99 protein-coding genes, 7 tRNA genes, 3 pseudogenes and 2 riboswitches (2 of these 111 running past the window's edge) are annotated in these 111,852 nt (G+C 63.1%); of the genes and pseudogenes, 49 read left to right on the forward strand and 60 right to left on the reverse strand.

What is annotated here, in order from left to right; translation table 11 throughout:
* The 8 genes from ACK4HJ_RS08355 to ACK4HJ_RS08390 all read right to left on the reverse strand — a co-directional run.
* Positions 1-837, reverse strand: the 5' portion of a protein-coding gene (locus ACK4HJ_RS08355) for an amidohydrolase family protein (RefSeq protein WP_409830097.1). It extends 9 nt beyond the left edge of the window; 837 of the gene's 846 nt are visible here — the first part of the coding sequence; it begins with the start codon at positions 835-837; the stop codon falls past the left edge of the window.
* Positions 838-902: 65 nt separating this feature from the next.
* Entirely contained in the window at positions 903-1,859 is a 957-nt protein-coding gene (locus ACK4HJ_RS08360; RefSeq protein WP_409829847.1) for a Bug family tripartite tricarboxylate transporter substrate binding protein, read from the reverse strand.
* A 48-nt stretch (positions 1,860-1,907) separates the two neighbouring features.
* Positions 1,908-2,909 (reverse strand): tripartite tricarboxylate transporter substrate binding protein, encoded by a 1,002-nt coding sequence (locus ACK4HJ_RS08365; RefSeq protein ID WP_291505576.1) that lies wholly within the window; start codon positions 2,907-2,909, stop codon positions 1,908-1,910.
* 69 nt (positions 2,910-2,978) lie between these two features.
* Positions 2,979-3,920, reverse strand: a complete 942-nt coding sequence (locus ACK4HJ_RS08370) for an NAD(P)-dependent oxidoreductase (RefSeq protein WP_409829850.1) — start codon at positions 3,918-3,920, stop codon at positions 2,979-2,981.
* Positions 3,917-4,603, reverse strand: coding sequence for an RraA family protein (locus ACK4HJ_RS08375; RefSeq protein WP_296015317.1), 687 nt, complete (start codon positions 4,601-4,603; stop codon positions 3,917-3,919). The genes ACK4HJ_RS08370 and ACK4HJ_RS08375 overlap by 4 nt, the downstream gene beginning before the upstream one ends.
* 170 nt (positions 4,604-4,773) lie before the next feature.
* Positions 4,774-5,784: a Bug family tripartite tricarboxylate transporter substrate binding protein gene (locus ACK4HJ_RS08380; RefSeq protein WP_409829853.1), complete on the reverse strand. Its 1,011-nt coding sequence runs from the start codon at positions 5,782-5,784 to the stop codon at positions 4,774-4,776.
* A 47-nt stretch (positions 5,785-5,831) separates the two neighbouring features.
* Positions 5,832-6,740 (reverse strand): amidohydrolase family protein, encoded by a 909-nt coding sequence (locus ACK4HJ_RS08385; protein WP_409829856.1) that lies wholly within the window; start codon positions 6,738-6,740, stop codon positions 5,832-5,834.
* A 42-nt stretch (positions 6,741-6,782) separates the two neighbouring features.
* Complete coding sequence (locus tag ACK4HJ_RS08390) at positions 6,783-7,808, reverse strand: Bug family tripartite tricarboxylate transporter substrate binding protein (RefSeq protein WP_409829859.1); 1,026 nt, start codon at positions 7,806-7,808, stop codon at positions 6,783-6,785.
* Between the two features lie 215 nt (positions 7,809-8,023).
* On the opposite strand from ACK4HJ_RS08390, the gene ACK4HJ_RS08395 reads away from it, so the two are divergent.
* Genes ACK4HJ_RS08395 through ACK4HJ_RS08405 form a run of 3 tightly spaced genes read left to right on the forward strand, consistent with a single transcriptional unit; the run spans position 8,024 to position 10,165 of the window.
* The gene (locus ACK4HJ_RS08395) at positions 8,024-8,770 is read left to right on the forward strand and encodes an IclR family transcriptional regulator (protein ID WP_409830099.1); all 747 of its coding nucleotides are present in this window, start codon (positions 8,024-8,026) and stop codon (positions 8,768-8,770) included.
* Between the two features lie 59 nt (positions 8,771-8,829).
* Positions 8,830-9,411, forward strand: coding sequence for a peroxidase-related enzyme (locus ACK4HJ_RS08400; protein ID WP_409829862.1), 582 nt, complete (start codon positions 8,830-8,832; stop codon positions 9,409-9,411).
* Between the two features lie 7 nt (positions 9,412-9,418).
* A complete protein-coding gene (locus ACK4HJ_RS08405; protein ID WP_409829864.1) occupies positions 9,419-10,165 on the forward strand; it encodes a hypothetical protein in 747 nt (248 codons plus the stop codon).
* Here the strand turns inward: ACK4HJ_RS08405 and ACK4HJ_RS08410 are convergent.
* Positions 10,158-10,577, reverse strand: a complete 420-nt coding sequence (locus ACK4HJ_RS08410; RefSeq protein ID WP_409829867.1) for an acyl-CoA thioesterase — start codon at positions 10,575-10,577, stop codon at positions 10,158-10,160. The two genes, ACK4HJ_RS08405 and ACK4HJ_RS08410, sit on opposite strands and share 8 nt — an antisense overlap.
* A gap of 139 nt (positions 10,578-10,716) precedes the next feature.
* Entirely contained in the window at positions 10,717-11,499 is a 783-nt protein-coding gene (locus ACK4HJ_RS08415) for an SDR family oxidoreductase (RefSeq protein WP_291505568.1), read from the reverse strand.
* A 138-nt stretch (positions 11,500-11,637) separates the two neighbouring features.
* On the opposite strand from ACK4HJ_RS08415, the gene ACK4HJ_RS08420 reads away from it, so the two are divergent.
* Positions 11,638-13,338: an electron transfer flavoprotein-ubiquinone oxidoreductase gene (locus tag ACK4HJ_RS08420; RefSeq protein WP_409829870.1), complete on the forward strand. Its 1,701-nt coding sequence runs from the start codon at positions 11,638-11,640 to the stop codon at positions 13,336-13,338.
* A 289-nt stretch (positions 13,339-13,627) separates the two neighbouring features.
* Here the strand turns inward: ACK4HJ_RS08420 and ACK4HJ_RS08425 are convergent, their stop codons facing one another.
* From ACK4HJ_RS08425 to ACK4HJ_RS08465, 9 genes are all read right to left on the reverse strand, one after another.
* Positions 13,628-15,271: a methyl-accepting chemotaxis protein gene (locus tag ACK4HJ_RS08425; RefSeq protein WP_409829872.1), complete on the reverse strand. Its 1,644-nt coding sequence runs from the start codon at positions 15,269-15,271 to the stop codon at positions 13,628-13,630.
* Positions 15,272-15,344: 73 nt separating this feature from the next.
* Positions 15,345-19,040, reverse strand: a complete 3,696-nt coding sequence (locus tag ACK4HJ_RS08430; protein WP_409829874.1) for a hydantoinase B/oxoprolinase family protein — start codon at positions 19,038-19,040, stop codon at positions 15,345-15,347.
* Positions 19,041-19,119: 79 nt separating this feature from the next.
* A complete protein-coding gene (locus tag ACK4HJ_RS08435) occupies positions 19,120-20,085 on the reverse strand; it encodes a TRAP transporter substrate-binding protein (RefSeq protein ID WP_409829876.1) in 966 nt (321 codons plus the stop codon).
* A gap of 43 nt (positions 20,086-20,128) precedes the next feature.
* Positions 20,129-21,427, reverse strand: a complete 1,299-nt coding sequence (locus ACK4HJ_RS08440; RefSeq protein ID WP_409829878.1) for a TRAP transporter large permease — start codon at positions 21,425-21,427, stop codon at positions 20,129-20,131.
* A 29-nt stretch (positions 21,428-21,456) separates the two neighbouring features.
* Entirely contained in the window at positions 21,457-21,966 is a 510-nt protein-coding gene (locus tag ACK4HJ_RS08445; protein ID WP_409829881.1) for a TRAP transporter small permease, read from the reverse strand.
* Positions 21,967-22,145: 179 nt separating this feature from the next.
* The gene (locus ACK4HJ_RS08450; RefSeq protein WP_409829884.1) at positions 22,146-23,117 is read right to left on the reverse strand and encodes a TRAP transporter substrate-binding protein; all 972 of its coding nucleotides are present in this window, start codon (positions 23,115-23,117) and stop codon (positions 22,146-22,148) included.
* A gap of 40 nt (positions 23,118-23,157) precedes the next feature.
* Positions 23,158-23,952 (reverse strand): putative hydro-lyase, encoded by a 795-nt coding sequence (locus tag ACK4HJ_RS08455; protein ID WP_409830102.1) that lies wholly within the window; start codon positions 23,950-23,952, stop codon positions 23,158-23,160.
* Between the two features lie 401 nt (positions 23,953-24,353).
* Positions 24,354-25,265, reverse strand: coding sequence for a LysR family transcriptional regulator (locus tag ACK4HJ_RS08460; protein WP_409829887.1), 912 nt, complete (start codon positions 25,263-25,265; stop codon positions 24,354-24,356).
* A gap of 130 nt (positions 25,266-25,395) precedes the next feature.
* Complete coding sequence (locus tag ACK4HJ_RS08465; protein ID WP_409829890.1) at positions 25,396-25,848, reverse strand: Lrp/AsnC family transcriptional regulator; 453 nt, start codon at positions 25,846-25,848, stop codon at positions 25,396-25,398.
* 396 nt (positions 25,849-26,244) lie between these two features.
* On the opposite strand from ACK4HJ_RS08465, the gene ACK4HJ_RS08470 reads away from it, so the two are divergent.
* From ACK4HJ_RS08470 to ACK4HJ_RS08500, 7 genes are all read left to right on the forward strand, one after another.
* A complete protein-coding gene (locus tag ACK4HJ_RS08470) occupies positions 26,245-27,216 on the forward strand; it encodes a TRAP transporter substrate-binding protein (RefSeq protein ID WP_409829892.1) in 972 nt (323 codons plus the stop codon).
* Positions 27,217-27,343: 127 nt separating this feature from the next.
* Positions 27,344-27,838, forward strand: a complete 495-nt coding sequence (locus ACK4HJ_RS08475) for a TRAP transporter small permease (RefSeq protein WP_409829894.1) — start codon at positions 27,344-27,346, stop codon at positions 27,836-27,838.
* The gene (locus ACK4HJ_RS08480; protein ID WP_409829897.1) at positions 27,835-29,112 is read left to right on the forward strand and encodes a TRAP transporter large permease; all 1,278 of its coding nucleotides are present in this window, start codon (positions 27,835-27,837) and stop codon (positions 29,110-29,112) included. Before ACK4HJ_RS08475 ends, ACK4HJ_RS08480 begins: the two co-directional genes overlap by 4 nt.
* A gap of 175 nt (positions 29,113-29,287) precedes the next feature.
* Positions 29,288-29,379: riboswitch (glycine riboswitch) on the forward strand.
* Between the two features lie 21 nt (positions 29,380-29,400).
* A riboswitch (glycine riboswitch) is annotated at positions 29,401-29,526 on the forward strand.
* Between the two features lie 50 nt (positions 29,527-29,576).
* Positions 29,577-30,722 (forward strand): glycine cleavage system aminomethyltransferase GcvT, encoded by a 1,146-nt coding sequence (gene gcvT, locus ACK4HJ_RS08485; protein WP_409829899.1) that lies wholly within the window; start codon positions 29,577-29,579, stop codon positions 30,720-30,722.
* A 91-nt stretch (positions 30,723-30,813) separates the two neighbouring features.
* Complete coding sequence (gene gcvH, locus ACK4HJ_RS08490) at positions 30,814-31,188, forward strand: glycine cleavage system protein GcvH (protein ID WP_409829900.1); 375 nt, start codon at positions 30,814-30,816, stop codon at positions 31,186-31,188.
* Between the two features lie 73 nt (positions 31,189-31,261).
* Positions 31,262-34,171: an aminomethyl-transferring glycine dehydrogenase gene (gene gcvP / locus ACK4HJ_RS08495; RefSeq protein ID WP_409829902.1), complete on the forward strand. Its 2,910-nt coding sequence runs from the start codon at positions 31,262-31,264 to the stop codon at positions 34,169-34,171.
* 11 nt (positions 34,172-34,182) lie between these two features.
* Entirely contained in the window at positions 34,183-34,791 is a 609-nt protein-coding gene (locus ACK4HJ_RS08500; RefSeq protein WP_409830104.1) for a Crp/Fnr family transcriptional regulator, read from the forward strand.
* A gap of 15 nt (positions 34,792-34,806) precedes the next feature.
* Here ACK4HJ_RS08500 and ACK4HJ_RS08505 read toward each other — a convergent pair whose 3' ends face one another.
* On the reverse strand, positions 34,807-35,439 hold the full coding sequence (locus ACK4HJ_RS08505; RefSeq protein ID WP_409829904.1) for a c-type cytochrome: 633 nt from the start codon (positions 35,437-35,439) through the stop codon (positions 34,807-34,809).
* 13 nt (positions 35,440-35,452) lie between these two features.
* Entirely contained in the window at positions 35,453-36,685 is a 1,233-nt protein-coding gene (soxC, locus tag ACK4HJ_RS08510) for a sulfite dehydrogenase (RefSeq protein WP_409829907.1), read from the reverse strand.
* A gap of 233 nt (positions 36,686-36,918) precedes the next feature.
* Between soxC and ACK4HJ_RS08515 the strand changes: the two genes are divergently transcribed.
* Genes ACK4HJ_RS08515 through ACK4HJ_RS08525 form a run of 3 tightly spaced genes read left to right on the forward strand, consistent with a single transcriptional unit; the run spans position 36,919 to position 39,812 of the window.
* Positions 36,919-37,329: an FKBP-type peptidyl-prolyl cis-trans isomerase gene (locus ACK4HJ_RS08515; protein ID WP_409829909.1), complete on the forward strand. Its 411-nt coding sequence runs from the start codon at positions 36,919-36,921 to the stop codon at positions 37,327-37,329.
* 12 nt (positions 37,330-37,341) lie between these two features.
* A complete protein-coding gene (locus tag ACK4HJ_RS08520; protein ID WP_409829911.1) occupies positions 37,342-38,421 on the forward strand; it encodes a MerR family transcriptional regulator in 1,080 nt (359 codons plus the stop codon).
* Positions 38,422-38,456: 35 nt separating this feature from the next.
* Complete coding sequence (locus ACK4HJ_RS08525; RefSeq protein WP_409829914.1) at positions 38,457-39,812, forward strand: MFS transporter; 1,356 nt, start codon at positions 38,457-38,459, stop codon at positions 39,810-39,812.
* Between the two features lie 67 nt (positions 39,813-39,879).
* On the opposite strand, the gene ACK4HJ_RS08530 is transcribed toward ACK4HJ_RS08525, so the two are convergent.
* A complete protein-coding gene (locus tag ACK4HJ_RS08530; RefSeq protein WP_409829916.1) occupies positions 39,880-40,542 on the reverse strand; it encodes an NAD(P)H-dependent oxidoreductase in 663 nt (220 codons plus the stop codon).
* Positions 40,543-40,779: 237 nt separating this feature from the next.
* Between ACK4HJ_RS08530 and ACK4HJ_RS08535 the strand changes: the two genes are divergently transcribed.
* Complete coding sequence (locus ACK4HJ_RS08535) at positions 40,780-42,969, forward strand: ATP-binding protein (RefSeq protein WP_409829919.1); 2,190 nt, start codon at positions 40,780-40,782, stop codon at positions 42,967-42,969.
* Positions 42,959-43,663, forward strand: coding sequence for an RluA family pseudouridine synthase (locus tag ACK4HJ_RS08540; RefSeq protein ID WP_409829922.1), 705 nt, complete (start codon positions 42,959-42,961; stop codon positions 43,661-43,663). The genes ACK4HJ_RS08535 and ACK4HJ_RS08540 overlap by 11 nt, the downstream gene beginning before the upstream one ends.
* 66 nt (positions 43,664-43,729) lie before the next feature.
* On the opposite strand, the gene ACK4HJ_RS08545 is transcribed toward ACK4HJ_RS08540, so the two are convergent.
* Complete coding sequence (locus tag ACK4HJ_RS08545) at positions 43,730-44,623, reverse strand: EamA family transporter (protein ID WP_409829925.1); 894 nt, start codon at positions 44,621-44,623, stop codon at positions 43,730-43,732.
* 77 nt (positions 44,624-44,700) lie between these two features.
* Here ACK4HJ_RS08545 and ACK4HJ_RS08550 point away from each other — a divergent pair, with 77 nt between their 5' ends.
* The 5 genes and pseudogenes from ACK4HJ_RS08550 to msrA all read left to right on the forward strand — a co-directional run bounded on the left by ACK4HJ_RS08550 (position 44,701) and on the right by msrA (position 49,288).
* Positions 44,701-45,222 carry a MarR family winged helix-turn-helix transcriptional regulator gene (locus tag ACK4HJ_RS08550; protein WP_409829928.1) on the forward strand — a complete coding sequence of 174 codons (522 nt, stop codon included), beginning with the start codon at positions 44,701-44,703 and terminating at the stop codon, positions 45,220-45,222.
* 23 nt (positions 45,223-45,245) lie between these two features.
* The gene (locus tag ACK4HJ_RS08555; RefSeq protein ID WP_409829932.1) at positions 45,246-46,007 is read left to right on the forward strand and encodes an SDR family NAD(P)-dependent oxidoreductase; all 762 of its coding nucleotides are present in this window, start codon (positions 45,246-45,248) and stop codon (positions 46,005-46,007) included.
* A gap of 93 nt (positions 46,008-46,100) precedes the next feature.
* Complete coding sequence (bktB, locus tag ACK4HJ_RS08560) at positions 46,101-47,285, forward strand: beta-ketothiolase BktB (RefSeq protein WP_409829934.1); 1,185 nt, start codon at positions 46,101-46,103, stop codon at positions 47,283-47,285.
* A gap of 168 nt (positions 47,286-47,453) precedes the next feature.
* Positions 47,454-48,437 (forward strand): tripartite tricarboxylate transporter substrate binding protein, encoded by a 984-nt coding sequence (locus ACK4HJ_RS08565; protein WP_409829937.1) that lies wholly within the window; start codon positions 47,454-47,456, stop codon positions 48,435-48,437.
* Between the two features lie 173 nt (positions 48,438-48,610).
* Positions 48,611-49,288, forward strand: a pseudogene (gene msrA, locus ACK4HJ_RS08570) (peptide-methionine (S)-S-oxide reductase MsrA).
* A 71-nt stretch (positions 49,289-49,359) separates the two neighbouring features.
* Here msrA and ACK4HJ_RS08575 read toward each other — a convergent pair.
* The 5 genes from ACK4HJ_RS08575 to ACK4HJ_RS08595 all read right to left on the reverse strand — a co-directional run bounded on the left by ACK4HJ_RS08575 (position 49,360) and on the right by ACK4HJ_RS08595 (position 53,032).
* Positions 49,360-49,797 (reverse strand): universal stress protein, encoded by a 438-nt coding sequence (locus tag ACK4HJ_RS08575; protein WP_409829940.1) that lies wholly within the window; start codon positions 49,795-49,797, stop codon positions 49,360-49,362.
* A 141-nt stretch (positions 49,798-49,938) separates the two neighbouring features.
* Positions 49,939-50,757 carry a 2OG-Fe dioxygenase family protein gene (locus tag ACK4HJ_RS08580; RefSeq protein WP_409829943.1) on the reverse strand — a complete coding sequence of 273 codons (819 nt, stop codon included), beginning with the start codon at positions 50,755-50,757 and terminating at the stop codon, positions 49,939-49,941.
* Positions 50,758-50,871: 114 nt separating this feature from the next.
* On the reverse strand, positions 50,872-51,402 hold the full coding sequence (locus ACK4HJ_RS08585; protein ID WP_409829946.1) for a hypothetical protein: 531 nt from the start codon (positions 51,400-51,402) through the stop codon (positions 50,872-50,874).
* Between the two features lie 218 nt (positions 51,403-51,620).
* Entirely contained in the window at positions 51,621-52,094 is a 474-nt protein-coding gene (locus ACK4HJ_RS08590) for an acyl-CoA thioesterase (protein WP_409829949.1), read from the reverse strand.
* Complete coding sequence (locus ACK4HJ_RS08595) at positions 52,091-53,032, reverse strand: histone deacetylase (protein ID WP_409829952.1); 942 nt, start codon at positions 53,030-53,032, stop codon at positions 52,091-52,093. The genes ACK4HJ_RS08590 and ACK4HJ_RS08595 overlap by 4 nt, the downstream gene beginning before the upstream one ends.
* Positions 53,033-53,231: 199 nt before the next feature.
* Between ACK4HJ_RS08595 and ACK4HJ_RS08600 the strand changes: the two genes are divergently transcribed.
* The 4 genes and pseudogenes from ACK4HJ_RS08600 (at position 53,232) to ACK4HJ_RS08615 (ending at position 57,464) form a co-directional block, all read left to right on the forward strand.
* Positions 53,232-53,780: a phasin family protein gene (locus ACK4HJ_RS08600; RefSeq protein ID WP_409829955.1), complete on the forward strand. Its 549-nt coding sequence runs from the start codon at positions 53,232-53,234 to the stop codon at positions 53,778-53,780.
* A gap of 461 nt (positions 53,781-54,241) precedes the next feature.
* Positions 54,242-55,294 carry an extracellular solute-binding protein gene (locus ACK4HJ_RS08605; RefSeq protein ID WP_409829958.1) on the forward strand — a complete coding sequence of 351 codons (1,053 nt, stop codon included), beginning with the start codon at positions 54,242-54,244 and terminating at the stop codon, positions 55,292-55,294.
* Between the two features lie 115 nt (positions 55,295-55,409).
* Positions 55,410-56,168 carry a 3-hydroxyacyl-CoA dehydrogenase gene (locus tag ACK4HJ_RS08610; RefSeq protein WP_409829960.1) on the forward strand — a complete coding sequence of 253 codons (759 nt, stop codon included), beginning with the start codon at positions 55,410-55,412 and terminating at the stop codon, positions 56,166-56,168.
* Between the two features lie 164 nt (positions 56,169-56,332).
* A pseudogene (locus ACK4HJ_RS08615) lies at positions 56,333-57,464 on the forward strand (IS481 family transposase).
* A gap of 116 nt (positions 57,465-57,580) precedes the next feature.
* Here the strand turns inward: ACK4HJ_RS08615 and ACK4HJ_RS08620 are convergent.
* The 11 genes from ACK4HJ_RS08620 to folC all read right to left on the reverse strand — a co-directional run bounded on the left by ACK4HJ_RS08620 (position 57,581) and on the right by folC (position 64,209).
* Positions 57,581-57,657 (reverse strand) — tRNA-Asp (locus ACK4HJ_RS08620).
* A 53-nt stretch (positions 57,658-57,710) separates the two neighbouring features.
* A tRNA-Glu gene (locus ACK4HJ_RS08625) sits at positions 57,711-57,786 on the reverse strand.
* Positions 57,787-57,816: 30 nt separating this feature from the next.
* Positions 57,817-57,892 (reverse strand) — tRNA-Ala (locus ACK4HJ_RS08630).
* Positions 57,893-57,957: 65 nt separating this feature from the next.
* A tRNA-Asp gene (locus tag ACK4HJ_RS08635) sits at positions 57,958-58,034 on the reverse strand.
* Positions 58,035-58,087: 53 nt separating this feature from the next.
* Positions 58,088-58,163 (reverse strand) — tRNA-Glu (locus ACK4HJ_RS08640).
* A 30-nt stretch (positions 58,164-58,193) separates the two neighbouring features.
* Positions 58,194-58,269, reverse strand: a tRNA-Ala gene (locus ACK4HJ_RS08645).
* A gap of 65 nt (positions 58,270-58,334) precedes the next feature.
* Entirely contained in the window at positions 58,335-59,762 is a 1,428-nt protein-coding gene (gene gltX / locus ACK4HJ_RS08650) for a glutamate--tRNA ligase (RefSeq protein ID WP_409829962.1), read from the reverse strand.
* Positions 59,763-59,852: 90 nt separating this feature from the next.
* On the reverse strand, positions 59,853-61,358 hold the full coding sequence (gene purF / locus ACK4HJ_RS08655) for an amidophosphoribosyltransferase (protein ID WP_409829965.1): 1,506 nt from the start codon (positions 61,356-61,358) through the stop codon (positions 59,853-59,855).
* Positions 61,359-61,436: 78 nt separating this feature from the next.
* On the reverse strand, positions 61,437-61,925 hold the full coding sequence (locus ACK4HJ_RS08660; RefSeq protein ID WP_409829968.1) for a CvpA family protein: 489 nt from the start codon (positions 61,923-61,925) through the stop codon (positions 61,437-61,439).
* Positions 61,926-61,967: 42 nt separating this feature from the next.
* Positions 61,968-62,840, reverse strand: coding sequence for an SPOR domain-containing protein (locus ACK4HJ_RS08665; RefSeq protein ID WP_409829970.1), 873 nt, complete (start codon positions 62,838-62,840; stop codon positions 61,968-61,970).
* A gap of 46 nt (positions 62,841-62,886) precedes the next feature.
* Positions 62,887-64,209: a bifunctional tetrahydrofolate synthase/dihydrofolate synthase gene (gene folC / locus ACK4HJ_RS08670; protein WP_409829973.1), complete on the reverse strand. Its 1,323-nt coding sequence runs from the start codon at positions 64,207-64,209 to the stop codon at positions 62,887-62,889.
* 85 nt (positions 64,210-64,294) lie between these two features.
* Between folC and ACK4HJ_RS08675 the strand changes: the two genes are divergently transcribed.
* The 4 genes from ACK4HJ_RS08675 to argG all read left to right on the forward strand — a co-directional run bounded on the left by ACK4HJ_RS08675 (position 64,295) and on the right by argG (position 67,383).
* Positions 64,295-64,681, forward strand: coding sequence for an ArsC family reductase (locus ACK4HJ_RS08675; protein ID WP_409829975.1), 387 nt, complete (start codon positions 64,295-64,297; stop codon positions 64,679-64,681).
* A gap of 148 nt (positions 64,682-64,829) precedes the next feature.
* Entirely contained in the window at positions 64,830-65,489 is a 660-nt protein-coding gene (locus tag ACK4HJ_RS08680) for a glycine zipper 2TM domain-containing protein (RefSeq protein ID WP_409829978.1), read from the forward strand.
* A 145-nt stretch (positions 65,490-65,634) separates the two neighbouring features.
* Positions 65,635-65,952 (forward strand): pyrimidine/purine nucleoside phosphorylase, encoded by a 318-nt coding sequence (locus ACK4HJ_RS08685; protein ID WP_409829980.1) that lies wholly within the window; start codon positions 65,635-65,637, stop codon positions 65,950-65,952.
* Positions 65,953-66,036: 84 nt separating this feature from the next.
* Positions 66,037-67,383: an argininosuccinate synthase gene (gene argG, locus ACK4HJ_RS08690; protein WP_409829983.1), complete on the forward strand. Its 1,347-nt coding sequence runs from the start codon at positions 66,037-66,039 to the stop codon at positions 67,381-67,383.
* Between the two features lie 130 nt (positions 67,384-67,513).
* Here argG and ACK4HJ_RS08695 read toward each other — a convergent pair whose 3' ends face one another.
* Both ACK4HJ_RS08695 and murB read right to left on the reverse strand, forming a co-directional pair.
* A complete protein-coding gene (locus ACK4HJ_RS08695; RefSeq protein WP_409829986.1) occupies positions 67,514-68,182 on the reverse strand; it encodes a 7-cyano-7-deazaguanine/7-aminomethyl-7-deazaguanine transporter in 669 nt (222 codons plus the stop codon).
* 185 nt (positions 68,183-68,367) lie between these two features.
* Positions 68,368-69,441: a UDP-N-acetylmuramate dehydrogenase gene (murB, locus tag ACK4HJ_RS08700; protein ID WP_409829988.1), complete on the reverse strand. Its 1,074-nt coding sequence runs from the start codon at positions 69,439-69,441 to the stop codon at positions 68,368-68,370.
* A gap of 68 nt (positions 69,442-69,509) precedes the next feature.
* Between murB and ACK4HJ_RS08705 the strand changes: the two genes are divergently transcribed.
* The 3 genes from ACK4HJ_RS08705 (at position 69,510) to ACK4HJ_RS08715 (ending at position 71,782) form a co-directional block, all read left to right on the forward strand.
* Positions 69,510-69,995: a YajQ family cyclic di-GMP-binding protein gene (locus tag ACK4HJ_RS08705; protein ID WP_409829991.1), complete on the forward strand. Its 486-nt coding sequence runs from the start codon at positions 69,510-69,512 to the stop codon at positions 69,993-69,995.
* Positions 69,996-70,092: 97 nt separating this feature from the next.
* Positions 70,093-70,737 (forward strand): TIGR02281 family clan AA aspartic protease, encoded by a 645-nt coding sequence (locus tag ACK4HJ_RS08710; protein WP_409829993.1) that lies wholly within the window; start codon positions 70,093-70,095, stop codon positions 70,735-70,737.
* Positions 70,738-70,759: 22 nt separating this feature from the next.
* Positions 70,760-71,782, forward strand: a complete 1,023-nt coding sequence (locus ACK4HJ_RS08715) for an HD-GYP domain-containing protein (RefSeq protein ID WP_409829994.1) — start codon at positions 70,760-70,762, stop codon at positions 71,780-71,782.
* Positions 71,783-71,841: 59 nt separating this feature from the next.
* Here the strand turns inward: ACK4HJ_RS08715 and plsY are convergent, their stop codons facing one another.
* The 3 genes from plsY to ACK4HJ_RS08730 form a co-directional block, all read right to left on the reverse strand.
* Positions 71,842-72,507, reverse strand: a complete 666-nt coding sequence (gene plsY, locus ACK4HJ_RS08720) for a glycerol-3-phosphate 1-O-acyltransferase PlsY (protein WP_409829997.1) — start codon at positions 72,505-72,507, stop codon at positions 71,842-71,844.
* Between the two features lie 57 nt (positions 72,508-72,564).
* Complete coding sequence (locus ACK4HJ_RS08725; RefSeq protein ID WP_056063754.1) at positions 72,565-73,056, reverse strand: aminoacyl-tRNA deacylase; 492 nt, start codon at positions 73,054-73,056, stop codon at positions 72,565-72,567.
* Positions 73,057-73,127: 71 nt separating this feature from the next.
* On the reverse strand, positions 73,128-74,087 hold the full coding sequence (locus tag ACK4HJ_RS08730; RefSeq protein ID WP_409829999.1) for a LysR family transcriptional regulator: 960 nt from the start codon (positions 74,085-74,087) through the stop codon (positions 73,128-73,130).
* Between the two features lie 152 nt (positions 74,088-74,239).
* Here ACK4HJ_RS08730 and ACK4HJ_RS08735 point away from each other — a divergent pair, with 152 nt between their 5' ends.
* Both ACK4HJ_RS08735 and ACK4HJ_RS08740 read left to right on the forward strand, forming a co-directional pair.
* On the forward strand, positions 74,240-75,238 hold the full coding sequence (locus ACK4HJ_RS08735; protein WP_409830001.1) for a Bug family tripartite tricarboxylate transporter substrate binding protein: 999 nt from the start codon (positions 74,240-74,242) through the stop codon (positions 75,236-75,238).
* Positions 75,239-75,263: 25 nt separating this feature from the next.
* A complete protein-coding gene (locus tag ACK4HJ_RS08740) occupies positions 75,264-76,688 on the forward strand; it encodes a M20 family metallopeptidase (RefSeq protein ID WP_409830003.1) in 1,425 nt (474 codons plus the stop codon).
* Between the two features lie 91 nt (positions 76,689-76,779).
* Here the strand turns inward: ACK4HJ_RS08740 and ACK4HJ_RS08745 are convergent, their stop codons facing one another.
* Complete coding sequence (locus tag ACK4HJ_RS08745) at positions 76,780-77,841, reverse strand: aldo/keto reductase (RefSeq protein WP_409830006.1); 1,062 nt, start codon at positions 77,839-77,841, stop codon at positions 76,780-76,782.
* 154 nt (positions 77,842-77,995) lie between these two features.
* Between ACK4HJ_RS08745 and ACK4HJ_RS08750 the strand changes: the two genes are divergently transcribed.
* From ACK4HJ_RS08750 to ACK4HJ_RS08785, 8 genes and pseudogenes are all read left to right on the forward strand, one after another.
* Complete coding sequence (locus ACK4HJ_RS08750; RefSeq protein WP_409830009.1) at positions 77,996-78,904, forward strand: alpha/beta fold hydrolase; 909 nt, start codon at positions 77,996-77,998, stop codon at positions 78,902-78,904.
* Positions 78,905-79,116: 212 nt separating this feature from the next.
* A protein-coding gene (prfB, locus tag ACK4HJ_RS08755; protein ID WP_409830012.1) for a peptide chain release factor 2 occupies positions 79,117-80,221 on the forward strand; the annotation gives its coding sequence in 2 pieces (ribosomal slippage) (positions 79,117-79,197 and positions 79,199-80,221; 1,104 coding nt in all).
* A gap of 9 nt (positions 80,222-80,230) precedes the next feature.
* The gene (locus tag ACK4HJ_RS08760) at positions 80,231-80,908 is read left to right on the forward strand and encodes an HAD family hydrolase (protein WP_409830106.1); all 678 of its coding nucleotides are present in this window, start codon (positions 80,231-80,233) and stop codon (positions 80,906-80,908) included.
* On the forward strand, positions 80,889-83,660 hold the full coding sequence (gene pepN / locus ACK4HJ_RS08765) for an aminopeptidase N (protein ID WP_409830016.1): 2,772 nt from the start codon (positions 80,889-80,891) through the stop codon (positions 83,658-83,660). The genes ACK4HJ_RS08760 and pepN overlap by 20 nt, the downstream gene beginning before the upstream one ends.
* A gap of 23 nt (positions 83,661-83,683) precedes the next feature.
* Complete coding sequence (locus tag ACK4HJ_RS08770) at positions 83,684-84,691, forward strand: class 1 fructose-bisphosphatase (RefSeq protein WP_409830018.1); 1,008 nt, start codon at positions 83,684-83,686, stop codon at positions 84,689-84,691.
* A 12-nt stretch (positions 84,692-84,703) separates the two neighbouring features.
* Positions 84,704-84,779 (forward strand) — tRNA-Thr (locus ACK4HJ_RS08775).
* Positions 84,780-84,941: 162 nt separating this feature from the next.
* Positions 84,942-86,066, forward strand: a complete 1,125-nt coding sequence (locus tag ACK4HJ_RS08780) for a tyrosine-type recombinase/integrase (protein WP_409830022.1) — start codon at positions 84,942-84,944, stop codon at positions 86,064-86,066.
* Between the two features lie 67 nt (positions 86,067-86,133).
* Positions 86,134-86,277: pseudogene (locus ACK4HJ_RS08785) on the forward strand (XRE family transcriptional regulator); the annotation flags it as partial.
* A gap of 213 nt (positions 86,278-86,490) precedes the next feature.
* On the opposite strand, the gene ACK4HJ_RS08790 reads toward ACK4HJ_RS08785, so the two are convergent.
* From ACK4HJ_RS08790 to ACK4HJ_RS08835, 10 genes are all read right to left on the reverse strand, one after another.
* Entirely contained in the window at positions 86,491-88,413 is a 1,923-nt protein-coding gene (locus tag ACK4HJ_RS08790) for a UvrD-helicase domain-containing protein (RefSeq protein ID WP_409830024.1), read from the reverse strand.
* Positions 88,413-90,362 carry an ATP-dependent nuclease gene (locus tag ACK4HJ_RS08795; protein WP_409830027.1) on the reverse strand — a complete coding sequence of 650 codons (1,950 nt, stop codon included), beginning with the start codon at positions 90,360-90,362 and terminating at the stop codon, positions 88,413-88,415. The genes ACK4HJ_RS08790 and ACK4HJ_RS08795 overlap by 1 nt, the downstream gene beginning before the upstream one ends.
* A 168-nt stretch (positions 90,363-90,530) precedes the next feature.
* Positions 90,531-91,532, reverse strand: a complete 1,002-nt coding sequence (locus ACK4HJ_RS08800) for a site-specific integrase (RefSeq protein WP_409830028.1) — start codon at positions 91,530-91,532, stop codon at positions 90,531-90,533.
* A gap of 313 nt (positions 91,533-91,845) precedes the next feature.
* Positions 91,846-92,349, reverse strand: a complete 504-nt coding sequence (locus tag ACK4HJ_RS08805) for a hypothetical protein (RefSeq protein ID WP_409830031.1) — start codon at positions 92,347-92,349, stop codon at positions 91,846-91,848.
* Positions 92,350-92,494: 145 nt separating this feature from the next.
* Positions 92,495-93,424 carry an endonuclease NucS domain-containing protein gene (locus tag ACK4HJ_RS08810; RefSeq protein WP_409830034.1) on the reverse strand — a complete coding sequence of 310 codons (930 nt, stop codon included), beginning with the start codon at positions 93,422-93,424 and terminating at the stop codon, positions 92,495-92,497.
* A 42-nt stretch (positions 93,425-93,466) separates the two neighbouring features.
* Positions 93,467-94,183: a M48 family metallopeptidase gene (locus ACK4HJ_RS08815; protein WP_409830037.1), complete on the reverse strand. Its 717-nt coding sequence runs from the start codon at positions 94,181-94,183 to the stop codon at positions 93,467-93,469.
* Positions 94,183-97,317, reverse strand: a complete 3,135-nt coding sequence (locus ACK4HJ_RS08820) for a type I restriction endonuclease subunit R (RefSeq protein ID WP_409830040.1) — start codon at positions 97,315-97,317, stop codon at positions 94,183-94,185. The genes ACK4HJ_RS08815 and ACK4HJ_RS08820 overlap by 1 nt, the downstream gene beginning before the upstream one ends.
* Before the next feature lie 30 nt (positions 97,318-97,347).
* The gene (locus tag ACK4HJ_RS08825) at positions 97,348-97,548 is read right to left on the reverse strand and encodes a hypothetical protein (protein WP_409830041.1); all 201 of its coding nucleotides are present in this window, start codon (positions 97,546-97,548) and stop codon (positions 97,348-97,350) included.
* 90 nt (positions 97,549-97,638) lie between these two features.
* Positions 97,639-98,811, reverse strand: coding sequence for a restriction endonuclease subunit S (locus ACK4HJ_RS08830; protein ID WP_409830043.1), 1,173 nt, complete (start codon positions 98,809-98,811; stop codon positions 97,639-97,641).
* The gene (locus ACK4HJ_RS08835; protein ID WP_409830045.1) at positions 98,802-101,228 is read right to left on the reverse strand and encodes a type I restriction-modification system subunit M; all 2,427 of its coding nucleotides are present in this window, start codon (positions 101,226-101,228) and stop codon (positions 98,802-98,804) included. The genes ACK4HJ_RS08830 and ACK4HJ_RS08835 overlap by 10 nt, the downstream gene beginning before the upstream one ends.
* On the opposite strand from ACK4HJ_RS08835, the gene ACK4HJ_RS08840 reads away from it, so the two are divergent.
* The 5 genes from ACK4HJ_RS08840 (at position 101,222) to ACK4HJ_RS08860 (ending at position 104,181) form a co-directional block, all read left to right on the forward strand.
* Complete coding sequence (locus ACK4HJ_RS08840; RefSeq protein WP_409830047.1) at positions 101,222-101,464, forward strand: hypothetical protein; 243 nt, start codon at positions 101,222-101,224, stop codon at positions 101,462-101,464. The genes ACK4HJ_RS08835 and ACK4HJ_RS08840 overlap by 7 nt on opposite strands.
* A 255-nt stretch (positions 101,465-101,719) precedes the next feature.
* Positions 101,720-102,421, forward strand: a complete 702-nt coding sequence (locus tag ACK4HJ_RS08845; RefSeq protein WP_409830049.1) for a hypothetical protein — start codon at positions 101,720-101,722, stop codon at positions 102,419-102,421.
* Between the two features lie 140 nt (positions 102,422-102,561).
* A complete protein-coding gene (locus ACK4HJ_RS08850) occupies positions 102,562-102,951 on the forward strand; it encodes a type I restriction endonuclease subunit M (protein ID WP_409830052.1) in 390 nt (129 codons plus the stop codon).
* Position 102,952: 1 nt separating this feature from the next.
* Positions 102,953-103,699 carry a hypothetical protein gene (locus ACK4HJ_RS08855; protein WP_409830055.1) on the forward strand — a complete coding sequence of 249 codons (747 nt, stop codon included), beginning with the start codon at positions 102,953-102,955 and terminating at the stop codon, positions 103,697-103,699.
* 5 nt (positions 103,700-103,704) lie between these two features.
* Positions 103,705-104,181, forward strand: coding sequence for a hypothetical protein (locus ACK4HJ_RS08860; protein ID WP_409830058.1), 477 nt, complete (start codon positions 103,705-103,707; stop codon positions 104,179-104,181).
* Here ACK4HJ_RS08860 and ACK4HJ_RS08865 read toward each other — a convergent pair.
* Positions 104,178-104,552: a helix-turn-helix domain-containing protein gene (locus ACK4HJ_RS08865; protein ID WP_409830059.1), complete on the reverse strand. Its 375-nt coding sequence runs from the start codon at positions 104,550-104,552 to the stop codon at positions 104,178-104,180. The two genes, ACK4HJ_RS08860 and ACK4HJ_RS08865, sit on opposite strands and share 4 nt — an antisense overlap.
* Positions 104,553-104,641: 89 nt before the next feature.
* Between ACK4HJ_RS08865 and ACK4HJ_RS08870 the strand changes: the two genes are divergently transcribed.
* Together ACK4HJ_RS08870 and ACK4HJ_RS08875 are read left to right on the forward strand one after the other, a co-directional pair.
* The gene (locus ACK4HJ_RS08870; RefSeq protein ID WP_409830061.1) at positions 104,642-105,697 is read left to right on the forward strand and encodes a dienelactone hydrolase family protein; all 1,056 of its coding nucleotides are present in this window, start codon (positions 104,642-104,644) and stop codon (positions 105,695-105,697) included.
* Positions 105,694-106,869, forward strand: coding sequence for a serine hydrolase domain-containing protein (locus ACK4HJ_RS08875; protein ID WP_409830064.1), 1,176 nt, complete (start codon positions 105,694-105,696; stop codon positions 106,867-106,869). The genes ACK4HJ_RS08870 and ACK4HJ_RS08875 overlap by 4 nt, the downstream gene beginning before the upstream one ends.
* Positions 106,870-107,137: 268 nt before the next feature.
* Here ACK4HJ_RS08875 and ACK4HJ_RS08880 read toward each other — a convergent pair whose 3' ends face one another.
* From ACK4HJ_RS08880 to ACK4HJ_RS08895, 4 genes are all read right to left on the reverse strand, one after another.
* Complete coding sequence (locus tag ACK4HJ_RS08880; protein WP_409830066.1) at positions 107,138-108,415, reverse strand: phage/plasmid replication protein, II/X family; 1,278 nt, start codon at positions 108,413-108,415, stop codon at positions 107,138-107,140.
* A gap of 155 nt (positions 108,416-108,570) precedes the next feature.
* Positions 108,571-110,331 (reverse strand): DUF927 domain-containing protein, encoded by a 1,761-nt coding sequence (locus tag ACK4HJ_RS08885; protein ID WP_409830069.1) that lies wholly within the window; start codon positions 110,329-110,331, stop codon positions 108,571-108,573.
* An 86-nt stretch (positions 110,332-110,417) separates the two neighbouring features.
* Complete coding sequence (locus ACK4HJ_RS08890) at positions 110,418-110,831, reverse strand: hypothetical protein (protein ID WP_409830072.1); 414 nt, start codon at positions 110,829-110,831, stop codon at positions 110,418-110,420.
* A 301-nt stretch (positions 110,832-111,132) separates the two neighbouring features.
* Positions 111,133-111,852, reverse strand: partial view of a transcriptional regulator domain-containing protein gene (locus ACK4HJ_RS08895; RefSeq protein ID WP_409830073.1) — the 3' portion only. It continues 360 nt past the right edge of the window; the window shows 720 of its 1,080 coding nt (coding positions 361-1,080); its start codon lies off the right edge, out of view; the stop codon is at positions 111,133-111,135.

Here is a 111,852-nt window from a genome sequence, read left to right on the forward strand (position 1 = left end):
TGGCGGGGACGAAAAGCCGTACAGCCGCGCCGGGTTGTCCACCAGGATGCGATGTGCCTGGGCCTCGCTGCCGGCCCAAGCGTAGAGCAGGTTCATCAGGTCCGCGTCGTTCACGCTGCCGGGGGCCTCGGTGGTGTGGGGCCAGTCGCTGCCCCACACCAGGCGCTCGGGTGCAGACTGCACCAGGGCGCGGCCCAGCGGCACCGTATCAGCGTAGCCGGGCCCCTGTGCCGCAGACCGCATGTAGGCGCCCGAGAGCTTGACCCAGGTATTGCCTCCATCGAGCAATCCGCGCACCACGCCATAGGCCGGCGCGGTCGTGCCTTCGGCCGGGTCGATGCGGCCCAGGTGGTCGATGACCAGCGGCACCGGCAGCGCCCCCAGCTGCCGTGCCATCGCCACGAGCTGCTCGGGGTGTGCAAAGACCTGCACGTGCCAGCCTTCGCAGGCCGGGTGCTCCGCCACCTTGCGGGCCAGCGTAGCCAGCATTTCGGGCGTGGTGGCGCCCCAAGATTGGGGAGACACAAAATTGACCCGCAACCCACGCACGCGCCGCGCAGCGAGCCGGGACAGTTCCTCGGCGCTCACACCCACACCCACCACGGCCACGCCCCGCGCGCAGTCCCCCAGCTGGCCCAGCGCGTCCAGCGTGCAGGCGTTGTCGGTGCCGTAGGTGGATGGCGTGACCACCACCGCGCGCGACGTGCCCAGGCGCTGCTGCAGCCGCCGGTACGCGGCCACGGGCGCATCGGGCGGCGTCCGCGGCCAGTGGGGCGACGGCGCGAACCGCGCATCGAAGATGTGCATGTGGCAGTCGCAAGCGCCGGGTGGCGGCATGCGCTGCGGGCGGTTCAGGCCCGCAGAGTGCGGAACGGGGTCGGTCAGCAAAGGCAAGGTACAGGTCAGTCGAGCTTGATGTTGCCCTTCTTCACCACCTCGCCCCATTTCGCGTCTTCCTTCTTCAGGAAGGCCGCGAACTCGGCGGGTGTGGAGCCGATGGGCTGGGCACCCATGTCGGCCAGACGCTGCTTGACTTCGTCTTCCTTCAGCACGTCCTGCAGCGCTTGCTGCAGCTTGGCCACGACGGGCTCTGGTGTGCCGGCGGGCAAGAAGACACCGTTCCACTCAAACGCCTCGTAGCCAGGAATGGCGGCCTCGGCCACTGTAGGCACATCGGGCAGGCGCTTGGAGCGCTCGGGCGCCGACACGGCCAGGGCGCGCAGCTTGCCGCCCGACACGTGCGGGTAGGTGGCCGCCACCGTGCCGAACATGAAGTCCACCTGCCCGCCCATCACGTCGGTGATGGCGGGACCGCCACTCTTGTAAGGCACGTGCACCATATCCAGGCCCAGCTGCTGGCGGAACAGCTCTGCCGCCAGGCGTTGCACGGTGCCGCTGCCGCCGGATGCAAAGTTGATCTTGCCGGGCTGCGCCTTGGCCTTGGCGATGAGTTCGCCCACGTTCTTGACGGGCGCGTCGGCCTTCACCACCAGCACGTTGGGCGCCAGCATCACCAGCGACAGCGGCTGCAGCGCGGTGCTGGCGTAGGGCATCTTGGGAAACAGGTGCGGGTTGATGGAATGCGGTGTGGCGTCGTACAGCATGGTGTAGCCGTCGGCCGGGGCCTTGGCCACAAAGCTGACGCCAATCGTGCCGCTGGCGCCGGCCTTGTTGTCCACGACCACGCTGGTGCCCAGCTTCACGCCCATGCGCGTGGCCACCACGCGGGCCACGGCATCGGCCGCGCCGCCAGGGGCGTAGGGCACGACCAGGGTGATCGGGCGTTCAGGGAAGGCAGCATGGGCCAGACCGGCGGCCAGGGCGCAAGCGGCAATAACGGGTTTCAGAAAACGGAACATTCGGGGAGTCTCCTCGCAAGGTTGGAAGGGGGGTTGTAGGCGGGCGAATCAGTCCGCCTTCAAATCCAGATCGCGTGCAATCTGCGTATAGGTGGCCACTTCGCGGCTGACCTGGCTGGCAAACGCCGCGCCGCAGGTGGCATCGGCGTCCAGCCCCAGACCCCGCAGCTTGTCGGCGGCGGCGGGGCTTTGCACAAAGTCCCTGGCCACGCGCTCCAGCTGCTGGGCGGTGGCCTCGTCCAGACCCGCCGGGGCCAGCAGGCCATACCAGGCATCGGCCGAATAGTTGCCGCCACCGGCTTCGGCAAACGTGGCCACATCGGGCAGCAGCGAGGACCGCTTGGGCGACGCCACGGCCAGCGCGGTGAGCTTGCCGGTCTTGATCTGCGGCAGCACCGATCCCAGCGTGGCAAACGAGCTGTCGAGCTGGCCGCCCACCAGGTCGGTCACCACGGGTGCGGCGCCCTTGTAGGGCACGTGGTTCAATTGCAGGCTGTTGGCGCGCGCAAACATCTCGGTGGCAAAGTGGCCCGAGCTGCCCACACCGGCCGTGCCGGCGGACAGGCGGCCCGGTTCCTTGCGGGCACGGGCCATGTAGTCGGCCAGCGTCTTGGCGGGCAGCGCGGGCCCCACCACCAGCACCGTGGGGCTGGTAGCCACGGTGCACAGCGGCTTGAAGGACTTCACCGCATCGAACTTCACCCGCCCGGCGTACAGCCCCGGGATCATGGTGTGGTTGGTGGCGCCGAACAGCAGCGTGTAGCCATCGGCCGGCGCAGCGGCCACGGCCTGGGCGGCCAGGATGGTGTTGGCGCCGGGCTTGTTGTCCACCACAAAGGGCTGGCCCAGCGCGCGGCTGGCATGGTCGGCAAACGCACGGGCCACCACGTCGGTGGGGCCGCCGGCGGCAAAGCCCACCACCAGCTTGACGGGCTTGTGGGGGTACGCCGTCTGTGCAGCGGCCGCGGCGCAAGCAGCTACCAAAACAATAGCTGCCAGCGCTTTATGGATAAGCGCTGGAGCCACTTTTTGCTTGAATTTTGTTGGCATGTCCCTTGTCTCCAGTGGGCCGGGCGCCCTGCCCGGCCATGTTCTAGCTTGGATGTAGCCCAGTGGCGATCAGGCTACAGCCACTTCGCCGGGCGTGTGGGCCAGCACGGCCAGCAGGTTCTTCGCTGCGCCCACGCCCATGTTCACGTAGGCATCGCTGGTCACGCCGCCGATGTGCGGGCTGAGGATGAAGCGCGGCTCGCCCTGGAACGGGTGGCCCGCCGCCATGGGCTCCACCGCAAAGCTGTCCAGGCCTGCCGCCATCACCTGGCCCGAGCGCACGGCAGCCAGCAGCGCGGCCTCGTCGATCAGCCCTCCGCGCGCGGTGTTCACCACGATCACGCCGCGCTTGCATTGCGCCAGCGTGGTGGCGTTCAGCATGCCGCGGTTCTCGTCGGTCAGCGGGCAGTGCAGCGAGATCGCATCGGCTTCGCGCCAGATCGTTTCGAGCGGAACGCTCTGCACGTGGTCCGGCAGGTTCTTGGCAAACGGATCGAAGCCGATCACGCGCATGCCCAGGGCGTCGGCCATCTTGGCAAAGCGCAGGCCAATGGCGCCCAGGCCCACCAGGCCCACGGTGCGGCCGTAGAGCTCCAGGCTCTTGTGCGTAGCCTTGTCCCAGTGGCCAGCATGCATGCGGGCATCGAGCTGCACCACCGACTTGGCACACGCCAGCAACAGCGCCAGCGCCTGCTCGGCCACGGCCGCTGCGTTGGCGCCCACGGCGGCCACCACTTCAATACCACGGGCCTTGGCGGCCACCTTGTCGATGGTGTCGGTGCCGCTGCCATGCTTGGAGATGACCTTGAGCGCAGGGGCCGCATCCATCACGGCCGCGCCCACCTTGCCGTAGCGCACGATGATGGCCACGGGGTTGTGCGCACGGCAAAGGGCCACCATGTCCTCTTCGGTGGGCGTCTTGCCGGCGTAGACGATCTGGTAGCCCGTGAGCAAATCCAGGGCTTGTTGCGCCAGGTCGGCGCCTGTGATGATGATGGTGGGTTGGCTCACAGCGATTCCCCTTCCTTCAACACGCCGGCGGCGCGCAGGGCAGCGGGCAGCCATTTCGATGCAGTGTCACCCCGTGCGATGGCCTCGATGCGGGCAGCCTCGTCGGCCACCTTCTTGTCGGCCAGGGCCATCATGGCGGGGGCTTTCTCGCGCTCGATGACCACCACGCCGTCGGCATCGCCCACCACCAGGTCGCCGGGGTTCACCGTGGCGCCGCCGGCGGAGATGGGGTGGTTGATGCGGCCGGGCACGTACTTGGTGGGCCCGGCGGGGTTGAAGCCTGCGCTGAACACGGGGAAGTCCAGCTCCAGGATCTCCAGCTTGTCGCGGATGGCGGCGTCCACGATCACGCCGGCCAGGCCGCGCTTCTTGCAGGCGCTGAGCATCAGCGTGCCCATGAGGGCCGCCGTCTGGTCGCCCTTGCCGTCGATCACGAGCACGTCGCCCGGCTGGGCGAGCGCAATGGCGGCGTGGATCATGAGGTTGTCGCCAGGGCGCACTTCCACGGTGAAGGCCGGGCCTGCGACCTTCATGCCCTGGTGCACGGGCGCGACGCGGCCGTGCATGGTGCCGCGGCGTCCGGCCACGTCGGCCAGGATGGCGGCTTGGTAGGTGGCGGCCTTGGCAACGACATCGGCGCTTACGCGCTCAATGCTGCGGATGATTTCAGGGAGTTGGCTCATGGTGGATTTCGTTGGTTGAGTAAGTGAGAAGTTGAAAGGCTGATGCCACAACTGAACGGATTCAGTAGCGGTTCACCCGGCATCGCTGGCTAGGCGCCGCGTCGCAGGCAGTACCAGCGGTACGACAAGACGCGGCAACGACGCTAGCGGTGGCGGGTGAGCCGCGCCCCTCAGTCGGCCTTGATGTTTCCGTCTTTGATCACCTTGGCCCACTTGGCGGAATCGGCCTTTTGCAGATCGCCCAGCTGCTGCGGCGTGCCGCCCACCAGGGTCACGCCCAGCTTGTCGGCGAGGGCCGCCACGGCGGGGTCTTTCAGAGTCTTGTTGATCTCCTGGTTCAGGCGCTGCACCACCGGCGCGGGCGTCTTGGCGGGCGCAAACACGGCCTGCCATTGCTCGACCACAAAGTCCTTCATACCGACCTCGCCCATGGTGGGCACATCGGGCAAGGCCTTCAGGCGCTGACCGGACGTGACGGCCAGCGCACGCAGCTTGCCGGCCTGCACATGCGGCAGCGCCGCGGCGGCGGGCGCAAACATGAAATGCACCTGCTCGGCCAGCGTGTCTTGCAGCGCAGGCGTGTCGCCCTTGTAGGGCACGTGGATGAAGCGCGCGCCCGTCTGCTGCTGCAGCAGCTCGCCCTGCATCTGCAAGATGGTGCCGTTGCCGCCCGAGGCAAACGCCAGCTTGCCTGGCTGCGCCTTGGCGGCCGCCAGCAGGTCGGCCACGGTCTTTAAGGGCTGGTTGGGCCCCACGACCAGGATGTGCGGGATGGTGCCGATGGTGACCACGGGCTCGAACGCCGTGATGTGGTCGTAAGGCAGCTTGGCCATCAGGTGCGGCGCAATGGCCTGCGGGCCGATGGAGGTGCCCAGCAGCGTCAGGCCGTCGGGCTGCGCCTTGGCCACGAAGGCCGCGCCAATGGTGCCGGTGGCGCCCGCCTTGTTGTCCACGATGACGTTGGTGGCCAATGCCGGGCCCAGCCGCTGCGCGATGTTGCGGCCCAGCACGTCGGTGCTGCCGCCCGCGGGGTACGGCACCACCCAGGTGATGACCTTGCCGCCCGGCCAGTCGGCCTGAGCGAACGCCGGCGTCGCCAGCAAGGCAGCCCCCACGGCCAGCAGGCTGCGGCGGGCGATGCGGATCAGAGGATGCTGCGAGGAGGTTTGGGAGGTGGTCATGGCGGTGCCTTCCAGAAGGTCGAAGAAACAGAAAAAAAGAGGCTGGCTCAGGGCGCGGCGCCGAAGCCGTAAAGCGCCTGCGGGTTGTCCACCAGTACCTGTTGCAGCACGAAGGGGCCGCCACAGGCGTCGGTCCAGTCGAGCAGGCGGTCCACTTGCCGGGCGTCGTCAGGCAGCGGCTGCACACCGGCGGTGGCCGTGGCGTGCGGCCAGTCGCTGCCCCACAGCACCTGGTGGGGAGCGCAGCGCAGGTAGCTGGCGGCCAAGGCATCCAGCAACGGGTCTTCCACCGACCCGGTGCTGCTCACGATGTAGCCGCCCGAGACCTTCACCCACGCCCGGCCACGCTGTAGCAAGTCCAGCAGCACGGCATGCGCGGGGTGGCGCCCAGCCTGCGCGGGGTCAACGCGCCCGAAGTGGTCGAACACCAGGGGTACGTGCAGATCGCGCAGCGCAGCGCCCTGAACCGCCAGAAGGTCCGGCGCCATCAGCAGCTGCAGGTGCCAGCCCAGCGGCGCAATGCGTTCGGCCAGCGGCGCGATGGAGTCCACCGTGCCCGACACCCCCAGCGACAGGTTCAGCCGCACGCCACGCACACCGGCTGCGTGCAGCTGCTGCAGGTCTGCATCACTTTCGCTGCCATCGATCACCGCCACGCCGCGGGCTTGCACGCCCATAGCCGCAAGGGTGGCCAGGCCGTCGAGCATGCAGCGGTTATCGGTGCCGTAGGTCGATGGCGTGACCAACACCACCCGTGTTGTGCCGATGCGCCGCTGCAGTGCGAGATAGTCCTGCGCCGACGCATCGGGCGGCAGCAGCCGCGCGCCGGGCGCAGCGGGAAAGCGCTGGTCGTACACATGCACGTGGCAATCGCAGGCGCCGGCGGGCAGCGCGGCCCGGGGCAGGCCCGTGCCGGCGGAAAAAGGCACGCGCGCAGCAGTGCTTTCGCTGGTCATGGCGAGGATGGTTTAGCGAGGGGGAAAAGCTGGGCGCGGGGCTCAGTCCAGGCTGGCGCCGGAGTCCTTGACGATCTTGGCCCAGCGCGGCACTTCAGCTTTCAGCAGGGCGCTGAACTGCTCGGCCGTGCCGCCCAGCACATCGCCACCTTCGGAGCGGAGCTTTTCCGCCACCTCGGGGTGCTTCAGCGCCTCATTGATCGCCTTGTTCAGCTGCGCCACGATGGGCGCGGGCGTGCCGGTGGGCGCCAGGATGCCGAACCAGGTCACGGCCTCGAAGCCCTTGTAGCCGGACTCCGCCAGCGTGGGTGTATCGGGCAACTGGCTGCTGCGCTGGGCCGACGTGATGGCCAGCACGCGCAACTTGCCGTTGCGCACCTGGCCCAGCAGCGTAGGCACGGAAGACATGTACAGATCGATCTGTCCACCTACCAAGTCCGTCATGGCCTGGGACGCGCCTTTGTACGGAATGTGGCGCAGTTTGATGCCGGCCGCGTTCTGTGCCAGCTCGCCTGCCAGGTGTGCAACCGTGCCGTTGCCCGAATATCCCAGCGTGATGTGGTCGGGCTTGCCCTTGGCTGCGGCCACCACGTCTGCAAAGGTCTTGTATGGCGAGGCGGTGCGTACGGCCATTACGATGGGCGAGGACGACACCAGCGCCACCGGTGCCAGATCCTTGAGCGGGTCGTAGGGCAGTTTGGCATACAGCGACGGGTTGATGGCCAGGTTGCTGGTCTGGCCCATCACGAGCGTGTAACCGTCGGCGGGCGACTTGGAAGCAGCGTCAACCCCCAAGTTGCCACCGGCGCCGGGACGGTTGTCCACCACAACGCTCCACTGGTTCTGGTCAGCGAGCTTCTGCGCCACGGTGCGCACAATCATGTCCGTGCCGCCGCCGGGCGGGAAGGGCACGATCAGCCGGATGGGTTTGTTGGGATATGCGGCTTGCGCACCCACAGTGGCTGGCGCGGCAAGTGCGGCAACACCCAGCAGGGCTGCGCCCAGATGAAGGCTGAACGGGTTGCCCAGCGAAAAGTTGAAGGCGCGCGCGAACGAGGGAACTGGCATAGGTGTTTGTCTCCGTGATCGTTATGAGGAACCTGCGCCGCAACCCTGAAAACAGTGTCACGGCAGCAGGCGCAACTTTAGGCAGTCGTTTCAACCCATACAATGGTGTTGCACTCCTTGAAACACCGACCACCATGAGCAACCCGCGCACACCCCCCAGAAAAGCATTGCACACCGATCGCGCAGACCGCGCAGCAGCCACGCCGCCACCGCCGATGGAAGGCGAAGAGCCGAGCAGCGGCGGCGTGATCGCCGTGACACGCGCGCTGCAAGTGCTGGAGGCGTTTTCGCTGGGCGAATCCGGCCTGCCCCTGGCGGAACTGAGCCGGCGCTGCGGCCTACACAAGACCACGGTGCTGCGCCTGGCCCGCACCCTGGCGCAGGCGGGTTACATGGTGCAGCGCGAAGATGGCGAATGGAGGCTGGGCCCGGCCGCGGGCTGGCTGGGTGCCCGCTACCAAGCCGGCTTTGATGTGCAGAACGTGCTGGAGCCCGCGCTGCAGGAGCTAACCATGGCCACCGGCGAAAGCGCGGCGTTTTACGTGCGCGAAGGCAATGTGCGGACCTGCCTCGTGCGTGTGGAAGGCCCGCAAGCTTTGCGCCACCACGCGCGCATGGGCGAGGGCCTGCCGCTGGACAAGGGCTCGCCAGGCCGCGTGATCCTCGCGTTCTCGGGTGCGCCCGGCAAGGTGTATGAAGACATCCGCAAGAAGGGGTACCACTGGTCCATCGGCGAACGGGAACAGGGTGTGGCCACGGTGTCTGCGCCGGTCTTCGGCACCCACTGGCGGCTGATGGGATCGGTGTGCATTTCGGGCCCCGCATCGCGCTTGCCCGAGTCCAAGCTCGAATCGCTGGCGCAGACCGTCATCGCCGCCGCCAACCGCTTGTCGTACGCCTTGTCCGGCAGCACCGCCACACCCGCGCCCGGCCCGGCACGCGCGGCCAGTTGGCACCCTTGAAAGACAATGCACCAGATCAAGACCCATTCACCACAACACCACAGCAACAGGAGACCTTCGTGAGCCGCTACCCCTTCCCCGACCTGAGTATCCTGCCCGACGACATCCGCACGCGCATTCTGGAGGTGCAGGAGAAGGCGGGTTTCATCCCCAACGTGTTCCTGGCGTTTGCGCGCCGCCCGGCCGAATGGCGGGCGTTCTTTGCGTACCACGACGCGCTCATGCTCAAGGAGGAAGGCAGCCTGACCAAGGGCGAACGCGAGATGATCGTGACCACGACCAGCGCCGCCAACCAGTGCCTGTATTGCGTGGTCGCGCATGGGGCGATCCTTCGCATCTATGAAAAGAAGCCGCTTATTGCCGACCAGGTGGCGGTGAACTACCGCAAGGCCGACATCAGCCCGCGTGAGCGCGCCATGTTGGACTTTGCGATGAAGGTGTGCCAACGCAGCCACGAGATCGAGGACGCCGATTTTGCGGCGCTGCACGCCCATGGCTTTGACGACGAGGACATCTGGGACATCGCGGCCATCACCGCGTTCTTTGGCCTCAGCAACCGCATGGCCAGCTTTGCGGGAATGTTGCCCAACCCCGAGTTCTACCTGATGGGCCGCGTGCCCAAGGCCAAGCCAGGCGCCTGAGCCCGCCATGCGCAACACGGCAACGGCAGCCACCTTGCTGGCCTGGATCCTGGCCGTCCCTGCGGCCCAAGCGGCGGAATTCGGGCCGCCCGAGGGAACGTTGCCCGTGCACCCGATGACCGTGAGCGTTCCGGCAGGCGCCCTGTCGCCGCTACAGTCATCCGCGCTGTTCCGCGAGGCGGCCGACGCGCAGTCCGCGCCCGCCTACTACCTGGGCGCGGGCGTGGTGGGCGGTCGCCTGCAGATCCCGGATTCGCCCGGCGCCACAGCCTGGAAGGTGGTGCCCACGAGCGACTGCGCGCGCCTGGAGCCGGTACCCACATCGGTGCTGCATTCACCCGGTGTGCAGGCGGTGGTGGTGCAGCAAAACCCGCTGCCCATGGAATGCGCGGCCGCGTTTGAGGGCAGCTGCACCAGCCGCGACGGCGCGCTGCGCATCACCACATCCTTTGACGGGCGCCGCCGCACAGCCCGCGTCCGCGGTGGTTTCTTTGGTACCGAAGGGGCTGTCGACACCACTTTCTACACTGGCGTGCGCACGCTCAGCATCGAACACCTGCCCAGCCGCCGCGCGCTGCACATGCACGAGCGGCTGGCCGACACCAACGGCTACAGCGCCCCGCAGACGGCCATCCGCTACCTGCCCGAACTGCGGCGCGTGCTGCTACTGGGCGCCGCGGAAGTGCGCGGCGTGCCGCTGGCCCACTGCATTGCGCTGCCGTCCCCTGCAACGGCGGCGACGACCGTCAACTGACCAGCGCCCGCATCCAGTCGGGCAGCGGCGCGGCCTTCTGCTGCGGAAAATCCACCCAGATGGTGGTAGCCCCGCCAGCGGCGCAGATCACACCGGGCTGGTCCGCGCGCTCCATCGTGGCCCAGGTCTCAAACGTAGTGCGGCCCGGGTCGCTCACGTACAGCTTGAGCAGCACGTCTGCCGGGTATTCGAGCTGCTTGTAGAAATTGCAGAACGCATTGACGATGACGGGCCCCTCGCCGCGCGGGTCGGGGTTGCAGCCCACGGAAACCATCCATTCGATGCGCGCCGTCTCCAGGTAGCGGAAGTAGACCGTGTTGTTCACATGGCCCATCGCATCCATGTCGCCCCATCGCACCGGGAAACGCATTTCATAGACCAGCTTCTTGACCTCGGGGATTTCGATCTTCATCAGTCGTCCAGGTTGTTGAGACCGCCCGTGCACTCCGCAACTGGCGCGGCCAAGGGCCAGTGCCACCGTGGAACTGGCTCCGCCAGGTCACGGGTGGCGTCCCCCTAGGGGGATGGCGCGCAGCGCCTCAGGGGGGCGCCTACACCGCAAAGCCGTCGTCGGCAGCGATCACCGCACCATTGATGAAATGGCTCTGGTCGCTGGCCAGCATGACCAAGAGCGCGTCCAGGTCCTGCGCGTTGCCCACGCGCTTGCGGGGCAGCATGTCGATGAGCTTCTTGCCCTGCTCGGTGTCCCAATGGTGGTGATTGATCTCCGTATCGATGTAGCCGGGGCAGATGGCATTCACGTTGATGCCGAACTTGCCCCACTCCACCGCCAGGGCGCGGGTCATATGCACCACGGCCGCCTTGCTCATGCAGTACACGCCGATCTGCGGGAGCACTTTCAGACCCGCCATCGACGCGATGTTGATGATCCGCCCGCCCGTGAAGCTGCCCGGCGCCGCGCCGCGCGAGCGCGCCAGCATGCGCTTGCCCACCTCCTGCGCTACAAAGAAGGCGCCCTTCACGTTGGTGTCAAACACGTAGTCGTAGTCTTCGGGCGCCACGTCCTGAATACGCTGCGTGGTGGAGACGCCCGAGTTGTTGACCAGAATGTCGATGGAGCCCATCTCGGTCTCCGCATGCGCCACGGCAGCCTTGATGGAATCGTGGTCGGTCACGTCCAGCTCCACCACATGGGCATCGCCGCCCTCGCCTTCGATGCGTGCGCGAAGTTCCTTGAGCTTTTCCACCCTGCGGCTGGCCAGCACCACGCCGGCACCTGCGCGCGCGAGGGTGCGCGCAAACTGCGCGCCCAGGCCACTGGAGGCGCCGGTCACAAACGCTACGCGGCCGGACAAATCGATGCTGTATGCCATTTAGAGTCTCCCTACTGGATCAAAATAGAACGGTCGTTCGATTGTCTCGCTTCCGTGAATACAATCAGTCCCCTGTCTGACACGGCGGTGTGCTCCGCTTTGGTCCAATAGCCATTATCAAACCCCAACGAGATGCCCATGACAAACGAAGAAATCATCGCCCAGTATGGCCCCCGTGAATCGATGGAATACGACGTGGTGGTCGTGGGCGGTGGCCCCGGCGGCTTGGCCACTGCGATTCGCCTGAAGCAATTGGCGGCCGACAAGGGGCAGGATGTCTCGGTTGTGGTGCTGGAAAAAGGCTCCGAGCCCGGCGCGCACATCCTCTCGGGCGCCATCATGGATCCCAAGGCGCTCTCCGAGCTGATCCCCGACTGGAAGAAGCGCGGTGCACCGCTCAAGCAGCCCGTGACGGACGACGCGTACATCTTCCTGTCTGAAAAGTCGGGCTTCCGCGTGCCCAACATGTTCCTGCCGCCTTTCGCGCAGAACCACGGCAACTACATCGTGCGGCTGGGCGACGTGACCAAGTGGCTGTCCGAGCAGGCCGAGGCCCTGGGCGTGGAGATCTTCCCCGGCTTTGCTGCGGCTGAAGTGCTGTACAACGACGACGGCTCCGTCAAGGGCGTGGCCACCGGCAACATGGGCGTGGGCAAGGACGGCGAGCCCACCGAGAACTTCCAGCTGGGCATGGAACTTTTGGCTAAGTACACCGTGTTCGCCGAAGGCGCGCGCGGCCACCTGGGCCGCCAGCTGATTGCCCGCTTCAAGCTCGACGAGGGCCGTGACCCGCAGAGCTTCGGCATCGGCGTGAAGGAACTGTGGGAGATCGACCCCAAGCGCCACCAGCCCGGCTTCGTGATGCACACCGCCGGCTGGCCGATGGAAAACGATACCTATGGCGGCGCGTTCCTCTACCACCTGGACGACAACAAGATCGCCATTGGCTTTGTGACGGGCCTGGGCTACAAGAACCCCTACCTCAGCCCCTTCGAGGAATTCCAGCGCTGGAAGACGCACCCCAACGTCCGCTACTACTTCGAGAACGAAAAAGGCGAGATCACCGCCAAGCGCCTGTCGTATGGCGCGCGCGCCATCAACGCCAGCGGCATCAACGCCCTGCCCAAGACCATCTTCCCGGGCGGCGCACTGGTGGGCTGCAACGCCGGCTACCTGAACGTGGGCCGCATCAAGGGCAGCCACGCCGCCATCAAGACGGGCATGCTGGCTGCCGAGGCGGCCTATGACGCCATCGTGGCCGGCCGCCAGCACGACGAACTCACCGCCTACCCCAAGGCCTTCGAGGCCAGCTGGCTCTACACCGAGTTGAACAAGGACCGCAACTTCAAGAACTGGTTCAAGTACGGCCTGACCGCGGCGACGCTGATGAACGGCTTCGAGCAGTTCGTGCTGCGCGGCCACATCCCCTGGACGCTGCACCGCGACAAGCCCGACCACGCGTACCTCAAGCCCGCGGCCGAGTGCAAACCCATCGTCTACCCAAAGCCCGATGGCAAGCTCACGTTCGACCGCCTCTCCAGCGTGTTCATCAGCAACACCAACCACGAAGAGAACCAGCCGGCCCACCTCACCCTCAAGGACCCGAGCGTGCCGGTCAACATCAACCTGGCCAAGTACGCCGGCCCCGAGGCCCGCTATTGCCCGGCCGGGGTGTACGAGTTCGTACCCGACGAAGCAAAGGGCGGCAATGCCCAGCGCCTGCAGATCAATGCGCAGAACTGCGTGCACTGCAAGACCTGCGACATCAAGGACCCCACGCAGAACATCGTGTGGGTGACGCCGGAAGGCGGCGGCGGCCCGAACTACTCGGGCATGTAAGCTACAAATTCAGTAGCTGCTAGCGCTTGATGGGCCTGCGTTGCAGGCCTTTTTTATCGCAATTCGTTGCCTCAACCGAGACCTACCCAAACCGTTCGGGCTGTGCCTGTCGAAGCCTTGGCGAGTTTGGGGGAGCCCTTCGACTGGCTCAGGGCGAACGGTTGGTGAGCCGGGTCCTTCGAACTAGACACAACCATTCGGGCTGAGCTTGCCTGTGCCCCACGCGGCGCTTCGACAAGCCCAGCGTGAACGGTTTTAGTGCTAGGCACCGGCTCAATGCCCGGTGAACTCAGGTAGCCCTGGCGAGTTGAAATTGCCCCATGGCTCCCGCGAGTCGATTCGCCTGATCCTGCAGGCTCTGCGCTGCCGCAGCCCCCTGCTCCACCAGCGCGGCGTTTTGCTGGGTCATGTGGTCCAGTTGGTCCACAGCCTGGCTCACCTGGCCGATCTGCGTGCTTTGCTCGCTGCTGGCGGCGTTGATCTCGGACATCAGCGTGGTCACGCGCTCCACGCTTTGCACTATGTCGCCCATGGTGGAGCCGGCCGCCACCACCAGCTTCGCGCCGTCGCTCACTTTTTCCACGCTGGCGGAAATCAACGCCTTGATCTCGCGGGCGGCATTGGCGCTGCGGCCGGCCAGGGCACGCACCTCGCTGGCCACCACCGCGAAGCCCCGGCCTTGCTCGCCCGCGCGGGCGGCTTCTACGGCCGCGTTCAGCGCGAGGATGTTGGTCTGGAACGCGATGCCGTCGATGATGCCCACGATGTCGGCAATCTTCTGGCTGCTGGCGTTGATCTCTTCCATGGTGCGCACCACCTGGCTCACCACTTCGCCGCCCTTGCTGGCCACCTGCGTGGCGTTCACGGCCAGGTCGTTGGCCTGGCGGGTGCTGTCGGCATTGGCGGCCACCATTTGCGCCAGCTGGGCGATGCTGGCCGCCGTCTGCTGCAGGTTGCTGGCCGCGTGTTCGGTGCGGGCGCTCAGGTCGGTGTTGCCGGCCGCCACCTCCGAGCTGGCCACGTGGATGGACTCGCCGGAATCGCGCACCTCGGTCACCACGTAGTGCAGCGATTCCACCATCTTGTTGAGGGCCGTCAGTAGCTGCCCGATCTCGTCGCTGCGCCCGGTCTGCATGCGCACGGTGAGGTCACCGCGCGCTACCGTGGCCGCCGCTTCGGAAGCCTCGCGCAAGGGCTGCACGATGGAGCGGCGCAGCAGCCAGCCGAACAGTGCCGACAAGGCCACCACCACGGCCACCGCGATGGCGCTGATCCATTGCGCCCGGCTGGCACCGGCGATCATGGCGTCGGCCGCCGCCAGCGACGATTGCTCCGACGCCTCCAGCAGCCGGTCGATGGTCTGCAGGTAGGCCGTGAGCGCGGCGGCGTGTTCCTGCAGCGCTTTCTGGCTGATGACCTTGGACTCCAGCGCGTCCTGCATCAGCGCATCGCGCAGCGCCGCGTACTGCTGGCGCTGGGCCTGGGCTTCTTTCCACAGCGGCTCGGTGCTGCGGGCATTGGACGCGCCCGCCAGCGCCTGCTCGATGCGCTGGCGTGTGGAGTCCTCGGCGGCCAGGCGCTCGCGCATCTCGGCCAGCAGCGGAAACACATCGGTCGAGATGGTGGCGCGCAGCGCAATCTGGCCGATGGTGACGGACTGGGTCTTCCAGTCACGCACCGTGCGCTCGATGGGCAGCTGCTCGCGGGCCAGCAGCGCGGCCTGGCGCTCGGTGTCCTCGCCCGTGAGCCAGGTGGTAGCGCCCAGCAGGGCCACCGCCAGTCCCAGCAGACCGAAGCTGGCGGCCAGCTTCTGGCCGACCGACAGCGTGCGGCGCAAGGGGTGTGCGGAGCCAGCCGGTGTGGACGGGTCAGATTGCGCGGCCTGCGACGCAGGGTGCGCGGGCACGGAAATGACAGCGGGCACAGAGTTCATTGGTGATTTCCTGTTCATCGAAAAAGCCTTGTGGGCAACGTGCGGAACGACCAGCAAGCTGTGTGCCACTGCGTCATGACATGGCCGCTTCGGCCGCTTTTTCCGGTTCGCGCAACTCGCCCGAACCCTCGCAGGGGCCAAAGCCCCCGCCGCCCGGCGTAGCGATCTCGAACACATCGCCGGGCTCCATCAGCGCCGCGCCGATGTGGCCCAGCTCTTCCACCTGGCCATTGGCGCGCAGCACGCGGTTGGCGCCCGGCCGGCCCGGCTGGCCGCCGGCCATGCCAAAGGCCGGATTGAGGCGGCCGTTGGAGAGGATGCTGGCGGTCATGGACTCCAGGAAGCGCACGCGCCGCACGCCGCCATCGCCCCCCGCCCACCGCCCTGCGCCGCCCGATCCGCGCTGGATCTCGTAGCTGTCCAGCACCACCGGGAAGCGGAACTCCAGCACCTCCGGGTCGGTCAGGCGCGAGTTGGTCATGTGCGTCTGCACCACGCTGGTTCCATCAAAGCCGCGCACCGCCCGGCCGGAGGCATCCAGCACTGCGCCCGCGCCGCTGCCACCCGCAATGGTTTCGTAGTACTGGTACTGCGCATTGCCAAAGGTGAAGTTGTTCATGGTGGGCTGGCTGCCCGCCATCACGCCCAGGGCGCCAAACAACGCGTTGGTGATGCAGGTTGAGGTCTCCACATTGCCCGCCACCACCGAGGCCGGTGGGTTGGGATTGAGCATGCTGCCCTGCGGAATGATCACCTGCAGGGGCTTGAGGCACCCGGCGTTGAGCGGGATGTCGTCGTCCACCAGCGTGCGGAACACATAGAGCACGGCCGCCATGCATACGGCACGCGGGGCATTGAAATTGTTCATCTGCTGCGGGCTGGTGCCTGCAAAGTCAATGACCGCGCTGCGTTCGGCCACGTTGACCTTGACCGACACGCTGATCTGCGCGCCGTTGTCCAGCGGCAGGGTGAATTGGCCGTCCTTGAGCTGCGTGATCACGCGGCGCACGGATTCCTCAGCGTTGTCCTGCACGTGGCGCATGTAGGCCTGCACGACATCCAGGCCAAATTGGTCCACCATCTTCGACAGCTCTTGCACGCCCTTTTCGTTGGCGGCGATCTGCGCGCGCAGGTCGGCCAGGTTCTGCTGCGGGTTGCGGCTGGGGTATGGCGTGGTGCCGCCGCCGGTGGCCAGCAGGTTGCGCACTTCTTCTTCCAGAAGAATGCCCCGGTCCACCAACTTCACGTTGTTGAGCTGCACGCCCTCTTCGTCGATGCGCGTGGAGAAGGGTGGCATGGACCCAGGCGTGGTGCCGCCGATGTCGGCATGGTGGCCGCGGCTGCCCACGTAGAAGGTCGGTTCTGTGCCTTCGGCCACGTACACAGGCGTGATCACCGTCACGTCCGGCAGGTGCGTGCCCCCGTGATACGGGTCGTTGAGCATGTACACGTCGCCCGGGTGCATCTTGCCCCTGTTCTCCTGGATCACGGTCTTGATGCTTTCGCCCATCGAGCCCAGGTGCACCGGCATGTGGGGCGCGTTGGCAATCAGGTTGCCTGCGGCATCGAACAGCGCGCAGCTGAAATCGAGGCGCTCCTTGATGTTGACCGAGTACGCCGTGTTCTGCAGCTGCAACCCCATCTGTTCGGCGATGTTCATGAACAGGTTGTTGAACACTTCCAGCAGCACCGGGTCCACCGTGGTGCCGGCGGCATACTGCAGCTTGCGGGCGGTAACGCGGTCCAGCACCAGGTGGTCCAGGTCGGTCAGGCGCGCAGACCAGCCGGGTTCCACCACGGTGGTGGTGTTCTTTTCAGCAATGATGGCGGGGCCTGCGATCACGTCGCCGGGGCGCAGGTCTTCGCGCACCACCAGACTGGCGTCGCGCCAGCGGCCGTCGGAATACATCTGCACGATCTCGCGCAGCGGCACCTTGCGCTCCGGGTGCACGGGCAGACGCGGCTCGGCGGGGGCGTCGCCTGCAATCATGGCTTCGACCGACACAGCCTCCACCACCAGGCCCTTGCCGGCCATCAGGAAGGCAAAGCGCTGACGGTAGGCTGCCTCAAACGCAGACTGGATGGCCGCCATGTCGCCAAAGGGCACGACCAGGGCAGAGTCCGTTCCCTCGTAGCGCACGTGCACGTTGTGCCGCACCTGCACGGGGTTGGTGCTGACCTGCTGGCGCTCCAGCTCGGCCTGCGCGGCGGCGCCCAGGGTGTCCAGCTTGTCGGCAATGAGCGGCAGCGCGCTGGTGTTCAGCGGCATTTCCACCGCCTGCTCACGAATCACGGTCTGGTCGGCCAGGCCCATGCCGTAGGCGCTGAGCACACCGGCCAAGGGGTGCACAAACACCCGCGACATGCCCAGCGCATCGGCCACCAGGCACGCATGCTGGCCGCCCGCGCCGCCAAAGCACTGCAGGGTGTAGCGCGTCACGTCATACCCGCGCGCCACACTGATTTTCTTGATAGCGTTGGCCATCTGCTGCACGGCGATCTGGATGAAGCCTTCGGCCACTTCTTCAGGTTTGCGATGGGTTTGCGCAGCCAGCTCTTCGAAGCGCGTACGCACGGCGGCAGCGTCCAGCGTTTCGTTGGCGGCGGGGCCAAACACGCTGGGGAAGTAACGCGGCTGCACCTTGCCGACCATTACGTTTGCGTCCGTGACAGCCAAGGGGCCGCCGCGGCGGTAGCTCACCGGGCCGGGATTGGCGCCCGCGCTCTCTGGCCCCACGCGAAAGCGCGATCCGTCATAGCTCAGCACCGACCCGCCGCCCGCCGCCACGGTGTGGATGCTCATCATGGGGGCGCGCATGCGCACGCCGGCCACATGGGTTTCAAACTCGCGCTCGAACGCGCCAGCGTAGTGGCTCACGTCGGTGGACGTGCCGCCCATGTCAAAGCCGATCACCTTCTGGTGCCCGGCCAGTCCCGCCGTGCGGGCCATGCCCACAATGCCTCCGGCCGGGCCGGACAGGATTGCGTCCTTACCCTGAAAGGTGCCCGCATCCGTAAGGCCGCCGGACGACTGCATGAAGAACAGGCGCACGCCCGGCATCTCGCTGGCCACCTGCTCCACATAACGGCGCAGGATGGGCGACAGGTAGGCATCCACCACCGTGGTGTCGCCCCGGCTCACGTACTTCATCATGGGGCTGGTTTCGTGCGAGGTGCTGATCTGCATGAAGCCCACCTCCCTGGCAATGCGCTTGGCAGCCTGCTCATGCTGCGCATAGCGGTAGCCGTGCATGAACACGATGGCCACACTGCGCAGGCCGCGCCCGTAGGCGGCCAGCAGGTCGCCGCGCAGGGTGGCCTCGTCCAGGTTCTGCAGCACATCGCCGTGCGCGCCCATGCGCTCTCGGGCCTCCACCACTTCGGTGTACAGCAGCTCGGGCAGCTGGATGTGGCGGTCAAAGAGGCGCGGTCGGTTTTGGTACGCGATGCGCAGCGCATCGCGAAAGCCGCGGGTGGTGACCAGCAGCGTGGGCTCACCCTTGCGCTCCAGCAGCGCGTTGGTGGCCACGGTGGTGCCCATCTTCACGCACTCCACCAGGTCTGGGGTCACCGGTTCGCCGGGCGCGAGGCCCAGCAGGTGGCGAATGCCCGCCACGGCCGCATCCTTGTACTGCTCAGGGTTCTCGGACAACAGCTTGTGCGTGGTCAGCGTGCCATCGGGCCGCTTGGCGACGATGTCGGTGAAAGTGCCGCCCCGGTCGATCCAGAACTGCCAGCGGCTGCCATGGGGGTTGGATGTGGTTTGCATGGTGTTGAACCCTGTCGAGAAGGAAGTAAGTACGAAATGAGGAAAAGGCGCGGCGATGGGACGGAACGGCGCCCCGGCCTCAGCGCTGGAAGTAGTAAGGAATGAAAATCTTGTTGGCCTCGTTGCCCACGGACTGCACCCATTCGCGCGAGAAGCGTTCGCCCAGGCGCTTGAGTTCGGCGTCCAGCTCGGCAGGCGCACGGCCCACCTGGATGCCCTTGCGCTGCAGCTCACCCACCGACTCTTGCGCAATGGATTCGCTCAGCGCCCACCCGCGGGACTCGGCCTCGGCGGCGGCCTGCGTCACGGACTGGCGCACCGGCGGCGGCAGCGCGTCAAACGCCTTCTGGTTCACAAAAACGATGTTTTTGGGGAACCAGGCGTTGATGCCGTAGTACTGCTTGATCTGGCCCCAGACCTGGTTTTCCACGCCGGTCAGGGCCGAGGTGATCATGGAGTCGAGCTTGCCCGCCGCGAGTGCCTGGTTCACCTCCACCATGGGCACATCCACCGGCGTGGCGCCCAGCAGCTCGGCAATGCGCACGGTGGCGGGGTTGTAGGTGCGCATACGCGTGCCTTTGAAGTCCGCCGCCGACTTCACCGGTGCGATGGAGAACAGGCCCTGCGGCGGCCAGGGCACTGCGTAGAGTGCCTTCAACCCGCGCTGGGCGAAGTGGCCCTCGATCAGCGGGCGCTGCAGATCCCACATGCGGCGCGCGTCGGCATAGGTGCGCACCACAAAGGGCACGGCATCAGCCCCGGCGATGGGCATGTCGCCCACCAGGCTGGTCATGATGGTTTCGCCCGCTTCGGCACGGCCCTGCTGCACGGCATTCGGAATCTCGGCCAGTTTGAACAGGCTGTTGTTCGCGTGGACTTCGATGCGCAACGCGCCCTGCGCGGCGCGCTCCACCTCAGCGGCGAACTGCTGCACGTTGCGCGTATGGAACGACTCGGCGCGATAGCCAGTGGCCAGCTTCCACACCGCCTGGGCGTGCACCACCGGGGCCACGACCAGCGCGGCCAGCAACACAAAGGTCTTCATGAGGAAACTCCTGTGCAGACTTGGGAGGGCGAATTGACTGGGGTCAGCCCTGCATCTGGCGCGGCAGCCACAGCACCACGTCCGGCGCGAAGTAGCTCATGAGCACGGCAGCCATCATCAGCATGAAAAGCGGCAGTGCGGTGCGCGCGATCCAGGTAATTTCGCGCTTGGTCAGCCCCTGCAGCACAAACAGGTTGAAGCCGACCGGCGGTGTGATCTGCGCCATCTCGACCACCAGCACGATGAAGATGCCGAACCACACCAGGTCAAAGCCGGCTGCCTCCACGGTGGGCAGCAACACCGCGATGGTGAGCACCACCATGGAGATGCCGTCCAGAAAGCAGCCCAGCGCGATAAAAAACACGATGAGCAGCAGCATCAGCGCAAACGGCGAAAGCTGCAGCGCGCCGATGAATTCGGCCAGGTGGCGCGGCAGGCCGATGAAGCCCATGGCCAGCGTGAGGAAGGCGGCGCCTGCCAGGATGAGACCGATCATGCAGTACACGCGGCATGCCGACACCAGGCCGTCCTTGAACCGTTCCCAGGTCAGCGAGCCCTCAATGCGCGCCATCAGCAGCGAACCGCCCACGCCCAACGCTGCGGCTTCGGTCGCGGTGGCAATGCCGCTGTAGATGCCGCCCAGCACCAGGGCGATCAGCGTGACCACGGGGATGAGGTGGCGCGCGGCGTGGATCTTTTGCAGCAGCGTCATGCGGGCGTCGGCCGCAGGCACCTTGTCCTTGTTGAACAGGGCCCACACCATGATGTAGCCCATGAACAGCAGGGCCAGCACCAGCCCGGGGATCACGCCCGCGAGAAACAGCTTGGCAATGGACACATTGGCCGCCACGCCGTACACGATCATGATGATCGAGGGCGGAATCAGCAGGCCCAGCGTGCTGGCACCGGCCAACGTGCCCACGGCCATGGCGTCAGGGTAGCCGCGCTGCTTGAGTTCGGGCAGCGTGATCTTGCCGATGGTGGCGCAGGTGGCGGCCGACGAGCCCGAGATGGCGGCAAAGATGGTGCAGCCCACCACGTTGGTGTGCAGCAGGCGGCCGGGCAGCCGGTCGAGCCAGGGCGCCAGGCCCTTAAACATGTTGTCCGACAGCTTGCTGCGAAACAGGATCTCGCCCATCCACAGGAACAGCGGCAGCGCGGTGAGCGTCCAGGCCGAGCTGGAGCCCCAGATGGTGAGCATCATGCTGTCGCCCACCGGACGATTGGTGAACAGCTCCATGCCGATCACCCCCACCGCCAGCAGCGCCAGCCCGATCCATAACCCGGCGCCCAGCACCGCAAACAGTGCCACGACGAGCACCAGGGCAATAACCATATCCATGATGAAACTCCGTTGTGCCGACAGGCGGCTTATTCGGTGGCAGCCTGGGAACCGGCCAGGAACCACTCACGCCCCTGCCAGCGCGCCACGATGGCGTGGCCGAAGGCAATGGCAAACGCGATGCAGCCAATGGCCATGCTGAGCTGCGGTATCCACAAAGGCGACGCATCGGCGGCTGCGGACACGTCGTGTGTGATGTACGACAGCCACACCAGCCGGATGGCGTACCAGGCCGTGTAGACCGATAGCGCCAGCGCCGCCAGCAGGCCGCCCCACTCCATCACGGCGCGGCCCCGGGCCGAGAGGCGGTCCAGCACCAGCGTGACGCGGATGTGGTCGCCGTGCAGGAGCGTGGTGGGCAAGGCAAAGAACAAGGTGGCGGCAATCGCGTAGCCGGCATACGCATCCAGGCCCTGCAGGTTGATGAAAGTGATCTGGCGCGAAAGAATGCTCAGCACCACGATCAGAAATGCCGCCACCATGGACAGGCACGACAGGCCGATGAGGCACCGGTACAAATTGCGGACGAACTGGTCCATGGCGATCTCCTGACGGTCGCTTGCGAAAAGAAATGAGGGAGAGAAAACGGAGCGCTGTGCTGCGAAAGGAGCTGCTCCGTGCCAGGTCGCGAAGGGGCTGCCTGGGCTGTCTGTCATCACACGCCGGGGCCCAGGCCGGTGGGGGCCGGCCTCGCGCCCTCAGCGTGCATCTCGGCGCGTCAGGGCTTGCGGTAGGCGTCGATGATGGCCTTGCCGTCCGGTCCGGCCGACTTGATCCACTCTTCGGTCATGGTCTCGCCAATCGACGCGAACTCCTTCTTCAGCGCGTCCGAAGGCTCAGAAATGGTCATGCCCTTGGCAGCCAGTTCCTTGAGGAATTCCTTGTCCAGTCGCTCGCTGGTTTCCCAACCGCGCTTCTCGGCCGCAGCGGCGGCCTTGAGCACGGCGTCCTGCGTGGCCTTGTCCAGGCTGTCAAAGGCCTTCTGGTTGACCACCGTGGCATTGCGCGGCTGCCAGGCAGCCACGGGGTAGAAGTACTTCACCTGCTCGTACAGCTTGCTCTCCACGCCGCTGGCGGACGAGGTGAGGAAGTTGTTCACCGTGTTGGTGGCCAGCGCCTGGCCCAGTTCGGTGAGCTGGATGGTGACGGGCTGGGCCTTGAGCAACTGGGCGATGCGCGTGGTGGCCGGGCTGAACGAGCGCATCTTGGTGCCGGCCAAGTCGGCGGGCGTCTGCACGGGCTTGGTGGAGTACAGCGACTGGCCGGGCCAGGGCACGCTGAACAGCAGCTTCATGCCCTGCGATGCGAGCAGCTTCTCTTGCGCGGGCCGCGCCACCTGGTACAGGCGGTAGGCGTCGGCATAGGACTTGGTCAGGAAGGGGATCGAGTCCACGCCATACAGCGGGTTCTCGTTGGCCGCGCCGGACAGAATGAATTCGGCCGCAGGCACCTGGCCCGTTTGCACGGCGCGCTTGATTTCGTTGGCCTTGTACAGCGACCCGGCGGGGTGCAGCGTGATCTTGAGCTTGCCCTGCGTAGCATCGTCCACCTCCTTGGCGAACTGCTGCACGTTCACGGTCTGGAAGGTGTTGGCGCTGTAGCCGGTGGGCAGGTCCCACTTGGTCTGGGCGTGGACGGCGCTGGCACCAAAGGCGGCGACCAGGCAGGCGGAGAGAACGATCTTCTTCATGGTGAGGCTCCTGTGAAAGTGGGGGTTCAAATGGGCAGGGTCAGAAACTGGCGAGCTGGTGGTTGAGCAGGTCGGTAACCAGCATGCAACCGGGGGCATGGGTGATACAGAACGCTGGTTGCGCGTTGAGGATGGCGGACTGCGGTGTGACGCCGCAGGCCCAGAACACGGGGATTTCGTCGGGCAGCAGCGCCACCGCGTCGCCGTAGTCGGGGCTGGCGATGTCGGCAATGCCGATAAGGGCCGGGTCGCCGATGTGCACGGGCGCGCCGTGCACATTGGGAAAGCGCGAGGTGACTTGCACGGCGCGGATCACATCGGCCGCGGGCATGGGCCGCATGGACACCACCATCGCGCCGCCAAACGGGCCGGCGGGTTCGGTGGCAATGTTGGTGCGATACATCGCCACGTTCTTGCCTTCGTTGATGTGGCGCAGGCTGATGCCGGCCTCTTGCAGCGCGGCCTCGAACGAGAACGAGCAGCCCAGCACGAAGGTGACCAGGTCGGGACGCCACAGGGCCGTGATGTCGCCGACCTCCTGCGCCAGCTCGCCATGGCGCCAGATGCGGTACTGCGGCACGTCGCTGCGGATGTCGATGCTTTCGCCCAGCGATGGCAGCGCCGTCTGGCCGGGCTCGCTCACGGCCAGCACCGGGCAGGGCTTGGGGTTGCGCTGGCAAAAGCGCAGAAAGTCACCCGCCTGCACTTCGGGCAGGATCACCAGGTTGCCCTGCACCCGGCCGTGCGCCAGGCCGCTGGTGTGCGACGCCCAGGCGCCTTGCCGGATGACGCTGCGCACGTGGCCGGGGTTGTTGATGCCCTCGGCACCGAACACTGCCAGCGCTTTTTCTTGAACTGATTCCACCGTTTTTCCTTGCATTGAGACATGTCAATGGCATGACGTTGGGCGGATTGTGTTGGTCTGCACAGGGTGCTGGCAAATTCAAAAAATTTCTCTCAGCTCATCGATTTTCTCGATGCACTTCATTGGGGCAGAGTGAACCATGCTGGTGCCCAAGGGTTAACCCGGAGTCTCTATTTCAGGGTAATCCCCGACGGTATGTGGAACCGGTGGCCATGACCTGGACGCAGGTGGAGCGCTGCGAGCCATGTGTTCGGCCTTTGCTGGCGCGTGATGTGGTGCGCAGCGTGCCGCACACGGCATCGCTGCGGCAAGCCGCTGCAGCGCGCACCCTTGCGGTGCACACCCGCGCTGTCACCGCACCGCGTGTTGCATCAGGTGCGCGCGGTGCGCACCTTGGCAGGCGGCTGCTGCGCGTCGATGAAGCCGAGCGCGGATCGCACGACGGCTTCCATCGCGGGAGACGAAGGGTCTTCGCGGTAGCTCACGTGGATAGGCAGTGGCCGCAGGGCCGTGTCGCAGGCCAGCACGCGCAGGTCCGGAAACGCCAGCATGCGCTGCACGGCCAGGCGCGGCAGCGTGGCCACGCCAAAACCGCCCTGCACCAGCTGCACCATGGCCGAGATGGATGAGATGGTGTGCACGCAGCGTGCCTCCACCTGAGCATGGCGCAACGTGTCCAGCAAATACACGTGCGGCTGCGAGCCGCGCTGAAAAGTCAGGATGTCCGTGCCCGCAAAATCCGCCAGCGTGTACTTGCGCTTGCGGTGCTGCTGCGCATTGCCCACAAATACCATCTCCATGGGCGCCAGCGCCTGGCTGCGGATGCCGTCGGCCGATGCGGGCAAGGCGGCAAACACCGCGTCCAACGTGCCGCGGCGGATCTGGTCGAGCAGCACAGGCGTGGGCTCCACGGTCAGCTCCAGCTCCAACAGGGGGTTGTCCTTGCGAAGCTGCTCCACCCATGGAATCAGCCACGAATGCAGCACCGATTCGATCGCCCCCACGCGGATCGACACCTCCAGCGGCCCGCCCGACCCCATCTCGGCTTTGACCTGGCGCTGCAGCTCCAACATGCGCTTGGCGTAGACCAGAAAACGCGTGCCCGCCACGGTGAGCTTGAAGTGCTTGTCGCGCCGGTCCAGCAGCAGCACGCCCAACTCTTCCTCCAGCGCAGCAATGCGGCTGGACATGGCCGATTGGGTGAGGAACAGCTTCTCGGCGGCGCGCGTGACGCTCTTGAGAGACGCCACCCAATAAAAGGCTTCGACAAAACGCAGGTTCATGGTGGCGGGCTCCGCACGCTGACGGGCCAGCAACTGCTGGCACGCCTCGTGATCACTACGGTTTTTGCTACTCTTTCAATAGCTTTCAGCGCTTATCCATCAAGCGCTAGAGGCCAATTTGACTAAAAATTCATCCCAGCGGTAGGTCCGCTTTTTTCAGCGTGCGCAGTACAAAGCTGGACCGGCTGTGGCGAATGCCTTTGATTTTGTAGAGCTTCTCACGCAGCAGCCGCTCATAGTCGCGCGTGTCCTTGACGACGATGCGCAGCAGGTAGTCGTAGTCGCCCGACACAAGGTGCGCCTCGATCACTTCAGGAATGCTGGCCAGCGTCTCGCCAAACTTTTCCAGCGTGTTGTCTGAATGGCTGTCGAGCGTGACCTGCACCAGCACCGTGTCGGCCAAGTCCAGCGCCTGCGGGTTGATGCGCACGGTGTAGCCCTGAATGACGCCCGCCTCTTCCATCTTTTTGATGCGGCCCCAGCAAGGCGACGGGCTCAGGCCCACCGCGTTGCCAATCTCTTGCAGGCTGGCGCGGGCGTTGCCCTGCAGCACAGCGAGTATTTTTCTGTCCAAGCGGTCCATCGGCCGGATTATTCACACAAAAGCACATGCACAGAAAATTTTTCTGCATTTCATCAAAATGAAAGCGAAAACAGCAAATTCATCTTAGCCACGAGGCGCATACTTACTCCATCAAGGCGCTCTTACCGGAGCGCACAAATTGACAAGGCCCCGGCTGGTTACCGCCAGCGCGGGGCCCTTGGCGTTGCGGTGCCCGCTCGCGCACCAACAATGCTTTGCGCCCAGCATGACAGTAAGCTGACACCCCGCTTTTAGTAAGCACGCTTACCAGCACAAACCCCGATGCCCTGGCCTGTGGCGCACCCCCATAATTTCTGAGCGACTGGCACGCTGTGCCATCACTCTTCCCCGGGCGCGTCCCACGGTGCGGCCCCACCCATTCCAACAGGAGACAGCATGCAACTGACCAAACTCGTCGTCAGCCTGGGCCTAGCGCTCGGCTTTGTGGCCACCGCCGCAGCGCAGACCACCATGCGCATCAGCATCTCGACGGCGCAGAACTCCCACCAGGGCATTGCCATCGACACGTTTGCCAAGGAAGTCGAGGCCCGCACCGGTGGCCGCTACAAGGTGCAGACCTTCTACAACGGCGCCCTAGGCGGCGAGCGCGAGTCGATTGAGGCCGTGCAGCTGGGCACACAGGAATTGGCCTTCAGCTCCACCGGCCCCGTGCCCAACTTCGTTCCCGAGGCGCGCATTTTTGACGTGCCCTTTCTGTTCCGCGACAAGGCCCACGCCCGTGCCGTGCTGGACGGCCCCATCGGTCAGGAGATGCTGACCAAGTTCGACAGCAAGGGCTTCAAGGCCCTGGCCTGGGCCGAAAACGGCTTTCGCCACATGACCAACAGCAAGCGCTCGGTGACCGCGCCCGAAGACCTCAAGGGCCTGAAGATGCGCACGATGGAAAACCCCGTGCACATCGCCGCCTACAAGGGCTTTGGCATCATCACCACGCCCATGGCCTTCCCCGAAGTGTTCACCGCCCTGCAGCAAGGCACCGTGGACGGCCAGGAGAACCCGCTGCCCGTGATCATCTCGGCCAAGTTTGACCAGGTGCAAAAGCACCTGACGCTGACGGGCCACGTGTATTCGCCCGCCATCTTCGTGATGAACAAGGGTGCATTTGACAAGCTTTCGGCCGCTGACAAGCAGGCCTTCATCGACGCCGCCAAGGAAGGCACCAAGGCCAACCGCGCCCGCGTGGACGAAGACGATGCCAAGGGTGTGGCCGACCTGCGGGCCAAGGGCATGACGGTGGTGGACAACCCCGACAAGTCCAAGTTCGTGGCTGCGCTGGCGCCGGTGAACGCCGAGTTTGAAAAGCAGTTCGGCAAGGCCACGCTGGACAAGATCCGCGCTGTCAAGTAACCAAGCACGCACCGGCTACTATATTTTTAGTAGCGCAAAACGCCCGTAGGATAAGCGCTACGGGCGTTTTTCATCTTAAACGTGGTCTTCTCACCGAATCTTCCGACCCCATGGCGTTGTCCGCCCCATGAAAAAAACCTTTCTGATGTTTGAACGCGGCACCACGTTTGTTGCGTTGCTCGGCGCGTGCGCCATGCTGGTAGTGGCCGCCACGCTCGGCATGTTCCAGATCCTGACCCGTTTTGTGCTGGAGCAGCCTGCCGAATGGACCGAGGTGCTGATCCGCTTCAGCCTGATCTGGATGGTGTTTCTGGCCATCCCCAGCGCGTTCCGCCAGGGTGCGATGGTGAGCGTGGACGTGCTGTACCGTTGGAGTCCACCGCGTGTGCGGCGTGTGCTCGACTACGTTGTGGCGCTTGCGGCGCTGGCGCTGATTGGCGTGATCGTGTGGTGGGGCTGGGACTATGCCCAGCGCGGCGGCGTGCAGTCCATGGCAGGCCTCGAATCCGTTTCCATGTTCTGGGCCTATGTGGCCATGCCGGTGGGCGGTGTGTTCAGCGCCATTGGCATCCTGGGCAATCTCATCGACCCCCAACGCCTTGAGCTGGAGACCGCGCAATGACGCCCGTCATGATCACCACCATGGTGCTGTGTTTTGCACTCACCGTGTCCGTAGCCGTTTCCATCGGTCTGGCCTCCATCCTGGGCATACAGGTGGCCAATGCCAACATGCTCATCTCGGTCAAGGAGATGTTCGCGTCCATCAACAAGTTTCCGCTGGCAGCCATCCCCTTCTTCATCCTTGCCGGAAACCTCATGGAAACAGGTGGCATCTCGCGCCGTCTGGTGGAGTTCGCCAAGAGCATCGTGGGCGGCGTGCAGGGCGGCCTGCCCATGACCTGCGTGCTCACCTGCATGATTTTTGCGGCGGTGTCGGGCTCGTCGGTGGCCACCACGTTTGCGATTGGCGCCATCCTGATCCCGGCGCTCATCAAGCACGGCTACCCCACCAGCTACGCCGCATCGCTGCAGGCCACCAGCGCCGAACTGGGCGTGATCATCCCGCCCTCCATCCCGCTCATCCTGTATGGCGTGAGTGCCGAAGTGTCGATTGGCGAACTGTTCATCGCAGGCTTTGGCCCGGGCCTTTTGATCAGCGGCGTTCTGATGCTGTTTGTGTGGGCCTACTGCAAGTACAAGGGCTGGGGCAAAAACGACGGTGACGGCCGCATGCCGCTCGGCCGGGCCACGCTGCAGGCAGGATGGGCGCTGTTGATGCCGGTCATCATCCTGGGCGGCATCTACGGCGGTGTCTTCACGCCCACCGAAGCGTCCGCGGTGGCAGTGTTCTACGCCCTCATCATCGGCGTGGTGATCTACCGGGAGATCAAGCTCAAGGACCTGTTCGGCATTCTGCGCAAGTCGGCCATTTCGTCGGCGGTGATCATGTTCATCATCGCCAACGCCGGGTTGTTTGCCTTCCTCATCACGCGCGCCGGTGTGCCCGATGCGATCGGCCGCTGGCTCGAAGCCGTGCTGCAGTCGCCCACGCTGTTCCTGCTGGGCGTGAACGCCGCACTCTTCGTGATTGGCATGTTCATCGAGACCAGCGCCGCCATCATCGTGCTGGCGCCCATCCTGGCGCCTGTGGCCATGCACTTTGGCGTGGACCCGGTGCACTTCGGCCTCATCATGGTGGTCAACCTGGCCATGGGCATGATCACGCCGCCTTTTGGGGTGAACCTGTTTGCGGCCTGCACGGTGGCGCGCATCTCGCTGGACCGCATCGTGGGGCACCTGATTCCGTTTGTGCTGGTGATCATGGCGTGCCTGATGGTCATCACTTATGTGCCCCAGCTGTCGCTGGGTTTGCGGGATCTGGTCTACGCAAAGTAGCGAGTGCAGCGTCTGACGCTTCCTGGCACACAAGAAAACGTCTTTTCGGCCCTGGCCGCGTTGCAAATCCTCGCGATACCGCCCGGTATCCCTGCGGTTTGCGCCTTGCCAGTGCCAAAAATCCATTTTTCTTGTTTGTGCCATCAAGCGTCAAACGCTGCACTAGAATCGCCGGGTCAGGAGAGAGTGCCCCAACTTCGCAATGAAGGCAGCGCGGCACCGCCGAAGGCGCAGGCAGCTGCCGAACGCTCAGGCAAAAGGACTGGCAACCGCCCGCAGTGATGCGGGCGTTCCCTTGCTGGAGAGAGATGGCTCGCACGTTGCGTGATGAAACCATCCACCGAAGGAGCAAACCGCACGGCCAGCCAGGGCGCTGCGGTGAATCTCTCAGGTAAAGCGGACAGCAGGGCAAATCCCGTGGCCATCCCTTTGGCTGCGGCCCACATTTGCCCCGGAGTTCCGCCATGTCATCCGCCACCGCCCCCCTGCTCATCACGCCCCTGAACGCCCTGCACATCGAGCTGGGCGCCCGCATGGTGCCGTTCGCGGGCTATTCCATGCCTGTGCAATACCCGTCCGGCCTGATGGCCGAACATGTGCACACGCGCACGGCGGCCGGCCTGTTTGACGTGTCGCACATGGGCCAGCTCAAGCTCATCGGTGCCGATGCGGCTGCGGCGTTTGAAACCCTGATGCCCGTGGACGTGATCGACCTGCCTGTGGGCAAGCAGCGTTATGGCCTGCTGCTGACGGAGGAAGGCACCATCATCGACGACCTGATGTTCTTCAACCAGGGCGTGGTGGATGGCGAGCCCACGCTGTTCGTCATCGTCAACGGCGCCTGCAAGGGGGGTGACATCGCCCATATCCAGGCCCACATCGGCCAGCGCTGCAAGGTGGTGCCCATGCCCGACCACGCCCTGCTCGCGCTGCAAGGCCCGCAAGCGGTCACGGCCCTCGCCCGCCTGGCTCCTGGCGTCGAAAAGCTGGTGTTCATGACCGGCGGCGCGTTCGACATCGCGGGCTGCGACTGTTTCATCACCCGCAGCGGATATACCGGCGAAGACGGTTTTGAAATCTCGGTGCCCGCAGCCCAGGCCGACACTTTGGCGCGCGCCCTACTGTCCCAGCCCGAGGTCAAGCCCATCGGCCTAGGCGCACGCAACTCGCTGCGGCTGGAAGCGGGCCTATGCCTGTATGGCAACGACATCGACACCACCACCACGCCGCCCGAGGCCGCGTTGAACTGGGCCATACAGAAAGTGCGCCGCACCGGCGGTGCCCGCGCAGGCGGTTTCCCCGGCGCCGACAAGGTGCTGGCGCAAATCGACAACCCCACGAGCCTGCAGCGAAAGCGCGTGGGTCTGGTGGCGCTGGAACGTGTGCCCGTGCGCGAGCACACCGAACTGCAAAGCGAAGACGGCCGCAAGATCGGTGAAGTCACCAGCGGCCTGCTGGGTCCCACGGTGAACGAACCCGTGGCCATGGGCTACGTGGACGCTGCCCACGCCGCCCTCGGTACGCGCGTCAACGCCATCGTGCGCGGCAAGGCCGTGCCCATGGAAGTGCGCGCCATGCCCTTCACGCCGGCACGCTACTACCGCGGTTGAACCGCGGGCGATACGCGCCCGCTGCCGCCGGGCTAAAGTCGCGGCTGGCATCGGCAAATTTCCCTGTTATTTCCTTTCTATTGGAGCCCCCATGACCGTCAAATATTCCAAGGACCACGAGTGGATCGACATCTCCGACCATGAAGCTGCCACCGTGGGCATCACCGTGCACGCGCAGGACGCGCTGGGCGATGTGGTATTTGTGGACCTGCCCGAAGTCGGCAAAACCTTCAGCCAGGGTGACGTGGCCGGCGTGGTCGAGTCGGTGAAGGCTGCGGCCGACGTATACATGCCCGTCAGCGGCGAGATCGTCGAAGTGAACGAAGCCCTGCGCGCCGACCCGTCCCTGGCCAACAGCGACCCCATGGGCGCGGGCTGGTTCTTCAAGGTCCACGTGACCGACATGGCGCAGTTCGACGCGCTCATGGACGAGCCGGCCTACGCCGAGTTCGCCAAGAACGCCTGACCGGGACTGCCCATCCCTCGCGGCCCGGCCATGTGCCGGGCCATGTGTTGTTGCCCCTTTGCCGCCGCCGCCGATGACCTCCCAAGCCACCCTGCCCTCCCTCGCCGCGCTCGAAAACGCGACTGAATTCCTGCCCCGCCACATCGGCATCGACGCGGCCGATGAAGCCCACATGCTGTCCGTGATCGGCGAGGCCTCGCGCCGCGCGCTCATCGACTCCATCGTGCCGCGCTCCATCGCGCGCAGCCAGGCCATGGACCTGCCCCCGTCCACCACCGAGGCCGCGGCGCTGGCCGAGCTCAAGGCCATTGCGGGCAAGAACCAGGTGCTCAAGAGCTTCATCGGCCAGGGCTACTACGGCACGCACACGCCGGGCGTCATCCTGCGCAACATCCTGGAGAACCCCGCCTGGTACACGGCCTACACGCCCTACCAGGCCGAGATTTCGCAAGGCCGCATGGAGGCGCTGGTCAACTTCCAGACCATGGTGTGCGACCTCACCGGCATGCCGATTGCCAATGCCTCGATGCTGGACGAAGCCACCGCCGCGGCCGAGGCAATGACGCTGGCCAAGCGCTCCGTCAAGAGCAAAAGCAACGTGTTCGTGGTGGCGGGCGATGCACATCCGCAAACCATCGAAGTCATCCAGACCCGCGCCCAACCGCTGGGCATCGAGGTGAAACTGGCCAACTCGGCTGAGGAATGGAACACCCTGCTGGCTGGCGACTACTTTGCCGTGCTGGCCCAGTACCCTTCCACCAGCGGCCGCATCGACGACCTGCGCGCCGATGTGGAAACGGCCCATGGCAAGCAGGCTGCCTTCATCGTGGCTGCCGACTTGCTGGCCCTGACCCTGATCACGCCTCCGGGCGAATTCGGCGCCGACATCGTGGTGGGCACCACCCAGCGCTTTGGCATGCCCATGGGCGCAGGCGGCCCGCACGCCGCCTTCATGGCCTGCCGTGACGACTACAAGCGCAGCCTGCCGGGCCGCTTGGTGGGCGTGAGCGTGGACGTGCATGGCAAGCCCGCCTACCGCCTGGCGCTGCAGACGCGCGAACAGCACATCCGCCGCGAAAAGGCCACCTCCAACATCTGCACGGCCCAGGTGCTGCCCGCCGTGATCGCCAGCATGTACGCCGTGTACCACGGCCCCGAGGGCCTCAAGCGCATCGCCCAGCGCGTGGCCAGCTACACCGCCATCCTGGCCCAGGGCTTGAAGCAGTTGGGCGCCCCGGTGCGCGAGCAGGCGACCTTCGACACGCTGAGCCTGCACACTGGCACAGCTACCAAATCCATAGCTGCCCGCGCAGTCCAGATGGGCGCCAACCTGCGAATTTACTTCGAAGAGTACCTGTGCATCGCGCTGGACGAGACCACCACGCGTGCCGACATCGAGCTGCTGTGGAAGATCTTTGCCAAGGACGGCCAGGCGCTCCCCACGTTCGGCGCGTTTGAAAACGGCGTGGAGCCGCTGATCCCGGCCGCGCTGCGCCGCACCAGCCAGTACCTCACGCACCCGGTGTTCAACACCCACCACTCCGAGACCGGGATGCTGCGCTATATCCGCCAGCTGTCCGACAAGGACCTGGCGCTGGACCGCAGCATGATCCCTCTGGGCAGCTGCACCATGAAGCTCAATGCCACCAGCGAGATGATCCCCATCACCTGGCCCGAATTTGCCCACATGCACCCCTTCGCCCCGGCTGACCAGCAGCAGGGCTACAAGGAACTGGATGAGCAACTGCGCGCCTGGCTGTGCGAAGCCACGGGTTATGCGGGCATCAGCCTGCAGCCCAACGCTGGCTCGCAAGGCGAATACGCCGGCCTGCTGGCCATCAAGGCCTACCACGAGTCGCGCGGCGAGGGCCACCGCAACATCTGCCTGATCCCCAGCAGCGCGCACGGCACCAACCCAGCCAGCGCGCAGATGGTTGGCATGCAAGTGGTGGTGACGGCTTGCGACGCCAACGGCAACGTGGACATGGCCGACCTCCAGGTCAAGTGCGAGCAGCACAGCGCCAACCTGGCCTGCATCATGATTACCTACCCCAGCACGCACGGCGTGTTCGAAACCCAGGTGAAGGAACTGTGCGCCCTGGTACACAGCCACGGCGGCCGCGTGTACGTGGACGGCGCCAACATGAACGCCCTGGTGGGCGTGGCCGCGCCTGGCGAGTTCGGCGGCGACGTGAGCCACCTGAACCTGCACAAGACCTTCTGCATTCCCCACGGCGGCGGCGGCCCCGGCGTCGGCCCCGTGTGCGTGGTCGAAGACCTCGTGCCCTTCCTTCCCGGTTTGCCCGGCCAGGGCGACCAGCCCAAGAGCCCCGCGCAAGGCAAGGTCGGCCCCGTGAGCGCCGCGCCCCTGGGCAACGCCGCCGTGCTGCCCATCAGCTGGATGTACATCCGCATGATGGGCGCCGTGGGCCTGCAGGCTGCTACCGAGACGGCCATCCTGAGCGCCAACTACATCAGCGCGCGCCTGAAGGACCACTACCCCACGCTGTACGCCAGCGCCAACGGCCATGTGGCCCACGAGTGCATCCTGGACCTGCGCGGCCTGAAGGAGAGCAGCGGCGTGATGGCCGAGGACGTGGCCAAGCGCCTCATCGACTACGGTTTTCACGCACCCACGCTCTCCTTCCCCGTGCCCAACACGCTGATGGTGGAGCCCACCGAGAGTGAGACGCTGTTCGAGCTGGACCGCTTCATCGACGCGATGATCGCCATCCGCGAAGAGATCCGCCAGATCGAAGCGGGCAAGCTGCCGCAGGACAACAATCCGCTCAAGAACGCACCCCACACGGCCGAGAGCCTGCTGGCCGGCGAATGGGCACGCCCCTACACCCGCGAAGCCGCCGCCTACCCCGTGGCCGCCCTGCGCAGCAACAAGTACTGGTCGCCCGTGGGGCGCGTGGACAACGTGTGGGGTGACCGCAACCTGAGCTGCAGTTGCATTCCGGTGTCGGACTACGCCTGAACGCCGTGGCCATGCCCCAGAGCGCCTGCACCCTCTGCCAGCCGCCCGATCTGGAAGCGCTGGTCCAGTCGGAGCCGGCACTCGCGGCCCTGTGGCAGGCATTGCCTCGGCGGCAGTTCAGTGCGGGCGTCTTGCTGCAACAGGCGGGCGAAACCAGCACCCGTTGCTGGCAGGTGACGAGCGGCGTGGTGCGGCTCTTCTACCTGAGCGACCAGGGCACCGAGCGCAACCGCTCGTTCCATGGCCCGGGGCACTGGGTGGCCGGCAGTCTGCCGCCGCTGGTCCTGCCCAGCCCCTACGCCATCGAAGCCCTGACGCCGGCCGACGCCGTGGAACTGCCCTATGCCACGCTGCAGCAGTGGCAACGCAGCTTTCCGCGCATCGGCCCACCGCTGGAACAGGCGCTGGGCCACGTGTTCCAACAACACGCCCAGCGCGAGGCTGAGCTACTAAGCCACCCGCCCGAGGTGCGCTACCAGTCCTTCCTCGCAACGCACGGCGACCTCGCTCCGCTGCTGCCGCAGCACCACGTAGCCAGCTACCTGGGCATCTCGCCGGTGTCGCTCTCGCGCATCCGTGCACGGCTGGGCATGGTGGACGCAGCGCGCGGCGGCGGCTGAAGGTTCACTCAGGGCTTACCGATCCATCGGCCACGCGCTCACCGTGCGGCCCCTCCCCGGCATGACCACGCGGGGCAGGCTCTGTGGGTCCATCACGGCACTGGCTGGCACCAGTCCGTTCAGGTGCAACAGGTGCGCGGTGATGGCGTACACCTCGTCGTCCGTCAGGCTCTTGGGCGCATGCAGGGGCATGCCGCGGCGCACGTAGTCGAACACCGTGGTCGCATGGGGCCACATCGCGCCCACCGACAACACCTGCAGCGGGTACTTGCGCACGCGCAGCGGCCGCAGCGGATCGCTCCAGGCGATGAAGCCATCCGTTCCAGCCAGCCGCGCTGCGGGCCCCTCGATGCCTTTGGCACCGTGGCAGGCCGCACAGTGCATTGCATACAGCCGCGCGCCCTGCTCCACGCTGCCGCGTCCCGGCGGCAGGTTGCGCCCGTCGGGAAACACCGTGATGGCGTAGCGCGCGATCTCTTCGGCGGGCAGCGGCTGGCCCAGGCCGATCACCGGCGCCGCCGGTGCAGCCGGTGCAGCCTCAATGGGCGCCTGTGCGAGGCTGGCGCCGCTCCCGCCCAGCAACAGCGCCGCCAACACCACCCCGGCAAGGACCCACCGGGCCACGGAATGCACGGCCGGCAAAAGCAAGCAACAGCGCTCTTCACGCATAGACGTTCTCCACGCGCCCATCGGGCTGCACGCGCCAAGCCTGCACCGCGTTGTAGTGGTTGAACGAATGCAGGGCATAGCGGCGCTTCCATTCACTGCGCAGCGGCTGGGTGCGGCCGTGCTCATCCGTTGCCCGGCTCATCAGGTCGGCCCGGCGGCCGCTCCACTGCCAAGGCAGAGTGAAGCGGGTGAACGCCCGATCCAGCACCGGGCCGTGCAATTGGGCTGCGGCCCAGCTGCGGCCGCCGTCCACCGATACATCCACCCGCACAATGCGCCCCCGGCCCGACCAGGCCAGGCCTGCAATTTCATAAAAGCCGTGCGGCTCGGGCAACCGTTGCTGGCCCGACGGATGGGTGATGACCGACTTCACCTCCATGTGAAAGGCAAAGCGCTCGATGCGCCCATCGGCCAGCACCTGGGTGTACAAGCCCGACTCGTCCTTGGTGTACGCGGGCGCATCGGTCACCTCCAGCCGGTGCAGCCATTTCACATTGACGTTACCCTCCCAGCCCGGCATGAACAGGCGCATGGGGTAGCCTTGAGAGGGCCGCAGCCGCTCGCCGTTCTGGAACAGTGCCACCATGCCGTCCTGCAGCAGCGCCTTCAGCGGCAGGCTGCGGCTGTGCGATCCGCCATCGGCCCCTTCGGCCACCACCCACTGCGCGCCATCCTTCAGGCCCGCTTCATTCAGCAGGTAGGCCAGCGGCACGCCCGTCCATTCCGAGCAGGACACCTCGCCCGCGATGTCGCCCAGAGTCTGGTCCAACGCAGTGGGCGACAGCGCGTTGGCCGCCGAGTTGCCAGCGCATTCCAGAAAGTGCACGCGGCTCACCATGGGGTAGCGCATCAGGCCTTCCAGATCGAAACGCAGCGGCTTGTTCACCAGGCCGTGCAGGCGCAGCACATGCCGCGCGGGGTCGATGTCGGGAACACCGTTGTGGTGCACCGCAAAGTGCAGGCCGCTGGGTGTGATGATGCCGCGCTGGTGCTGCAGCGGCGTGCGCCACACCGGAAAGCCCGCCGTCGTGGAGAGCGTGCGCTCCACATACGACTCTTGCGGGGCAGGCAGACCGTAGGGCAAATCGGCCCCGCCGGGTCGGGCCATGACCTCGGGTAGATGCGCGGCCAAAGGCTGCGCTGCCGCCGCGCCCGCCGGGCCTGCGGCCAGCGCTGCCAGAAAGTGTCGCCTGGCCCATCCGCCCGGGCCGTTGTGTGAAAGCATCCGATTCTTCTCCGCAGTGGGTGCGGCACCGATCGGCCGCAACGGCAGTGTTGCGGCAAGGTGGCGGCGACGCATTAACGTTGGTTAACTCGGCTGCTTCCCGACGCCGTTACGTGCCGTCGCAACGCTGGCTTCCTACCCCCTTTACACTCACGCGCGAACTCTGCGGTTCTCCGCGTTCCCACCGTCAAATACTTCCTATCTCCGCGTTTTCTGTCCTTCAAGGAATCCACATGCGCATCGTTTCCGCACTCGCACTGGCCGCCCTCGTGGCCACCCCGTTCGCCGCCGTCCACGCCCAGTCCGCCGGCCCCATCACGACGGCCAGCGGGCTGGTGTACGAATCCCTCAAGGAAGGCACGGGCACATCGCCCAAGGCCACCGACACGGTGAAGGTGCACTACAAGGGCATGTTCCTGGACGGCAAGGAGTTCGACAGTTCCTACAAGCGCGGCGAGCCCACCGAATTTCCGCTGAACCGCGTGATCCCCTGCTGGACCGAGGGCGTGCAGCGCATGAAGCCCGGCGGCAAGGCCAAGCTGACCTGCCCGCCCGCCATTGCCTACGGTGCCGCAGGCGCGGGCGGCGTGATTCCGCCCAACGCCACGCTGAACTTCGAAGTGGAATTGATCTCCGTGCGTTAACAAGAAGAACCGATGTTGCTCAAGGTCGGTGACCTCGCACGGCGCACCGGCCTCACGGTGCGCACGCTGCATCACTACGACGAGATCGGACTGCTCACACCCTCGGGCCGGTCCGACGCCGGCTACCGGCTCTACAGCCAGGCCGACGTGCAGCGCCTGCACGGCATCCAGACACTGCGACAGATGGGCCTGGCACTCAGCGACATCGGCGAGCTGCTGGCGGGCGACGGCGTGGCGCCCGAACGGATCATCAACCAACAGATCCGGGCGCTCGACCAGCAAATCACCCAGGCCACCGAACTGCGCGGGCGCCTTTCCATGCTGCGCGACGGTCTCATGGCCGGCGCTGAACCCGACATGGGCAACTGGCTGGAGGCGTTGGCGTTGATGACCACGTACGGTAAGTACTTCAGCGCCGCCGAGCTCAAGCAGATCTTCAGCAGCTGGGGCCTGATCGAGGCGGACTGGCTGGTGGTGAAAGACCTCGTGCGAAGCGCCATGGACCGCGGCCTGCCGCCCGACGCGCCCGAGGTGCAGGCGCTGGCCTACCGCTGGATGGCGCTGATGCTGCACTGGATGGGGGGCGACATGGACCTGCTGGAGCGCTGGGGCCACATGTTCCGTACCGAACCCAGCACCCAGGGGCGCAACCATGCTCCGCCCGGGGACATGATCGAGTACATCGAAACCGCCATCAAGATGCGCATGGCCGTGCTGGAGAAATACCTCACCCGCGACGACCTGCGTGCACTGGGCCATGTGCCGCACACCCATTGGGCGGCGCTGGAGCACGATGTGCAAGCGCTTCTGTCACGCGCGTTGTCGCCCTACCACCCCGACGCCACATCCGCAGCCCTGCGCTGGAACGATCTTTTCGACACACTGACCGGCCACAGCCCCTCGTTGCGCCAGAAGCTGCTCGCCGCATCGACCAACGAGCCACTGCTGCAGGCAGGCGCGCCGCTGAGCGCGCCTGTGCGTGCCTTTCTGCATGCCGCACTGGCGCACGCCGCGCCAGCAAGCGCCGCAGCACAGCCGCAACACGTGAACAACAAAAAAGCGCGGAAAATGCTTGACCCTCACGCAACGTGAGGCTGCACAGTCGGCCCTCTTGAATGGACCGACAGATGACAACCGACACCGCACTTCCTCATACGCCGCAGAACAAGCGCCCCGGCCCCGCACCAGACCCGCGCGCCGCGCTGCTGCAAGACCGCAACTTCCGCTGGATGACCGGCGGCGCCTTCCTGTCCATGCTGGGCGACCAGTTCACCCTGATCGCCCTGCCCTGGCTGGTGCTGCAGATGACGGGCGACACCCTGGTGCTGGGCACCGTGCTGGCACTGGTCAGCGTGCCACGTGCGCTTTTTATCCTGGTGGGCGGCGCAGTGGTGGACCGGCGTTCGCCCAAGCAGGTGCTGATGGTCACCAAATACATCAACCTTGCGCTGCTGGCCGTGCTGGCAGCCCTGGTGTTTGCAGGCGCGCTCACGCTGTGGATGGTGTACGCACTGTCGCTGGGCATTGGTCTGGCCACGGCATTCAGCATCCCGGCCGGCACGGCCATGATGCCGCACGTGGTCGCGCGCTCGCAACTGCAGGCCGCCAACAGCATCCACCTGGGTCTGCGCCAGCTCACATTATTCATCGGCCCCTTACTGACTGGACTGTTGATTGCGCTGTGGGGTGCAGGGGATGCCACCGCGAGTTCAGCCAGCACCCCGACGCGTGTCAATGCATCCGGCATCGGCATCGCCTTTGCGCTCGACGCGCTGAGTTTTGCGGTGTCGGCCTGGACACTGTCCAAGGTGCAAACCCACGCCGCCAGCCCCGCCCCCGCGTCGGCGCCCCAGGCCGTGCTGGCCTCCGTGGCGCAAGGCATCGTTCATTTCTGGCGCGACCACGAGCTGCGCACCTGCTTTCTCTACTGGAGCGCAGTCGCCCTTTTCATCATGGGCCCCGTCCACATCGCGATACCGGTGCTGGCCAGCAGCACGCCCGCGCTGGGCGCCGCCGCCTTCGGCATCATCGTGGGCGCCCATGGCGCGGGCACGCTGCTGGGCATGGTGGTGTCGGGGGCCGTGCCGCGTCTGCGCATTGGAAGCCTGGGCATGACGATCCTTGCGTTCGACGCAGTCATCGGCGTGCTGTTCATGCCGCTGGGCCTGATCACCGCCGTGTGGCAGGGCGCGCTGCTGATGCTGGTGATCGGCCTGCTGGGCGGCTTCATGCAGGTGAGCGTGTTCACCTGGATTCAGCAACGCGTGCCCCCAGCGCTGCTGGGCCGCGCGATGAGCCTGTTCATGTTCATCTTCATGGGTTTGGCGCCCATCTCTGCAGCCGTGACGGGCTGGGTGATGAAAAGCGTCACGCTGCCTCAGCTGTTTGCCGCCAGCGGTGGCACGCTGGTGGTGCTGACTGCGCTGGCCTGGGTGCTGACGCCCATGCGCCGCGTGACGGACACAGCGCCCGCCATGCGCTGAAAACCCTGCGCGTACTAAAAGAAAAAGGCCGGGCAACGACCCGGCCTTTGCGCAGAGTCCGACGGCTTCAGACTTCCGTGACGAACTGCTCACGCGGGCGGCGCACCTTCTTCAGGTTCACCAGCCAGTCGCCTTCGTCGGCGCGGTAGCCCAGCGGCATGATGGCCACGCTGCGCAGGCCACGGGCACGCAGGCCGAGGATCTCATCCAGCGCATTGGGATCGAAACCTTCCATGGGGGTGGAATCCACCTGCTCGAATGCCGCTGCGATCAGGGCTGCGCTCATGCCTATGTAGGCCTGGCGGGCGGCGTGCTGAAAGTTCACTTCCGCGTCGCGCTGGGGGTACATGCCCAGCAGCATCTGGCGGTAGTTTTCCCAGCCCTCGTTCTTGAAGCCTCGCTGCTCATTGGTCAGGTCAAACATCATGTTGATGCGCTCGGCCGTGTAGTTGTCCCAGGCCGCAAACACCAGCAAATGCGAGCCATCCGTGATCTGGGCCTGATTCCAGGCGATGGGCTGGATCTTGGCGCGCACGGCGGGGTCGGTCACGACGATGATCTCGAAGGGCTGCAGGCCGCTGGACGTGGGTGCCAGGCGCGCGGCCTCCAGAATGCGCTCCACCTTGTCATGCGGCACGGCCTTGGCGGGGTTCATCTTCTTGGCGGCGTAGCGCCATTGCAGTTGGTCCAGCAGGGGGTTTGCGGCTGTGGCGGCAGAGGGTGCGGTCATGACACGAAAATTGTGAGTTGGAATGCATGAACTGTAGGCATGCGTCCGCCGCTCGGTAAGCCCAAGGTCGGAAAAGGATTGTTCGCAAACCGTCAACAATCGAGGGACTTTCAGCGCCCGTGCCGATGCCCATGCGGCCTTTGGGCGCACACACTGCCGGGCGTACACTCGTCCGCCTGGGCCCTGGCACCCTGCCGCGCAGCGCAACCCGCGCCGCCGACCCGTTTTTTGCAAAGCATGAGCGAACCCGATCTGTCTTTTCTGGACCCGGCTGGCCGGCAGCCCGCCCAGGCGGCGCATGCCCGCGCAAGTGGCGCAAAGCCCGGCGAAGAAGCCGGGAATCTGGTGGCGGAGCTGCGCGCCTACCAAGCCGAGCTGGAAAGCCAGAACAAGGTGCTGCGCTACAGCCAGACGGTGGCCGAAAGCGCCTACGAGCGCTTTGAAACCCTGTTCGCGCGGGTCCCGCTGGCGCTGATGGTGGTGGACGAGCACGACATGGTGGTGCAGGCCAATTCGATGGCCCACCGCTCCTTTCAGCCCACCGAGCGCGACCGGCCGCTCACGGCGTTGATGCCTTTTGTGTGCGCGCAAGACGCGCCCCGGGTGCGCGAGGCCTTCCGGCACGCGGAGGACCTGGGCCACAGCGAGGTCAACGAAGTGGTGTTCGCCATCAACGACACCCTGCGCATCACGGGCGACCTGCACATTGCGCGCATCGAAGCGCCGCAGGATGAGGGCCCGCCGCTTCCGCAATACCTGTGTGCCGTCATCGACCAGGGGCCGCTGCTGGCCGAGCGGCATGCACTGCAGGAAAGCGCAATGGCTCTGCAGCAGCGCAACGAGCAGATCCGCGCCAGCCAGAAGCGGCTGGAGGCGGTCATCAATTCGGCGCTGGACGCGATCATCTGCGTGGACCAGCACCGGCGCATCACCGTGTTCAACCCCACGGCGGCCGCGCTTTTCCAGTGCAGCGCGGGCGATGCGCTGGGCAGCACGCTTGACCGCTTCTTGCCCGACGCCACGCAGGCGCTGGCCTTTGCCCAGCTCACCACCCAGGCCTTGCTGGGCGAGATGACCGCGCTCACCGCCAGCGGCAAGGAGCTGGCCGTTGAGGTGAGCGTGTCGTTCGAGCAGCACGCCGAAGGCGAGACCACCACCGTGTTCGCGCGCGACCTGACGGGCCGCAAGAAGGCCGAGGCCCATCGCAGCGAGCTGGAAGCCCAACTGCGCGAGTCCCACAAGATGCAGGCCATGGGCACCATGGCCGGCGGCATTGCGCACGACTTCAACAACATCCTGGGCGCCATCCTGGGCAATGTGGAGCTGGCCAAAGCCGACTGCGTGCCCGGCTCGCCGGTGCTGGAAAGCCTGCAAGAGATCGACAAGGCCGGTCGCCGCGCACGCGATCTGGTGCGCCAGATCCTCACCTTCAGCCGCAACGAGCCGCCCCGGCGCACCGCCGTGGCGCTGGCCGAGGTGGTGCACGATACCGAGCGCCTGCTGCGCGTGACGCTGCCCCCTTCCATCGAACTGCACATGCAGCTGCAGCAAGGCCTGCCACCCGTGCTGGGCGATGCGACGCAGGTAGAGCAAGCCCTGTTGAACCTGTGCACCAACGCGGTCCACGCCATCCAGGGCCAGGGCATGGAGCGCGGCAGCATCCATGTCGAAGCGGCGGCCGTGCAGCCCGACCAGTGGCTGAGCGCGCGGCTGGGGCTGGCGTCGGCCGACTACGTGGCACTGAGCGTGCGCGACAACGGCCCAGGCATGGACACCGCCACGCTGGAGCGCATCTTTGAACCCTTCTTCACCACCAAACCCGTGGGCCAGGGCACAGGCCTGGGCTTGGCCGTGGTGCACGGCGTGATGCGCACGCACGAAGGTGCGGTCGACGTGCACAGCGCGCCCGGCCAGGGCGCCCGGTTCACGCTGTACTTCCCGGTTGCCGTGGCCGATGCGCCGGTGGCCGCCGATGCCGCCCCAGCAGATGCGCCGGCCCTTGCCGCCCCGGCTGCGCCTGCCGACAACCCTGGCTGCACACCGCCGCCGCGCAAACCGCATGTGATGTACGTGGACGACGACCAGGCGCTGGTTTTTTTGGTGCAGCGCCTGCTGCGCCGACGCGGCTACGAGGTGAGCGGCTTCACCGACCCGCACGAGGCCAGGGCCGCGCTGCGCGACGCGCCGCAGTGCTACGACCTGCTGGTGACCGACTACAACATGCCCGGCTTTTGTGGCGTGGACCTGGTGCGCGAGGCGCGCCTCATCCGCCCCGACCTGCCCGTGGCCCTGGCCTCGGGTTACGTGACGGCCGAGATCGAACAGGCTGCGCTGGCCGAAGGCGCGCGAGCACTGATCCACAAGCCCAACGATGTGGAAGAACTGTGCGCCACGGTGCAGCGGCTGGTGGCGGGCGATGGCGCCTGAGGCAGCTACGGACTCGGACGCAGGTGTGTCGCTTGCCGCGGCACCAGACGCCCACCCCGTGCAGGCCCTGTACGAAGACGCCGACCTCCTGGTGCTGCACAAGCCCGCCGGCCTCCTGTGCGTGCCCGGCCGCGGGCCCGACAAGCAGGATTGCCTGAGCGCGCGGGCGCAGCAGCGCTGGCCCGGCGCGCTCATCGTGCACCGGCTGGACCAAGCCACCTCGGGCTTGGTGCTCATGGCCCGCCACCTCGACACGCAGCGGCGCCTGAGCCAGGCCTTTGCCGAGCGCCAGGTGCACAAGCGCTACCAGGCGGTGGTGCAGGGGTTGGTTGGGGTGGAAGACCCCGAGGCCTGGAACGAGATCGATCTGCCCATCGCGGCCGACTGGGCGCGGCGCCCGCTGCGCGTCATCGACCCCACGCTGGGCAAGCCCAGCCTCACCCGCTGGCGCGTGCAGCGACACGATGCTGCTGCCCGCACGACCCACCTGGAGCTGGAGCCCGTCACCGGCCGCACCCACCAGCTGCGCGTGCACTTGGCAGCCATCGGCCACCCCATCCTGGGCGATGCGCTGTATGCCGACGCGGCCACCCAGGCCCAGGCCCCGCGGCTGCTGCTGCATGCCAGCCACCTGGCTTTTGCCCACCCCGCAACGGGCGCGTGGATGGCGCTGGGATGGGCGGCCGAATTTTGATTGAAATTGGCCGCTAGCGCTTATTCAGCAAGCGCTAGCAGCTATCAAATTAGAAGCATTTGCAAATCAGGACCCCGCAGGCGCCTGAGGGCGCGACATCGCCCACTGCACCGCTAGGATGCTGGAGAGCACCACCAGCATGCCCACCAGCGACAGGCCTCGCATGGCCTGCCCCAGCAGCGCCCAGCCCAGCACCACGGCCGTGACAGGGCTCAGCAACAGCAGCGACGACACGGCAATCGAAGGCAAACGTTCCACCCCGCGGAACCACACCGCATACGACAGCAGCGCGCCCACCAGACTCAGGTACACGTAGCCGGCGATATGGGTTGCGGTGAGCGCGGGCAGCGGCGGGTCCACCGCCCAGGCCACGGGCGCCAGCATGATGCCGCCCGCCAGCAGCTGCCAGCCGGTGAAGGCCAGCACCGGCAAATCAAACCGCCAGCGGCGCGACCAGAAGGTGCCCGCCGCCATGCACAGCGTGCCCGCCAGCGCGGCGGCCACGCCCACCATGTCCCAGCGCGCGCCCGGCGACAGCAGCAGCGCGGCCATGCCCAGCACGCCGCAGGCTCCGGCCGCCAGCGCCACGGCGGGGGGACGCCGATGGTCCAGCGCCCAGCTCAGGCCCATCACCACCAGCGGCCCCACGGCGCCCACCACCGCGGCCACGCCGCCCGGCAGCCGGTAGGCGGCGATGAACAGCAGTGCCTGGAACACGCCGATGTTCAGCGCCGCCAGCACCAGCAGGCGCCACCACCCCGTCCAGTCGCCCCAGGCGGGCCACCGGCGGCACCACAGCACCAGCAGCAGCCCGGCAGGCAGGGTGCGCAGCAGCGCGGCGGTAAAAGGCCGGTCGGGCGGCAGAAGTTCGGTGGTGACGATGTAGGTGGAGCCCCAGATCACGGGGCCCACAGCCGTGATCAGTGCATCCAGCCAAGCAGACTTGCGGGTGGTCGTCATGGCAATTTATCTTGATTTAGAGATAAATAACTCTACCATACAATCTTGAAATCAAGATAACAGACTCATTCAAACCCATGACCGCACAACGCCCGCCCGACGCCGTGGACGCCATCCTCGACCAGTGGCACCGCGAACGCCCCGACCTGGACGTGAGCCCCATGGGCCCCATCGGCCGCATCAAGCGCTGCGCGGCCCTGTTGCAACGCCGCCTGGACGAGACCTTTGCCGAGTTCGGCCTGAGCTTCTGGGAGTTCGACATGCTGGCCACGCTGCGCCGCTCGGGCGCACCGTATTGCCTGGCACCCACCACGCTGTTCTCCACGCTGATGGTCACTTCCGGCACCATGACGCACCGCATGGGCAAGCTGGAGGCCAGCGGCTGGATCGAGCGCCTGCCCAACCCGCAGGACGCGCGCAGCTCGCTCGTGCAGCTCACGCCCGCAGGGCTTGCGCTGATCGACCGCGCGGTAGAGGCGCACGTGGCCAACGAGCATCGCATCCTGGCACCCCTCAAGGCCGCCGACCTGGCAGCGCTGGATGCGCGTCTGGCACGGCTGCTGGCGGTGCTGGAGTCGCCGCCGGAGCACGCGCAGTGACTACCGCGCAGTAACATGGCGGGATGCCTCAAACCCACCTCTATATCCTCACCGGCGCATCGCGCGGCATGGGCCTGGCCATGGCCCAGCAGTTGCTGCAGGCCGGCAACACCCTCATCTGCATTGCACGCAGCGCCAACGACGACCTGACGGCTGAAGCCCGCGCCGCGGGCGCCACGCTGGAACAATGGCAGCTCGACCTGTCACAGGGCGATCAGGCCGCGCAGCAGCTGCAGCGGTGGCTCCAGGCCCAGGGGCCGCAGGCTTTCGCCAGCGCCACGCTCATCAACAACGCGGGGGTGATCCCGCGCATCGCCCCGCTGTCGCAAAGCGACGCGGCCGACCTGGCCCACGCCCTGCGCGTGGGGCTGGAGGCGCCGATGCAGCTCACCGCGGCCTTCCTGGGCGCCACGGACACCTGGACCGTGCCGCGCAAGGTGCTCAACATCTCCTCGGGCCTGGGCCGCCGCGCCATGGCCTCGCAGGCCGCCTACTGCGCGGCCAAGGCGGGCATGGACCATTTCACGCGCTGCGTGGCGCTGGACGAGGCGCTCAAGCCCTATGGCGCCAAGGTATGCTCGCTGGCCCCCGGTGTGATCGACACCGACATGCAGGTCCAGCTGCGCGGCGCCGACCCGGCCGCCTTTCCGGACCGCCAGAATTTCGCCAACCTCAAGACGGGGGGCCAGCTCACATCGCCCCAGGACGCCGCCACCCGCGTGCTGGCCTGGCTGCAGCGCGCAGACTTTGGCACCAACCCGGTGGCCGATGTCCGGGACGCGTGAACCGGAATACTCCTGTTTTCATAGCTGCTAGCGCTTTCTGGATAAGCGCCGGCGGCCAATTTGACTTGAAATTTCTCTGAAAGGACTCTCCCCATGACCCGTGAAGTCGTCGTCGTCAGCGCCGTGCGCACCGCCATTGGCACCTTTGGCGGCAGCCTGAAAGACGTGCCGCCCACCGAGCTGGGTGCCCTGGTTGTCAAGGAATCGCTGGCCCGCGCCAGCGTGGAAGGCAAGGACGTGGGCCATGTGGTGTTCGGCCACGTGGTCAACACCGAGCCCAAGGACATGTACCTCTCGCGCGTGGCCGCCATCAACGGCGGCTGCGCCGAGGGCACGCCCGCGTTCAACGTCAACCGCCTGTGCGGCTCAGGCCTGCAGGCCATCGTGTCGGCCGCGCAGGCCATCCAGCTGGGCGATGCCGACGTGACCATCGGCGCAGGCGCCGAGGTGATGAGCCGCGCACCGTTCGCCAGCCTGAACATGCGCTGGGGCGCCCGCATGGGTGACACCAAGATGGTGGACATGATGATCGGCGCGCTGCACGACCCCTTCCACACCATCCACATGGGTGTGACGGCCGAGAACATCGCCGCCAAGTGGGGCATCAGCCGCGAAGACCAGGACAAGCTGGCCGTGGAAAGCCACAACCGCGCCGAGCGCGCTACGGCCGCAGGCTACTTCAAGGACCAGATCGTGCCCGTCACGCTCAAGTCCAAGAAGGGCGACGTGCAATACGCCACCGACGAACACTTCCGCCCCGGCGCCACGCTGGAAGACATGGCCAAGCTCAAGCCCGTGTTCGTGAAGGAAAACGGCACGGTGACGGCCGGCAACGCCTCGGGCATCAACGACGCCGCGGCCGCCGTGGTGCTGATGGAAGCCGGCGCCGCCAAGGCCCGCGGCGCCAAGCCCCTGGCCCGCCTGGTGGCCTATGCCCACGCGGGCGTGGACCCCAAGTACATGGGCATCGGTCCCGTGCCCGCAACGCAGCTGGCGCTCAAAAAAGCGGGCCTTAACGTGGCCGACCTGGACGTGATCGAGGCCAACGAGGCCTTTGCCGCGCAGGCCTGCGCCGTGACGAAGGACCTGGGCCTGGACCCGGCCAAGGTCAACCCCAACGGCTCGGGCATTTCGCTCGGCCACCCCATTGGCGCCACGGGTGCGCTCATCACCGTGAAGGCAATCCACGAGCTGCAGCGCGTGCAGGGCCGCTATGCGTTGGTCACCATGTGCATTGGCGGCGGCCAGGGCATTGCGGCCATCTTTGAGCGGCTGTGAACCCGCGGTGGCAGCCATCGCCACCCGCGATGCTGCCAACCGCGATTGGCAAGGCGGGCGCCGCCGCTGATCAGCGATCATTGGCGCCCACTGGCCCAGACCAGACTGGCGGCGCACGCCCCGCGTGCCCCCTGCACATTCCATGAAACGACGGAGACATTGCCCACCATGATTCGCACCCTGCTTTCCTTCAGCGCCCTCGCCTTCGCCCTGGGCACCACAGCCCATGCCCAGGCCCCGGCTCCAGCGGCGGCCTACCCCACCAAACCCATCCGCCTGATCGTGCCCTTCCCGCCCGGCGGCGGCACCGACATCCTCTCGCGCCTGGTCGCCACCAAGCTCACCGACAGCGCCAAGTGGACCGTCGTGGCCGACAACAAGGCGGGTGCCGGCGGCACCATCGGCATCGGCGAAGCAGTGAAGGCCGCGCCCACGGGCTACGACCTCGTGATGGGCCAGAAAGACAACTTGGTCATCGGCCCCTGGCTGTACAAGAACCTGCCGTGGGACCCGACCAAGGACCTCACTGCCGTGGCCCACGTGGCGTGGACGCCCGTGGTCATCGCCACCAGCGTGAACTCCAAGTACAAGACGCTGGCCGACGTGGTGACCGCCGCCAAGGCCGCGCCCGGCACCATCACCTACGGTTCGCCCGGCAACGGCACGTCCATCCACCTGGCGGGCCACCTGTTCGAGCAGGCTGCGGGCGTCAAGCTCAGCCACATCCCCTACAAGGGCTCCAACCCCGCGCTGATGGATGCGCTGGCGGGCAACGTGGACCTGCTGGTCTCGTCCCTGCCCTCGGCCATGGGCCAGATCAAGGCCGGCAAGCTGCGCCCGCTGGCCGTCACGTCGGCCAAGCGCAGCTCCTCGCTGCCCGATGTGGCCACTGTGGCCGAATCCGGCTTCAAGGACTTTGACGTGAGCACGTGGTACGGCGTGTTCGCGCCCACCGGCACCCCGCCGGCAATCGTTAACCAGATCAACGCCGAGATCAACAAGCTGCTGGCCACGCCCGAGATGAAGGCCGCCATCCAGGCCCAGGGCGCCGAGCCCGAAGCGCTCTCGCCCGGCCAGCTGGGCGCACTGCTCAACAAGGAGTACGTGCAATGGCGGGGCATTGTGGAAGCCTCGGGCGCCAAGATCGAGTAAGGTCTGCGCCGGGGCGGCCCGCGCCGCAGGCCGCCCCAGGCCCAGGAGTCCTTGCCGTGCCCCCTTCCTCCCGCAAGCCCGTGCGTCCTCAGCGCGCGGCAGCACCCGCCGAGACCACTTCGTCACCCGGCTCCAATCACGGCTCCAAACTGCTGGTGCTGGTCGGCGTGGCCATGCTGGCGGCTCTGCTGTACGCGGGCGCCTCGTCGGGCGCCAGGCCTTCCGTGGCGCTGCCGCCTCCAGCGGAGGACATTGCGCATGGCAGCCCGCCCATCCCGGCCGCGACGGCCACTGCGGTGTTGGCAGGCGGATGTTTCTGGGGCGTGCAGGCCGTGTTCCAGCACACCAACGGCGTGCTCAACGCCGTTTCAGGCTATGCCGGCGGCGCGCCAGAGACGGCAACGTACCCGCAGGTGAGTTCGGGCAAGACAGGCCATGCCGAGGCCGTGGCCATCACCTACGACCCTCAGGTGGTGAGCTATGGGCAGTTGCTGCAGATCTTCTTCTCGGTAGCGCACGACCCCACCGAAGTGGACCGACAAGGCCCGGACATCGGGCCGCAGTACCGCTCGGCGATCTTTTACGCCAACGCAGAGGAGCAGCGCGTCGCGCAGCTGTACATCAACCAACTTGACGCCACCCAGCTGCTACCGCGCGAGATCGCCACCACATTAGTCCCGTTGAGCCGCTTTTACCCCGCAGAAGACTAGCACCAGGACTACGCCACACGCAATCCGCATTCGCTCTACATCGCCACGTACGACCGCCCCAAGATCACGCAGCTGCAGGCGCTGCTGCCCGAGCGCTTTCGCTCGTCGCCCGTGCTGGTCGGCTCTCAGGCATCGCAGTAGGGCAAAAAAAACGGCTCCGTCAGGAACCGTTTTTGCACGGAACACGTTGGCCCTGGGGGCCTTGCGCACAGTCAGTCGCGCACCACCAGCACGGGAATGTGCACAACGCCCAACACGCGCTGCGTGACGCTGCCAAGCACCAGTTTTTCCAGGCCGCGGCGGCCGTGCGAGCCCATCACGATAAGGTCGGCGCCCGTGCTCTCCAGAGCGCGCAGGATGCCGTCGTGCACGGCATGGCCCTCGCCCACCACGGTGGTCACTTCCACACCCGCATCGTTCATGGCCTTCTTGGTGGATTCGAGGGCGGTGTTGGCCTCGGATGTGGCGGCGCTGATGTACTGCGCCTGGCCGTAGGCGAAGTCGGCACCCACGCCGGTGAAGGGGTACGGGTCGATCACATACACCGCCGTCACGGCGCTGCCAAAGGTCTTGGCCAGGCCTGCGGCCTTGGACACGGCCAGCATCGACGTTTGCGAACCGTCCACAGGAACCAGAATGTGCTTGAACATGGTGCTTCTCCTTGGGTTGATGAATGGGCCCGGCTTGTGGCCGGCCTCTGAACCAGAGTGTGGACTGCCACCATACCCCGCATCTTGATTCGCATCAAATCCGGAGCACTCGCCGGCCCTGTGCCCCAAGGCATCGACGGCTCAAGCCTGCGGTGCTGCCGCCGGCGCCTGGGTCTGCGCCTGCCGCACCACGTCCGCCCCCTGGAAGTTGCCGCGGCGGCAGGTCACCACCAGCGTATCGCGGTGCCCGCCTTCGCCCAGCGGCTGGATGGGGGTGGACTCATGGATCATGCGCGCATCGTCCAGCAGCAGCAGCGACCACGGCTGCGTGAGCGTGAAGCGTTGGCCGCTGGGGCCATGGGCCTCGAACACGCGCGTCTCGCCACCTTTCACGCCTTCGCGGCCCACCAGGAACACGGCGACCAGGTCCACACCGTCTCGGTGCGCGCCTTCGGGCGTGGGCCGGCCGATGCCATCCGTCGTGTCGATGCGGAACTGGTGCGCCTCCAAGAACCAGGGCTGCGCGGCATCCGCAGCATCCGCATCAGGCTGGGTCGCGAACGTCGCCTGCGACACCTGTGCCAGCGCCGCGAGCAGCCGCTGCCACACGGGCCGTGCGACGGTGGCGGGCTCCATGGGCGCAAACCAGCGCTCCATGCCGCCATGCAGAGCGTTGTATTCCACCGGTTGCCAATGCGCGCGGTGCGGCACCTGCTGCACCTGCCCGCCCGCCACTACAAAACAGGCATGGCGGCGGCGGCGGTACCGGCCACCGTCCTTCAGGAATTCATCGGGCGGCAGAGTGTCCCAGTCGCCATTGAGCGTCGTCAGGTCCGCCAGGTCGCAGCCCATCCACTGCGCAACGCCTGTGGGCGACAAAACGGCATATCCCGCTTCCTGCAGCTGGCTCAAAACATCGTCGGGAGAGGTGAAAGGCGGAGAAAAAGTGACTTGGGCCATAGGGGCCCGAGCTTAACCGCACGTACCACCGGCCAGCCTGACCTGGCGCAAGTGGGCTGGCAGCGCATCTGCCACGGCCCAGGCGGTTGTTCCGCCTTCAGCGTATACGCCTTCTCAGCGTTGGTGCCCGTGGCCTCGGCCTTCGCCACGGCCCCGGTGGTCGTCTCGGTCATGCCTGCCGCGGTCGTCGTGCCCGCGCGCGTGCTTGCCGCCGCGCCCGTGGTCATCGTCCCAGCGCCGGTCGTCGCGGCCATGGCGGCCAGCGTGTGGAGGCGGGCCGCGGCGTGGCGGCGGCTCCTGCACAAAGTACACGGGCTGCGCACACGCGTTATAGCGGTGGCAATGTTTGTCCCACTTCTTGGCATGGCCCGGTGGCACATATAGGTAGATGGGCGCGCGGGGCACCACCACCGCAGGCCGCTGGATGATGACGGGCTCGGCATAGATCACCGGGGGTGGAGGCATGCCGCTGCCGATGTTGATGCGACCGTAGACACCGGGCGCCAGTTCGCCGCCCACGGTGGCGTTGACGTATGCCTGCGCCTGGGCGCCGCCCGCGGCCAGTAGCGCGCACGCGGCCAAGGCAAAGGCCGCGCCACGGCCCGGCAGCGATGAGAGGAAACGGCGAGGAAAGGTGTGGATCATGATCAAGTCTTGCAAATAGTCGAGGTTTAGCCCGTTGTCGTGGCGGTTGTTCAGACGCTCCCTCCGCGCACCATACGCCGCTCAGCCAAAAAAGGATGTCAGCCAAGGACGATCAAAAGACGCAGCGAGGGTGTGAGCAAGGCTGAAAACATCAAACAAAATCGCCTCTAGCGCTTATCTATCAAGCGCCAGCAGCTATCAATTTTGAGTTATTGACTTTATGCCACTGCGAGGGCCTGCAACACTTTGCGCAGCGCCTCTGGCACCGGCACCGGCCGGCGGGTTTCGCGGTCCACATACACGTGGATGAAGTGCCCGGCCGCAGCCGTCAATGATTCGCCCTGGGCGAACAGCCCCACTTCATAGCGCACGCTGGAGCCTCCCAGGCGCGCCACCCGCACGCCCGCTTCCACCGTCTGCGGAAACGCCAGGGGCGCGAAGTAGTTGCATTGGGTTTCGATCACGAGGCCGATGGTCTGGCCTGAATGGATGTCGAGCACCCCCTGGTCGATCAGGTGCGCGTTGACCGCCGTATCGAACCAGCTGTAGTACACAACGTTGTTCACATGACCGTACACGTCGTTGTCCGCCCAGCGGGTGGTGATGGGACGGAATACGGGGTAGGCGCTGCGGGGCTGGGGCGCCGGGCGGGCGGGTGCAGACGGAGCGGAGGGGCTGGCGGCGGAGTTCATGGCGGCACATTCTGCCAGCGCTGGTGGTAGTGCCAGGCCACCCGCCAGGTAGTGAGCTGGGCAGCGAGCGTGTCTTCCAGGTCATTACCGTAGCCGCCAGCCATGGCAAACACCAGAGGAATACGGCGCTGCCATGCCCAGTCAAACACCCGCCGGTCGCGGGCCTCCAGGCCGTCATGGCTCAAAGCCAGGCGGCCCAGGCGGTCGCCCACGTGCGGATCTGCACCGGCCAGGTAGTACACCAGCTGTGGCCTGCAGCGGTCCTCCAGCACCGTGAGCGCATGGTCCAGCGCCTGTAGGTAGTCTCCATCCGCACAGCCGTCCGGCAAGTCAACATCCAGGTCGCTGACTTCCTTGCGGAAAGGAAAATTCCGCGCCCCGTGCAGCGACAGCGTGAACACGCTGTCGTCGCCCTGGAAGATGCGCGCCGTGCCGTTGCCCTGGTGCACGTCCAGGTCGATCACCGCCACCTGGAGCGGCGCAGCGCCCGCGCGGGTCTGCGTTGCCCGCCACTCGGCCTGCATGCGGCGCGCGGCTACCGCCACATCGTTGAAGACGCAAAACCCGCTGCCCTTGTCTGCATAGGCGTGGTGCGTGCCACCCGCCAGGTTGCCTGCCACGCCCTGCTCCCAGGCGCTGCGACTGGCAGCGACCGTCGCGCCCACCGAGCGCCTGGCCCGCTCGGCCATGGCCTCGCTCCACGGAAAGCCGATTTCGCGCTGTGCCGCTGGCGCCAGGGTACCCGTCTGCACAGCGCGGATGTATTCCGAAGTGTGGGCCAGCGCCAGGTCTTCATCCGGCGCGGATGGAGCCGCCTGCAGCACCACGCCTGGCAGATGCTGCGCAATGCGGTCGCGCAGCATGCGGTACTTGGCCATGGGAAAGCGGTGCCCTTCGGGCAGGGGCAGCACGAACTGGTCTGCGTAGTAGGCATGCATGACGCCATTGTGGCCAGCCCGGCTTTTTGGTGCCGCACCCTAATTTGCTGCATTGCAGCAAAAACCGCTTGCAATGTGTTCACAAGTCCTTAAAATTCGTTCCATGCTGCACTGCAACATGGCCAAGAGGTCAACGTCAGCGCAGATGTCTGTAAGCCACCCCGCCCCTCTGGGGGCACCATTCTTTAGGAGATATGACATGACGCTGACCGCTGAACAAATCCTGGCATCCCACAAGGCCAACATCGAAACCCTGTTTGGTCTGACGACCAAGGCCTTCGAAGGCGTTGAAAAGCTCGTGGAACTGAACGTGACCGCCTCGCGCGCCGCCCTGGCCGAAGCCGCCAACCACTCGCAAGCCGTGCTGGCCGTCAAGGATGCTCAAGAACTGATGGCCCTGCAAGCCGGCCTGTTCCAGCCCTTGGCCGAAAAGACTGCGGCCTACAGCCGCCACCTGTATGACATCGCTTCGGGCACTGGCGCCGAGTTTGGCAAGGCTTTTGAAGGCCAGGCTGCCGACGCACAACGGGCATTCTCCAATCTGGTGGACAGCGCCGCGAAGAACGCCCCCGCTGGTTCCGAAACCGCCGTGGCCGTGATGAAGAGCGCCGTTTCTGCAGCCAACAATGCCTTTGAATCCGTGCAAAAGGCCGTGAAGCAGGCATCGGACGTGGCCGAAGCCAACTTCAACGCCGTGGCCAGCACGGCGGCCAACGCTGCCAAGACGGCCGCACCGCGCAAGCGCTGAGCCCCGCACAGCGCGGTCTGGAGTCGCCTCTCTAGCCCGTGCGCAGGGATTACCCTGATAATCCCGTCATGCGCTGCAGGCCCCGCCTTCAGCGCCCCAGTTGTCTCCTTGGATCCTCTCGAAACCCCCGTTTCAAGGATCCTTTTAAAGCCCGGTTATTCAACCGGGCTTTTTTTTGCTCTCTTGGGATGTCTTGCATAACTCCCTGCGGTCCGTGATAGCGCGGCCTCGGGCGGTTCGCTGTGTCGCTTTTCTTGCAAATAGCCGGGCTATTGGCTGCGAGCAGACGCCTTGTGACCCGTCCCGATCCGCACTGCCACCGACTCGCCGGTGTTATGCGGGACATCGTTGCGCTGGATCAGGTTCGCAGGAAAATCCCGTTTACAAACCACGACTTTATTAAGAATAATTCGCGTTTGTTTTATCATTGCCTCCCAGTTCAACACTGAAAGCTGCTCCTCATGTCAAAGTCCGCGAAAGCCTTGCTCAGCGCCTGTGTGCTGGCTGCTACCGCCAGCGCCGTCCATGCCCAGGACCAGGTGGTCAACTTGTATTCCGCCCGCCACTACTCCACCGACGAAGCGCTCTACACCGGCTTCACCAAGGCCACTGGTATCAAGATCAACCGCGTGGATGCCGACGATGCAGGCATCCTGGCTCGCCTCAAGGCCGAAGGCTCAGCGTCGCCTGCCGATGTGATCCTGCTGGTGGACGCAGCCCGCTTGTACAAAGGCGAGGTGGACGGCCTGTTCCAGCCCATCAAGTCGCAGGTGCTGAACGATGCCATCCCCGCCAACCTGCGCGGCGCCCGCGCGGCGGACGGCGGCATTGCGTGGTACGGCCTCTCCACCCGCGCACGCGTCATCGTCTACAACAAGGTCAAGGTGCAAAAAGCGGACGTCGCCACGTATGAATCGCTGGGCGACCCCAAGAATAAGGGCAAGATCTGCATCCGCTCCGGCTCGCACCCTTACAACCTGAGCCTGTTCGGCGCCGTGACCGAGCACCTGGGCGAGCAGAAGGCCGAAGCCTGGCTCAAGGGCATGGTCGGCAATTTGGCCCGTCCGCCTAAGGGTGGCGATACTGACCAGATCAAGGCCGTGGCCGCTGGAGAGTGCGATATCGCAGTCACCAACAGCTACTACCTCGCACGCTTGATGCGCTCCAACAAGCCCGAGGACGTGGCCGTGGTGAACAAGGTGGGGGTGGTCTTCCCCAACCAGGAATCCTGGGGCACGCACTTGAACATCGCGGGCGGCGCGGTGGCAAAGCACTCCAAGAACCAGGCCAATGCAGTCAAGTTCCTCGAATACCTGGCCAGTCCTGAAGCCCAGAACTACTTTGCGAACGGCAACAACGAATGGCCCGCAGCCAAGGGCGTGGCGCTGGACAACCCAGCTCTCAAGGCCATGACCGGCGGCCAGGCGTTCAAGAGCGAGACCATCCCGATCAGTGCCGTGGGCGCCAATACGACCAAGGTGCAGCAGATGCTGGACCGGGTGGGATTCCAGTAATCACGCACGGCTTTCGACACGCCCGGCTCCGGCCGGGCTTTTTTTTGCCCGTGAGGCACTTGGCAGATGCGCCATAATTGACGTTTACGTTAACGTCACTTACTGGAGACTGGACATGGAGATCAAAGGCAAGGTATTCATCGTGACCGGCGGCGCGTCAGGTCTGGGCGAAGGCACGGCACGCATGCTGGCGGCCCAGGGCGGCACCGTGGTGATCGCCGACATGCAGGCAGAAAAAGGCGAAGCCGTTGCCAAGGACATCGGTGGCGCCTTTGTGAAGTGCGACGTAAGCAATGAGGCAGATGGCCAAGCTGTGGTGGCCAAGGCGGTGTCGTTAGGCAAGCTCATGGGCCTGGTGAACTGCGCCGGCATTGCGCCCGCCGAAAAAACCGTGGGCAAGAACGGCGCTCACGCCCTGGCACTGTTCAGCAAGACGATTACCGTCAACCTGATCGGCAGCTTCAACATGATCCGCCTGGCCGCCGAAGCCATGAGCAAGAACGAACCGGAGTCCACGGGTGAACGCGGCGTGCTGATCTCGACCGCGAGCGTGGCCGCGTACGACGGCCAGATCGGCCAAGCCGCCTATTCGGCTTCCAAAGGCGGCGTGGTGGGCATGACCCTGCCGATTGCCCGCGACCTGGCCCGCAACGGAATCCGCAACATGACCATCGCCCCCGGCATCTTCGGCACGCCCATGCTGTTTGGCATGCCCCAGGAAGTGCAGGACGCACTGGCCGCCGGAGTGCCCTTCCCCAGCCGCCTGGGCACGCCCAAGGACTACGCGAAACTGGTGCAGCACATCTTTGAAAACGACATGCTAAACGGAGAGGTCATCCGACTGGACGGCGCCATCCGCCTTGCCCCGCGCTGATTTACTGCACGCAGACAAGCGGACTATCAAATCCATAGCTGTCAGCGCTTGTCCAGCAAGCGCTGACAGCGTATTTACTATAGAAACTGTTCAGACCGGACACATGGTTAACAGGTGTGCGAGGACATGGTTAACACTTTCGGCGAACTTCGCTGGAGGTCGCTATGCCATGGAAGGCTTGCAACACCAAGAACCTGAGACAGGAATTCGTTGAACTGGCAAGGCAAGAGGGCGCCAATCTGCGCGAGCTGTGCCGCCGCTTTGGCATCAGTGCCCCCACCGGGTACAAGTGGCTCAACCGCTTTGAAGAGCAAGGCAGCGAGGGGCTCGTAGACCGCTCGCGAAGACCGCGCAGCAGTCCGAGCAGGTCCTTGCCGCAGGTGGAGGCGGCCGTCATCGCTATGCGCACCGAGCATCCCTCGTGGGGCGGGCGCAAGATCAGCTGGCGCTTGCAGCACCTGGGTGGGCCCAACGTGGCCCCTAGCACCGTCACCTCCATCTTGCACCGCCACAGCCTGATCGCACCGGAGGCCAGCGAAGCGGCCAAGCCCTGGCAGCGGTTCGAACGCGAGGAGCCCAACGCACTTTGGCAGGCCGACTTCAAGGGCCACTTCCAGACCGTGGAGGGGCGGTGCTCGCCGCTGACCATGCTGGACGATCACTCGCGCTTCAACCTGGCGCTTCAGGCCTGCGGCAAGACTGCCACTGAGATCGTGCAAGCGCACATGACAGAGGTATTCAGGCGCTATGGCCTGCCAGCGCAGATCAACTTCGACAACGGTGCTCCCTGGGGCTCACCAAGTGCACCAGGCCAGCTCACAGCTCTGGGCGTGTGGCTGGTGCAACTAGGCATCCACGTCAGCCACAGCAGGCCCTACCACCCGCAAACCAACGGGCAAGGACGAGCGCTTTCACCGAACGCTGGAGATCGAGCTGCTCAAGGGGAGGTGCTTCGAGAGCCTGGAGAAGGTCCAGCAGGCGCTGGACCGCTGGCGTGTGGTCTACAACCACCAGCGCCCGCATGAAGCACTGCGCGGAGCCACCCCGGTCACATGCTATCGCCCCAGCAAGAGAGCGTTCCCTGAGCGATTGAGCCCGCCGCAGTACAGCAGTGCAGATGAGGTGCACACGGTCGACTGGAACGGGATCCTGAAGTTCAGAGGCAAGCGCTACAAGCTGAGTAACGCCTTGCACCGCCACAAGGTGGGTATCCGGCCCAAGCAGGACAAGGATGGTTGCTTTGAGGTGTTCTTCGCGCATCACCGCTGCCTGGTGATTGACCTGACTGACACCTGAGCCGTTTAATCAAATCTGTTAACCATGTCCTCGCACACCTGTTAACCATGTGTCCGGTCTGAACAAGAAACAAAAGAAAAAACCGCTGCAGCCTTGCGACTGCAGCGGTTTGTATCTGGCGGAGTGGACGGGACTCGAACCCGCGACCCCCGGCGTGACAGGCCGGTATTCTAACCAACTGAACTACCACTCCTGGCAGGTAGCTTTTTGCTTGCATCTTTCAACACAAGCCAAGTGCTACAAACTTGGCGACCCTACGGGGATTCGAACCCCGGTACTCACCGTGAAAGGGTGATGTCCTAGGCCTCTAGACGATAGGGTCAAAACCTTGGAACTAACCGAACTCAAAATTTGGTGGAGGTAAACGGGATCGAACCGATGACCTCTTGCATGCCATGCAAGCGCTCTCCCAGCTGAGCTATACCCCCGAATTTCTTTGGGTATTCACCAAAGAAAAACCCTTGCAATATCAAAACCTGCAAGGGCTTTTGACTGGCGGAGTGGACGGGACTCGAACCCGCGACCCCCGGCGTGACAGGCCGGTATTCTAACCAACTGAACTACCACTCCTGGCAGGCAGCTTTTTGCTTGCATCTTTCAACACAAGCCAAGTGCTACAAACTTGGCGACCCTACGGGGATTCGAACCCCGGTACTCACCGTGAAAGGGTGATGTCCTAGGCCTCTAGACGATAGGGTCAAAACCTTGGAACTAACCGAACTCAAAATTTGGTGGAGGTAAACGGGATCGAACCGATGACCTCTTGCATGCCATGCAAGCGCTCTCCCAGCTGAGCTATACCCCCACTTAATCACGCTAAACACTGAGTGTTTTTCGTCATCATCTGAGCCTTGAATTATAGACAGATTTTTAGCGGTTTCGCAAACGCGCTACAACTTTTTCACGGCCGACAAGTTCCAGCACCGCATCGACCGAGGGCGTGTGCGCTGTACCAACCGTCAGCACGCGGGCTGGCATCGCGAGTTGGGGCATCTTCAGCCCCTGCGCTGCCAGTACCTGTTTGAAAGCGGCCGCAATCGATGCCTTGTCCCATTCGCATACCGCCAACGCGTCGGCCAGCGCATCCAGCGCCGGAGCGATGGCATCGGTGATGTGCTGGGCGCGCTCGGCCTCCACGGGGGTCACATCCCCATAGAAAACCTGTGCCCAGTTCGCCAGCGCCACGGTCGTGTCGCAGCGGTCCTTGAACAGTGCGCAGATGCGGGGCAGCCGGCCATCAGCCAGGGCCTCGGCGGCAATGCCCTGGCGCTTCAATTGGGGGGCCACCAGCGACGCCAGCGCTTCGTCGGGCATGGCCTTGAGGTGCTGGGCGTTCACCCAACGCAGCTTGGCTTCATCGAACTGCGCTGCGCTGCGGCCCAGATGATCCAGGTTGAACCACTGCAGGAACTGCTCGCGGCTGAAGATCTCGTCGTCGCCGTGGCTCCAGCCCAGGCGTGCGAGGTAGTTGACCATGGCATCGGGCAAGTAGCCTTCGTCGCGGTACTGGGTGACAGGCTTGGCGCCGTTGCGCTTGCTCATCTTCTCGCCCTGCTCGTTGAGCACCGTGGGCAGGTGGGCATACACCGGCGGTTCCTTGCCCAGCGCGCGAAAGATGTTGATCTGACGGGGGGTGTTGTTCACGTGGTCGTCGCCGCGGATCACATGGGTAATAGCCATGTCGATGTCGTCCACCACCACGCAGAAGTTGTACGTCGGCGTACCATCGGGGCGCGCGATGACGAGGTCGTCAAGTTCGTCGTTGCGGATCTCGATGCGGCCCTTGACCTTGTCGTCCCACGCCACCACGCCGCCCTGCGGGTTTTTGAAGCGCAGCACGGGCTGCACGCCTTCGGGGATGGCTGGCAGCGTCTTGCCGGGCTCGGGGCGCCAGGTGCCGTCGTAGCGGGGCTTTTCCTTTGCGGCCATCTGCTTCTCACGCAGGGCGTCCAACTCGGCCACGCTCATGTAGCAAGGGTATACATGGCCAGCGGCCTGCAGTTCGGCCAACACGGCCTTGTAGCGGTCCATGCGCTGCATCTGGTAGAACGGGCCCTCGTCGTGGTCCAGGCCCAGCCACTTCATGCCTTCGATGATGACGTCCACCGCCGCCTGGCTGGAGCGCTCGACGTCGGTGTCTTCGATGCGCAGGATGAAGTCGCCGCCGGTGGCGCGTGCAAACGCCCAGGGGTACAGCGCCGAGCGGATGTTGCCCAGATGGATGAAACCGGTCGGGGAAGGCGCAAACCGGGTGCGCACGCGGCCCGCGGCGGGATTGGCAGAAGTAGCAGCAGTCATTTCAATAAGCGCTGGCCCCTTGCGGGGCCAGCTTCACAGTCGATCCAATTCAAACAAGAGGTTCCCAGCGGGAGGCTGTCCCGCGTACGCTCAGGATTCCTGCGCGTTGGGCAGCGCAAGGCGCGAGGTGTCTTCTTCACCCTCCTCGGCCCCCACCCGGCCCTCATTCAGGCTCGCGATACCGGCAGCGGTGATGTCGCCGGTCACATACACTCCATCAAAACACGAGGCATCAAAGCCAGCGATGGCGCTGTTGAGCGAGCCCACGGCTTTCTTCATGCCGTCCACGTCCTGGTAGATCAGCGCGTCGCAGCCAATCGCCTGGCGGATTTCTTCCACGGTGCGGCCATGGGCCACCAGTTCGCTGCTGGTGGGCATGTCGATGCCGTACACGTTGGGGTAGCGCACTGGCGGCGCGGCGCTGGCCAGGTACACCTTGCGGGCACCCGCATCGCGCGCCATCTGCACGATTTCGCGGCTGGTGGTGCCGCGCACGATCGAATCATCCACCAGCAGCACATTGCGGCCCTTGAACTCGCTGCCGATCACGTTGAGCTTCTGGCGCACCGACTTCTTGCGCACGCCCTGCCCCGGCATGATGAAGGTGCGGCCAACGTAGCGGTTCTTGACGAAGCCCTCGCGGTACGGAATGCCCAGCAGGTGCGCCAGTTGCGTGGCGCTGGGCCGACTGGATTCGGGGATGGGGATGATCACGTCGATCTCATTCGGAGGCACGGTGGAGATCACGCGCTTGGCCAGCGCCTCGCCGAGGTTCAGACGTGCCTGGTAGACAGAAATGCCGTCCAGCACCGAATCCGGACGTGCCAAGTAAACGAATTCGAAAATGCAGGGGTTGAGCTGCGGTTTCTCGGCGCATTGGGCGGCATGTACTTGGCCATCCAGTGTGATGAACACGGCCTCGCCGGGGTCGATGTTGCGCTCGAACACATGCGATGTGCCCTCCAGCGCCACCGACTCGCTGCCGATCATCACGGTGCCGTCCTGGCTGCGGCCCAGCGCCAATGGACGAATGCCATGCGGATCGCGGAAGGCCAGCAGGCCATGGCCGGCAATGAGCGCAATCACAGCATACGAACCTTTGATGCGCTTGTGCACGGCACGAACCGCAGCAAATACGTCGTCCACCTGCAGCGGCACGCCGCGCGTAGCACGCTCCAGCTCGTGCGCGAACACGTTGAGCAGCACTTCAGAGTCGCTCTCGGTGTTTGTGTGGCGATGATCGGTCTGGAACAACTCGGTGCGCAGTTCGCGGGCGTTGGTCAGGTTGCCGTTGTGCACCAGCACGATGCCGAACGGCGCGTTGACGTAGAAGGGCTGAGCCTCTTCCTCGCTATACGCATTGCCCGCTGTGGGGTAACGCACTTGGCCCAGGCCCACATTGCCGGGCAGCGCGCGCATGTTGCGCGTGCGGAAAACGTCGCGCACCATGCCCTTGGCCTTGTGCATGAAGAACTTGCGGCCCTGCTGGGTCACGATGCCTGCTGCGTCCTGTCCGCGGTGCTGCAAAAGCAGCAGCGCGTCATAGATCAGCTGATTGACAGGCGTTGCGCTGACGACGCCGACGATTCCACACATAGTAAGTTTCCATCCGTTTGCGGGAACAGCCCCGCGGCAACCTCTTGGCAGCGACTTGTGGCCACTGCCCCATCGATACTAGGAAGGCAGATGCCTACCAAATTCTTCCGGCAGCGCCGGTTTCAAGCCCCTGAGAATTTCTGCAAGAACCGGCGCCCCTTGTGATTCCTGCCACCACAGCGCCTCGTGCAGGGGCGTCAGCCCCGCGACCACTGCCACTACCAGCAGCAAAACCAGGCCGCGCAGGACGCCAAAGGCCGCGCCCAGGGTGCGGTCCGCAGGCCGCAGGCCGACCGCTTCGACCAGCTTCTTGCCCAGCCACGCAAAAAAACCGCACACAAAAACCGCCGCAACAAACACCAGCACAAACCCGGCAGCGTAGCGCAGGGACCCCGCCGACTCTCCCATTGGCAGCCACTGCGCAGCGTCTGCCGCAAACCACTGCGCCACAAAAAAAGCAGCCACCCAGCCCAGCACGGACAGCACTTCAAACACCAGGCCGCGCCACGCACCCACCAGCATGGATGCGAGCAACACCGCCACAAAAATCCAGTCGAGAGCAGCCATGGAACAGGCAGTGGTCTGGAAAAGGCAAAAAAGCCGGACAACCTAGAGCGTGAGGACCGAGGCCGACAGGTCCAGCGCCTTGATCCGCGCGGCCGCCTTGTCCGCCTCAGCGCGGGTGGTGAACGGCCCCACCCGAACGCGCGTGCGCTTGCCTTCCTTGGTGTCCACCACCTGGGTATAGGTTTTAAGCCCTGCGCGCTCGACCTTGGTGCGCGCCTCGCGGGCCTTTTCGGCATCGGCAAAAGCGCCCACCTGCACGATGAAGCGGCTCTCTTCGGCACCCGGTGAAGACACTTCGGTGGCGCGACCTTCCAGCAACGCACGCGCACGCGCGGCGTCATCGGGCCGCGCGGGTTTAGGTTCGGGCACCGGGGCAGGCGTCGCGGCGGGCTTGGCTTCGGCCCGGGTTTCCTGCCGCGCAGGAGCGCTGGGGACGGCTGGGGTAGCCGCTACGGCAGGCGCGGGCCGCGATGCGGCCGGGCGTGCGCCAGAGACCAGTTCCTCGCCGTCGGTAATGCCACTGCCTGCTGCGGCCTGGGTGCCAGGGCGTGCGGGCACGGCAGGACGGGTGGCAGGCGCAGCCTCCCCCAGAGCCACAGAGGCGGGTGGCGCAGCGACCGGGGCCTGAGCCTCTGGCGCAGCAGCTGGCGTGGGAACCACCAGCGCAGGCACCTTGTTGCGGTCGGGAATCTCGATGGGAATGTCGACGGGAACGGGGCGTGGCTGGGTGTCGAACAGAAGGGGAAACCCCACAACCCCCACCAGCACCAGCACTGCTGCGCCAATCAGGCGGTGGCGTGCCCGGCGGCGCATGACTTCGATGCTCTCGGCCTGCGACGAGCGGGAGCGCTTGACCGGTTTTTCGTCCGGTTTTTGTTCACTCTGACCGGGCCACCGAAACTTGAAAAATGCCATGGAGTTGAGACTCGTGGGAGCTGAGGAACCGCTGAACCCAGCCCCGTCAGCCCAGATGCTTGGCGTGCAGGCGAGGCGTTCCGTTGATCAGCACGCCACCCACCGTGTAAAACGAGCCAAAGACCACGATTCTATCAGCCGGGTCTGCTGCGGCGACCGCGGCCTGCAACGCTTCCATGGGACTCGCGTGCAGGCTGGAGCTGACCTTGCGCTGCCCGCCGGCCACCATCTGGACGGCGTTCCATTTCTGCTGCAAGGCCGCCGCCGTTTCTGCCCGTGGCGTGGGCAGATTGGTGAAGTACCAGGAATCCACCAGCGGGCCCACCTTGGCGAGCATCGGGGCCAGATCCTTGTCGGCCATGGCGCCAAAAACGGCGTGCGTGGTGGGGAAATAGCCCATGGCATCCAGATTGGCCGTGAGTGCGGCCACGGAGTGGGGGTTGTGCGCCACGTCCAGCACCAAGGTGGGCTGGCCCGGCACGATCTGGAATCGTCCGGGAAGCTCCACCATCGCCAAGCCATTGCGCACCGCCTGGGCCGTGACCGGCAGGCGCTCGCGCAGGGCTTCAAAAGCCGCCAGCACGCCCGAGGCGTTGATCAGTTGGTTAGCGCCGCGCAGCGACGGATAGGCCAGGCCCGCGTAGCGCCGCCCGCGGCCCGCCCAGCCCCACTGCTGCTTGTCTCCCGAGAAATTGAAGTCGTGCCCAAACCGCCAGAGATCGGCGCCGATCTCCAGTGCATGGTCCAGCACGCTCTGGGGCGCCATCGGGTCGCCCACGACGACAGGCCGGCCGGTGCGCATGATGCCGGCCTTCTCCCGGCCGATGGTCTCGCGGTCGGGCCCCAGGTATTCGGTGTGGTCGATGTCGATGCTGGTGATGATGGCGCAGTCGGCATCGATGATGTTGGTCGCGTCCAGGCGGCCGCCCAGACCCACCTCCAGAATGGCCACATCCAATAGCGAGTGGCTCATGAGCCGCAGGATCGCCAAGGTGGTGAACTCAAAGTAGGTGAGCGATATGTCATCGCCGTTTTGCGTCCTGGCGCTTTCCACGGCGTCGAAGTGCGATATCAGGTCTGAACCACTGACAATCTCGCCGTGCACACGGCACCGCTCTTCAAAGTGGACCAGATGCGGAGACGTGTAGACGCCAGTGCGGTAGCCGGCTTGCAGCGCCACGGCCTCGAGCATGGCGCAGGTGGAGCCCTTGCCGTTGGTGCCCGCCACAGTGATCACCGGACATTCAAAACGCAGCGCCATACGGCGCGCCACCTCGCTGACCCGGGCCAGGCCCATGTCGATGCTGTGGGGATGGAGCTGCTCGCAATGGCGGAGCCAGCCCTCCAGGGTATGGGGTTTGGTGTGCATACAGCCCGCCATTGTCGCCCAGGCCTTGCTGTCGAACTGTCCGTGCAGCCCGGCTGCCCCGCAAACTTGGGGGATGATGCGGGGCATGAGCACTTCACGCATCACCCTCTACGGCATCCCCAACTGCGACACCGTCAAAAAGTCACGCACCTGGTTCACCGACCAAAGGCTCGACCACGAATTTCACGACTTCAAGAAGCAAGGCGTGCCCACCGACCAGTTGCCGGCTTGGATGGCAGCGGTGGGGTGGCAAAAGCTGCTCAACCGCCAGGGCACGACGTGGCGCAAGCTGCCCGAGGCGACCCAGGCTGCGGTAACCGACGACGCCAGCGCCGCAGCCTTGATGCGGGAGCAGCCCAGTGTCATCAAGCGGCCGGTCGTGGTGTGGCGCGACGGTAGCCAGACACACATCTCTGTGGGATTTGTGCCCGAGCAGTGGCAGGCATGGAACCACGCCTCCCGCAACACGTGAACCGCCGCGCCCACAAACCTGGGAAACACCGGAGAAACCGCACAAATCTTTACGCAGATTTACGGCCTCGGGTCCCTGAATTCACCGGGGAGGCCTAAACTTTTCTGCAGTCTGGTGCGTTATGTACCGACCCGAAAGGAGTTTCTCCATGAAAAAGATCGTCGTGTTTTCCACCCTGGCCGCCATCGCCGCCGTGGCCAGCGCTCAGGAACAGGGCCGCGTGCTGTCCGCCACGCCCATCGTTCAGCAGGTGGGCATTCCCCAGCAGGTGTGCGGCAATGAAACCGTCTACAGCGGCAACCGCACCAGCGGTGCGGGCGCCGTGATGGGCGCCATTGCAGGCGGTGCGGCCGGCAACGCGATTGGCAAGGGTAGCGGCCGCGCAGCGGCCACGGCCATTGGCGTGCTGGGTGGTGCCGTGTTGGGCAACCAGATTGAAGGCGGCCAACCCCAGTACCAGAACGTGCAGCGCTGCACGACCGAGACATACTACGAAAACCGCACCGTCGGCTACAACGTGGTGTACGAGTACGCGGGGCGCCAATACACCACGCGCACGCAGAATGACCCCGGCCGCTGGATTCCGCTCAGCGTGCAGCCTGTGGGCCAGACCTACTCGACGCAGCCCGACCCGTATGCCTCGCAAGGCGTATACAGCCAGCCCGGAGTGGTCACATCCACGTACCCGGCCCAGCCGGTGTACCAGCAACCGCCTACCTACGTGACCCCGCCGGTGACGGTAATCGAGTACGGCTACGACAGCCGCCCGTACTACCCTCCACACCACCGCAACCCGTACTGGCGCTGAGCGCCGCATGGCGACACGCCATACAAAAGAGCCCGCCGGGCTCTTTTTTTATGGCCGGCGCGCTGTGTGCGGGCGTGGTTGCCGCTGCCGCCCCGAGAGGCTGCCCTAAAATCTCCGGTTTCCTCCAACCCCTGCAGCGCATCCCATGACCACCGAAAAAATCGACGGCGTGTCCGTCACCACCCAGGCCAATGTGTACTTTGATGGCAAGTGCGTGAGCCACGGCATCACCTTCCCGGATGGCACGAAGAAGTCGGTGGGCGTGGTGCTGCCCGCGACGCTGACATTCAACACCGGCGCGCCAGAGATCATGGAATGCGTGGCCGGCTCCTGCGAATACAAGCTGGACGGCTCCGACACCTGGGTGAAATCGGCGGCCGGCGACAAGTTCAGCGTGCCCGGCAACTCCAAGTTCGACATTCGCGTGACCGAGGCCTACCACTACATCTGCCACTTCGGTTGATGTTTCGGGCTGAAATTTGATTGATTTTGGCCGTTAGCGCTTATCCAGAAAGCGCTGGCAGCTATCGTTTTTGAAGAAGCACACATGGCAACCATCCTCCAGAACCTCCCCCTCGGCCAGAAGGTCGGCATCGCATTCTCCGGCGGCCTGGACACCAGCGCCGCGCTGCACTGGATGAAGCTCAAGGGCGCCGTGCCCTATGCCTACACCGCCAACCTGGGCCAGCCTGACGAGCCCGACTACGACGCCATCCCCAAGAAGGCGATGGAATACGGGGCGGAAAAGGCCCGTTTGATCGACTGCCGCGTGCAACTGGCTCACGAGGGCATCGCTGCCCTGCAGGCTGGCGCCTTCCACATCAGCACCGGAGGCCTGACCTACTTCAACACCACGCCCCTGGGCCGCGCCGTGACCGGCACCATGCTCGTGGCCGCGATGAAGGAAGACGACGTCAACATCTGGGGCGACGGCTCGACCTTCAAGGGCAACGACATCGAGCGCTTCTACCGCTACGGCCTGCTCACAAACCCCTCGCTCAAGATCTACAAGCCCTGGCTGGACCAGCTGTTCATCGATGAATTGGGCGGCCGTGCCGAGATGTCGGCCTTCATGACCAAGGCCGGCTTCGGCTACAAGATGAGCGCCGAGAAGGCGTACAGCACCGACAGCAACATGCTGGGCGCCACGCACGAGGCCAAGGACCTGGAGTTTTTGAACAGCGGTATCCGCATCGTCAACCCCATCATGGGCGTAGCGTTCTGGAAGCCCGAGGTGGAAGTGAAGGCCGAGGAAGTGTCGGTGACGTTCAACGAAGGCCAGCCCGTGGCGCTGAATGGCAAGGAGTTCAACGACCCGGTCGAGCTGATCCTGGAAGCCAACCGCATCGGTGGCCGCCACGGCCTGGGCATGAGCGACCAGATCGAAAACCGCATCATCGAAGCCAAGAGCCGCGGCATCTATGAAGCTCCTGGCCTCGCGCTGCTGCACATCGCCTACGAGCGCCTCGTCACCGGCATCCACAACGAAGACACCATCGAGCAGTACCGCATGAACGGCCTCAAGCTCGGCCGCCTGCTGTACCAGGGCCGCTGGTTCGACCCGCAGGCCATCATGCTGCGCGAAACCGCCCAGCGCTGGGTGGCCCGCGCCGTTACCGGCACCGTGACGCTGGAGCTGCGCCGCGGCAACGACTATTCGCTGCTGAACACCGAATCGCCCAACCTGACCTACGCTCCCGAGCGCCTGTCGATGGAAAAGGTGGAAGACGCGCCGTTCAGCCCGCTGGACCGCATCGGCCAGCTGACCATGCGCAACCTGGACATCTCGGATACGCGCGGCAAGCTGGGCGTGTACGCCAAGGCCGGCCTGCTGTCGCTGGGTGGCAATGCGGCGCTGGCGCAGCTTGAAGACGGAGCCGGATCCAAAAAATAAACCCCAGAATGGGCTCCAGCGCTTATCTGATAAGCGCTGATAGCTATCAAAAGGTGAGCAAAAACCGCCCGTGCTGCAGACCAGCCGGGCGGTTTTCTTTTTGGGCTCGCCCCCCGGGTATGGCGAGCGCTCAGGCCGCCGCAGGCGCGGCGTCGCGCCGGGCCAGGGTACGCACAATGGCTGCCAAGGCGACGCCATACGCAGGCACGAAGAGCAGCAAGCTCACGGCAAGCTTGATGACGTAGTCCACCCAGGCGATTTCCACCCAATGCGCGGCCATGAACGCATCGGGGCTGCGCCAGAACGCGATGGCAAAGAACGCGGCCGTATCCAGAGCCTGCCCCACCACCGAGGCTGCGGCCGGTGCCAGCCACCAGGCCCGGCTGCGCTGGCGGATGCGGTCAAACACCTGGATGTCAAGCAGCTGCCCCAGCACATACGCCGCAAAGCTGGCAAATGCGATGCGGAACACAAAGGTGTTGAACTCTGCCAGCGCGCCCCAGCCATTGAACTGGCCGTCGCGGAACAGCACGCCCACACCGTACGACGCCAGCAGCGCCGGCACCATGGCACGGGTGATGACACGGCGAGCATGCTCCTTGCCGATCAGCCGCACGGTGAGATCGGTGGCGAGAAAGATGAACGGAAAGCTGAACGCCCCCCAGGTGCTGTGAAAACCCAGCAGCGTGATGGGCAGCTGGACCAGATAGTTGCTGGCAATGACGATGGCGATGTGGAACGCCACCAGAACGAAGAGGAAAAGCGGCACGCGCGAGGGCGCGGCCTGTTGCAAAGGCATGGTGGTCCTTTTTGGTGAATGGGGGCGAGGGAACCCATGGTGGCGAAATTGCCGGGGGCGAAGTGTACCGACTTCCGCTGTCGCGGAGGCAGGGCCGGCGCCAAACCCGCAGAAAAATTCAGTCAAATACGGCGCTAGGGCAATACCATCAAGCGCTGACAGCTATCAAAAGCGAAGCATCCATCTCATACCACCACGGGCTCCGGCTCCAGCCGGATGCCAAAACGCTCGTACACGCTGGTCTGGATGGCCTTGGCCAGGGTCATCACCTCGCCGCCCGTCACGCTGTCGGCGCCCTGCCCGCGGTTGACCAGCACCAGGGCCTGCTTTTCGTACACGCCGGCCTTGCCGATGGACTTGCCCTTCCAGCCGCAGGCGTCAATTAGCCAGCCCGCCGCCAGCTTGATCGACCCGTCCGGCATGGGGTAGTGCACGATGCGCGGTTCGCGGGCGATGATGTCAGCGCACTGGTCGGGAGAGACCGTGGGGTTCTTGAAGAAGCTGCCGGCATTGCCGACCACGGCCGGGTCGGGCAGCTTGGCGCGGCGGATGTCGCAGATCCAGTCGAAGATCTGCTGGGCCGTGGGCTCGTGCACGCCCTCTTCGGTCATGCGTCGCTCCAGGTCCAGGTAACCCAGCACCGGCTTCCAGGGCTTGGGCAGGTGAAAGCGCACATGGGTGATGACGGCGCGCCCCTCCAGGCCCATGCCGCGGGGCAAACCATCCGCGCCGGATGCGTCCGCCGGTGCGTGCTTGAACACCGAGTCGCGATAGCCGAAGCCGCACTGCGCGGCGTCCAGCGAAAAGGATCGGCCGGTGGCCAGGTCGATGGCGTCGAGCGACTCGAAACGGTCCTGCAATTCAACGCCATAGGCACCGATGTTCTGCACGGGCGATGCACCCACAGTGCCGGGTATCAACGCCAGATTCTCAAGCCCCGGAAAGCCCTGCGCCAGCGTCCACGCCACGCAGTCGTGCCACACCTCACCGGCGCCGGCTTCCACGATCCAGGCTCTAGGCGTTTCTTCCACAAGCCGCAGGCCCTTGATCTCCATCTTGAGCACCACGGGCTTCACGTCGCCCGTGAGGATGATGTTGCTGCCGCCGCCCAGCACAAACTTGGGTGCCGCGGCCAGGTCCGGGTCGGCCAGTACGGCGTGCACGTCGGCCGCCGAGCGCACGCGCACCAGCGTCTGCGCGCGCGCGGCAATGCCGAAGGTATTGCAAGGCTGCAAAGGGACGTTTTTCTCGACTACCATTGGTCCGATTGTCGCACCCGCCCCCTGGGCGGCCTGCCCTGTTCCCCTGAGAGAGACTGAGACCCACCATGCCATCTTTTGACACCGTCTGCGAAGCCAACCTGGTTGAAGTGAAAAACGCCGTCGAGAACACCGCCAAGGAAATCGGCACCCGCTTCGACTTCAAGGGCACGTCGGCCAGCATCGAAATCAAGGACAAAGACATCACCCTCATCGGCGATGCCGACTTCCAGCTCACGCAGATTGAGGACGTGCTGCGCAACAAGCTCACCAAGCGCAATGTGGACGTGCGTTTTCTGGACATGGGCGACGTTCAGAAAATGGGCGGCGACAAGGTCAAGCAGGTGATCAAGGTGCGCAACGGCATCGAGAGCGAGCTGGCCAAGAAGATCCAGAAGCTGCTCAAGGAGAGCAAACTGAAGGTGCAAGCCGCCATCCAGGAGGACAAGGTGCGTGTGACTGGCGCCAAGCGCGACGACCTGCAGGCCGCCATGGCGCTGATCCGCAAGGATGTGACGGATGTGCCGCTGTCGTTTGACAACTTCAGGGACTAGGGCGTGCGACGCCCCCTTACGACGTTGCGCAGCGGCCGTTGGCCTGGGCACGCCTGTCTGAACCGCAGCGAGCGACACCACGCGTTGTAGCGAGACCATGAAAACCGCGTCCCTCATCCCCCTTGCCGCCGCACTCTGTCTCGTGCCTTGCTGGGCGCACGCGCAGTCGGTGGGCATGGCCGGTGTGCTGGGCAGCAAGGCCCTGCTGGTGGTGGATGAAAATCCACCCAAAGCCTTGGCAGCGGGCGAGGACTACCAGGGCGTCAAGGTGCTGGCTGTCACCGAAGACGAGGCCACGATCCAGGTCAACGGAGCGCGGCGCGTTCTGCGCCTGGGTGAGGCGCCCGTCAGCGTAGGCGCACGCGGCGGCAGCGGCCGGCGCATCGTGCTCATGGCCGACAGCCGCGGCCACTTCGTCAACAGCGGGACCATCAATGGCCGCGTGATGCAGTACATGGTGGACACGGGCGCGTCCACCATCGCCATCGGACGCAACGATGCTGAACGCATGGGCTTGAACTACCAGAACGGAGAACCGGTGCGCATGAACACTGCCAACGGCGTGGCCCAGGGGTGGCGCATGCGGCTGGATTCGGTGCGGCTGGGCGATGTGGAGGTGCTGGGCGTGGAGGCCATCGTCACGCCGCAGCCCATGCCGTATGTGCTGCTGGGCAACAATTTCCTGGCCCAGTTCCAGATGACGCGCATCAACGACCAGATGGTGCTGGAAAAGCGCAACTGAGCCAACCTCCGTCCAAACCGCCATGTCTGCCGTACACACGCCCCCCAACAGCCACCGCCCCGAAGGCGAGTACGAAGACCTGCTCAGCCTATGGTCCGATCTGGAGGCCGCCTTGTCGGTGCTGCTGTCGCGGCCACTGCAGGTGCAAGACTTTGCGGCCAAGGTGCGTCAGTTCGACGGCTGGCTGCAGGACCTGGTGGCGCACGACATCGACTCTGCGCTGTACCTCATGTTCCAGCTGGCGTCGACCTCTACCGTGGGCTACAGCGCGTCGCATGCGCTGGTGTGCGGCACGCTGTGCCACATCCTGGCGCAGGAGCTGCACCTGCCACAGCGAGAACGCGACAGCCTGGTGCGCGCAGCGCTCACCATGAACATCGGCATGACGCGGCTGCAGGACGAGTTGGCCGAACAGCGCGAGCGCCCCAACGCAGCCCAGCAAGAGGCCATCCGCAGCCATCCAGAAGACAGCATGCTGCTGCTGCAGCGCCTGTTCATTGCCGACGACCTCTGGCTGGACGTGGTGGGGCAACACCACGCCACCGTGCCCGACCGCGTGCCCCTGTCCCAGCAGGCACCCGAAGACCGCCTCACCCGCATCCTCGGCACCATCGACCGGTATGCAGCCATGATCAGCCCGCGCAAGTCCCGCGCCGGGCGCAGCGCCACGGATTCGGTGCGCGCCATCGTGGGGCAGGAGATCGATCAGCGCGACGAGGTGAGCTATACGCTGGTGCGTTCGGTGGGCCTGTGCCCTCCGGGCACCTTTGTGAAGCTGGACAACGGCGAAACCGCCATCGTGCTGCGGCGTAGCGACAAGGCCAACCACCCGCTGGTGGCCAGCGTGCTGGACAGCACGGGCGCACACCGCGCGCAGCCCAGCCTGTACCAGACGGCCAGCGGCAAGCCGCGCATCCAGTCGGCCCTGGCAAGATCCGCCGTGGGCCTGGAGCTGGACCACCGCACGATGGTGCGGCTGGGCTTGTACGCAGCGCAGCACAGCGCGCGGCTGCGCGGGCTGGTGTCTGGCCCGGGCGCGCTCTGAAAAGCCCGCTTACCCAATGCCCCCAGCCCAGCGTGGCGGGGCTACCTGAACGGATTCGCCTACTTGGTGGACTTGCCAGGCGCTGCAGACGCCGGCGTCGCCTTCTTGCTGCCCAGACGAGATTCCTTGCCCTGGATAAGGCGCTGAATGTTCTCCTTGTGGCGCCACGCTAGCAGCGCAGCCATCACCACAATCGACGCGGCAATCGTGCCCTCGGCATACCAGACAACGCCGTCCACCAACAGGTAGTACACCGGGGCAAACGCCGCCGCCACCAGCGATGCCAGCGACGAGTACCTAAAGAAGAACGCGATGATGAGCCACGTGGCCGCCGTCGCCAGCCCCAGCCACACGCTGATGCCCAGCAGCACGCCCAGTGCCGTCGCCACACCCTTGCCGCCTTCAAAGCGGAAAAACACCGGCCAAAGGTGGCCCAAAAACGCGGCCAAGCCGACCAGCGCCAAGGTGCCATCTTCCAGTCCGTACGGTTGGCCGAACCACATCACCAGCGCCACGGGCAGCCAGCCCTTCACGGCATCCAGCAGCAGCGTGATGATGGCGGCCGCCTTGGAGCCCGAACGCAGCACATTGGTGGCGCCGGGATTCTTGCTGCCGTAGGTGCGGGGGTCCGAGAGACCCATCACGCGCGTCACGATGACGGCAAACGACAGCGAGCCCAGCAGGTAGGCAGCCACAGCGGCCAAAACGGGATAAACGGCGGTCAAAGCAACTCCTTGGAAATCAAATGGACAGCCTTCTGACGGGCTGTATCGCGCGGCGGCCTATTCTGCCAGCGCACATTGCACGGGTTTGGCACCCAGCAGCTGCACACACACCTGCGGGTCCAGCTGCACCAGAAAGCCCCGGCGTCCGCCGTTGATGGCAATGCGGGGCAGCGCGAGGATGGTTTCTTCGATGTAGACCGGCATGGTGCGCCGCGTTCCAAACGGGGAGGTGCCGCCCACTAAGTAGCCGCTGTGCCGGTTGGCCACCTCGGGGGCACAGGGCTCGACCGACTTGGCGCCGATCTGGCGCGCGAGGTTCTTGGTGGAGACCTTGCGGTTGCCGTGCATCAGCACCAGCAGTGGCTTAGCGTCCTGGTCTTGCATGACAAGGGTCTTGACCACAGTGAACGGGTCCAGACCCAGCACCTCGGCGCTGTGCATCGCGCCCCCGTGCTCCAGGTACTCATACGGGTGTTCGGTGAAAGCCACCTTGTTCGCCTTGAGCAGCTGGGTGGCTTGGGTCTCGGAAACGTGTTCTTTCTTGGCCATGGTGTGGTGCGGACAGGGCACCGATGGTATCCGTATCCAAATGTGAGCGTGTTGGGACCTGCGGCGATGTGTCAGAACACCGGGGCGGGCGCTGCGGCGGCCTTGCGGCGTCGGCCTACCTTGCGCTTGCCGTACTCCTCGATGGCGACCACCAGCGCTTTGGTGAACTGCTGCACCAGGACGGATGGCACCCGCCCCTCGGCCGCCAGCACTTGCAGGCGCCGCTGCTGCAACTGGGCTTCGTCAAACGGCCGGGCAGCGAGCAGGCCCGCCTCCACCCAGCGCGCCGCCGTGAGGTAGCTGGCCAGCACCACGTCCTGCCCGCTGAGCAACGGCAGCAGCGCCGATGAAAAATTGCTTTCCACAGCGGGTACATAGCGCAGCCCCTGCACCGCACAGCTCAGGTCAAACAGCTGCCGCCCCGTGGTGTTGGCCGCGCCCAGCAGCAGCGGGTAGCGCACCACGTCGGCCACGGTCACGCTGCGCTGGCGCGCCAGCGGGTGCTGTGCGGGCATGACGGCGTAAATGGGTGCGATGGCCGAGTGCAGTACCTGCAGGCCCTTCTCGGGTGCCGTGCTGTACTTCAGCGCCAGATCCGCCTCGCCGCGCAGCACCAGGGCCGACACTTCCTGCGGCACGGCCACCTGCAACTGCAGCTGCACTTGGGGATGCTCCTGCCGAAACCCTGCCATGACCAGCGGCATGAAGGCTGCAGCAAACCCTTCGGTGCAAGCAAGCCGCACCCGCAGGGTACCTTGGGCGGACAGATCCTGCAATTGCTCAACCAGCTCCAGCGCCTGCGCGTCATGCGCGCTCGCGTGGGCCAGCAGCCGGGTACCCGCGTCGGTCAGAGCCATGCCCCGGGCCTGGCGCTCGAACAGCACCACGCCCAGGCTGTCTTCCAGCTTGCCCAGCTGGCGGCTCACCGCCGACGCGGCCACATGCAGGCGCTGCGCCGCCTGGTTGACGGAGCCGGTGCGCGCCACCTCCAGAAAGTAGCGCAAGGGCAGGCTGAGCAGTGAAATGGCCATGGTTGTTTAAATCACAAAAAGGCAATGGTCAGTTGCCAAATCTCTATTCCAAGCAATGGTAAACCAGCATCCATCTTGCATGGCTTGAGGCTCCAATTCACCCATGCCCCGCCGCACCCGTTGGTGCCAGGGCGCTTCCCACCGGAGTCCGCATGAAACACCTTGTCCGAGCCTCGTTGCTCTCCGCAGCCCTGGTCGCCCTCGCCAGCGGCAGTAGCCTGTCATTTGCCCAGACCACCGCGCCATCGGATGCCTGGCCCCAGCGCTCCATTCGTGTGGTGGTGCCCTTTCCGCCCGGCGGCGGCACCGATGCCGTGGCCCGCGCACTGGGCCAGAAGCTGTCTGCGCGCCTGGGCCAGCCGGTGGTCACCGACAACAAGCCCGGTGCCTCCACCATCATTGGCACCGAGACCGTGGTCAAGGCCGAGCCCGATGGCTACACCCTGCTGGTGTCGGGCTCCACCAGCTACACCGTGAACGCCGCGCTGCGCCACAAGCTGCCATATGACCCGCTGAAGGACCTGGCCCCTGTGGCCATCGTGGCGCGCGCGCCGCTGGTGATCGTGGTCAACGCCAACGCGCCCTACAAAGACCTGGCCGCGCTGATTGCTGCGGCGAAGGCAGCGCCCAAAACCATCAACTACGCCACGTTCGGCTCGGGCTCGGCCCCGCACCTGGTCGGTGCCCTGCTGGAGCAGGCGGCTGACGTGCGCCTGCAGGACGTGCCCTACCGGGGCAGCGCGCAGGCCATGATGGGCCTGATTGGCGGCGAGATCCAGATGGCCATCGACACCGTGGCCAGCGCCGCACCCCATGTGCGATCTGGCAAGCTGCGGGCGCTGGCAATTGCGGGCAACGAGCGTGCGCGCGCCCTGCCCTCTGTGCCTACCGTGACAGAGCAAAAGCTGCCGGATGCCGCCTTTGACGGCTGGTATGCCATGGCCGCGCCCGCCCGCACGCCCGCCCCCATCGTGAACAAGCTGATCAAGGAAGTGGAAGCTGCGATGCGCGACCCCCACCTGCAGGAGCAGATCCGCGCCCAGGGCATGGAGCCCGTGTTTGTAGGCCCCAAAGTCATGCACGCGGCCATGGACAACGAAATTGGCCGCTACCGCGCACTGGCCCACCGCGCCAAGATCGTGGTGGATTGAAGAGCACCAGAACAGGACCCGCACCATGACCCGCCAACAACTGATCGACAACGTCCAGCGCTACTTTGACGATGGCCGCTTTGCCACCGACCTGCGTCGCCGCGTGGCCTGGCGCACCGAAAGCGACACCGGCAAGGTGCCGCCCGAACTGCGCGCCTACCTCACCGACGAAATGGTGCCCTGGCTCACGCCCCTGGGTTTTGAGTGCCAGGTGCTCGACAACCCCTCACCCCAAGGCGGCCCCTTTTTGGTGGCCCGACGCGTGGAAGACCCCGCCCTGCCCACCGTGCTCACCTACGGCCACGGCGATGTGGTCAACGGGCAGGACGCGCAATGGCGCGAGGGCCTTTCTCCGTGGGAACTGACCATCGAAGGCGAGCGCTGGTACGGCCGGGGCACGGCGGACAACAAGGGCCAGCACACCGTGAGCCTGGCCGCACTCGCCCACACCATCGAGGCCCGGGGCGGCCGCCTGGGCTACAACGTGACGCTGCTCATGGAAATGGGCGAAGAGGCAGGCTCACCCGGCCTGGGCGCCTTCTGCGAGCAGCTCCGCGATGCACTGCGGGCTGATCTGTTTGTGGCCAGCGACGGCCCCCGTGTGAACGCGGGCCACCCCACCCTCTTCCTGGGTTCACGCGGAGCCATCAACTTTGCACTCACCATGCGCAGCCGCGACAAGGCCTACCACTCGGGCAACTGGGGCGGCGTGTTGGCCAACCCCGCCACGGTGCTCACCCACGCGCTGGCCACACTGGTGGACGCGAAGGGCCGCATCCTCGTCAAAGGCCTGCTGCCGCCTGCTGTGCCCGACAAGCTGCGCACGGCGCTCAAGGATGTGGTGATCGGCGCCGATGCCGACGCCCCGGCGCTCACGCCCGGCTGGGGCGAGCCAGGCCTGACACCCGCCGAACAGCTGGTAGGCTGGAATACGCTGGAGGTGCTGGCGCTGGGCGCGGGCAACGCGCAGCGGCCCATCAACGCCATCCCATCGCAGGCGGTGGCGCACTGCCAGCTGCGTTTTGTGGTGGGCACCGATTGGCAGAACGTGCAAGCCACGCTGCGCGAGCACCTGGACGCACACGGTTTCAGCCAGGTCGAGATCACCATGGGCATGCACTGCGGCGCCACGCGGCTCGATCTGCACAACCCCTGGGTGGACTGGACGATGGCCTCACTGCAGGCCAGCTCAGGCCAGCCCGCCACGCTGCTGCCCAACCTGGCAGGCTCGCTGCCCAACGACATCTTTGCCGACCAGCTGGGCCTGCCCACGCTGTGGGTGCCGCACTCGTACCCCGCCTGCGCCCAGCACGCGCCCAACGAGCATTTGCTGGCGCCCGTGGCGCGCGAAGGGCTGGCGGTGATGGCGGGGCTGTTCTGGGACCTTGGTGAGCCGCAAGGGACGCCATGGATTGAAGGGCGCACGACTCGGCAGGAGGCAACTGCCTGACCGCAGCGCGCACAGACTCACAAGAAAACAAAGGGGCCTGCACGGCCCCTTTTTTGGTCTTGCGGATTCACAGGGCCATGCCCTGCCCGGGTCACAGCGCTGGGTCGCGCAGCTCCCAGCGGATCGCATCGATTTCCTTCAGCACGTCGGGCGACAGCGTGGTGCCCCAGGCGTTCAGGTCTTCGTCCAGCTGCGCCACCGACGTCACGCCGATGATGGTGCTGGCCACCTGCCATTTGGTGTAGCAGAACGCCAGCGCCATCTTCGTGGGCGTGAGGCCATTTGCGCGGGCCAGCGCGTTGTAGCGGCGCGAGGCAGCCAGTGCCTCGGGGCGCCCCCAGCGCTGCTTGCGCACCGACTCATAGATGGCAATGCGCGCGCCTTGAGGGGCGTTGGGGCCAGTGGTGCCGCTTTCGTCGTACTTGCCCGTCAGCAGACCAAAGCCCAAGGGCGAGTACGCCAGCAGCGACACATCCAGGCGGTGGCAGGTTTCGTCCATGCCGTTTTCCCAGGTGCGGTTGATCAGGCAATACGGGTTCTGCACCGTGGCCACGCGCGGCAGGCCGTGCTGTTCGGCCAGGCGCACGAACTCGTGCACGCCATAGGGGGTTTCGTTCGACAGGCCGATGTAGCGCACCTTGCCCGCCTTCACCAGCCCGGCCAGCGCTTCGAGCTGCTCGCGGATGGGGGTGTGCGAGGTTTCCTTGGCAGGGTCGTAGTACAGGTTGCCGAACGCGGGCACATGGCGCTCGGGCCAGTGGATCTGGTAGAGGTCGATCACATCGGTCTGCAGGCGGCGCAGGCTGCCTTCGCACGATGTCACGATGTCGGCCGCCGTCATGCCCTTGCCCTCGCGCACCCATGGCATGCCGCGCGATGGGCCAGCCACTTTGGTCGCCACCACCAGCTTCTGGCGCGCGCCAGGGTTCTTGGCAAACCAGTTGCCGATGATGGTTTCGGTAGCGCCGAAGGTTTCGGCCTTGGCAGGCACGGCATACATCTCTGCAGTGTCGATGAAGTTCACGCCGCGCTCGAGCGACCGGCTCAGGATGGCGTGGGAATCGGCTTCGTTGACCTGCTCGCCGAAGGTCATGGTGCCCAGGCAAATGGGGGTGACAAGCAGGTCACTCTGACCCAAGCGGACGGTGTTCATGCGGTGAAAGCTCCAGATGATCGGGATAAACAAGGCCTGCGGCGGCCGCGGCAGGCGATAGTACAAGCGATCACCAAAACCTGCCGGGCGCCGGACTCCTTGGTGACAGCCGGGCACCGGGGTGGGCGCACCATCGACTTACCATTTGCGGAACATGTACCAAGTTCTCAAACCCTCGCGCAGCAGCACGCTGCCCATGCGCCACCTGAGCTACCACGTCCGCCACTGGGGCCCCGACACCAGCCCGCTGCCCACGCTGGTGCTGCTGCACGGCTGGATGGATGTGGGTGCCTCGTACCAGTTCACGGTGGACGCGCTGCAGCATGAACGCCGCATCATCGCCCCCGACTGGCGCGGCTTTGGCCTGACTACCGGCGCACCGGTGGACCACTATGTGTTTGCCGACTACCTGGCCGACCTGGACCTGCTGCTGGACCACTACGCCCCTGGCGAAGCCATCGACCTGGTGGGCCACAGCATGGGCGGCAACGTGGCCATGATGTATGCGGGCGTGCGGCCCGAGCGCATCCGCCGCCTGGTGAACCTGGAGGGCTTCGGCTTGCCCGCCACGCGGCCCGACCAGGCGCCCAAGCGCTATGCGCAGTGGATCGACGAGATCAAGCAGCTGCACGGCGGCGACATGGCGCTCAAGAGCTATGACAGCCAGGAAGGCGTGGCCCGCAGGCTGATGAAAACCAACCCGCGCCTGTCCGAGGACAAAGCCCAATGGCTGGCGGGGCACTGGGCGCGGCCCAATGCGCAGGGCCAGTGGGACATTCTGGGCGACCCGGCTCACAAGATCACCAGCGCCCAACTCTACCGCCTGGACGAGGCGCTGGAGCTGTACAAGAACATCACCGCGCCCGTGCTCTCTGTGGAGGCCAGCGACGACAGCCTGGGCCAGTGGTGGAAGGGCCGCTATACGCTGGAGGAGTACCACCAGCGCCTGACCCATGTGCGCAACTGCCGCACGGCCGTGGTGCACGACGCTGCGCACATGCTGCACCACGACCAACCCGGGCAGGTGGCACGGCTGATCGAGGCTTTCTTGGAAGAAGGTTGAAGCAGAAAACAGTTAATTTCAGACAAAAATGCGCTCCAGCGCTTGTCACATAAGCGCTGGTAGCTATCATTTTTGATATCTCAATCCTTTGAACGGATTGCGACCGGCGGGGCCCGATTGGCTGGATGACGGTTCGCAGGGCTTTACCAGGGCGGTTTCCAGTCCCATGAGAAAATCGCGGGTTATTCCACAGAACACGCAGGACAAGAATCATGGACGCAGAACGCATCAACCTCATCGGCACCACCCTCGAAGACCTGGCTCAGCGCACCGCTGAGTTACGGAGGTATCTTTGACTTCGATGCCAAATTTGAGCGCCTGCGCACGGTAAACGCATCGCTGGAAGACCCCGCAGTCTGGAACGATCCCAAGAAGGCCCAGGAGCTGGGCAAGGAACAGAAGTCGCTCTCCAGTGTCGTTGTCACGCTCGACAAACTCACGCGCGAGCTGGCCGACAACGCCGAGCTGTATGAGATGAGCAAGGAGGAAGGCGACGAGCCGGGCCTCATGACGATCGAGGCCGAAACAGCCAAGCTCAAGCCCCTGATCGAGGAACTAGAGTTCCGCCGCATGTTCAGCAACGAGGCCGACCCGCTCAACTGCTTTGTGGACATCCAGGCTGGCGCCGGCGGCACTGAGGCCTGCGACTGGGCCAGCATGCTGCTGCGCCAATACCTCAAGTACGCCGAACGCAAGGGCTTCAAGGCCACGGTCGAAGAAGAAACGCCCGGCGACGTGGCCGGCATCAAAAGCGCCACGATCAAGATCGAGGGCGAATACGCCTATGGCCTGCTGCGCACCGAAACCGGTGTGCACCGCCTGGTCCGCAAGAGCCCGTTCGACAGTTCGGGCGGCCGACATACTTCGTTTGCGTCGCTGTTCGTCTACCCCGAGATCGACGACTCCATCGAGATCAACATCAACCCCGCCGATGTGCGCACCGACACCTACCGCGCATCCGGCGCGGGCGGCCAGCACATCAACAAGACCGACTCGGCCGTACGGCTCACGCACATCCCCACCGGCATCGTGGTGCAGTGCCAGGACGGCCGCAGCCAGCACAGCAACCGCGACGTGGCATGGCAGCGCCTGCGCAGCCGCCTGTACGACTTCGAAATGCGCAAGCGCATGGAAGAGCAGCAGAAGCTGGAGGACACCAAGACCGACGTGGGCTGGGGCCACCAGATCCGCAGCTACGTGCTGGACAACAGCCGCATCAAGGACCTGCGCACCAACGTCGAAATCTCGGCCACGCAGAAGGTGCTGGACGGCGACCTGGACGCCTTTATCGAAGCGTCGTTGAAGCAAGGCGTCTAAACGATGCGGATGCGCACCGACGCCATCATCTTCGACATGGACGGCACCATGATCCACTCCATGCCCTGGCACGCCCAGGCGTGGGTCGAGTTTGCACGCCGCCGGGGCATGGACATCGACGTGCCCGACCTCATGGCACGCACCACGGGCAAGAACGGCACTGAGTGCATCGTGGAACTGCTGGGCCGTGCCGTGTCGCAGGACGAGGCCGACGCGCTCACGCACGAAAAAGAAACCATCTACCGCGAGCTATTCGCCCCACGCTTCTCCGAAGTGGCCGGGTTTCGCCAGTTCGCGGCGCAGGTGCGTGCCCGTGGCCTCAAGGTGGCCGTGGGCACCGCGGGCGACATCGGCAACGTGGAATTCGCCCTGGGCCACCTCGGCCTGGAGCCCGCGCCACAGGCCATCGTGCGCGGCGACGAGGGACTGCCCGGCAAGCCCCAGCCCGCGATCTTTCTGGAAGCCGCGCGCCGCATTGCGGCCGACCCGGCGCACTGCATCGTCTTTGAAGATGCGCCCTTTGGCATCGAAGCCGCGCGCCGCGCTGGCATGCGCGCCGTGGCGATCTGCAGCACCCACACGCCCGAGCAACTGGCCGGGCCGCATGTGCTGGCGGCCGTGCGCGACTACACCGAACTCATGAACACCGACTTTCTGGAGAGCATCCATGTTGCAGCAACTGCTTAGCGCAGACGGAAGTGCCGACGGAGCAGGCCAGACCATCGCCGTCCGCCGCGAGGACTACACCGCGCCGGCCTTCTGGATCGACAGCGTCGAACTCACCTTCGACCTGGACCCGAACAAGACCCGCGTGCTCAACCGCATGACCGTGCGCCGCAACCCCGAGGTCGCCGCGCAGCCGCTCAAGCTTGATGGTGATGACTTGAATCTGGCGCGTGTGCTGGTCAACGGCCAGGGCACCTCGTTCAAGATGGAAGGCGCCCGCCTGGTGCTGGAGAACCTGCCGGAGGGCACCGAGCCCTTTGCGCTCGAAATCTTCACCACCTGCTGCCCCGCCAAAAACACCCAGCTCATGGGCCTGTACGTGAGCCAGGGCACGTTCTTCACGCAATGCGAGGCCGAGGGCTTCCGGCGCATCACCTACTTCCTGGACCGCCCGGACGTGATGGCCAGCTACACCGTCACGCTGCGCGCCGACAAGGCGCAGTACCCGGTACTGCTCAGCAACGGCAACCTGGTGGACAGTGGCGACCTGGAAGACGGCCCGGGCGGCGCCCGGCACTTTGCCAAATGGGTGGACCCGCATAAAAAGCCCTGCTACCTTTTCGCCCTGGTGGCAGGCAAGCTGGTGGCGCGCGAACAGCTCATCAAGAGCCGCTCGGGCACGGACCACCTGCTGCAGGTCTACGTGCGCCCCGGCGACCTGGGCAAGACCGAACACGCGATGAACTCGCTGATGTACAGCGTAGCCTGGGACGAAGCCCGCTTTGGCCTGCCGCTGGACCTGGAGCGGTTCATGATCGTTGCCACCAGCGACTTCAACATGGGTGCGATGGAGAACAAGGGCCTGAACATCTTCAACACGAAGTACGTTCTGGCCAGCGAAGCCACCGCCACCGACACCGACTTCGCCAACATCGAAAGCGTGGTCGGCCACGAGTACTTCCACAACTGGACGGGCAACCGCGTTACCTGCCGCGACTGGTTCCAGCTGAGCCTGAAGGAAGGCCTCACGGTCTTCCGCGACCAGGAGTTCAGCATGGACCTGGCGGGCAGCCCGTCGGCCCGCGCCGTCAAGCGCATCGAGGACGTGCGCGTGCTGCGCACCGCGCAGTTCCCCGAGGACGCGGGCCCCATGGCCCACCCCGTGCGCCCCGACAGCTACGTCGAGATCAACAACTTCTACACCGTCACCATCTACGAAAAGGGTGCCGAAGTCGTGCGCATGCAGCACAACCTGGTGGGCCGCGAAGGCTTTGCCAAGGGCATGCAGCTGTATTTCGAACGCCACGACGGCCAGGCCGTGACCTGCGATGACTTCGTGCAGGCCATCGCCGATGCCAACCCGGGCAGCCCGCTCACGCAGCACCTGCCGCAGTTCAAGCGCTGGTACAGCCAGGCTGGCACACCCCGCGTGCGCGCCACGGGCCGCTACGACACCGCCACACGCTGCTATGCGCTCACGCTGTCGCAAAGCTGCGCGTCCACCCCCGGCCAGAGCGAGAAGCTGCCGTTTGTGATCCCGGTGGAGCTGGGCCTGATCGATGCCGCCACCGGCGCCGCCCTGCCCTTGCACATTGCTGGCGATGGCGCGGCAGAAGGCGCAGCGCCCACCACCTCGCGGGTGGTCGTGCTCACCGAGGCATCGCAAACGCTGACTTTCACGAACCTGGATGCCGAGCCGGTACCGTCGCTGCTGCGGGGCTTCAGTGCCCCCGTGGTGTTGGACATAGCCTACACCGACGCACAGCTGCTGACCCTGCTGGCCCACGATGCAGACGCCTTCAACCGCTGGGAAGCCGGCCAACGGCTGGCGCTTCGGATTGCTATCAATGCAATAGCTGATAGCGCTTTGCAGACAAGCGCCAGCGGCCGATTTGATCATCAAATTCTGCCCACCGAGTTCGTGGATGCCATGCGCGCTGTGCTGCGCAGCCCCCAGCTGGACGCGGCCTTCAAGGAACTGGTGCTCACGCTGCCGTCCGAAACCTACATCGCAGAGCAGCAGGACGTGGTGGACCCCCAGCGCATCCACGCGGTGCGCGAAGCCATGCGCGAACAGCTGGCCGTGGCGCTGCAGGCCGATTGGGAATGGGCCTGGGCGCAGAATCAGGACACGGGTGGCTACAGCCCCGACCCCGTCTCCTCCGGTCGCCGCGCACTCAGCGGCCTGGCGCTGCACATGCTGTGCATTGCCGCGCAGAAGACCGGTGATGTGGTCTGGCCCGGCAAGGCCTACCAGCGCTTCAAGGTGGCTGGCAACATGACCGACCGCTTTAACGCCCTCACGGCCCTGGTGGCCAGCGGCAGCGAGCTGGCCGCTCCTGCGCTGTCCCGCTTTCACGTCATGTTCAAGGACGAGCCGCTGGTCATCGACAAGTGGTTTGCGCTGCAGGCCGGCGCGCCCGACCGTGGTGGCAACGTGCTGCCCGCCGTGCGCCAGCTCATGCAGCACCCCGACTTCAGCCTGAAAAACCCGAACCGCGCGCGCAGCGTGATCTTCAGCTACTGCAGCGCCAACCCCGGTGCCTTCCACCGCGCAGATGCCGCCGGCTATGTGTTCTGGAGCGACCGCGTGGTCGAACTCGACGCCATCAATCCGCAGGTGGCAGCCCGCCTGGCGCGCGCGCTCGATCGCTGGAAGAAACTGGCCGAACCCTGGCGCACCTCCGCACGCGAAGCCATCGCCCGCGTCGCCGCCCGCCCCACCCTGTCCAACGACGTGCGCGAGGTGGTCACCCGTGCGCTGGCCGACTGAATTTTCACGAAAGAGATCAACCCATGACGAAGCGCATCAGCCTGACCCGCTACCTCGTTGAACAGCAGCGGGTGGACGGGCTCATCCCCTCGCAACTGCGCCTGCTGCTTGAAGTGGTGGCCCGCGCCTGCAAAAGCATCAGCCACGCCGTGAACAAAGGCGCGCTGGGCGGCGTGCTGGGCACCGCCAGCAGCGAAAACGTGCAGGGCGAAATCCAGAAGAAACTGGACATCATCGCCAATGAGGTGCTGATCGAAGCCAATGAATGGGGCGGCCACTTGGCGGCCATGGCCTCGGAAGAAATGGACGGCATTTACCTCGTGCCCAACCGCTATCCGCAAGGCGAATACCTGCTGCTGTTCGACCCCCTGGACGGTTCCAGCAACATCGACGTGAACGTGAGCATCGGCACCATCTTCAGCGTGCTGAAAAAGCCCGACGACGACCGCGGTGTGGAGGCCGGAGATTTCCTCCAGCCTGGCACCGCACAGGTGGCTGCCGGCTACTGCATCTACGGCCCACAGACCACACTGGTGCTGACCGTCGGCGACGGCGTAGCCATGTTCACGCTGGACCGCGAACAAGGCTCCTTCGTGCTGACGGAAGAGAACGTACGCATCCCGGAAGACACCAAGGAATTCGCCATCAACATGAGCAATATGCGCCACTGGGACGAGCCCGTGAAGCGCTACATCGACGAGTGCTTGCAGGGCAAAGATGGCCCGCGCGGCAAGGACTTCAACATGCGCTGGATCGCCAGCATGGTGGCTGACGTGCACCGCATCCTGACCCGAGGCGGCGTCTTCATGTATCCCTGGGACAAACGCGAACCCAACAAGCCCGGCAAGCTGCGCCTGATGTATGAAGCCAACCCCATGGGCTGGCTGGTGGAACAGGCAGGTGGCGCCGCCACCAACGGCAAGCAACGCATCCTCGACATCCAACCCACCCAGTTGCATGAACGCGTGAGCGTGATCCTCGGCTCAAAAAATGAAGTCGAACGCGTGACCAGCTACCATTCCACGCTATAATCTTGGGCTTACGCCGGTGTAGCTCAGTCGGTAGAGCAGCTCATTCGTAATGAGAAGGTCGGGTGTTCGATTCATCTCTCCGGCACCAATAAAATCAACGACTTACGAGTCGTTATTGTCCAAAGTGCCGTCTCCTGTCACACTCAAGTCACAGTAGACGGCACAATTTGGCAGCACTGAACAACAGTGCTATCTCTCTCCAGCCAGTTTTTGTGCCGTCACATTTCGCTGACCGTACACAAAACACAACATGGCTGCCATCCGTGAACGCAAAGACCAAAACGGCAAAGTGAGCTACCAAGCTCAAGTCCGTATCCAAGGCTATCCGCCGCAGTCGAAAACTTTCTTGCGAAAGACCGACGCCAAGCAATGGGCCATCCAGACGGAAACCGAAATCCGCACTGGCATGACCATCCGGAAAAACTCCGCCAGCAAGCACACCGTGCGCGAGATGCTGGAGCGCTACCGCGACAACGTGCTGACCGACAAGGCCAACGGAGGCAAAGACCACAAGACCCACATCGCCTGGTGGATTAATGAACTTGGCCCCTACGCTCTTTCCGAAGTCACAACCGATCTTGTGACACGGAGCATCGACAAGTTCAAGAAGTCGAAGACACGGCTCGACAAGCACCCTGCCCCGGCGACCGTCCTGCGGTACATGATGGCGCTTTCGCATGCCTTCACCGTGGCACGCAAAGAATGGAACTGGTGCGAGTCCTCCCCGGTTGAGAATGTGCAGCGTCCGAAAGTCAATAACGAGCGCACACGCTATCTGACAGATGCGGAGCGCGAGTCGCTGCTCAATGCGTGCGAGATTTCACCCAACCCCGACCTGTACTTGGTGGTGCTACTGGCAATCTCGACGGGCATGCGCAAGGGCGAAATCATGGGCATGCGCTGGCAAGACATTCATACCGCCCCGGATCAGAGTTTTACCCGTGTGCATCTGACCAAGACAAAGAACGGCAAGGCGCGCTCAGTTTTGCTCACCTCGCCCGCACTGGAGTTGCTCGAAGATCGGCGCACAAAGCTGGTGGAAAGCCAAGAAGGCAAAGCTGCTGCCGGGCTCGTATTCCCGAGCACTGCGAACGTCACTCAACCAGTCGATCTTCGCAAATCGTGGAGCGCTGCACTTAAAGCAGCAGGCATTGAAGAATTCCGCTTCCACGACCTGCGGCACACGACAGCGAGTTACCTCGCTATGAACGGCGCAAGCCTTCTGGCCATCAGCAAGGTGTTGGGCCATAAAACCACCAAGATGACGGAAAGGTACTCGCACTTGGCCACATCCCACATTGACGAAGTGGTTCGGAGCATGAACGCAAAGAAGTTTGGGCCAGCGAGCAAGTCCGCCCCGACCACAGAAAGCTGAGTCTTTCGCCTCATCACTTCATACCGCCTTGAAGAGCGAACTGGCACGGCTGAGGGGGCGGGTTGACATGATGCGTCGCGACTTTAGCAATCTGTCCGAGCGCAAGCTGATGGATTGCATCACCCGGCTGGGCTACGACATTGAAATCAAGGGACGGCTTGCCAAGAGGCTAACTGCTGTCTTTCAGTTCGCTGTGCCGAACGGCAGCTGATGTGCCCAATAGAACCACCGCGCCGAAGGGGTATCTGCTGCAGCGCCCCGGCATGGGTAATAGAGGCAAAACCGCCTGAACCAGGATATGCGACTGGAGACTGCATGCAGCTCTTCGTGAACATGAGTATCTAAGCCTCGGCAACGTCCCCTGTTAAGAAGCCAGAACGTCGCGACACGCAACGCGCCGAGCACCCTAAGTCACGCTCGCGTATCACGACGTCCAGTCCCAAACGTTCCATCCTGCGGCTTCCATGAGTGGGAGAGATGCCTGCGGTACCCGGTCCGCATGGACCGCTATAGCCGTCATTCGAGTCGCTCTCGTCACTGCCACAAAAAGGTTATGAAGCTGCGACTTCCGCCGCGGGTCTGTCACTTCGCTTGCAGCTTCCGTCCCCATGAGATAAGGGATCAATTCACTGAGATCGTAATGTGTCATAAAGCAAGACTCGAGCACCAGGGTGGCTAGGTGAGTTTCCCCTTTGACACTTGCAATTGTCGACAATTGAAGGTCAAAAGATTTGCCGTGCGAATCAATGCGAAGGGTGTTCACCCCACCTTGCTGCGCGGCAAGTCGACCTCTAGTATCGGCTTCAAATTTGGCCTCATCGAGGGCTGACATCTCCGCGCCTGCTTCAATGAGTAGCCCCAGCGCCATCATCAACCTTGCCAGTGAAGCGCTCCAAAGCTCCTCCGTGTCGGTGGCGTACTGGCCTTCTACGATGTCGAGCACTACGCGGTTCGCGGCCAGAAGGGCTTTAGAGTTTTGCTGGAGCGCTCGCCGTAATTGGGGCCAACCAACCAAGTCGCGAAGCTCTGGGCGACCGCAATGTTGTAGCAGCTTTAGAACGACAAGGCGCGCGGTGCTTGTACGCTTCGCTACGGCTCCAGCAAGGCCCTCGACAACGCTTGCCTCGCGGACAAGCCTGCAAAGCGTTGCTCTAGCGCCTGCAGGGCGGTTCGCGTCAATAACAAAGTCTGGGGCATAGTCCCTGATGTGCCTTCCGACAGGCTGTCGGGCATTGCCTTCGCGCTTGACGCCACAGACTGCCTTGATCGGCCTCGAAGCTAGCTCTTCGAGGGTGAAGTTCTCGGCGGCCCAGGTACCGAACCGTTGAACCACGCTATGTATCGTCGCAGTTGAATAGAGAATGAGTGCAGGCTGCGCAACTGCTCCGCCGCCATTACCCTCCATGTTTCCACCCACCAGCTTCAAGCGATTGGCGACATCCGCAATCTCTGGGCCGAAGCGCAGGCTGGACGAGACCTCGAAGAACCCCTGCTTTGGAAACGCGTGGTCATGAGTCCCGGCACCTCGGTTCAAGATCGCTTGATTAATGTCCCCAAAGCGCTGAATGACGGCGTCCCGTACGAACACTTTGCTGAGCACGTCCAGTTGCAGGTCACTGGTGTCCTGCATTTCGTCTATGAAAACCAAGGGAAAGCGGTGGGTAACAGCGTCAGCCAGCGTCGGGACGTATTTCAACGCGCGTTCCGCGAATGCGAACATGTCGTCGTATCGAAACCAGCCATCCTGCGTCAGAGTTTTCTTTACTTCGCGAAGAGCCGTGATCGTTTTTCCATTCTTAGGAAGTTCGGAGTCTGGCCATGTGGCAAGCGCCAAGTCCGCACCGTTGTAGCGTATCCCGCGAATCGTGCTGGATCGCTCCCATTCGTTTTGAAACAACCACCCTCTAATATCATCGTGTTTTTTTGCGAGTCTTAATAATCTGTCGCCGTAGGCATCGTCGTCAATCTCCTTTAGCTCTATACCTCTTTCTCTCAGCCAAGGAATTGCCAGGTATTTGTTGATGAAAGTCTGGATAGTTCCGATGTAATGTGGGTAGGCCAGAAGTGCTTCGCCACCTGGAATGCTCAGGAGCCGCTGTTCAATTTCCTGCTTGGCCACGTTGGTGTGGCTGAGAATACATATTCCACGGTTCGTGTATGGCCATTTGCTTGATAATAAGGCGAGTTTTGCGCCGAGCAATGTCGTCTTTCCGCTACCAGGCACCGCTTGAAAGTCTGCCGACTCCATATAGAGCAAGGCCTGTATTTGGTCATTCCGATTGAACGTCAGTTGTGGAAACCATTTCCCCAAATGCTCTAGGTCTTCGGTATTTAGCTGCACCGGCATCAAAGCGGCTCCAGGTGAGGCATCAAGTGATTGAACGCGTTAGCCAAGTAGGGAGGAAGCTTTCCGAAGAGTTCATCGCCCTTACCACAATGACCATCTCTCAGCAGTTCTGCCGCATATTGCGCTGAGATTGCTTTGGATAGCCCATCTGCGAGCAGCTCGTATGCATCGATGGCTATTTCTTCGTCCGGAACAGCAAAAATATCTTGTTCATCGAGGAACCTCTTTGCCTCCGTCACAGTTTTATCGCGCACGGCGGCTTTTAGTATTCCGTCTGAGTTTTCCGCATCAGCGAGTTGGATTCCGGTGTACATCGCATCCCGACAGCCCGAAGTCAGAAGGTCGTACTCCAGCGTCCATTTGTCGGACACGAACACCTTGGTGTTTCCGCCTGCTGCTCTATCCACGCGCGCTTGGACGTGATTCGCAGCTTCTGCTGGGGTGAAGTCTTCCTCCTTCCGATTGCTGTGTGTCTTCCGTCGCTTTGGCAAGGGAACGCCTGCTTTCTCCTTGTCCAATCGGCCTTGGATGTAGGTCACGCCATTCGGAACAATATCCCTGTCGGTGACACAGGCCACAGGAATCGGCGCGTCTGCACCGGCGAGGCTCTGAAAGATTCGGGCATATCGGAACAGGCCCACTGAACCGACATTCACGACGGAGATGCCGTTGGCCGTGAACGAGCGGCCACAGGCCTCGGCAAGTGCCGGCAGTAGAAGCTCTTCAGCGGGCCCTTCGACAATAAGAACACCTCGTGCGAAGAACAGGTTGGCTTTGGTCACGTCTAGGAATCTGGACAGGTACTTGTAGTCGCTGTCATCAAGCTTTGTTTCGTTCTTGCGCAAGGGAAAAGTTTTGCCTTTGCAGACCAGAACGATGTTCTCGACCGGAGCGCTGGCCGCGATGTTTGGGCTGTGGGTGCTCAGGATAATTTGGATACCGTCGTTGGCGGCTCGTGTAGAGAGCATCTCCAGCACTCGAGCTTGAAGCTGAGGGTGCAAGTGCGCCTCGGGCTCCTCTATAAGAAGAAGAGCGAGTTCCATTCCGGAACCGAGCAAAAGCAACTCCGCAGCCATGAACAGCACATTGTTGTAGCCGAGCCCACGCTCACAGGCCTCCAAGTCGCCTACCGAAGAGGGCGGGCCTAGGGTTAGTTCCATCTTTTCCAGTAGCTGCACAAGAGACGGCTCAGAAGCCATCTGGATGTCAGACTGTAAAGGAGCATCTTCAAAGCTCAGCTTAGTGAGATAGTTCGTGTTGAGGTCATCCCTTACATCCTTGATGACCTTGAGACCGCTGATACGATGCTGCGCTTGTGCCATGACCTCGACGAGCGTGTTGGGGGGCGCATCGGGATTCTTGGGATCAAATTTGTTGACCCCCTGGTCTTTCATTGCCTTCTGGGCTCGGAGCACCTGGGAGAGTCTCGAGCCCTTCTTGGGGCGCAGCTCGGATACAGCATCTCGCAAAGGCTTGAGGTAGGTGGCACGGATTAATTCACGGGCTGCTGCTCCAATTTCTGGCCCGTTGCCGCCGACGCCTGAATGGGTCCGCACTATCGGCTGGAGGTTGCGGCTCTCTGTTACATCGATTCGTCGACGAGCGCGAAGGTGGATGACGAGATACGGCTCTTTATCGCGTTCGAGAGTGAGCCAGTCGAGCAAAGCAGCTTTCTGGTCCTTGGACAGACCACCAAACTCAACCTCGATGGTTAGCTCATCGGCTCGAACGTTATCGGACACGTGAAAGTCCAGGTCTTCAATGCGCAGGTAGTCGTTGCTTGTCGTGGACAGTGCGTATCGCAGGGCGTCCACGATGCTGCTCTTGCCGGCATCGTTCTCACCGACGAGGACATTCAGGCCTTGATTTAGAACTAAGTTGAGGTGTTTGCCCTCCGCCTCTGTTCCGAATGTTCGGAAATTGCAGGCAGTAATTCGACGAACGTACATGGTCCCCCCAAGTCTTTTATATTTCGCAGTGTAGGCTTGCTTTCATGCATTCGACGAAGAACACTCCTACTTGAGCGAAGTGCCGCAGTTCTTTGCCGGTAACTGATGGCCGCATCAGGGCGGCTTTATCTATCGACCATCAAAGAGTCAAGGGTCGCGGTCCAACCCTCATAGCAAACTCGGAATGCTCCTCCTCGCGACAGGGCGAATGTATTTCGCTAGCGTCACGTCCGATTTGTGCCCTGTCTGTTCTCGTATCTGCCATGGTTGCAAACCATTCTCCGCTGCGCTAGTGCAATAGCCAGCCCGCAAGCTATGGCCACTGACCTTCTTAGCGTCTGCTCCCACGCGCTCCACCGATGCCTTCACAACCAGCGCCACTGACTGCGCTGACAGCCCCTGCCGTGCGACACGGTCATGACGACTGACGGCACGAAACACAAAACCCTCAGTAATTTCGGAAACTACCAGCCAACGCGCGAGAGCACGCACCGGGCAACGCTCGCCATTGGCGTGCGGAATAAACACGGTTCGCCCCTGAGCTTCCTGGTCAGTCTTGCTGGACGGCAAGAAAATCTCTACTCCGTTGGCTAGGTAGGTCAGGTGCTCCACTCGCACAGCCACAAGCTCTGACCGACGCATGGCCGATGCAAACCCAACCAGCAACAGCGCACGGTCGCGTGCTGCTTTGATCGGCATTTTCTGCCGGTCAATCATCACCAATGCCGCCAGCAGATCATCTTTGACCAAGGGCTGCACTTGCCGCTGCTTGGTGCCCAGTGTCCGGCGAATGCCCTGCATCACGCGCTTCACGGTCTCGCTTCGGGCCGGAGATTCCAGATTCTTTTCAAGGTGGGCCTTATGGATCGCGGTGAGCCGTCGCTCCATGGTAGCAACCGACAGTTTTTCTGCGCATCGGGCCAGGTACTCGGCCAGAGCCGCTGGACTGGCTGGAATGCCCCCGCCGTTGGCGAAAAAATGTTTCAGATCGGAGGCGTATGCGCGCTTGGTAGCCGCTGACTGGCTGGCCGCTATGAACTGCTCGGCAGTGGCCGAAAAACCGCTCAGAACGCCCTCTGGCGGCGTTTGCAGTGTGCGGTTGGACGTGGTGGTGGTGCGAGCAGACAAAGCTGCGCCAGCGCCCTCCTTCGGAGTGCGAATTTTCTTCATGGTGAGTCCTATGGACGGGTTGGAAAAACAATAAAAAACGGCCCGCGAAAGGGGCCGTTTTGGTGGTTATCTGGCAGTCGATAACTGTGTCTTATCGCTACCTTAGATCAAAGCGAAATTCCGAGAACCATAGCCGCATGGACATGCAATAGATTCACACACCAAAGGCATGGCAAGAGAAAATCAGTCGGGGTCAAGGAAAGAAAAGCAAGACAGCAAATACCAGTAGCCATCGTCCCGCCATTGCAGCGAGATTTACGCAATTTTCTCAGGTCTACGGCCAGCAGGCAAGATCGAAGAAAATCAAAATATATTACCTTCGCTTAGATTTTCGTCTGAAGCCCTGCATACCACCCGTTGGTATGAGCGTCGCACGGATACTCTGGCTAGCCCCCGCCGCAAAGTCATTCGTTTGACGATTCAACAGGGGGCGCAGTGTGTGTATGTACCACTGCTGTTCTTCTCTAAGCCTTGCATTCTCCTCGGCAAGTGTGGCTCCCTTAGCAGCCACTCGTTGCTCAAGCTCACTCATTGCTTTTTTGGCGGCATCCAGTTGCGTCCGTAGTTCGGCATTTTCTACCGCAAGATTTTTATCTGAACGGGCCCGAATAGCCTCAATCTGTTTCAGCGTCAGTCCATACACATAAGTGGGCCTGCTGCTTGGCTTTTCGCGCCAAACCTGAAATGAGTGGAATTTCTTGTCTCCCACTACAGACGCGAAATCAACGCCATCCGAATAACCGTCAGCATCAGACTGTGCAGGTGTGTACGCCTCATGCAGAAGCTTTCCTCTTATCTGTCTTGGTTTTGCGGCCATTCCCAACTCACTTATTTACTCTTGAAGATTCTGCGTCTTCCGGCACTCACCGACTAGGTGCTGTCGTAGAGACCGGTGTGGCGCTTCTAATAAATACTCGAAGTCCTCTGCCTGCGTCATGCGCCAAGACGGGGTTGTTGCTGACTCATCCCTTCAGTAACTTGAAGCTGATCTGGTAACGGAAAAATTGGATGCTAGGAGTCACGGCCAACGCTCGCCGGATGCGCAAATCGTCTTCCAGCGCGATGATGGCACCGCGCACAACCTGATGCGATTCTGCAAGGTCTTCCTTCACAAATCCCATGTACCGCAACACTTGGCCTACCACCACGTCGCTGGCCTTGCCTCTCTTCAGTTCCACAACTAAAAGTTCAGACTTGTCCTTCTTAACCGCCAGCAAATCCATCGGGCCGGTGTCAGTAGGGTATTGCTGCCCAACGGGTTCACCGTCTTCAGCATATATGTCGTAGTCCTTGCCCAGCTCGGTCTGCGCCCAGTTCTTGACTAGAAAATCTTCTAGGTGCTTCTCCATAGCGAAGGCTGCAGCATCTTCTACATCAGGGTCGGACGCGACAAGTACCGGATCGTTGAGTTGAACACCCAGCAGTTTCTCAATCTCAACAGCATGGGGCGTAATCGTGCTGACCGTGCCGATTGAGCCAGTGGAGTTTTTCAACGCGTCGCTCATGTCGTCACGCAGGATGGTCTGAGCTAGCCAGTTAACACTGCGGCGATGCGGTAGGGGTTGACCCGGAACATAGAAATAGTCGCTCGCCACCTCGCCTACGAAGTAAGTGCCCGATCCATTTGGACAAAGCACCATGTCTCCTTTTTGAATACCCTTAGCGACCGTCCATAGTGCGCCACAAGCAAGGCCCGCCCCAATCATCGATTTTTCAGGATGGGCATCCAAGAAAATCGGACGGTACTTTTGGTTAAAGTCTCGCCAGTTGTCGAACAAGTCGGCACTCAGGTCCTGAGCTATCTGGTAATCCGCGCCAATGAATCCCTGTTCACGGCAAAGCGCTGCATAAGCGCTTTTGGCACCAAGCATCACTCGAAAATAGTTCTTCATGTCTTCGGTCTCGATTTAGTGAGTCATAGGGGGCAGACTAGCTCAATAATCCCAGTCCTCGTGTCGGACTGGCAGGTTATTCAACTCATCCCGATAGTGCTGCCACTTGGGCATGAACAGATTCATCACCGACACAAACCGGGCGTTGTGGCTGGGCTCGATCAAGTGCGCGAGTTCATGCACCACGATGTACTCAAGGCACTCGGGTGGTTTCTTCGCCAAGTCGGTGTTCAGGCGGATCGCGCGGCTGGTGGGGTTGCAACTGCCCCACTTGGTTTTCATGCGCTGCACGAAGACTTTGGATGACGTCACGTTCATCAAGGCCTCCCACTTTTTCAGCAGCGGCGGTACGGCCGTTTTGACTTGTTCTCGGTACCAAGCGTCCAGCAGTTCTTCGCGCCGCGATGTGGTGGTGCCGGGGCGCACTGAAAGCACGATGCGGTTGTGCTGACGGTCGATGCTGGGTGCAGCATCCCGCTCCACCAACGTCAGCAGATAGCGCTTGCCCCACAGATAGTGGCTCTCGCGGTCGATGTAGTCGCGGGGCGATTCGCGCTCCTGCGCCTGCACTTTGCGCTGCTGCCCTTTGATCCATGGCAGTTTGGAAATAGCGAACACGCGAATGGTGTCCAGCGCCATGTGCTCGGGTGCAGAAATCCGCACCCGCCCAGTTGGTGGATACACGCTCAAGTGCACATGCTTGATGCACTTTCTGATCACATCGGCAGGGATACCGCCCAAGTCGATGGTCTCAAGCATCAGTATTCCGGCTGCGCGTAGATGATCAGGAACAGGCGCTCCACTTCATCCACGTCTTTGAGCACGTCGTACAGTGCACGCTTGATAACCAGCTCCTTGGCCTGCACGCCGCGCCAACCATCAGGTCGGGCTAGCTTGACCGCCTTGTCGATCTTCAGGGCAAGCTCTACGGCGGGGTCTTCTTCAATGTCTGCAGTGCCATAGGGGTCGTCTGCATCACTGGTCAGGGTCGCGCTGAGCGCTGGCGAGTTCTTGATGTTATTGAAAACGGCACGCTTGCCTGGGGAATCGAGGTTCGTTGGCGTGTCTTCCGCCTTGCCCGCCTGCACCTTGGTGGCAATGTCGGCGATGCGTTGCAGATACTCTTCGTACTCTATGGCCCGGTCTTTGCGCAGCTTGATGATTTCGTCCAGCAGCGCCGACATTTTTTCAAAGTAGGCCGGATCGGTCAGGCTCTCTTTGATGATCTTGCTGCGAACGTTGTTTTCGATGGTCTCTGCAATCGCCTGCTGGTTGCCCTGCATGTCTGCCAGCTTGTCGGCAATGGCGTCCGCTATGCCGGTCTTCACGATCAGGTCCAGCAGGCCAATTCCGTCAAACGGAGAAATCTTGCGCGGTTCGCTGGCTTCGATGTACGTGTCGATCAGGTGCCGCATGTCTGCCTCGAACGGCTTCAGGTCCAGCGTTTCGCCGCTGGCCTTGCGGATGATCTCGCGGATGGCAAGGTACTGGTCCAGCTTGGTCTTGATGGCTTTGGCGTCGGCTTCGCTGTACCCGGCCGGGGCCATTTCGTCGGCCACGTTGGCATAGGCGCGCACCAGTGCCACCACGCCTTTGTAAAACGCCACTCGCTGTGGTTCGCGGGTTTTGAGGTCGTCGGCAATTTCTGTGTTGCCGCAGAAGTAGTGGATGTGCTCCAACTCCCCCTTGGGGGGCGGCACCGGCTCGCACAGCAAGAACATGGCTTCCAGCGCGTTGTCTAGCCGCTCCCGGGCCAGCGTCAGCCGGTCTTGCAGCATCACTTCCGGGTCAGCACCGCCAGCGCTGTGGTCGATTTCCGAGGTGTACACCGCAATGGCGTTTTCCACCTTCTTGAACAAGTCCTTGTAATCGACGATGTAGCCAAAGTCCTTGTCTTCACCATCGAGCCGGTTGGTACGGCAGATGGCCTGGAACAAGCCGTGGTCTTGCATGGACTTGTCGATGTACAGGTACGAGCACGGCGGCGCGTCAAAGCCGGTCAGCAGTTTGTCCACCACCACGAGCAAGCGCATGTTGGCCGGTTGTTTGATGAACAGCGCCTTGGCCTCGTCTTCGTAGGTTTCGGTCTTGGACTTGCCCGGATTAGGCTGCACATTGGCCAGCAGGTCGGTGTAGGTGTTGTAGATGAACTGCTTGTCGGTCTCGGTATTGGCACCGATCTCTTCCAGCGTCACATCCTTGGCCTGCGGGTTGTACGAGGTGATGACCGCGCACCGGCCTTTGAACAGGGTCTTCTGGAACAGCGTGAAGTATTTGCACGCCTCGTAGATGCTGGACGCTACCAAGATGGCATTGCCCCGTTCACTGGACAGGCGGGGTTTGGTGCTGAAGTCAAAAATAATGTCGGCCACCACCCGGTCCATGCGGGCTTTGGAACTGAGCACGTTTTGCATCGTGCCCCATTGCTTCTTCAGCTCTTGCTTTTGCCAGTCGTTCAGGGCTTTGGTTTTGGCTTCAAACCATTGGTCAATCTTGTCCTGCGAGCCCAGCGCTTGATCAATGTCGCGGGCCTCGTACACCAAGTCCAGCACCACGCCGTCTTCCACCGCTTCGCTGAATTTGTAGGTGTGGATATAGCCGCCGAAGACTTCGAGGCTGGTGGCCTTGTCCTTTTTGAGCAGCGGCGTGCCGGTGAAGCCAATGAACACGGCGTTCGGCATCAACGCCTTCATCACCCGGTTGAGCTTGCCCCCCTGTGTGCGGTGGCACTCGTCCACGAACACAAACACCTCTCCAACCGTAGTGCTGGGCTGGGCCTGCAGGTCTTTGATGAAAGCGTCAAAGTCTGCATCGGCATTCTTCGCTGTCACGCCAAACTTGTGCACCAGCGAGCACAGCAGCCGGGGCGTGGCCTGCCCCAGTTGGCTCATCAAGTCCCGCCCGCTGCTGGTGCGGCAAATGGTCTCGCCAGCGTCGGTAAACACCCGTTCGATCTGCTTATCCAACTCGTCGCGGTCGGTGATGATGGCCACCCGCGCCTGTGGGTTGTTCTCCAGAATCCACTTGGCCAGCAGCACCATCAAGATGCTTTTACCCGCCCCCTGTGTGTGCCAAATGATGCCGCCCTTGCGCTGCTTCACATGCTCTTGCGCAGCCTTGATGCCGAAATACTGGTGCACGCGGGGCAGCTTTTTGACGCCGCTCTCAAACAGCACAAAGTCGTGCATCAACTCGATGATGCGGGCCTTGTTGCACATCTTCAGCAGGTACTTGTCCAGCTTGAAGCGGCTGTTGTCTGCCTCGTCCTCCTTCCAGGTCAGAAAGAACTTTGCAGGTGTGCCGATGGTCCCGTATTGCATCCCTTCGGAATCGTTGCCCGCCATGACCAACTGCACGGTGCTGAAGAACCATGCGTTGAACTCGGGCTGCTGGTTCGACAGGCTTTGCCGAATGCCATCGCCAATGCTGACCCGGCCGTTTTTGAGTTCCAGCACGCCAATGGCGATGCCGTTGACGTACAGCACCAAGTCGGGCCGCCGCTGCTGTTTGCCTTTGAGGGTGACTTCTTCGGCAATGGCAAAGTGGTTGCTCGTGGCCTCTTTCCAGTTGATCAGGTGCACCGTTTCCGTCGCCTTGCCCGCCTCGGTCTTCACCGGCACGCCATAGCGCAGCAACTGGTACACGGCCTGGTTGTTGCCGTAAAGGCTGCGTTCGGGGTGGTTGGCTTCGGTGCGTAGCTTGTGCAGCGCCGTGCTGATCTGCGACGGGGTGTAGCCTGCACTGGTTAGGTACTCGGTCAGCAAGCCCTCTTCGATATTGCTGTTGTCAGCGCGGTCGGCCCAGTCACCCAGGTAGCGGTAACCCAACTCGTCGCAGAAAAGTTTGACCACGCGGTTCTGCGTTGCACGCTCAGGCTTGCCAATGTCGTTCATATAGATGTTTTCTCCCTCGCCGCAAGATCACTAACTAGCCACCGCCACCGGCTTGGCGATGGTGCGAATCACCCGCGCCGTGCCATCAGCGTGGGACTCGATCAACTGACCATTGCGGGCCTCCACCACCTTGCCGCTGGTGGCGAGCGCCTGCCTGCGCGCCCGCTGCACCGCGATGTGCGCCACCTTTGGGATGAGTGCTTCCATACGCTGCATTGATTCTTCGCTCATTGCGGTTCTTGGCGTCATGGGGCGATGCAAAAGGTATGTGGTCAAAACGGCCTCTGGCGCTTATCTATCAAGCGCAAGCAGCTACGAAATTCATAGTAAACGAATCCTGCCTGTAAGCAGCTCCTGCATCATGCCCTGCTTGATCTGGCGGGCCTTGGCAAGCCGGGACTCCAGCGCGGCAAGTTCGGTGTCCATGTCGCTGAGGATGGCGGCGATGGCGGCTTGTTCTTCATAGGGCGGCACATCGCATTCAAGCGCTTTCAGTTTAGAGACTGATAAACCGGGTTGTGCTGACGACTCTGAATACTGGTTGAGATTCATCCGTCGAAGCACAAAGGTAAGCCAATCAATGTCAATGGTGCTTTTCGGCGTAACCACGATTGCATGTTCGGAGGCAAAAAACTGCCCCTCTACGCGAACGACATTGCCGCACAAAGCCCCCTGTCTACCGATCAGCCCATAACGTCCATCATGCGTATACGTCGCTGTGAATCCACGCAAACCGTTACCCCCGTAACAGGGGAAAGATGAATGCTCATCAATGGCCTCACTAGTGATTGAGAAACCACTTTTCATGCTGCAAATCTCACCGACAGACCTAAAGCCCCACTCCCCCTCAAACCCCGGCAGCCGCCGCTTGCCGGTGAGCAATTCCTGCATGGCGCCTTGTTTGATCTGGCGCTTTTTGGCGATGAGTTGATCCAGGGATTCGATGAGGGCATCGGCATCGCTCAAGGCTTCGGCGATGGCTTGTTGCTCAAGGAGATTCGGCCGAGGACTGGTCAGCCGCTCAATATGGTTCAGGAAAAGATTTGGCTGGGCACCTTGATTTACGCTGTTGCTGATTTGCTTTTGCGCTCGTTCAGATTGCAGCCAGTGTTGAATGAAGTAAGAATTAACTTTCTCATGAATTGGCTTTACTAAAGCGGCGCTGCGGACTAGCACGCATTCAAAGCCCTCAGGTACAACTGTCACTCGCCCAATTGTTCCTGAGCATGAAATTAGAAGGTCACCGGGCTCAGGGTTGCACCGTTGCCGTATTCTCAAAAATTCATCTCGACCAACGAAATCTACGTCTGATATATCAATTCGGCCATTCAATACATTTCTAGCGGAAAGCAAGAAATATCCTGATTTTTCCCTTCGCGGCGTGACGTGTTCCCCGTCGGTGATTTTTCTTGAAATTTCAAAAAGAAAGACTGTTTCCCAATCTTTCGGAATCACCCCCACCTCAGTAACTTTGTACCCAGCTTTCAGTTCCATACAAACCCCATCTTCTCCAGATGCTGGTTCACCTTGGCCTCAAGGTCCGCCACTCGGCTGACCATCTTCGGCATAGGCGTGTCATAGCGGTCGGCAAGTTCCCTCACCCGCTGCGTCAGCGCCTGGCTGATACGGTCCATCTCGCCGTGGATGGCGTTGCTCAGCGCAGCGAGCCATTTGTCACCCACCACCAGCGCCTGGGTGTCGGCTTCGCTCAATTGAGGGTAGTGGGCGTAGGCCATGGCGTCGAGCGCGGCCTCGGCATCTTTCAGGCGCTTTTTCAACTCCGCCTCTTCCTTGGCCAGTTTGAGCCAGCGGTTCAGCACTTCCGCTTCTTCCTTGGCGTCCGCGTCGCCGTTGATCTCGCGCAGCCGGTCGGTCACGCTGGCCTTGTTGATCTTGTCAAAGCCTGAGAACGCCGCATCGTCGCCGCTGTGCTCTTCTTCCAACTCGGTGAGTTGGGCCGTGATGCTGTCGAGGCTGGCGGTTAATTCGTCAATGGCTGCTTGGTCTTTGGCGAAGTAGCGCGCAACGATCAGCGCCTTGGGCACCAGGTCGCACGCCCAGCCTTTGTCCACGGTTTTGGTGACTTTGCCTTCCTTGTTCTTCTTGACTTCAATCACCCGGTAGGTCTCTGCCTTCCAGCCGTCAGCGGCAACCAGGTAAGCATCGTCCTGCATGGTGGTGGCCCAGTAGTCCATGAGGTGCTGGTACACGGCGTACTCGTCGATGAGCGGCTGGCCGGTGTAGTGGGCGAGCAGGTTTTCGGACAGTTCGACAATCAGGTGCTTGGGGTGAAAACCGGGCTGCAGGGCTTTGAGTTTGGGGGCTGTTTGCTGCTGCCAGCCATCAAACAAAGCGTTCATGCGGCCAATGAAGGCGGCGAACTCGGGGTGGTCGTAAATGGTGCTTTTGATGGCGGTCTTGTCCACGGTCAGCGACAAGTAGCCAGGGCGCAGTGTGGTGAACAACGATTGGCGCAGGCCTGGGCACACCGTCCAATAGGGTTGCAAGGCGTTCACATCAGACTCGGGAATGCCGCCTTGCAGGTGGCCAGCGATGTCTTGCAAGTCTTCGGCCACGCTGCTGTCTATGTAGCGTGGCAGGTTCAGGTTGAACTCGTTTTTCTCGATTTCTTCCAAGCCCACCATGCGGGCGAGCTTAGGCACATCGGTTTGCTTGGTGAACACGTCCACGATCTTGTGAATGTCTTGCTCTCGCAGCCGGTTCTTGGGGCCATCTTTCATGTAGCCGCTGCTGGCGTCCATCATGAAGATGCCTTTGCGTGCATGCGCGTCTTCTTTGTCGATGACGATGATGCAGGCAGGAATGCCGGTGCCATAGAACAAATTGGCAGGCAAGCCAATAATGCCTTTGATGTAGCCGTGGCGAATCAGGTTCTTGCGAATGTCGGCCTCGGCATTGCCACGGAACAGCACGCCGTGCGGCAAGATGCACGCGGCTTTGCCGGTGCTTTTGAGCGAGCGGATGATGTGCAGCAGGTAGGCAAAGTCGCCCTGCTTGGCGGGCGGCACGCCGAACGTTTCAAAACGGCCGTAGGGGTCGTTCAGCGGGTCGATGCCGGTGCTCCAGCGTTTGTCAGAGAACGGCGGGTTGGCCACCACGTAGTCAAAGGTCTTGAGCACGTCTTGGCCGTTCAAGTCGGCTTTGAACTTGGGGTCTGCCAACGTGTTGCCCTGGCGGATTTCTGCCGTGGGGTTGTCGTGCAAGATCATGTTCATGCGCGCCAAGCCGCTGGTGGCGGAGTCTTTTTCTTGGCCGTAGAGCGTGACTTTGGCCGATGCTTCGTCGCCCACTTTCAGCAAAAGCGATCCCGACCCACAAGTCGGGTCGTACACGGTCGTTGCACTCGTGGTGTGTGCACCACCAATGCCAATGATCTTGGCCATGATGCGGCTGACTTCGGCAGGGGTGTAGAACTGGCCCTTGCTCTTGCCACTTTCGGTGGCGAAGTGGCGCATCAAATACTCGTACGCATCGCCCAGAATATCGTCGCCATCGGCGCGGTTCTTGGAGAAGTCCAGCGCGGGGTTTTCAAACGTGGCGATGAGATTGGTGAGCCGGTCCACCATCTCTTTGCCGGTGCCGAGCTTGGTCGCGTCGTTGAAGTCTGGCATGTCGGCCAGCTTGTTGGCTGCGGCCAGTGGCCCCACGATCTTCTTGTTGATCTGGTCGCCAATGTCTGTGGTGCCCTTGAGCGCCACCATGTCGGCAAAGCTGGCCCCGGCCGGAATAGTGATGGGCGCGAAGGGCTGACCGGCGTACTTGTCGCTGACGTATTTGATGAACAACAGCACCAGCACATAGTCTTTGTACTGGCTGGCATCCATGCCGCCGCGCAGTTCGTCACACGATGACCAGAGAGAAGAGTAAAGCTCGGATTTCTTGATTGCCATGGGGCGTCGCAGATTTTTTACGTAACCGACGATTGTGGACGACGGCGGCAGTGGTGGAGACTGACAAGCGGCAAGATCGTCCAGATCGGAAAATTGCTCAAAATTTAAGCAAAAAGAGTGCAGTTTTTGATCCAACCGATGGTGTGGAAAGCGCTGACTGGGCACGAAATTCGGATTTTCAGGGCTGTTTTATGACCAATTTGGTTGATTTTGCGCTGATTTTGCTCAAATTTTAAACAATTATATTCAATTTGATATATAATTGCAAAAAATACGCTTATTTCTGAATAACGCGAATTTGAGCGCAGTTACCGCGCTTTTAAGCCAGTCTATGGCTTGTTTTGCGGTAATTTTTTGCCTCGCCATGCTGCGTTTGAAGCCCCGGCTGAATGTTCTGTTCGGCGTTATTCCAAGCAGTTTTTCCACGCCGTCGTAGCCCCTTGTTGACCCGCTGGTCTAGGCGGTCGGCGTGCACACGTCCGGAGGGAATCATGACTCACGAAGCCACCTGCAATGCGGCCTTCCGTCGTCACCACATGGGCCGTTTCCTGCATCGAATAGGGACGCTACTTCCCCAATGGCTGAACGGCCCGGAATTGGCGAGGGGATGCCGTGATCTGGAGCAACTTTGCTGGCGTGAGCTTGGGTACCAACGGCAGCCTGTGTTTGACGGTGATCTGCCGCCGTTTTTGATGGTGGATGCTGATGGTTATTCCGCCAATCTGTCGATGCCAACGGCCCCTGCAAAACTGGCTGCCCGGATGGCTGCATTGGAGCTGTCACCGCTGCCCCAATATTCACTCGTCGGCACGAACCTCAGTGCGCTGGCTCGCCTGCTGAACCTTACATCGTTCGAGTTTCAGTGGCTACTGTGGTCCTACTGCATCCGGCGCTTTGGCGGTGCGATCTTGCCGGTCCTCCCAGTGCGTAACGCCAATCACGGCTGCAACGTGCTGGCGCGGCTGGCAGAGATGCCGGTGGATGTTGTTCGAGACGCCGTGGCATCGCGCCGTTTGCACACCTGGAGCTTTCTCAACGGCATCAGTGCCGATGGAGAAATACCCTCAGTTCTGAGTGGCTGGCTGTCCGCCACCGACCAGTTTGCAGATTGGATCGAGCAGCCATACGCCTCTGACTCTGATCTGCTGACCGCGCTTTGCAAAGCGCACGTTTCGTTGACTGCCTCTCGCTGAGGCCCTGTCTCTCTACGGCTGCGGTTCTGCAGCCGCGCTGATCTCTCTCGCTTGTTTTCTATCCGCCAATCGTTCGCGGAGGACTACGCGTGCCCGTTTGTTTTTCAGTTTTGTTTCGTTCCCTACCTATGGAGATTCCCATGACCACTACACCCGAATCCACATCCAGTCTGGCTTCGTCTGCACCTACCGTCGCCACCATCATCTACTCCAGTAGCGCCAAGTTTCAGCTGGGGCAAATCGTCGCTACGCCTGGCGCTTTGGAACTGCTGCAAGAAACCGGCTTCAGCGCAGCAGCCCTGGTCAGCCGTCACGTGCATGGCGACTGGGGTGACCTGTGCGATGAAGACCGCGCAGAAAACGACTTCGCCATCACCCGCCGCTTGCGGATTCTGAGTTGCTATCGTCTGGTCGATGCGGAGCGACTGGCTGCAACGCCCCGAGATAAGCGCTCGTCACTGCCAACGCTCTGGATCATCACTGAAGCCGACCGCAGCGTCACTACGCTACTGCTGCCATCGGATTATTGAAATGTCCAAGGTAATCTCCTTGAATCGCCCAGCAGTGTCCTATCGGTTTCAGCGTGTATATCCGGGATTGCAAACAGGGCACGCGTTGACCGTGCAGACCAAACGACAAGAACCAGTCCGGTTCTTCATGCAGCAATCTGATCTTGATGCAGCCTGCGGGCTGCATATTGCAGCGATGATTTTGGCAATACACGATCTCGCAAAGCCGTCTGCCCTACACGAGATGAGCCGTAGGAAAACGGGTGTCTCTGCAATGGTCTGGCAAGCATTTCAGCACACATTTTTTGCAGGAGTGCACCCTGAAGAGTGGGTGGAACTGATAGATGGTCTGAACGTGCCGTTGGCAATGACAGCCAAGTACGGCGTGCAGGACAACGCCGACGGTCACGCCCTTGAATGGTTGATGCGCGGCGGCGATCTGGTGGCACTGGCATTCGCGTCGATCAAACACTCCAGAACCAAGCATTGGGCACTGGCTGTCGGGGTGGAAGGCAACGCGATTGGCAAGGTGCAAACGCCGGACACCATTCTCTTGCTCGACCCCAGCGCCAGCGAGCCGAGTTTTGCGCCCTGCAACGCGCGGCTGCGTTTACCAATGACCGGCTCCGGCAGCCGACGCGCGTCACAGAACGTGCCCAAGTCGTCGGAAGATGGCAAGCGCAAGCCGGTGCATTGGCTGTACGAAGCGGCCGAATGGAACGCTGAAGAAGTTCGACTTTTGGCCGCCGTGCGGTTGCAACTGAGGTAGACAGCATGAAGCGCACTCTGATGCGACGACAGGTCCTCAAAATCGTCGCTAGCGTGACGTTGTCACCGTGGCCACTGCCTGCGGCATCCACTTCAGCCAACAGGGTTCAGCAGGCGGCGGCGCTGCTGGCTGCAACAGCAGAAGGTGCCATATTGCAGATCGATCTGGAAGACTTGCTCGATGCACTGAAGTTCTGCGGCAGCTCCCCCGTGAGCTTCACGGTGACGAACCACGACGCGTGCAAAGTGCTTGATGCTTGCCGCGATGCATTGGCACGGATACCGACGCACAACAAAACAGCCGCTGTGGTGGTGTGCAGCGGGTACGGCGAGAGCTTTGGTCTTCACCATTGCACAGAGGTCTTCAGTGTGGTCCAGCACGCCATGGATGAATCGGCGTATCAGGTGTTCGCTGCGGTATTCGACCCCGCGCTGGTAGACGCCATGAGCGTCACGTGTCTGGTTGGCGCACCAGATGGTTAGCGCAGCGGTGAGCGCCGCGTTCCATGCGGCCTATCCGCCCCGGTTTTCGCCAATGACGCTTCGTTGACGCGGCGCTTCACAGACGTGCGCCGAAGGCTCTTTGGCAGTTGGGTCTCGAAACCAGCCATCAATTCGGTGATGGTCATACCGAGGGCCTTCGCCAACGAGTCCAACACCAGCAACGTAGGTGCAGACAGACCACGCTCCAACAGCGAGATGTAGGTACGGTCCATAGACGCATCGAAGGCCAGTTCCGCCTGGGACTTGTCACTGTTCTTGCGCACGCTCTTCAGGTACTCACCAAAAGCCACGGCCAGCGGATGACGGTCGGCCGCGACCTTCTTCTTGGCGGTGGTTGGCGTGGATTTCATTGAGGCAAAAATGCCTCAATGACGACTTAAATACGACAGAGTAGATTCTTCATTGTGAGAAACTTTCAAATTCAGAAAAGAGGACAGAGATGGCAAAAATATTGCAAGACACTGCCTACAGATATATCGCCTTTGTGTGTGCTGCAGTTGGCTCCTGTTTGGTGGATAGTGCTACAGCAGCGCCGCTAGTAGACCTCAGTGGCGGTCAAACCGGCCGCATTGAGTTCACATCCTCCACCCCCGACCACCGCTGGGCACTGATCCGTGGTCGGCTGGGTCCTGAAGTGACGGTTTACGGCGATCTGTTGATGCCAACCCAAGCGAGCAGCGGAAAGGTGCCCGCCGTGGTGTTCTCGCACGGCAGTGAGGGCGTAAGCAGCCTGTACTTCGATGTGTGGGCCAAAACACTGAACAACGCGGGGTATGCCGTGTTCGTAGTGGACAGCTTCAAGCCGCGTGGCGAGGACCGCGTGACCGGCCCCACCAAGCAATTGACATGGAATACCGTGGCCAACACTACGGATGCCCTGTATGCGCTCAAGCTGCTGGCAACCCATCCTCAGATCGACAGCAGCCGTATCTTCCACATGGGTTGGTCGCGTGGTGGGCAGGCTTTGCTAGATGCGGCATGGCCAACGTACCAGCAGCATGTGCTTCCGGCCAATGTGAAATGGGCCGGCAGCGTGGCGGTCTACCCCGGCTGCAATATGCGCTACCGGGTGGATCACCACAGCAAGCTACCCGCTCCCCTGCTCATGATTCTTGGTGAAAAAGACGACATGACCTTGCCCAAGCCGTGCATGGAGTTGGCAGATGAGTACGCCGCAGCAGGTAATCCGGTGAGCTACAAGATTTATCCGGGTGCCACACACGTCTTTGACCGGCTCAACCAGCCATGGAAGAAGTACAACGAAGGCAACTTCAATCTCTGCTCTATGGATGTGCGAATGCCCTACGGAGCAAACGACCGCAGTTGGGGTCCAGCTCACGACAAATATTCGGGCAAGACCTTCACCGATAACGCGGAATGGAACGCCTACGTACCAAAGTGCAGGCAGACGTCCTGGGTCACGGTGGAAAGCAATGACAAGGCCCGAGAGCAGGCCGTTAAAGACGTTCTGGCGTTTCTGAAAGGCATCCAATGAAGCTCACTACCAAACACACCTTGCGGCTGCTGGCGGCCGCTGCCCTGACTTTCTGCGCTCAGGCCATGGCTCAGGTCACTCCAGTGGCTGATGGCGGTGCAGCCGCGCCGGACGAATGGCTGCTGGCCAAGACCGGCCCGCGCTGGTTCCAGATCACGCAGCCCAGCCCCAACCCGAGCACGCTGAACACCCGCGCACCATCGGCCGGAGAAAGCGCTCTCGTTGACCGTGCTCGCGCCCTCGTCGGCCAACGGCCAGCCAAAGCATTTGCGCTGCTGGACGGCAACACCATTGTGTACTCGGCGTTCAATGCACCGGCAGACTCTGAATCACTGTTCTTCGGCATGTCCATGGGCAAGACGGTGACGGCCATGGCGGTGGGACAAGCCATCTGCGCGGGCAAGCTCACGCTGCAATCCAAGGCCGGTGAGGTGTTGCCAGAACTGCAGGACAAAGCGCTGGGCAATGCCACGGTGCACGATCTGCTGCGCATGGCATCGGGCGCGGCAGAGCAGAACGGCGATAGCACCATCTGGACGCCAGAGCAGACCAAGGACTGGAACCAGGGTCTGCTGAATCTCGCGGAGTTGATTGCGACAGATCGCATTTCCAAGGCGGCGCGTGGCGCTTTCTCAGAGTACAAGCCCGGTGAGGTGTTCGCGTACAAGTCCACCGACCCCATGACACTCGGCCTCATGGTCAGTCGCGCAACTGGCATGCCGCTGAGCCAGTGGATTCAAGAGCAGGTGCTGAACCCCATGGGCGCAGCTCATCCTGGGCTGTATTCACAAGACCGTGCCAAGAATGGACTTGGAGATTCAGGCATGCGGCTGCGCATGGAAGACTGGATGCGCTTCGCGGTATGGGTCAAGGAATCGTCCAAGAAGTCGGATTGCTTTGGCGACTTCGTGAAGGCAGCGATGGCCAAGCAGATCGGCAACGACCGCAACCCTGCGGCGCGCAAGCATGGCCGGATGTTCGGTGGTTATGGCTACCTGATCTGGACGGAAAACGTCACAGCGCCTGACACGGCGTGGGCATCTGGCTGGGGTGGTCAGCGTATTGGCTGGAACTACCGCAATGATCGGATGTTGGTGGTGTTCTCCAGCAGAGAGGCGTGGATGCCGGAGGTGTATGAGCTTGCGCGCGATTGGGGGAAAACGCAGCGCTAGCTTTATAAAGAACTCACGGTCCGTGCATGAGCGTTCCACGCAAAAGTTTTGTGTGGCGGCATTGCGTTGGTTACAGCCACTGTTTCAGCAGCAGCGATGAAGCAAAGGTCCCTCATGCATGTGATCGCCAAACGGCCATTTTGAGTGACTTTCGATAGTTGCATGCGACTCACAACAACTCCAACCATCGAAAGCGTGTCTGATCGCGTTCAAACTCGCGCCATGTCGTGACATTCGGCCATGGCTGGAGTGTCGAACGAGTCGTCGGTTATTGGTGGGTTTTAGCAGCTCCTACATCAGCACCTTGGCAGAGCGAATTCCACTTGTGACCATAGCTTTTGAAGCCGGTACCATGGAGCAAGACCTCACGAATGGTTTGCTTGGCACGGTGCTGAAGTTCGACGCTGGGCTCTCCGCGAATCTCAATCCCAGTTTTTGCCAAGACGGTTTTACGCGTAGCGGCAAATGTGGTGGGACTGTTGGTAAATGCCGTCCGGTGTCCGCCAAGCCACAAGAGCAGTTTCATTTGCTGAACGTTTGTGAGTTCACCGAGGTGGTCAATGTTGGGCACCACGCCGCCTGCGGTGGATAGACGGTTGAGCCAGACTTGCATGCGCTGGCGGGCAGCTTCAACGTTCCATGCCAGCGGGTCGTTCAGGCCAAGGCGCTTGAGTTCAGGTGCGCGCAACACGAGTTCCATACGCGCACAGTTTTGCACTTTGGCAAGCAGACGGTCCCGGCGGTAGACGTTGGCGGGTAGGCCCCGGCCGCGCTTCTTGATCTCCAAGTCTTTGCGATAGATTCTGAATGTCCAACGGTTGCTGTGCTGGCCTGCGTAGACGGTTTCAACACCGTATGCGCTGAAATCCTTGGCTTTGGCATACATCAGGCTACGAACTGCTGCCATGACAGCGGCAGCGCGCTCGGGAGTTCCACAATCACAGTGCAGCGCATAGTCAACGCGAGTCATCTCGAACTTCCCGCGATTGATTTTGCGGCGCTCTACCGCCGTGGGCTCGATTCTCATCTGCTCAAGGACGGCAAATATCAGTTGTTTACAGGGCTCGAATAGCTCTTCCACACCAACAATGTTCTGGCCGGTCAAGAACTTGGGAATGGATGCCTCGATCATCAGCTTGGTGCCCTTTTCACGACTAAAGACACGGGCCTTGATCGTCGCAGAGAACGGAGAGTGGACTTGAAGCTGGTAGTTGCCGTTCCAGGTGATATTGGGGTTGTTCTGCGCAATCTTGCGGAGGGACTTGTGGTCCACGTCAATCATTACCGCAACGGTATCAATCAGGCATGAAAAGAATGGTTTGCAAGCCAACGCCGGTTTGAGCGCCGTGGTTGCCAGCAGAAAGCGCATGGTCGGCTTCACCGCCGTGGCTGGTTGCTGTGGCATTGCCCGTTTGGGCGTGGTGAGCTTATGCGCACTGCCAATAGCCACTGATGCGCGTTTTGCTGGCGATGTTGCGCTGAGAGGCCAACGAGGGTTGTTAGTGTGATTGGACTGATGCTTGCGAGGATGTGAGGAAGATTTCATCATCGTTTCCAACATTGAATGTATTCGTGCTTTGTTGTGTATTACGGTAGCTATACGAGCAAGTGGTCATTTCCGCTGATTCGGTGCTACCGACGCACCCTGACGCTGACTTGCTTGTATGGCTCAGAAATGGACGTGACAACGTGACAGCAGGTCTACGCAGCTTCTGCAATGGATTCGTAGCAAATAGACGCTTTGATCGCATAGAAGCGCTTCCGGATGCCCTTCGCTTGTCCACTCTTAGGCAGACGAAATTGACGCTGAAAGCCCTCTGAATCGGCAATCAAATACCCTGCATCAAATAATTTCTGGGTGGCCATCTGCGTGCCGAATTGAGCCCCAACAAGCTCTTCAAAAACACCCGGCAGAAACAAGAACAAGCGCTCTTCTCCATCACCTTTGGTGTACCCGTAAATCCCGCTTTGCTCAGTACGGCCAAACATTGACAGCGAGGGAAAGCGGTTCGCATTACGGTCGATCAAGTTACGTACCGTCTGAATCACCTTTTCACCGACAGGTGTCGTGCCATGCTTCTGACGTGCCACATGCTCTTTCAGTACCAGCTTCGCTGCGTCGATGATTTCGGAGCGAGTGACTTGAAGCAATTTCATTTTTAGAGCAGCGTGGCCAGCACACACCCACACTGACAAACCACGAACCATTCGGATCGTGACCCGGTCCGTAATGCCAAGCTCAGCACACAACGCTGATTCAATCTCTTGAAGCTTTTCAGGAAGACGCGCGACGAGCATTGCATGATTGCTGGATAGACCATTGACCCACGCGTCCCAGAGGGCGCCGTAATACGCCTCGCATGCTGTCTTCAATTGATCGGAAAACTGCTTCGGCGTCAGCCCCTCTGGAACGTTGTGAAAAATACCGTTCTTTCCAGAGACGACCACTTCCAAAAGCCGTGCGGAGATGCCCTCTGTGAGGGTCACTCTCGAAGTCGCCACGATTTCTCCCAGCGTCTTTTCCGATGCGGCAATGAGTCCGCACGTCAGCGGTGGAGCCTCATGTGCCTTCTGGTCGGCGGCGCTGGTTTTACGGCTAGCGCTATTGCCCACAAGGAAGATCAGCTTCACTAAACCGTCTAAGTTCTCGGCAAGGTGAAGCTCATCAAGGAATGCTGGACAGTCCTGGCTTTGCTCAAGGCGGGCGCGAATACCATTGGCAGTACCTGCACAGTTTTCGATCTCACGCGCTTGTTCACGCGTTGACTGGGCTACTTGCTGCGCCGTAGTTTTACCTTGACTACTCTGGCCAACGATCATCAAGATCAAACGAGGCAAGTTGAATGCGCGACACATTGCGGAAGCAAGAGCTGCAAGCACCACAATCAACAAAAATGGATTGCCTTTGAGGTACCTCCCGATATGGTCATTCCATGTTTTAACGTCACACGACGGTTGCATCAGCTTTTGATCGCTGATGGGTACATATGCGATCTTGATAGAGGGGGCCTTGCCCAAAGAGTGGATGACCCCGCGATGCACGTAGAAGCGGTACTCGATACCCTGATCTTTGAGCTGACCGAAGCCATCACGATCAACCAAATGGATCACTGAACTGATGTTTTGCAGCAGAACTGCACCCAGCTCACGTAAGCGCTTTGTGGAGAGGTAGTCATGCATGCCAGCCCGAACAGCAAGGCGGGCAACTTCATCATGACGGCCCTGAGCGAGTTGCATGAGATCAAGGCGGAGGTAAAACTGGCGCCCCTTGGTATCAAGGGCCTCCACAACAACAGAGCCAAGTTCATCGCCATTCGCATCAACAGCTTGGTACACGTGTTTGACGCTTGGTGGAAGTTCACAGGCATTGATCTGCAAAGTTCGAGATGCACCAGCAGCACCGGGAACAGGAGGCTTGATTGCCAGAGAGGCCTTGAGTTTTTTTGTCGTTGGCGTTTTCATATCGAGATTGAAAATTGAGGGAACAAGAGAGCGACTTGACTTGTGAAGTTGACTTTTGCGGTCAATAAGTCTTTACAGTGCTCCGGTCAGCTGCGTGCATTGCGGTCAACGCTGCCATGCCGTTCCACCCATTCCAAAAACGCCGTCTCGTTGATAAGGACGCGGCGACCAACGCGACGAATAGCCACGGCGAGACCGTTGCCGGGGATGATGTTTTGGGTACCTCTGCGAACTGCTCCAACACGGTCTTTGGAAGCGAAGATCAGTGCACGCAAAGAGTTCTCACTCCAAGCCGGGTGCTTGACTGCCATCTGAGCGACTGTGAGCCAAATAATTGCCGGGGGCATCTGCTCAGAGATCGTGACACCGGCCGAGATCGGTTCGTTGTAGGCAGCGCGCTGATTGGCGCGGCGAAGAAAGGCAACAAAAGTCGAATCGACTTTGGTGCGGCCACCGCTAGAACGATGGGCACCGGGAAAATTTGGCTGGTACTGCTGCATACCGTACTCCTGGAAAAAAGTTGTTGATCAGCACTTGCTGACACCCAAACTTTTCCAGTTTTCGAGCACATAAACAGTGACGCAACTTTGGGTACGTTTTGCGTCACGCAGTCGATTTAACAGACATGACGATGGCAACGTTGCGTTCTTCGGACCCACACCCGGCGCACGGCAAAGTGCTAGCCATGGCAACAGGAGTCGGAATTTGCTGAGGGTTTTAGAGCCCTCATGTACTTTCGGTCGTGACAACGTGACGCCTCTCGAACGCTACGAGTCAGACAGAATGAAGCACGGTTGGTATCTACAGGAAAGCTAGCGCTTTGTAGTCACGGTCTCTCAACCTGAGCGCTCGCACCATCTTTTGTCTCACTGTTTCTGTGATCTTCTCTGTGTCATGCAGCGGGTTCGCTGGATCGAAAATCACTTTCACCGGCACTGGCTCGGGGTTTTTACCTTTGCGGCGTCTCACTTGTTTCTCCACCACTGGCTCCAACTCCAACGCAAGGCTGATTGGCGTAGCGCCCTCCTTCAGGCGATCAAGTATGAGAAGGTACTCTTGATAGACACCGTTCCTGTCGGCCTGGCTTGGAAACTTAGCCAGGATCTTTGCGTTGCGAAGTAACTTTTGATGCTTTTGAAGCTCTTCTTTGGCTCGTTTGATCTGAAAATTCAATGGCAAATTGAGATCAAATCTCACATCAACTTCAGAAGTACCCAAGACAGGTAACTCGTAGTCGTGCCCCCAAACGGTAGCACTACGGATGAACATATTCCCATCCGCCCCCTTCACCATCGGCCCCTTCGTTTCAACTTTCTCTGAACTAGCATTGAAACTGCGGCCAGGCCGATGCGTGGGACGAAATTCATCAGGGTCCACCCCATCCAATAGGGGAAGCCAAGGTGCACTCGCAAGCCCCCACTCGATGAATGGATGGTGGGCCCAAATGCCAGCGGCAGTTTCGGCATCTAACTCCGTGTTTTGTACTGGGTCGATCCATCTACACAGACAGTAGGTTTCCAG

It is taken from the genome of Acidovorax sp. (genome assembly GCF_046294525.1).
Lineage (GTDB): Bacteria > Pseudomonadota > Gammaproteobacteria > Burkholderiales > Burkholderiaceae_C > Acidovorax.

Bases quoted from the DNA above. Each gene is read 5' to 3' on its own strand.
- ACK4HJ_RS08360 (WP_409829847.1), bottom strand. From the start codon at position 1,859: ATGTTCCGTTTTCTGAAACCCGTTATTGCCGCTTGCGCCCTGGCCGCC.
- ACK4HJ_RS08365 (WP_291505576.1), bottom strand. From the start codon at position 2,909: ATGCCAACAAAATTCAAGCAAAAAGTGGCTCCAGCGCTTATCCATAAA.
- ACK4HJ_RS08375 (WP_296015317.1), bottom strand. From the start codon at position 4,603: ATGAGCCAACTCCCTGAAATCATCCGCAGCATTGAGCGCGTAAGCGCC.
- ACK4HJ_RS08380 (WP_409829853.1), bottom strand. From the start codon at position 5,784: ATGACCACCTCCCAAACCTCCTCGCAGCATCCTCTGATCCGCATCGCC.
- ACK4HJ_RS08385 (WP_409829856.1), bottom strand. From the start codon at position 6,740: ATGACCAGCGAAAGCACTGCTGCGCGCGTGCCTTTTTCCGCCGGCACG.
- ACK4HJ_RS08390 (WP_409829859.1), bottom strand. From the start codon at position 7,808: ATGCCAGTTCCCTCGTTCGCGCGCGCCTTCAACTTTTCGCTGGGCAAC.
- ACK4HJ_RS08395 (WP_409830099.1), top strand. From the start codon at position 8,024: ATGGAAGGCGAAGAGCCGAGCAGCGGCGGCGTGATCGCCGTGACACGC.
- ACK4HJ_RS08405 (WP_409829864.1), top strand. From the start codon at position 9,419: ATGCGCAACACGGCAACGGCAGCCACCTTGCTGGCCTGGATCCTGGCC.
- ACK4HJ_RS08410 (WP_409829867.1), bottom strand. From the start codon at position 10,577: ATGAAGATCGAAATCCCCGAGGTCAAGAAGCTGGTCTATGAAATGCGT.
- ACK4HJ_RS08415 (WP_291505568.1), bottom strand. From the start codon at position 11,499: ATGGCATACAGCATCGATTTGTCCGGCCGCGTAGCGTTTGTGACCGGC.
- ACK4HJ_RS08420 (WP_409829870.1), top strand. From the start codon at position 11,638: ATGACAAACGAAGAAATCATCGCCCAGTATGGCCCCCGTGAATCGATG.
- ACK4HJ_RS08425 (WP_409829872.1), bottom strand. From the start codon at position 15,271: ATGAACTCTGTGCCCGCTGTCATTTCCGTGCCCGCGCACCCTGCGTCG.
- ACK4HJ_RS08430 (WP_409829874.1), bottom strand. From the start codon at position 19,040: ATGCAAACCACATCCAACCCCCATGGCAGCCGCTGGCAGTTCTGGATC.
- ACK4HJ_RS08435 (WP_409829876.1), bottom strand. From the start codon at position 20,085: ATGAAGACCTTTGTGTTGCTGGCCGCGCTGGTCGTGGCCCCGGTGGTG.
- ACK4HJ_RS08440 (WP_409829878.1), bottom strand. From the start codon at position 21,427: ATGGATATGGTTATTGCCCTGGTGCTCGTCGTGGCACTGTTTGCGGTG.
- ACK4HJ_RS08445 (WP_409829881.1), bottom strand. From the start codon at position 21,966: ATGGACCAGTTCGTCCGCAATTTGTACCGGTGCCTCATCGGCCTGTCG.
- ACK4HJ_RS08450 (WP_409829884.1), bottom strand. From the start codon at position 23,117: ATGAAGAAGATCGTTCTCTCCGCCTGCCTGGTCGCCGCCTTTGGTGCC.
- ACK4HJ_RS08460 (WP_409829887.1), bottom strand. From the start codon at position 25,265: ATGAACCTGCGTTTTGTCGAAGCCTTTTATTGGGTGGCGTCTCTCAAG.
- ACK4HJ_RS08465 (WP_409829890.1), bottom strand. From the start codon at position 25,848: ATGGACCGCTTGGACAGAAAAATACTCGCTGTGCTGCAGGGCAACGCC.
- ACK4HJ_RS08470 (WP_409829892.1), top strand. From the start codon at position 26,245: ATGCAACTGACCAAACTCGTCGTCAGCCTGGGCCTAGCGCTCGGCTTT.
- ACK4HJ_RS08475 (WP_409829894.1), top strand. From the start codon at position 27,344: ATGAAAAAAACCTTTCTGATGTTTGAACGCGGCACCACGTTTGTTGCG.
- ACK4HJ_RS08480 (WP_409829897.1), top strand. From the start codon at position 27,835: ATGACGCCCGTCATGATCACCACCATGGTGCTGTGTTTTGCACTCACC.
- gcvT (WP_409829899.1), top strand. From the start codon at position 29,577: ATGTCATCCGCCACCGCCCCCCTGCTCATCACGCCCCTGAACGCCCTG.
- gcvH (WP_409829900.1), top strand. From the start codon at position 30,814: ATGACCGTCAAATATTCCAAGGACCACGAGTGGATCGACATCTCCGAC.
- gcvP (WP_409829902.1), top strand. From the start codon at position 31,262: ATGACCTCCCAAGCCACCCTGCCCTCCCTCGCCGCGCTCGAAAACGCG.
- ACK4HJ_RS08500 (WP_409830104.1), top strand. From the start codon at position 34,183: ATGCCCCAGAGCGCCTGCACCCTCTGCCAGCCGCCCGATCTGGAAGCG.
- soxC (WP_409829907.1), bottom strand. From the start codon at position 36,685: ATGCTTTCACACAACGGCCCGGGCGGATGGGCCAGGCGACACTTTCTG.
- ACK4HJ_RS08515 (WP_409829909.1), top strand. From the start codon at position 36,919: ATGCGCATCGTTTCCGCACTCGCACTGGCCGCCCTCGTGGCCACCCCG.
- ACK4HJ_RS08520 (WP_409829911.1), top strand. From the start codon at position 37,342: ATGTTGCTCAAGGTCGGTGACCTCGCACGGCGCACCGGCCTCACGGTG.
- ACK4HJ_RS08525 (WP_409829914.1), top strand. From the start codon at position 38,457: ATGACAACCGACACCGCACTTCCTCATACGCCGCAGAACAAGCGCCCC.
- ACK4HJ_RS08530 (WP_409829916.1), bottom strand. From the start codon at position 40,542: ATGACCGCACCCTCTGCCGCCACAGCCGCAAACCCCCTGCTGGACCAA.
- ACK4HJ_RS08535 (WP_409829919.1), top strand. From the start codon at position 40,780: ATGAGCGAACCCGATCTGTCTTTTCTGGACCCGGCTGGCCGGCAGCCC.
- ACK4HJ_RS08540 (WP_409829922.1), top strand. From the start codon at position 42,959: ATGGCGCCTGAGGCAGCTACGGACTCGGACGCAGGTGTGTCGCTTGCC.
- ACK4HJ_RS08545 (WP_409829925.1), bottom strand. From the start codon at position 44,623: ATGACGACCACCCGCAAGTCTGCTTGGCTGGATGCACTGATCACGGCT.
- ACK4HJ_RS08550 (WP_409829928.1), top strand. From the start codon at position 44,701: ATGACCGCACAACGCCCGCCCGACGCCGTGGACGCCATCCTCGACCAG.
- ACK4HJ_RS08555 (WP_409829932.1), top strand. From the start codon at position 45,246: ATGCCTCAAACCCACCTCTATATCCTCACCGGCGCATCGCGCGGCATG.
- bktB (WP_409829934.1), top strand. From the start codon at position 46,101: ATGACCCGTGAAGTCGTCGTCGTCAGCGCCGTGCGCACCGCCATTGGC.
- ACK4HJ_RS08565 (WP_409829937.1), top strand. From the start codon at position 47,454: ATGATTCGCACCCTGCTTTCCTTCAGCGCCCTCGCCTTCGCCCTGGGC.
- ACK4HJ_RS08575 (WP_409829940.1), bottom strand. From the start codon at position 49,797: ATGTTCAAGCACATTCTGGTTCCTGTGGACGGTTCGCAAACGTCGATG.
- ACK4HJ_RS08580 (WP_409829943.1), bottom strand. From the start codon at position 50,757: ATGGCCCAAGTCACTTTTTCTCCGCCTTTCACCTCTCCCGACGATGTT.
- ACK4HJ_RS08585 (WP_409829946.1), bottom strand. From the start codon at position 51,402: ATGATCCACACCTTTCCTCGCCGTTTCCTCTCATCGCTGCCGGGCCGT.
- ACK4HJ_RS08590 (WP_409829949.1), bottom strand. From the start codon at position 52,094: ATGAACTCCGCCGCCAGCCCCTCCGCTCCGTCTGCACCCGCCCGCCCG.
- ACK4HJ_RS08595 (WP_409829952.1), bottom strand. From the start codon at position 53,032: ATGCATGCCTACTACGCAGACCAGTTCGTGCTGCCCCTGCCCGAAGGG.
- ACK4HJ_RS08600 (WP_409829955.1), top strand. From the start codon at position 53,232: ATGACGCTGACCGCTGAACAAATCCTGGCATCCCACAAGGCCAACATC.
- ACK4HJ_RS08605 (WP_409829958.1), top strand. From the start codon at position 54,242: ATGTCAAAGTCCGCGAAAGCCTTGCTCAGCGCCTGTGTGCTGGCTGCT.
- ACK4HJ_RS08610 (WP_409829960.1), top strand. From the start codon at position 55,410: ATGGAGATCAAAGGCAAGGTATTCATCGTGACCGGCGGCGCGTCAGGT.
- gltX (WP_409829962.1), bottom strand. From the start codon at position 59,762: ATGACTGCTGCTACTTCTGCCAATCCCGCCGCGGGCCGCGTGCGCACC.
- purF (WP_409829965.1), bottom strand. From the start codon at position 61,358: ATGTGTGGAATCGTCGGCGTCGTCAGCGCAACGCCTGTCAATCAGCTG.
- ACK4HJ_RS08660 (WP_409829968.1), bottom strand. From the start codon at position 61,925: ATGGCTGCTCTCGACTGGATTTTTGTGGCGGTGTTGCTCGCATCCATG.
- ACK4HJ_RS08665 (WP_409829970.1), bottom strand. From the start codon at position 62,840: ATGGCATTTTTCAAGTTTCGGTGGCCCGGTCAGAGTGAACAAAAACCG.
- folC (WP_409829973.1), bottom strand. From the start codon at position 64,209: ATGCACACCAAACCCCATACCCTGGAGGGCTGGCTCCGCCATTGCGAG.
- ACK4HJ_RS08675 (WP_409829975.1), top strand. From the start codon at position 64,295: ATGAGCACTTCACGCATCACCCTCTACGGCATCCCCAACTGCGACACC.
- ACK4HJ_RS08680 (WP_409829978.1), top strand. From the start codon at position 64,830: ATGAAAAAGATCGTCGTGTTTTCCACCCTGGCCGCCATCGCCGCCGTG.
- ACK4HJ_RS08685 (WP_409829980.1), top strand. From the start codon at position 65,635: ATGACCACCGAAAAAATCGACGGCGTGTCCGTCACCACCCAGGCCAAT.
- argG (WP_409829983.1), top strand. From the start codon at position 66,037: ATGGCAACCATCCTCCAGAACCTCCCCCTCGGCCAGAAGGTCGGCATC.
- ACK4HJ_RS08695 (WP_409829986.1), bottom strand. From the start codon at position 68,182: ATGCCTTTGCAACAGGCCGCGCCCTCGCGCGTGCCGCTTTTCCTCTTC.
- murB (WP_409829988.1), bottom strand. From the start codon at position 69,441: ATGGTAGTCGAGAAAAACGTCCCTTTGCAGCCTTGCAATACCTTCGGC.
- ACK4HJ_RS08705 (WP_409829991.1), top strand. From the start codon at position 69,510: ATGCCATCTTTTGACACCGTCTGCGAAGCCAACCTGGTTGAAGTGAAA.
- ACK4HJ_RS08710 (WP_409829993.1), top strand. From the start codon at position 70,093: ATGAAAACCGCGTCCCTCATCCCCCTTGCCGCCGCACTCTGTCTCGTG.
- ACK4HJ_RS08715 (WP_409829994.1), top strand. From the start codon at position 70,760: ATGTCTGCCGTACACACGCCCCCCAACAGCCACCGCCCCGAAGGCGAG.
- ACK4HJ_RS08725 (WP_056063754.1), bottom strand. From the start codon at position 73,056: ATGGCCAAGAAAGAACACGTTTCCGAGACCCAAGCCACCCAGCTGCTC.
- ACK4HJ_RS08730 (WP_409829999.1), bottom strand. From the start codon at position 74,087: ATGGCCATTTCACTGCTCAGCCTGCCCTTGCGCTACTTTCTGGAGGTG.
- ACK4HJ_RS08735 (WP_409830001.1), top strand. From the start codon at position 74,240: ATGAAACACCTTGTCCGAGCCTCGTTGCTCTCCGCAGCCCTGGTCGCC.
- ACK4HJ_RS08740 (WP_409830003.1), top strand. From the start codon at position 75,264: ATGACCCGCCAACAACTGATCGACAACGTCCAGCGCTACTTTGACGAT.
- ACK4HJ_RS08745 (WP_409830006.1), bottom strand. From the start codon at position 77,841: ATGAACACCGTCCGCTTGGGTCAGAGTGACCTGCTTGTCACCCCCATT.
- ACK4HJ_RS08750 (WP_409830009.1), top strand. From the start codon at position 77,996: ATGTACCAAGTTCTCAAACCCTCGCGCAGCAGCACGCTGCCCATGCGC.
- ACK4HJ_RS08760 (WP_409830106.1), top strand. From the start codon at position 80,231: ATGCGCACCGACGCCATCATCTTCGACATGGACGGCACCATGATCCAC.
- pepN (WP_409830016.1), top strand. From the start codon at position 80,889: ATGTTGCAGCAACTGCTTAGCGCAGACGGAAGTGCCGACGGAGCAGGC.
- ACK4HJ_RS08770 (WP_409830018.1), top strand. From the start codon at position 83,684: ATGACGAAGCGCATCAGCCTGACCCGCTACCTCGTTGAACAGCAGCGG.
- ACK4HJ_RS08780 (WP_409830022.1), top strand. From the start codon at position 84,942: ATGGCTGCCATCCGTGAACGCAAAGACCAAAACGGCAAAGTGAGCTAC.
- ACK4HJ_RS08790 (WP_409830024.1), bottom strand. From the start codon at position 88,413: ATGCCGGTGCAGCTAAATACCGAAGACCTAGAGCATTTGGGGAAATGG.
- ACK4HJ_RS08795 (WP_409830027.1), bottom strand. From the start codon at position 90,362: ATGTACGTTCGTCGAATTACTGCCTGCAATTTCCGAACATTCGGAACA.
- ACK4HJ_RS08800 (WP_409830028.1), bottom strand. From the start codon at position 91,532: ATGAAGAAAATTCGCACTCCGAAGGAGGGCGCTGGCGCAGCTTTGTCT.
- ACK4HJ_RS08805 (WP_409830031.1), bottom strand. From the start codon at position 92,349: ATGGCCGCAAAACCAAGACAGATAAGAGGAAAGCTTCTGCATGAGGCG.
- ACK4HJ_RS08810 (WP_409830034.1), bottom strand. From the start codon at position 93,424: ATGAAGAACTATTTTCGAGTGATGCTTGGTGCCAAAAGCGCTTATGCA.
- ACK4HJ_RS08815 (WP_409830037.1), bottom strand. From the start codon at position 94,183: ATGCTTGAGACCATCGACTTGGGCGGTATCCCTGCCGATGTGATCAGA.
- ACK4HJ_RS08820 (WP_409830040.1), bottom strand. From the start codon at position 97,317: ATGAACGACATTGGCAAGCCTGAGCGTGCAACGCAGAACCGCGTGGTC.
- ACK4HJ_RS08825 (WP_409830041.1), bottom strand. From the start codon at position 97,548: ATGAGCGAAGAATCAATGCAGCGTATGGAAGCACTCATCCCAAAGGTG.
- ACK4HJ_RS08830 (WP_409830043.1), bottom strand. From the start codon at position 98,811: ATGGAACTGAAAGCTGGGTACAAAGTTACTGAGGTGGGGGTGATTCCG.
- ACK4HJ_RS08835 (WP_409830045.1), bottom strand. From the start codon at position 101,228: ATGGCAATCAAGAAATCCGAGCTTTACTCTTCTCTCTGGTCATCGTGT.
- ACK4HJ_RS08845 (WP_409830049.1), top strand. From the start codon at position 101,720: ATGACTCACGAAGCCACCTGCAATGCGGCCTTCCGTCGTCACCACATG.
- ACK4HJ_RS08850 (WP_409830052.1), top strand. From the start codon at position 102,562: ATGACCACTACACCCGAATCCACATCCAGTCTGGCTTCGTCTGCACCT.
- ACK4HJ_RS08855 (WP_409830055.1), top strand. From the start codon at position 102,953: ATGTCCAAGGTAATCTCCTTGAATCGCCCAGCAGTGTCCTATCGGTTT.
- ACK4HJ_RS08860 (WP_409830058.1), top strand. From the start codon at position 103,705: ATGAAGCGCACTCTGATGCGACGACAGGTCCTCAAAATCGTCGCTAGC.
- ACK4HJ_RS08865 (WP_409830059.1), bottom strand. From the start codon at position 104,552: ATGAAATCCACGCCAACCACCGCCAAGAAGAAGGTCGCGGCCGACCGT.
- ACK4HJ_RS08870 (WP_409830061.1), top strand. From the start codon at position 104,642: ATGGCAAAAATATTGCAAGACACTGCCTACAGATATATCGCCTTTGTG.
- ACK4HJ_RS08875 (WP_409830064.1), top strand. From the start codon at position 105,694: ATGAAGCTCACTACCAAACACACCTTGCGGCTGCTGGCGGCCGCTGCC.
- ACK4HJ_RS08880 (WP_409830066.1), bottom strand. From the start codon at position 108,415: ATGAAATCTTCCTCACATCCTCGCAAGCATCAGTCCAATCACACTAAC.
- ACK4HJ_RS08885 (WP_409830069.1), bottom strand. From the start codon at position 110,331: ATGAAAACGCCAACGACAAAAAAACTCAAGGCCTCTCTGGCAATCAAG.
- ACK4HJ_RS08890 (WP_409830072.1), bottom strand. From the start codon at position 110,831: ATGCAGCAGTACCAGCCAAATTTTCCCGGTGCCCATCGTTCTAGCGGT.